Origin of the sequence: Paenibacillus aceris, from assembly GCF_017874035.1 — a bacterium.
In the GTDB taxonomy this organism is placed as follows: domain Bacteria; phylum Bacillota; class Bacilli; order Paenibacillales; family NBRC-103111; genus Paenibacillus_E; species Paenibacillus_E aceris.
In genome coordinates, this window is record NZ_JAGGKV010000002.1 from 229,556 (window position 1) to 344,898 (window position 115,343).

At 46.4% G+C, this 115,343-nt stretch carries 113 protein-coding genes and 1 tRNA gene (2 of these 114 running past the window's edge); 19 read left to right on the forward strand and 95 right to left on the reverse strand.

All coding sequences use genetic code 11. From position 1 onward, the window contains the following. The 3 genes in view from J2Z65_RS05240 to J2Z65_RS05250 are tightly spaced (at most 54 nt apart) and all read left to right on the forward strand, a layout consistent with a single transcriptional unit that may run on beyond the window. Window positions 1–1,092 carry the 3' portion of a peptidylprolyl isomerase gene (locus tag J2Z65_RS05240; RefSeq protein WP_167053943.1) on the forward strand. The gene continues 30 nt to the left of window position 1, outside the view, so 1,092 of the gene's 1,122 nt are visible here — the last part of the coding sequence; its start codon lies off the left edge, out of view; the stop codon is at window positions 1,090–1,092. 54 nt (window positions 1,093–1,146) lie between these two features. Continuing rightward, window positions 1,147–2,013, forward strand: coding sequence for a class I SAM-dependent methyltransferase (locus J2Z65_RS05245; RefSeq protein WP_167053941.1), 867 nt, complete (start codon window positions 1,147–1,149; stop codon window positions 2,011–2,013). A gap of 1 nt (window position 2,014) precedes the next feature. Further along, window positions 2,015–2,728 carry an RluA family pseudouridine synthase gene (locus J2Z65_RS05250; RefSeq protein ID WP_338111572.1) on the forward strand — a complete coding sequence of 238 codons (714 nt, stop codon included), beginning with the start codon at window positions 2,015–2,017 and terminating at the stop codon, window positions 2,726–2,728. A gap of 32 nt (window positions 2,729–2,760) precedes the next feature. Here the strand turns inward: J2Z65_RS05250 and J2Z65_RS05255 are convergent, their stop codons facing one another. Then, on the reverse strand, window positions 2,761–3,165 hold the full coding sequence (locus tag J2Z65_RS05255; RefSeq protein ID WP_167054442.1) for a MarR family winged helix-turn-helix transcriptional regulator: 405 nt from the start codon (window positions 3,163–3,165) through the stop codon (window positions 2,761–2,763). Between the two features lie 254 nt (window positions 3,166–3,419). Between J2Z65_RS05255 and J2Z65_RS05260 the strand changes: the two genes are divergently transcribed. After that, the gene (locus tag J2Z65_RS05260) at window positions 3,420–3,587 is read left to right on the forward strand and encodes a hypothetical protein (RefSeq protein WP_167053937.1); all 168 of its coding nucleotides are present in this window, start codon (window positions 3,420–3,422) and stop codon (window positions 3,585–3,587) included. Here J2Z65_RS05260 and gyrA read toward each other — a convergent pair. The 16 genes from gyrA to J2Z65_RS05340 form a co-directional block, all read right to left on the reverse strand. Then, a complete protein-coding gene (gene gyrA, locus J2Z65_RS05265; protein WP_167053935.1) occupies window positions 3,578–6,019 on the reverse strand; it encodes a DNA gyrase subunit A in 2,442 nt (813 codons plus the stop codon). The genes J2Z65_RS05260 and gyrA overlap by 10 nt on opposite strands. A 24-nt stretch (window positions 6,020–6,043) precedes the next feature. Beyond that, entirely contained in the window at window positions 6,044–8,011 is a 1,968-nt protein-coding gene (gene parE / locus J2Z65_RS05270; protein WP_167053933.1) for a DNA topoisomerase IV subunit B, read from the reverse strand. A 61-nt stretch (window positions 8,012–8,072) separates the two neighbouring features. After that, entirely contained in the window at window positions 8,073–9,065 is a 993-nt protein-coding gene (locus J2Z65_RS05275; protein WP_167054440.1) for an ABC transporter permease, read from the reverse strand. Window positions 9,066–9,080: 15 nt separating this feature from the next. Then, window positions 9,081–10,046, reverse strand: a complete 966-nt coding sequence (locus tag J2Z65_RS05280; protein WP_338111571.1) for an ABC transporter ATP-binding protein — start codon at window positions 10,044–10,046, stop codon at window positions 9,081–9,083. Between the two features lie 14 nt (window positions 10,047–10,060). Further along, window positions 10,061–10,876, reverse strand: coding sequence for a GDSL-type esterase/lipase family protein (locus J2Z65_RS05285; protein ID WP_193580785.1), 816 nt, complete (start codon window positions 10,874–10,876; stop codon window positions 10,061–10,063). Window positions 10,877–11,986: 1,110 nt separating this feature from the next. Then, window positions 11,987–13,834, reverse strand: a complete 1,848-nt coding sequence (locus J2Z65_RS05290; protein WP_240159520.1) for an ABC transporter ATP-binding protein — start codon at window positions 13,832–13,834, stop codon at window positions 11,987–11,989. Next, the gene (locus J2Z65_RS05295; RefSeq protein ID WP_167053929.1) at window positions 13,831–15,666 is read right to left on the reverse strand and encodes an ABC transporter transmembrane domain-containing protein; all 1,836 of its coding nucleotides are present in this window, start codon (window positions 15,664–15,666) and stop codon (window positions 13,831–13,833) included. The genes J2Z65_RS05290 and J2Z65_RS05295 overlap by 4 nt, the downstream gene beginning before the upstream one ends. A 270-nt stretch (window positions 15,667–15,936) precedes the next feature. Next, the gene (locus J2Z65_RS05300; protein ID WP_167053927.1) at window positions 15,937–19,626 is read right to left on the reverse strand and encodes a dynamin family protein; all 3,690 of its coding nucleotides are present in this window, start codon (window positions 19,624–19,626) and stop codon (window positions 15,937–15,939) included. A 90-nt stretch (window positions 19,627–19,716) separates the two neighbouring features. Then, a complete protein-coding gene (locus J2Z65_RS05305) occupies window positions 19,717–19,992 on the reverse strand; it encodes an NAD/NADP transhydrogenase alpha subunit (RefSeq protein WP_167053925.1) in 276 nt (91 codons plus the stop codon). 25 nt (window positions 19,993–20,017) lie between these two features. Continuing rightward, on the reverse strand, window positions 20,018–20,689 hold the full coding sequence (gene nth / locus J2Z65_RS05310; protein WP_167053923.1) for an endonuclease III: 672 nt from the start codon (window positions 20,687–20,689) through the stop codon (window positions 20,018–20,020). Between the two features lie 193 nt (window positions 20,690–20,882). Next, the gene (locus tag J2Z65_RS05315; RefSeq protein ID WP_167053921.1) at window positions 20,883–23,597 is read right to left on the reverse strand and encodes an S-layer homology domain-containing protein; all 2,715 of its coding nucleotides are present in this window, start codon (window positions 23,595–23,597) and stop codon (window positions 20,883–20,885) included. Window positions 23,598–23,626: 29 nt separating this feature from the next. After that, entirely contained in the window at window positions 23,627–24,217 is a 591-nt protein-coding gene (locus J2Z65_RS05320; RefSeq protein WP_167053919.1) for a GerMN domain-containing protein, read from the reverse strand. A 69-nt stretch (window positions 24,218–24,286) separates the two neighbouring features. Further along, window positions 24,287–25,792, reverse strand: coding sequence for an N-acetylmuramoyl-L-alanine amidase family protein (locus J2Z65_RS05325; RefSeq protein ID WP_167053917.1), 1,506 nt, complete (start codon window positions 25,790–25,792; stop codon window positions 24,287–24,289). A gap of 242 nt (window positions 25,793–26,034) precedes the next feature. Next, a complete protein-coding gene (leuD, locus tag J2Z65_RS05330; RefSeq protein WP_167053915.1) occupies window positions 26,035–26,640 on the reverse strand; it encodes a 3-isopropylmalate dehydratase small subunit in 606 nt (201 codons plus the stop codon). Window positions 26,641–26,667: 27 nt separating this feature from the next. Then, window positions 26,668–28,089 (reverse strand): 3-isopropylmalate dehydratase large subunit, encoded by a 1,422-nt coding sequence (gene leuC / locus J2Z65_RS05335; RefSeq protein WP_167053913.1) that lies wholly within the window; start codon window positions 28,087–28,089, stop codon window positions 26,668–26,670. Between the two features lie 714 nt (window positions 28,090–28,803). Next, the gene (locus tag J2Z65_RS05340; protein WP_167053911.1) at window positions 28,804–29,883 is read right to left on the reverse strand and encodes a hypothetical protein; all 1,080 of its coding nucleotides are present in this window, start codon (window positions 29,881–29,883) and stop codon (window positions 28,804–28,806) included. Window positions 29,884–30,102: 219 nt separating this feature from the next. On the opposite strand from J2Z65_RS05340, the gene J2Z65_RS05345 reads away from it, so the two are divergent. The 4 genes from J2Z65_RS05345 to J2Z65_RS05360 all read left to right on the forward strand — a co-directional run bounded on the left by J2Z65_RS05345 (window position 30,103) and on the right by J2Z65_RS05360 (window position 33,715). Beyond that, window positions 30,103–30,996 carry a LysR family transcriptional regulator gene (locus J2Z65_RS05345; RefSeq protein ID WP_167053909.1) on the forward strand — a complete coding sequence of 298 codons (894 nt, stop codon included), beginning with the start codon at window positions 30,103–30,105 and terminating at the stop codon, window positions 30,994–30,996. Between the two features lie 24 nt (window positions 30,997–31,020). Further along, complete coding sequence (locus tag J2Z65_RS05350) at window positions 31,021–31,992, forward strand: helix-turn-helix transcriptional regulator (protein ID WP_167053907.1); 972 nt, start codon at window positions 31,021–31,023, stop codon at window positions 31,990–31,992. Window positions 31,993–32,116: 124 nt separating this feature from the next. Then, window positions 32,117–32,992 carry an SDR family NAD(P)-dependent oxidoreductase gene (locus J2Z65_RS05355; RefSeq protein WP_167053905.1) on the forward strand — a complete coding sequence of 292 codons (876 nt, stop codon included), beginning with the start codon at window positions 32,117–32,119 and terminating at the stop codon, window positions 32,990–32,992. 231 nt (window positions 32,993–33,223) lie between these two features. Next, on the forward strand, window positions 33,224–33,715 hold the full coding sequence (locus J2Z65_RS05360; RefSeq protein WP_167053903.1) for a cysteine dioxygenase: 492 nt from the start codon (window positions 33,224–33,226) through the stop codon (window positions 33,713–33,715). A 55-nt stretch (window positions 33,716–33,770) separates the two neighbouring features. On the opposite strand, the gene J2Z65_RS05365 is transcribed toward J2Z65_RS05360, so the two are convergent. The 3 genes from J2Z65_RS05365 to J2Z65_RS05375 form a co-directional block, all read right to left on the reverse strand. Continuing rightward, window positions 33,771–35,153 carry a glycine--tRNA ligase gene (locus J2Z65_RS05365; protein WP_167053901.1) on the reverse strand — a complete coding sequence of 461 codons (1,383 nt, stop codon included), beginning with the start codon at window positions 35,151–35,153 and terminating at the stop codon, window positions 33,771–33,773. Between the two features lie 365 nt (window positions 35,154–35,518). Further along, entirely contained in the window at window positions 35,519–36,319 is an 801-nt protein-coding gene (locus tag J2Z65_RS05370; RefSeq protein ID WP_240159518.1) for a carbon-nitrogen family hydrolase, read from the reverse strand. Between the two features lie 84 nt (window positions 36,320–36,403). Further along, window positions 36,404–36,931, reverse strand: a complete 528-nt coding sequence (locus tag J2Z65_RS05375) for a DUF1572 family protein (RefSeq protein ID WP_167053899.1) — start codon at window positions 36,929–36,931, stop codon at window positions 36,404–36,406. 153 nt (window positions 36,932–37,084) lie between these two features. Between J2Z65_RS05375 and J2Z65_RS05380 the strand changes: the two genes are divergently transcribed. The 8 genes from J2Z65_RS05380 to J2Z65_RS05415 all read left to right on the forward strand — a co-directional run bounded on the left by J2Z65_RS05380 (window position 37,085) and on the right by J2Z65_RS05415 (window position 46,292). Beyond that, window positions 37,085–38,287 (forward strand): pyridoxal phosphate-dependent aminotransferase, encoded by a 1,203-nt coding sequence (locus J2Z65_RS05380; RefSeq protein WP_338111570.1) that lies wholly within the window; start codon window positions 37,085–37,087, stop codon window positions 38,285–38,287. Between the two features lie 393 nt (window positions 38,288–38,680). Further along, a complete protein-coding gene (gene proB, locus J2Z65_RS05385) occupies window positions 38,681–39,781 on the forward strand; it encodes a glutamate 5-kinase (RefSeq protein ID WP_167053897.1) in 1,101 nt (366 codons plus the stop codon). Between the two features lie 31 nt (window positions 39,782–39,812). After that, a complete protein-coding gene (locus J2Z65_RS05390; protein WP_167053895.1) occupies window positions 39,813–41,546 on the forward strand; it encodes a proline--tRNA ligase in 1,734 nt (577 codons plus the stop codon). Further along, window positions 41,539–42,786 (forward strand): glutamate-5-semialdehyde dehydrogenase, encoded by a 1,248-nt coding sequence (locus tag J2Z65_RS05395; protein WP_167053893.1) that lies wholly within the window; start codon window positions 41,539–41,541, stop codon window positions 42,784–42,786. Before J2Z65_RS05390 ends, J2Z65_RS05395 begins: the two co-directional genes overlap by 8 nt. Window positions 42,787–42,814: 28 nt before the next feature. Next, the gene (gene proC, locus J2Z65_RS05400; RefSeq protein WP_167053891.1) at window positions 42,815–43,684 is read left to right on the forward strand and encodes a pyrroline-5-carboxylate reductase; all 870 of its coding nucleotides are present in this window, start codon (window positions 42,815–42,817) and stop codon (window positions 43,682–43,684) included. A gap of 42 nt (window positions 43,685–43,726) precedes the next feature. Next, window positions 43,727–44,995, forward strand: coding sequence for a 2,3-diketo-5-methylthiopentyl-1-phosphate enolase (locus tag J2Z65_RS05405; RefSeq protein ID WP_167053889.1), 1,269 nt, complete (start codon window positions 43,727–43,729; stop codon window positions 44,993–44,995). Beyond that, window positions 44,992–45,654, forward strand: coding sequence for a 2-hydroxy-3-keto-5-methylthiopentenyl-1-phosphate phosphatase (locus J2Z65_RS05410; protein ID WP_167053887.1), 663 nt, complete (start codon window positions 44,992–44,994; stop codon window positions 45,652–45,654). Before J2Z65_RS05405 ends, J2Z65_RS05410 begins: the two co-directional genes overlap by 4 nt. Beyond that, window positions 45,651–46,292: a methylthioribulose 1-phosphate dehydratase gene (locus tag J2Z65_RS05415; RefSeq protein WP_167053885.1), complete on the forward strand. Its 642-nt coding sequence runs from the start codon at window positions 45,651–45,653 to the stop codon at window positions 46,290–46,292. Before J2Z65_RS05410 ends, J2Z65_RS05415 begins: the two co-directional genes overlap by 4 nt. Before the next feature lie 131 nt (window positions 46,293–46,423). Here the strand turns inward: J2Z65_RS05415 and J2Z65_RS05420 are convergent, their stop codons facing one another. From J2Z65_RS05420 to J2Z65_RS05455, 8 genes are all read right to left on the reverse strand, one after another. Then, entirely contained in the window at window positions 46,424–47,104 is a 681-nt protein-coding gene (locus tag J2Z65_RS05420) for a DnaD domain protein (RefSeq protein ID WP_167053883.1), read from the reverse strand. 34 nt (window positions 47,105–47,138) lie between these two features. Further along, window positions 47,139–48,428 carry an asparagine--tRNA ligase gene (gene asnS, locus J2Z65_RS05425; protein WP_167053881.1) on the reverse strand — a complete coding sequence of 430 codons (1,290 nt, stop codon included), beginning with the start codon at window positions 48,426–48,428 and terminating at the stop codon, window positions 47,139–47,141. A gap of 103 nt (window positions 48,429–48,531) precedes the next feature. Further along, window positions 48,532–49,740: an acetate/propionate family kinase gene (locus J2Z65_RS05430; RefSeq protein WP_167053879.1), complete on the reverse strand. Its 1,209-nt coding sequence runs from the start codon at window positions 49,738–49,740 to the stop codon at window positions 48,532–48,534. Then, window positions 49,737–50,609, reverse strand: coding sequence for a 3-hydroxyacyl-CoA dehydrogenase family protein (locus J2Z65_RS05435; protein WP_167053877.1), 873 nt, complete (start codon window positions 50,607–50,609; stop codon window positions 49,737–49,739). The genes J2Z65_RS05430 and J2Z65_RS05435 overlap by 4 nt, the downstream gene beginning before the upstream one ends. 265 nt (window positions 50,610–50,874) lie before the next feature. Next, entirely contained in the window at window positions 50,875–52,383 is a 1,509-nt protein-coding gene (locus J2Z65_RS05440; RefSeq protein ID WP_167053875.1) for an AAA family ATPase, read from the reverse strand. Then, complete coding sequence (locus J2Z65_RS05445; protein ID WP_167053873.1) at window positions 52,376–52,906, reverse strand: hypothetical protein; 531 nt, start codon at window positions 52,904–52,906, stop codon at window positions 52,376–52,378. Before J2Z65_RS05445 ends, J2Z65_RS05440 begins: the two co-directional genes overlap by 8 nt. Before the next feature lie 114 nt (window positions 52,907–53,020). Then, window positions 53,021–53,515 (reverse strand): cell wall elongation regulator TseB-like domain-containing protein, encoded by a 495-nt coding sequence (locus J2Z65_RS05450; RefSeq protein ID WP_167053871.1) that lies wholly within the window; start codon window positions 53,513–53,515, stop codon window positions 53,021–53,023. A gap of 40 nt (window positions 53,516–53,555) precedes the next feature. After that, window positions 53,556–54,851 carry an amidohydrolase gene (locus J2Z65_RS05455; RefSeq protein ID WP_167053869.1) on the reverse strand — a complete coding sequence of 432 codons (1,296 nt, stop codon included), beginning with the start codon at window positions 54,849–54,851 and terminating at the stop codon, window positions 53,556–53,558. Window positions 54,852–55,095: 244 nt separating this feature from the next. On the opposite strand from J2Z65_RS05455, the gene J2Z65_RS05460 reads away from it, so the two are divergent. Both J2Z65_RS05460 and J2Z65_RS05465 read left to right on the forward strand, forming a co-directional pair. Then, a complete protein-coding gene (locus J2Z65_RS05460) occupies window positions 55,096–55,722 on the forward strand; it encodes a DUF47 domain-containing protein (RefSeq protein ID WP_167053867.1) in 627 nt (208 codons plus the stop codon). A gap of 62 nt (window positions 55,723–55,784) precedes the next feature. Then, window positions 55,785–56,786: an inorganic phosphate transporter gene (locus J2Z65_RS05465; RefSeq protein WP_167053865.1), complete on the forward strand. Its 1,002-nt coding sequence runs from the start codon at window positions 55,785–55,787 to the stop codon at window positions 56,784–56,786. Between the two features lie 56 nt (window positions 56,787–56,842). Here J2Z65_RS05465 and J2Z65_RS05470 read toward each other — a convergent pair whose 3' ends face one another. From J2Z65_RS05470 to J2Z65_RS05535, 14 genes are all read right to left on the reverse strand, one after another. Next, on the reverse strand, window positions 56,843–57,463 hold the full coding sequence (locus J2Z65_RS05470) for a redox-sensing transcriptional repressor Rex (RefSeq protein WP_167053863.1): 621 nt from the start codon (window positions 57,461–57,463) through the stop codon (window positions 56,843–56,845). Continuing rightward, a complete protein-coding gene (gene dinG / locus J2Z65_RS05475; RefSeq protein ID WP_167053861.1) occupies window positions 57,460–60,321 on the reverse strand; it encodes an ATP-dependent DNA helicase DinG in 2,862 nt (953 codons plus the stop codon). The genes J2Z65_RS05470 and dinG overlap by 4 nt, the downstream gene beginning before the upstream one ends. A gap of 90 nt (window positions 60,322–60,411) precedes the next feature. Beyond that, complete coding sequence (locus tag J2Z65_RS05480) at window positions 60,412–61,005, reverse strand: tetratricopeptide repeat protein (RefSeq protein WP_167053859.1); 594 nt, start codon at window positions 61,003–61,005, stop codon at window positions 60,412–60,414. 79 nt (window positions 61,006–61,084) lie between these two features. After that, entirely contained in the window at window positions 61,085–61,468 is a 384-nt protein-coding gene (gene panD / locus J2Z65_RS05485) for an aspartate 1-decarboxylase (RefSeq protein ID WP_167053857.1), read from the reverse strand. Between the two features lie 5 nt (window positions 61,469–61,473). Further along, window positions 61,474–62,337 carry a pantoate--beta-alanine ligase gene (gene panC / locus J2Z65_RS05490; RefSeq protein ID WP_167054429.1) on the reverse strand — a complete coding sequence of 288 codons (864 nt, stop codon included), beginning with the start codon at window positions 62,335–62,337 and terminating at the stop codon, window positions 61,474–61,476. Window positions 62,338–62,364: 27 nt separating this feature from the next. Next, complete coding sequence (gene panB / locus J2Z65_RS05495) at window positions 62,365–63,219, reverse strand: 3-methyl-2-oxobutanoate hydroxymethyltransferase (RefSeq protein ID WP_167053855.1); 855 nt, start codon at window positions 63,217–63,219, stop codon at window positions 62,365–62,367. Between the two features lie 258 nt (window positions 63,220–63,477). Then, window positions 63,478–64,446, reverse strand: coding sequence for a biotin--[acetyl-CoA-carboxylase] ligase (locus tag J2Z65_RS05500; protein ID WP_167053853.1), 969 nt, complete (start codon window positions 64,444–64,446; stop codon window positions 63,478–63,480). 118 nt (window positions 64,447–64,564) lie between these two features. Beyond that, entirely contained in the window at window positions 64,565–65,887 is a 1,323-nt protein-coding gene (locus J2Z65_RS05505) for a CCA tRNA nucleotidyltransferase (RefSeq protein ID WP_167053851.1), read from the reverse strand. Between the two features lie 26 nt (window positions 65,888–65,913). Next, window positions 65,914–67,086 (reverse strand): N-acetyl-alpha-D-glucosaminyl L-malate synthase BshA, encoded by a 1,173-nt coding sequence (bshA, locus tag J2Z65_RS05510; protein ID WP_167053849.1) that lies wholly within the window; start codon window positions 67,084–67,086, stop codon window positions 65,914–65,916. A 19-nt stretch (window positions 67,087–67,105) separates the two neighbouring features. Then, the gene (gene bshB1, locus J2Z65_RS05515) at window positions 67,106–67,798 is read right to left on the reverse strand and encodes a bacillithiol biosynthesis deacetylase BshB1 (protein ID WP_167053847.1); all 693 of its coding nucleotides are present in this window, start codon (window positions 67,796–67,798) and stop codon (window positions 67,106–67,108) included. Window position 67,799: 1 nt separating this feature from the next. Then, on the reverse strand, window positions 67,800–68,219 hold the full coding sequence (locus J2Z65_RS05520) for a methylglyoxal synthase (protein WP_167053845.1): 420 nt from the start codon (window positions 68,217–68,219) through the stop codon (window positions 67,800–67,802). A gap of 26 nt (window positions 68,220–68,245) precedes the next feature. After that, entirely contained in the window at window positions 68,246–69,049 is an 804-nt protein-coding gene (gene dapB, locus J2Z65_RS05525) for a 4-hydroxy-tetrahydrodipicolinate reductase (RefSeq protein ID WP_167053843.1), read from the reverse strand. A gap of 27 nt (window positions 69,050–69,076) precedes the next feature. Continuing rightward, window positions 69,077–69,586, reverse strand: a complete 510-nt coding sequence (locus J2Z65_RS05530; RefSeq protein ID WP_167053841.1) for a tetratricopeptide repeat protein — start codon at window positions 69,584–69,586, stop codon at window positions 69,077–69,079. Between the two features lie 62 nt (window positions 69,587–69,648). Continuing rightward, entirely contained in the window at window positions 69,649–69,987 is a 339-nt protein-coding gene (locus J2Z65_RS05535; protein WP_167053839.1) for a nucleotide pyrophosphohydrolase, read from the reverse strand. A gap of 113 nt (window positions 69,988–70,100) precedes the next feature. On the opposite strand from J2Z65_RS05535, the gene J2Z65_RS05540 reads away from it, so the two are divergent. Then, window positions 70,101–70,973 (forward strand): YitT family protein, encoded by an 873-nt coding sequence (locus tag J2Z65_RS05540; RefSeq protein ID WP_167053837.1) that lies wholly within the window; start codon window positions 70,101–70,103, stop codon window positions 70,971–70,973. Window positions 70,974–71,243: 270 nt separating this feature from the next. Here the strand turns inward: J2Z65_RS05540 and J2Z65_RS05545 are convergent, their stop codons facing one another. From J2Z65_RS05545 to rpsA, 53 genes are all read right to left on the reverse strand, one after another. Beyond that, a complete protein-coding gene (locus J2Z65_RS05545; protein WP_167053835.1) occupies window positions 71,244–72,128 on the reverse strand; it encodes a sporulation protein YpjB in 885 nt (294 codons plus the stop codon). 66 nt (window positions 72,129–72,194) lie between these two features. Next, the gene (locus J2Z65_RS05550; RefSeq protein ID WP_240159516.1) at window positions 72,195–72,857 is read right to left on the reverse strand and encodes a DUF1405 domain-containing protein; all 663 of its coding nucleotides are present in this window, start codon (window positions 72,855–72,857) and stop codon (window positions 72,195–72,197) included. Window positions 72,858–72,919: 62 nt separating this feature from the next. After that, window positions 72,920–73,810 carry a c-type cytochrome gene (locus tag J2Z65_RS05555; protein WP_167053833.1) on the reverse strand — a complete coding sequence of 297 codons (891 nt, stop codon included), beginning with the start codon at window positions 73,808–73,810 and terminating at the stop codon, window positions 72,920–72,922. Window positions 73,811–73,830: 20 nt separating this feature from the next. Further along, on the reverse strand, window positions 73,831–74,502 hold the full coding sequence (gene qcrB, locus J2Z65_RS05560; protein WP_127451419.1) for a menaquinol-cytochrome c reductase cytochrome b subunit: 672 nt from the start codon (window positions 74,500–74,502) through the stop codon (window positions 73,831–73,833). 17 nt (window positions 74,503–74,519) lie between these two features. After that, window positions 74,520–75,065 carry a QcrA and Rieske domain-containing protein gene (locus tag J2Z65_RS05565; RefSeq protein ID WP_167053831.1) on the reverse strand — a complete coding sequence of 182 codons (546 nt, stop codon included), beginning with the start codon at window positions 75,063–75,065 and terminating at the stop codon, window positions 74,520–74,522. A gap of 281 nt (window positions 75,066–75,346) precedes the next feature. Beyond that, window positions 75,347–75,778 (reverse strand): DUF2487 family protein, encoded by a 432-nt coding sequence (locus J2Z65_RS05570; RefSeq protein ID WP_167053829.1) that lies wholly within the window; start codon window positions 75,776–75,778, stop codon window positions 75,347–75,349. 72 nt (window positions 75,779–75,850) lie between these two features. Then, window positions 75,851–76,990 (reverse strand): LCP family protein, encoded by a 1,140-nt coding sequence (locus J2Z65_RS05575; protein ID WP_167053827.1) that lies wholly within the window; start codon window positions 76,988–76,990, stop codon window positions 75,851–75,853. Between the two features lie 146 nt (window positions 76,991–77,136). Next, on the reverse strand, window positions 77,137–77,325 hold the full coding sequence (locus J2Z65_RS05580; RefSeq protein ID WP_167053825.1) for an IDEAL domain-containing protein: 189 nt from the start codon (window positions 77,323–77,325) through the stop codon (window positions 77,137–77,139). A gap of 173 nt (window positions 77,326–77,498) precedes the next feature. Then, window positions 77,499–78,653, reverse strand: a complete 1,155-nt coding sequence (locus J2Z65_RS05585) for a hypothetical protein (protein ID WP_167054425.1) — start codon at window positions 78,651–78,653, stop codon at window positions 77,499–77,501. 136 nt (window positions 78,654–78,789) lie between these two features. Beyond that, a complete protein-coding gene (locus J2Z65_RS05590) occupies window positions 78,790–79,374 on the reverse strand; it encodes a histidine phosphatase family protein (protein ID WP_167053823.1) in 585 nt (194 codons plus the stop codon). A 48-nt stretch (window positions 79,375–79,422) separates the two neighbouring features. Then, window positions 79,423–80,052, reverse strand: coding sequence for an anti-sigma factor family protein (locus tag J2Z65_RS05595; RefSeq protein ID WP_167053821.1), 630 nt, complete (start codon window positions 80,050–80,052; stop codon window positions 79,423–79,425). A 7-nt stretch (window positions 80,053–80,059) separates the two neighbouring features. Further along, window positions 80,060–80,641, reverse strand: coding sequence for an RNA polymerase sigma factor (locus tag J2Z65_RS05600; RefSeq protein ID WP_145655289.1), 582 nt, complete (start codon window positions 80,639–80,641; stop codon window positions 80,060–80,062). Between the two features lie 425 nt (window positions 80,642–81,066). Beyond that, window positions 81,067–81,924 carry a polysaccharide deacetylase family protein gene (locus J2Z65_RS05605; RefSeq protein WP_167053819.1) on the reverse strand — a complete coding sequence of 286 codons (858 nt, stop codon included), beginning with the start codon at window positions 81,922–81,924 and terminating at the stop codon, window positions 81,067–81,069. 160 nt (window positions 81,925–82,084) lie between these two features. Beyond that, entirely contained in the window at window positions 82,085–83,173 is a 1,089-nt protein-coding gene (locus tag J2Z65_RS05610; protein ID WP_167053817.1) for a prephenate dehydrogenase, read from the reverse strand. 21 nt (window positions 83,174–83,194) lie between these two features. After that, window positions 83,195–84,295, reverse strand: coding sequence for a histidinol-phosphate transaminase (gene hisC / locus J2Z65_RS05615; protein ID WP_167053815.1), 1,101 nt, complete (start codon window positions 84,293–84,295; stop codon window positions 83,195–83,197). Between the two features lie 224 nt (window positions 84,296–84,519). Continuing rightward, complete coding sequence (gene trpA, locus J2Z65_RS05620) at window positions 84,520–85,329, reverse strand: tryptophan synthase subunit alpha (protein WP_167053813.1); 810 nt, start codon at window positions 85,327–85,329, stop codon at window positions 84,520–84,522. Between the two features lie 3 nt (window positions 85,330–85,332). After that, on the reverse strand, window positions 85,333–86,529 hold the full coding sequence (trpB, locus tag J2Z65_RS05625; RefSeq protein WP_167053811.1) for a tryptophan synthase subunit beta: 1,197 nt from the start codon (window positions 86,527–86,529) through the stop codon (window positions 85,333–85,335). After that, on the reverse strand, window positions 86,526–87,224 hold the full coding sequence (locus J2Z65_RS05630) for a phosphoribosylanthranilate isomerase (RefSeq protein WP_167053808.1): 699 nt from the start codon (window positions 87,222–87,224) through the stop codon (window positions 86,526–86,528). The genes trpB and J2Z65_RS05630 overlap by 4 nt, the downstream gene beginning before the upstream one ends. Before the next feature lie 15 nt (window positions 87,225–87,239). Continuing rightward, entirely contained in the window at window positions 87,240–88,046 is an 807-nt protein-coding gene (gene trpC / locus J2Z65_RS05635) for an indole-3-glycerol phosphate synthase TrpC (protein ID WP_167053806.1), read from the reverse strand. Then, window positions 88,036–89,076 carry an anthranilate phosphoribosyltransferase gene (gene trpD / locus J2Z65_RS05640; RefSeq protein WP_167053804.1) on the reverse strand — a complete coding sequence of 347 codons (1,041 nt, stop codon included), beginning with the start codon at window positions 89,074–89,076 and terminating at the stop codon, window positions 88,036–88,038. The genes trpC and trpD overlap by 11 nt, the downstream gene beginning before the upstream one ends. 28 nt (window positions 89,077–89,104) lie before the next feature. Next, the gene (gene trpE / locus J2Z65_RS05645; protein ID WP_167053802.1) at window positions 89,105–90,652 is read right to left on the reverse strand and encodes an anthranilate synthase component I; all 1,548 of its coding nucleotides are present in this window, start codon (window positions 90,650–90,652) and stop codon (window positions 89,105–89,107) included. A gap of 290 nt (window positions 90,653–90,942) precedes the next feature. Then, window positions 90,943–91,329, reverse strand: coding sequence for a chorismate mutase (gene aroH / locus J2Z65_RS05650; RefSeq protein ID WP_167053800.1), 387 nt, complete (start codon window positions 91,327–91,329; stop codon window positions 90,943–90,945). 3 nt (window positions 91,330–91,332) lie between these two features. After that, the gene (gene aroB / locus J2Z65_RS05655; protein WP_167053798.1) at window positions 91,333–92,427 is read right to left on the reverse strand and encodes a 3-dehydroquinate synthase; all 1,095 of its coding nucleotides are present in this window, start codon (window positions 92,425–92,427) and stop codon (window positions 91,333–91,335) included. 1 nt (window position 92,428) lies between these two features. After that, the gene (gene aroC, locus J2Z65_RS05660; RefSeq protein WP_167053796.1) at window positions 92,429–93,592 is read right to left on the reverse strand and encodes a chorismate synthase; all 1,164 of its coding nucleotides are present in this window, start codon (window positions 93,590–93,592) and stop codon (window positions 92,429–92,431) included. 238 nt (window positions 93,593–93,830) lie between these two features. Beyond that, complete coding sequence (locus J2Z65_RS05665; protein ID WP_167053794.1) at window positions 93,831–93,995, reverse strand: hypothetical protein; 165 nt, start codon at window positions 93,993–93,995, stop codon at window positions 93,831–93,833. 94 nt (window positions 93,996–94,089) lie between these two features. Then, window positions 94,090–94,875, reverse strand: a complete 786-nt coding sequence (locus tag J2Z65_RS05670) for a CheR family methyltransferase (RefSeq protein ID WP_167053791.1) — start codon at window positions 94,873–94,875, stop codon at window positions 94,090–94,092. A 126-nt stretch (window positions 94,876–95,001) separates the two neighbouring features. After that, the gene (gene ndk / locus J2Z65_RS05675) at window positions 95,002–95,445 is read right to left on the reverse strand and encodes a nucleoside-diphosphate kinase (RefSeq protein ID WP_167053789.1); all 444 of its coding nucleotides are present in this window, start codon (window positions 95,443–95,445) and stop codon (window positions 95,002–95,004) included. A 204-nt stretch (window positions 95,446–95,649) separates the two neighbouring features. After that, window positions 95,650–96,627 carry a polyprenyl synthetase family protein gene (locus J2Z65_RS05680; protein WP_167053787.1) on the reverse strand — a complete coding sequence of 326 codons (978 nt, stop codon included), beginning with the start codon at window positions 96,625–96,627 and terminating at the stop codon, window positions 95,650–95,652. After that, window positions 96,624–97,487, reverse strand: a complete 864-nt coding sequence (locus tag J2Z65_RS05685) for a menaquinone biosynthesis protein (RefSeq protein ID WP_167053785.1) — start codon at window positions 97,485–97,487, stop codon at window positions 96,624–96,626. Before J2Z65_RS05685 ends, J2Z65_RS05680 begins: the two co-directional genes overlap by 4 nt. Continuing rightward, window positions 97,474–98,082: a UbiX family flavin prenyltransferase gene (locus J2Z65_RS05690; RefSeq protein WP_167053783.1), complete on the reverse strand. Its 609-nt coding sequence runs from the start codon at window positions 98,080–98,082 to the stop codon at window positions 97,474–97,476. Before J2Z65_RS05690 ends, J2Z65_RS05685 begins: the two co-directional genes overlap by 14 nt. Continuing rightward, window positions 98,079–98,954 carry a UbiA-like polyprenyltransferase gene (locus J2Z65_RS05695; RefSeq protein ID WP_167053781.1) on the reverse strand — a complete coding sequence of 292 codons (876 nt, stop codon included), beginning with the start codon at window positions 98,952–98,954 and terminating at the stop codon, window positions 98,079–98,081. The genes J2Z65_RS05690 and J2Z65_RS05695 overlap by 4 nt, the downstream gene beginning before the upstream one ends. Window positions 98,955–98,961: 7 nt before the next feature. Next, window positions 98,962–99,711: a demethylmenaquinone methyltransferase gene (locus tag J2Z65_RS05700; protein ID WP_167054423.1), complete on the reverse strand. Its 750-nt coding sequence runs from the start codon at window positions 99,709–99,711 to the stop codon at window positions 98,962–98,964. 19 nt (window positions 99,712–99,730) lie between these two features. Further along, on the reverse strand, window positions 99,731–100,597 hold the full coding sequence (locus J2Z65_RS05705) for a heptaprenyl diphosphate synthase component 1 (protein ID WP_167053779.1): 867 nt from the start codon (window positions 100,595–100,597) through the stop codon (window positions 99,731–99,733). A 100-nt stretch (window positions 100,598–100,697) separates the two neighbouring features. Further along, a complete protein-coding gene (locus tag J2Z65_RS05710; RefSeq protein WP_167053777.1) occupies window positions 100,698–101,231 on the reverse strand; it encodes a hypothetical protein in 534 nt (177 codons plus the stop codon). 128 nt (window positions 101,232–101,359) lie between these two features. Beyond that, window positions 101,360–101,605, reverse strand: a complete 246-nt coding sequence (gene mtrB, locus J2Z65_RS05715; protein WP_167053775.1) for a trp RNA-binding attenuation protein MtrB — start codon at window positions 101,603–101,605, stop codon at window positions 101,360–101,362. Between the two features lie 75 nt (window positions 101,606–101,680). Beyond that, a complete protein-coding gene (locus J2Z65_RS05720) occupies window positions 101,681–102,607 on the reverse strand; it encodes a phosphatase PAP2 family protein (RefSeq protein ID WP_240159515.1) in 927 nt (308 codons plus the stop codon). A 95-nt stretch (window positions 102,608–102,702) separates the two neighbouring features. Then, window positions 102,703–102,776: transfer RNA gene (locus tag J2Z65_RS05725), tRNA-Pro, on the reverse strand. Window positions 102,777–102,929: 153 nt separating this feature from the next. Continuing rightward, window positions 102,930–103,202: an HU family DNA-binding protein gene (locus tag J2Z65_RS05730; protein ID WP_145655310.1), complete on the reverse strand. Its 273-nt coding sequence runs from the start codon at window positions 103,200–103,202 to the stop codon at window positions 102,930–102,932. A gap of 247 nt (window positions 103,203–103,449) precedes the next feature. Beyond that, the gene (gene spoIVA / locus J2Z65_RS05735; RefSeq protein WP_145655311.1) at window positions 103,450–104,928 is read right to left on the reverse strand and encodes a stage IV sporulation protein A; all 1,479 of its coding nucleotides are present in this window, start codon (window positions 104,926–104,928) and stop codon (window positions 103,450–103,452) included. A gap of 264 nt (window positions 104,929–105,192) precedes the next feature. Beyond that, window positions 105,193–105,942 (reverse strand): DUF3939 domain-containing protein, encoded by a 750-nt coding sequence (locus tag J2Z65_RS05740; RefSeq protein ID WP_167053773.1) that lies wholly within the window; start codon window positions 105,940–105,942, stop codon window positions 105,193–105,195. A 25-nt stretch (window positions 105,943–105,967) separates the two neighbouring features. Continuing rightward, window positions 105,968–106,324 (reverse strand): 2Fe-2S iron-sulfur cluster-binding protein, encoded by a 357-nt coding sequence (locus J2Z65_RS05745; RefSeq protein ID WP_167053771.1) that lies wholly within the window; start codon window positions 106,322–106,324, stop codon window positions 105,968–105,970. Window positions 106,325–106,360: 36 nt separating this feature from the next. Further along, window positions 106,361–106,945 (reverse strand): nucleotidyltransferase family protein, encoded by a 585-nt coding sequence (locus tag J2Z65_RS05750; RefSeq protein WP_167053768.1) that lies wholly within the window; start codon window positions 106,943–106,945, stop codon window positions 106,361–106,363. A gap of 27 nt (window positions 106,946–106,972) precedes the next feature. Then, window positions 106,973–107,266 (reverse strand): 2Fe-2S iron-sulfur cluster-binding protein, encoded by a 294-nt coding sequence (locus J2Z65_RS05755; protein ID WP_167053766.1) that lies wholly within the window; start codon window positions 107,264–107,266, stop codon window positions 106,973–106,975. A gap of 18 nt (window positions 107,267–107,284) precedes the next feature. After that, window positions 107,285–107,464 carry a DUF2768 family protein gene (locus J2Z65_RS05760; RefSeq protein ID WP_167053764.1) on the reverse strand — a complete coding sequence of 60 codons (180 nt, stop codon included), beginning with the start codon at window positions 107,462–107,464 and terminating at the stop codon, window positions 107,285–107,287. A 103-nt stretch (window positions 107,465–107,567) separates the two neighbouring features. Further along, window positions 107,568–107,834 (reverse strand): stage VI sporulation protein F, encoded by a 267-nt coding sequence (locus tag J2Z65_RS05765; RefSeq protein ID WP_167054419.1) that lies wholly within the window; start codon window positions 107,832–107,834, stop codon window positions 107,568–107,570. Between the two features lie 93 nt (window positions 107,835–107,927). Further along, complete coding sequence (locus J2Z65_RS05770) at window positions 107,928–108,971, reverse strand: NAD(P)H-dependent glycerol-3-phosphate dehydrogenase (RefSeq protein WP_167053762.1); 1,044 nt, start codon at window positions 108,969–108,971, stop codon at window positions 107,928–107,930. Window positions 108,972–109,024: 53 nt separating this feature from the next. Beyond that, window positions 109,025–109,633, reverse strand: a complete 609-nt coding sequence (gene plsY / locus J2Z65_RS05775; RefSeq protein WP_193580784.1) for a glycerol-3-phosphate 1-O-acyltransferase PlsY — start codon at window positions 109,631–109,633, stop codon at window positions 109,025–109,027. Between the two features lie 14 nt (window positions 109,634–109,647). Next, complete coding sequence (gene der, locus J2Z65_RS05780; protein ID WP_167053760.1) at window positions 109,648–110,973, reverse strand: ribosome biogenesis GTPase Der; 1,326 nt, start codon at window positions 110,971–110,973, stop codon at window positions 109,648–109,650. 130 nt (window positions 110,974–111,103) lie between these two features. Next, complete coding sequence (locus J2Z65_RS05785) at window positions 111,104–111,283, reverse strand: capping complex subunit for YIEGIA (RefSeq protein WP_167053758.1); 180 nt, start codon at window positions 111,281–111,283, stop codon at window positions 111,104–111,106. Window positions 111,284–111,288: 5 nt separating this feature from the next. After that, window positions 111,289–112,194, reverse strand: a complete 906-nt coding sequence (locus J2Z65_RS05790) for a YIEGIA family protein (RefSeq protein WP_167054415.1) — start codon at window positions 112,192–112,194, stop codon at window positions 111,289–111,291. Further along, window positions 112,194–112,820, reverse strand: coding sequence for a YphA family membrane protein (locus tag J2Z65_RS05795; protein ID WP_167053756.1), 627 nt, complete (start codon window positions 112,818–112,820; stop codon window positions 112,194–112,196). Before J2Z65_RS05795 ends, J2Z65_RS05790 begins: the two co-directional genes overlap by 1 nt. Window positions 112,821–112,949: 129 nt before the next feature. After that, window positions 112,950–114,008: a type 2 isopentenyl-diphosphate Delta-isomerase gene (fni, locus tag J2Z65_RS05800; protein WP_167053754.1), complete on the reverse strand. Its 1,059-nt coding sequence runs from the start codon at window positions 114,006–114,008 to the stop codon at window positions 112,950–112,952. Window positions 114,009–114,039: 31 nt separating this feature from the next. Next, window positions 114,040–115,343, reverse strand: partial view of a 30S ribosomal protein S1 gene (rpsA, locus tag J2Z65_RS05805; RefSeq protein WP_167053752.1) — the 3' portion only. It continues 7 nt past the right edge of the window; 1,304 of the gene's 1,311 nt are visible here — the last part of the coding sequence; the start codon falls outside the window, past its right edge; it ends in the stop codon at window positions 114,040–114,042.

Consider the following 115,343-nt stretch of genomic DNA (forward strand, 5'->3'; position numbering starts at 1 on the left):
GGTTTAACGATCGGTTCGTTAATTAGCGGTACAGCAGCTTTTGCGGCTAGCAGTCAAATTGAAGTCGCCTTCCGAAGCCTCAAGTATATGTTTGATGGTGTCGAAAAAGTGCCGGCAGATGGAAAAGGTTTTGTGTATGAAGGATCTACTTATGTGCCACTTCGTTTCGTAAGTGAAGCACTTGGTAAAAAAGTTGAATGGGATGAAGCAAATGAAACGATTTGGATCGGTAACAATCCCAATAAAGTCGTTGCTTCTTACAAAGGCGGTACTGTAACCAAGGGTGAGTTCGATACTTTCTTTGCTACGCAGGCTATTTTCGATAGCAGCTATAATGCCTCAAAGGATAACCCAGACTATCAAAAGAGCGTCTTAACGCAACTCATTCAAAATAGAATTTTGTACGGCAAGTCTTCCGAAGAAGACCGAACCGCTGCTAAAAACAGTGCGGCTGCACAAATCTCAGCTTGGAAATCCCAATCTGGCGAAGCGAAATTTCTTGATAATCTGAATAACTTCAAAGTGACTCAAACTGAACTTCAATATTACCTCGTCGGCAGATTCACGGCGGAAAACTATATCAAATCCAGCATTTCCGACACGCAGTTAAAAGCCAAATATGACGATACTCTCAAACAAGATAAAGATGCCTATACGATTGCATCCGTCCGCCACATCTTGTTCGGCCTAACGAATGATGACGGCAGTGCGAAACGTACGAAGGAAGAAGCTCTTAAGCTTGCCAAGGATGCACAACAACGGCTTAAAAACGGCGAAGATTTCGCGAAACTGGCTAATGAACTGACCGACGACCCTGGTTCCAAAAATACGGGCGGTCTTTATGCAGATGCTGAGGTAAATCTATGGGTACCTGAATTCAAGAAAGCAGCGATCGAACAGACGATTGGTGCCGTAAGTGACCCTGTTGAGACACAATTTGGATATCATCTGATCAAAGTTGAATCCAGATCCGTAAAATCTTTTGATTCGGTAAAAGAATCTTTAAGAGAATCGCTAGTACAAGCACAATTCCAGCAATTTACGGAAAAAGAATTGCCTGGTTTGATTGAAAAGATCGATTTAAGTCAATAAATGGTGTACAATGAATGTTTGTTAAAGTATACAAGTTGAAGGATGGAATGCAGCATGTTTTATGCAAAAGATTGGGTAGATTATGAGCTTCTCGACACTGGCAACGGTGAAAAACTTGAACGCTGGGGCACCTTCGTTCTGAGAAGACCTGACCCGCAAATCATTTGGCCGTTAGAAAAAGAAACGCAAAGCTGGCGTCAGGCAGATGCCCATTATCACCGCAGCTCTAGCGGCGGCGGTCAATGGCAGCAGAATTCCGAACTGCCGGAGCGCTGGACGATCACTTACGACCAGAAGCTGACTTTCTATATTAAGCCAACAGGTTTCAAACATACGGGCTTATTTCCTGAACAAGCCGTCAACTGGAAATGGATGATGGACAAAATTCAGGGAGCCGGCCGGCCGATCAAGGTGTTAAATCTGTTTGCTTATACAGGCGGCGCTTCTCTCGCCTGTGCTTATGCAGGAGCCGAAGTTTGCCACGTTGATGCTTCCAAAGGGGTCGTGCAATGGGCGAAAGAGAATCTGCATCTCAGCGGGCTGGGCAGCCGCCCTGTTCGCTTTATAACGGATGATGTCTTCAAATTCGTGCAAAGAGAACAGCGCCGCGGCAGCAAGTATGATGCGATCATCATGGATCCGCCATCCTACGGGCGCGGACCTAATGGGGAAACCTGGAAACTAGAGGATGACCTCTATCCTTTCATTCAAACCTGTCAGACGATTTTGACCGATAATCCTTTATTCCTGTTGATTAACTCTTATACAACAGGCATATCGGCAACCGTGCTGCAAAACATCTTAACGATGGCCATGAAAGCCAAGCATGGCGGTACGATCTCCAGCGGTGAAATCGGCTTGCCGATTACCCACTCCGGCCTCATGCTCCCTTGCGGTATTCTGGGACGCTGGGAGGCGTAACGTGACAGGAGCTAAAGATGGTTCGGGAGCATCGCAAATTCCGATACTTTTCGAAGACAACCACATTCTTGTGGTGGAGAAGCCCGTGAACATGCCAACGCAAGAGGATGACTCGCGCGATCCAGATCTTCTGAACGCCCTGAAGGCAGACCTGAAGCATCGGCACAACAAGCCCGGCAATGTGTACCTCGGGCTTGTACACCGGCTTGACCGACCCGTTGGCGGCGTCATGGTCTTCGCCAAAACATCAAAAGCCGCCTCACGCTTGTCAGACGCGGTAAGAACAAGGCATCTCGACAAAACGTATGTCGCGATTGTGCATGGCAAACCGCCACAGCCGACCGCTACGCTGCGTCACTGGCTCTGGAAAGACACGCGGACGAATACCGTCAGCGTTGTCAAACCAGGCCAGCACGAAGCCAAGGAGGCTGTGCTGGATTATAAACTGCTCGGCAGCCAAGACGGTCTCAGCTTGATCCAGATCAAGCTGCACACCGGGCGGCCGCATCAAATCCGTGTGCAGCTGGCTGCCATCGGCTGCACGCTTTACGGCGACCAGCGCTATGGCAGCGCGGTCAACAAGCCTGGCCAGCAGCTAGCGCTCTGGGCGACGGCTCTTTCCTTTGAGCATCCAACACTCAAAGAGACCATGCATTTTCGGTCGCTGCCTCCGATGCAGCGGCCGTGGAGCGGCTTTACAATCCCAGAATTGTAAAGTCCGTCCGAAACGGGGGGGCGCTGCCTAAATTAGTTGGCGACTTTTCCTAATAAATAAATAAGCAGTTTCTGGTTATGGGCGGAAACGCGGCTCAGGTACGTATCCAACAGTTGTTCACGGACTAACGTGCCTCGCTCGCATTCCGCCCTTCCTTTGTCTGTTACGTTGACCCAAACGATTCGGCGGTCTTTTTCATCTCGCACACGCACGACTAATTCACTTTTCTCCATTCGATCTAATAGCGTTGTAACCGCCGCAGGTGTTGTAGTTAAATATTCGATTAGATCTGAAGGCTTCATACGCTCATTCGTCATAAGTAATTCTAATACGTTAAGTTGCCCTTCTGTAATCGTAGGTGCTAATCCTACTTCCATCTGGCTCTTCAATTCCTTAGACAATTTCAGCCACAGCTTTCCAAACTCATCGGAATACAACCTCACATCAACTCGCTTCCAACATCTACTATAACGCAAGTATAGCACGCATTTTCCCGTGTTAAAAGGTTAATGCCATTAATACTTTTCAACAAAAGCTGCACCGAAATAGGACATGCTGTCGAGACTTCTACAACTTTGTCCAAACATGATGAATGCCCTAGCTTTCTCGACTTCTTTTAACATCCCGCCCACTTCTGACATATACTGTGAAGCAGTTAGTTTTCAGACGAAGAAGCTAAGGAGTGGTTCACGTGGACGATTGGAAAATAGAACTTGGCAAAAAAGCACTGGAAGCCGGCATACTGAAAGACCCACAGTGGCTGGATCGATTAGACGAACCGATGCCCCTGTGGGTCTTATTAGAGTTAGCTTTTATGCTGATGGAGAAGCTGGATCCACCTACTGTCAGTTATGATTGAGGGAATTTCAGCACATCGATGATGGACTCTGTTTTAGTAACAGGTATGAGTTGCTTACCCTGCGCTTTGCGATCTTCCAGCGGCGCTGTTTCCGTTGAGAAACGAAGTTTCTCTCCATTGCTCATTACAGCCGTTATCTGATAATCCATTTTCACAATAAATGTCCGGATCAATGCTGATCCGTTAGGTCTCACACGCTTGCCTTCCTTGAACTCAAAGGTAAGGATACCTTTCCCTCCGCGCCCTTGAATCGGATAATCAACGACAAGGGACCGCTTCGCATACCCGAGGTCCGATATGACCAGCACTTCCCCCTCATCCCCGTAAATCCACTCAGCCGAGACGACTTCATCGTCTTCCTTGAGCTGGATGCCGCGCACACCCGCGGCCGCACGGCCCATCGGGTTTACTTCTTCCTCGCGGAAACGAATACTCATGCCCTGCTTCGTGACGAGCAGAATCTCTTTCGTATTGTCGCTTAGATGTACGTGGAGCACTTCATCCTGCTCTGCAAGCTTACAGGCGACAAGACCATTGGAACGGTTCGTCATGTATTCTTTGAGCTCGGTACGCTTCACTTGACCTTTACGGGTTACGAACACTAGCGACTTCGTCGGATCGTCGAACCCTTTGACAGGGATCACGTTTACGATGCGATCTTCCTTGGCAATCGGAATGACATTGACAATCGCGGTGCCGTTCTCTTTCCACTTATACTCAGGGACTTGATGTACGGGCAGCAAATAATATTGACCTTTTTTCGTGAAAATCAACAGACTCTCAATCGTATTCACGTCGAGCAAGAAACGCAAGTAGTCGCCTTCCTTCAGCCCAGTACTCTCAAGCTCACCGCCTGATCTTGTGAAAGAAAGTTTGCTTGTCCGTTTTAAATAGCCCTCATGGGAAAGCGTGATGAAGACATCTTCCGGATTGACAAGCACCTCCAGATTGACTTTCAGCTCCTCGACTTCGCCTTGAATGGCTGAACGGCGGTCGATACCGTATTTCTTGCGAATTTCGCCCATTTCATCTTTAATAACGCCTAACAGCTTTTTCAAGCTGCCCAAGATACCGCGCAAATAAGCAATTGTTTTCTCAACATCTTTCAACTCTTTTTCAAGAGTTGTAATTTCTAAATTCGTTAACCGGTATAATTGCAAAACAAGGATGGCATCCGCTTGACGCTCTGAGAAGCCAAATTTCTCGATCAGGTTATTTTGTGCATCCTGCCGATTTTTGGATGCCTTAATTGTGGCGATCACTTCATCCAGAATGTTGAGAGCTTTGACAAGCCCCTCGAGCACATGAGCGCGATCTTCCGCTTTCTCAAGTTCATACTGAGATCGGAAAGTGACAACTTCCTTTTGATGCTCAATGTAAGCTTCCAGAATTTCACGAATACCTAATTGGCGCGGCGCTTTATTGACAATCGCAACCATATTGAAATTGTACGTCACTTGCAGATCTGTTTTCTTCAGCAAATAAGCCAAGATCCCTTGCGCGTCCGCTTCCTTTTTCAGCTCGATCACAATCCGCAATCCATTACGGCCGCTTTCGTCACGAACCTCCGCGATCCCTTCGACTTTCTTCTCCAGCCGGATGTTCTCCATCGCGGTCACCAGACGCGCTTTCACGACCTGATAAGGAATTTCCGTGATCACAATCTGCTGTCTGCCGCCGCGCATGTCTTCAATCGCCGTTTTGGATCGTATATAAATACGTCCCTTTCCTGTCCGGTACGCTTCACGTATACCCTCTTCGCCCATGATAATACCGGATGTCGGAAAGTCGGGACCTTTGACGATGGTCATTAATTCATCAACCGTAATCTCAGGCTTATCGATCATAGCTGTACACGCATCGATAATCTCGCGCAGGTTATGTGGAGGAATTTCAGTCGCAAAGCCGGCCGAAATGCCACTCACACCATTCACGAGCAAGTTCGGATAACGAGCTGGGAGCACAACTGGCTCCTTCGTGGAGTTATCGAAATTATCTTTGAACATAACCGTCCGTTTTTCAATATCACGAAGCAGCTCCATCGCAATTTCAGAGAGCCTGGCTTCCGTGTAACGCATAGCTGCCGGCGGGTCATCATCCAAGGATCCCCAGTTGCCATGGCCATCTACGAGGGTATGCCCCATCTTCCACGGCTGCGCCATCCGAACCATGCCGTCATAAATCGAAGCATCTCCGTGCGGATGGTAATTCCCCATGACATCGCCGACCGTTTTGGCCGATTTGCGATAAGGCTTATCTGGGGTGTTCCCTGAATCGTACATCGCATATAAAACACGACGTTGTACAGGCTTCAAGCCGTCTCTAACATCCGGGATCGCGCGATCCTGGATAATATATTTGGAATAACGCCCGAATCGATCGCCAACGATCTCCTCCAGATAGGCTGGTAAAAACTCTTCTAAAATACCCAACTTTCAGTCACCACTCTTTTTGGTCTACTCTACATATTCGGTAAAATCGACGTTCTCAATAATCCAACGTTTGCGCGGATCTACTTTATCGCCCATTAGTGTTGTCACTCGGCGCTCAGCTTTAGCGGCATCTTCAATTTGAACCTGTAGAAGTTGCCGGCTCTCCGGATTCATGGTTGTTTCCCACAGCTGATCCGGATTCATCTCGCCAAGTCCTTTGTACCGCTGTAATTCGGTATTCTTGCCAAGCTCTTTCACAACAGACTGCAATTGCTCATCCGTCCATGCATATTTGTATCCGCCATTTTTAGCTTTTTTCGTCACTTTATAAAGCGGCGGCTGTGCAATGTATACTTTGCCTGCATCAATCATCGGCTTCATATAGCGATAGAAGAAAGTTAAGAGCAGCACTTGAATATGCGCGCCGTCGGTATCAGCGTCCGTCATAATAATAATTTTACCGTAATTCATCTCATCAACTTCGAATTCAGAGCCAACACCTGCCCCAATGGCAGCGATAATCGCTTTGTATTCATCATTTTTCATAATATCGAGAAGCTTTGCTTTCTCGGGGTTCATCGGTTTTCCTTTTAGAGGCAAAATAGCCTGATGTTTGGAATCACGCCCTTGCTTCGCTGAACCGCCGGCTGAGTCACCCTCAACGACGAACAATTCATTGCGCTGCAAATCTTTGGATTGAGCAGGAGTTAACTTACCGCCTAAGTTAGAGCTCTCGCTCTTCCCTTTCTTCCCGCTGCGAATCTCTTCCCGCGCTTTACGGGCAGCTTCACGAGCCTTGGAGGCTTGAACCGCCTTCTTCAGCATCATTTGGGCAATTTGCGGATTTTCTTCCAGAAACACCGTCATTTTATCCGAAACAACCGCATCCACCGCACTTCTAGCAATAGCGCTTCCAAGCTGATCCTTGGTTTGGCCGACGAATTCGACATCGCCCATCTTGATATTGATCACGACCATCATACCTTCTCTTAGGTCGGTGCCGTCAAGGTTTTTCTCCTTCTCTTTGAGAATGCCCGCTTTACGGGCGTATTCATTCATGACCCTTGTATAAGCGGTCTTGAATCCCGTCTCATGTGTGCCGCCGCCGCGAGTCGGAATCGCATTCACGAATGACGCAATCGTTTCTGTATAGCCATCATTGTACTGAAGGGCAACCTCGACTTCGATTTCGTCCTTCTCCGAGGCAAAATGAATCACAGGATGCAGAACTGTCTTCTCTTCATTCAAAAATTCAACAAATTGGCTCGCGCCACCTTCATACTGGAACGAATCCTGTTTATCCGTACGCTCATCCTTTAAATTAACAAGCAATCCCGAGTTCAAGAAAGCAATCTCCTGCAATCGCTCGGATAATGTATCGTATGAAATGGTGGTGCCACCCTGAAATACACGTTTGTCCGGTTTAAATGTGACTTTCGTACCTGTCCGATTTGAATTCCCAATTACAGCTAAACCGGTCGTAGGTTCACCTACGTGCTCTACACCTTTATCGTCTACCCAATATTCAAACCGCTGCTTATGCGTTTTGCCATCGCGATAAATCTCGACTTCCAGCCATTCGGATAACGCGTTGGTTACTGATGCGCCTACACCATGCAGACCACCTGACTTTTTGTAACCCGATCCGCCAAATTTACCTCCTGCATGCAAAATGGTAAATACCACTTGCGGCGTCGGAACTCCGGTCTTATGCATACCTGTCGGGATACCCCGACCGTTATCTTGCACCGTGATGGACTGATCCTTATGTATCGTCACACTGATTTTGGAACAGTGCTTGGCAAGATGCTCGTCTACCGCGTTATCGACGATTTCCCAGATCAGATGGTGCAAGCCGGAAGAACTCGTGCTGCCGATATACATCCCTGGTCTTTTTCGTACAGCGACAAGCCCTTCCAGTACTTGAATATCATCGACATCATAATCGGATGTTGGGGCTTTTCCATTCGCAAATTCTAGTTGCTCAGTCATTGAAGCCCTCCTTTTTCTAATATAGAGTTCTTTAAAAGGAGATCCGCTGCTCCTTTGTAGTTTAATTCAATATATCCTTGCGGGAGAAAACAGTAAAGGAAACAATTATCGAAATAGCGGCCCAAACGCTTAAAACAGTTAGCGAGAACCCTAAGTCCATCCCTTTGATTGGCGGAAGTCCTCCCGTTAAATACTTGGTTAAGTCCAAGTTGACCATAAACAAATATTTCGCTGTTTCCCAAGATGATACCATGTTGGAAAGAATCGTCCCCGAAATTAATACCGCGAGCATGACCCCCATACCGGCAGCAGTTGAACGAATGAGAACCGAGATCATCAACGACATGAGTGAGACCACTAATGCCGAGAACCAGACCAGCCCAAACTCCATTAAGAGAAAGAACCATTGATCGACCGCTCTTACTAAACTGAAATCTACATCAGTGCCACTTATCTGAATCCCTGTAAAGATCGGCATCATCCACCCGTTATAGCCGAAAACAAGCCCAGAAATCAAGTAACACAGCACGCCTGTAGACAGAATCGTAAGCGAAGTAAAGAATATGACGGTTATTAATTTGCTCAATAGGATTTTCCATCGCCGAACCGGTCTTGTCAACAATAATTTAATAGTCCCCGTAGAATGCTCTGATGATACGATATCTGCCGAAATGACCATGATGATCAACGGAATGAATAATGAGACGGCATTTTTGACAAACTCGCGCGTAAACGTCACCGCATTGGGCGAGCTTGGATCCACATCCTTATCCAGATAATAATTTGCAATCTGAATCTGAACTTTGAGCTGCTGCTTCCATTCATCCGGTGTTCTTGCTGAGCTTAAGCGCTTTTCCCAATCAATGATTTTTTGACGCTGGTCCGCTTTCCAATCTGTCGTCCCAAACTGCTTTTGGGTATTTTGGGCGACACGCATTTGTGCATAAGTGAACATAGGAATAAGAGCAAGCAGAATAAGAATGATCACATAAAAACGTTTTTTCTTAATCATTTTGATGCATTCATTTTTGACCAACTCATATAAAATAAGCAATTCTTTCACCGTCCCCTATTGTATGGTTTCACCTTCGGTTAGGCTCAAGAACAAATCTTCCAGCGTTGGGTTCTTGATTTCTACAGCAAAGAGGCTAATTCCTGCTTCCATCAATTGCCGACTTATTTGCGGAACATTCTCTTTATCCATTTGCGTAACAATTTGTTTCACCGAAGATTGTGTATGCGTAGGATCATCTTGACTGATTTCCTCAATCGCGTTTACAAGCGGAGACGCATCGAGAAGCCCCTCAGCCTTATCGGCCGGAGACACGGACCAAACCACTTTGCCGCCTTGCGCAATCAACTCTTCAACAGCTCCTACTTGAATAACTTGTCCATGACTTATAATGGCTACGCGGTCACACATTTGCTGTATCTCGCTCAGCAGGTGACTGGAAACAAACAAGCTAAGCCCATCCGCAGCCAGACGCTGGATAAACTCCCTCATTTCCTTGATCCCCTGCGGATCCAGACCATTCGTAGGCTCGTCCAAAATTAATAAACTGGGTCGCCCGAGAAGGGCTTGGGCAATACCAAGACGCTGCCGCATACCGAGGGAATACGTGCGTACTTTATCATGAATACGTCCATCCATAGAGACAATTTCCACGACCTCTTGAATCCGCTGCTCATCAACATCCGGCAGCATTCTTGCAAAATGTTCGAGATTTTCCCATCCCGTCAAATAGGAATAAAGTTCTGGATTCTCAACGATACAACCGACTTGGCGCATCGCTTGATTATGCTCCTTACGGACATCGAATCCACAGATGTGAATGGTTCCTTCCGTAGGACGGATTAAATCAACGAGCATTCGAATCGTCGTTGTTTTTCCAGACCCGTTAGGACCTAGAAAACCAAAAATTTCACCGGCAAACACTTCAAAGGAGATCCCTTTGATAATTTCTTTATTTTTAATTTTCTTTTTTAAATTTTTCACGGACAATACGGTCTTAGGAATGGTTACTGCTTCTTCCACTTTAACTGCCCCCATCACTTCAGAATTTGTAAAATTCGATCAGCAATCCGCTCATAACCATCCCCGTTTGGATGAAAATGATCAGCCGAAGACAAATATTTAATCAAATTTTGCTCAAATAAATCATAAGTTGGGACAATGACCATTTGCGGATAACGGTTCATCATTTCAAAAACACCATTATTCCAGCGCTGTACAATGAGTGAACCTTCTTTTTTGGGATCTAAATCAAGAAAAGGATGATATAAACCAACGTAAAGCACGGTTGCCTTAGGGTTCGCCTTATTTATGGCTTGGAGAATTTTCTCCATTTTATCAAGTGCCGGGGCGACACGGCCAACTGCTGCCTCGGGGTTAAACTCCGTCTGGTTGTCCCCTTTAAACAGCCCATCTCCACCGGCAAAAATATCATTACCGCCTATGGTAAGCATAATAATATCTGCCTGTGCGAGCGCATCCTGTGTCTTTTTCAGTGCCAGATCAGCTAATAGCTGGTCGCTTTTATATCCTGGGATAGCCAAGTTATTCAGCACGAATACTGGCTTTCCAGTCTCTTTCTCCAGCTTTTCACGGACTCGGCCCACATAGCCTTTGCCTGTATTGTCACCTGTTCCGGCGGTCAATGAATCGCCTAGCGCAACGATTTGCAGCTTAGCTTTGCTTTCAATCATCGTTTCCTTCTTCGGAGCCTCCGTCGCCAAATTAAGTGTCCCGGATGCTTTTGGAAACCATATCTGATTCGCCGCGTAAGCAAATCCTACGGCGAAAACAATTGTGGTAATTGAAGCAGTTAGGCCAATTGTTCCCCATATGAAGCGAGATGATCTCAAGTATGTCCCCTCCTGCGAATAAATGGCATAATTCACTCTAAGAGTATAGCTTCTAGAATAAATTTGCAAACGCTGCAATATGGCGGTGTGATGCATGCGATCATGCGTTCGCGATAAGTAGTATAGCATATAATAGTAAAACTCCACCACCTTTGTTACAGTTGTGGCCGCTAATATTACACGCTACTCTAAAAAAATGCAGATTAGATAATGCTGCTACTTTCATTCTGCATTGGTATGACCCGAAGCATACAGCACATGTTGGATAGGAGTCAACACTACAGCTTGCGATTGATGGAGGTGCTGATGTCTCTAGAGTTCTTTGGTGCTGGGATTACTGGAGTGAATGAATTGTTTAGAGTTGCTTGGAATGCTTGGAGTGCTTTAGGTGCTTTAGGTACTTGGAATGCTTGGAGTGCTTTAGGTGCTTTAGGTGCTTGGGGTGCTTGGGGTACTTGGAGGTGCTAGGAGTGCTAGGAGTGCTAGGAGTGCTAGGAGTGCTAGGAGTGCTAGGAGTGCTAGGAGTGCTAGGAGTGCTAGGAGTGCTAGGAGTGCTTGGAATGCTTGTGGTGCTTGGAGTACTTGGGGCTGTGGGTTTGAGTTTGATGGCGGTGCTGGAGTCCCTGGTGTTGCATGGTGCTGGATTACTGAGGTAGCATATGTTGCTTCGGATTGCTGGGAATGCTGGAGGTGCATGGGCTGCTTAGGTTACTAGGAGCGATAGGAGTTGGGGTAAGTTGTTTACTGAGTTTGCTACGAACGGTGAGGCCAATAAATAAGGGAATACCGGGGCGCTATTTCTCCAAAATCAGTAGAATCCACAATTTGAAGGAACTACAGTCCCTCATTTGTCCAAAATTCGTGATTTCCCCTTGAAAAATTCAAAATAACGGAACATAGTTCCCACTACTTGGAAAAAGGCTCCCTTTTACGAGAGATAGCGGACTATAGTTTCCACAAAGGTCTCTCACCAGCGCTTACCTGAGGCTTGCGAATAAAGAAATGGGTATATCCCCCTACCCATCCTTACACCGAAAACCGCATTAAAGCCAAACAAGCCAAAAACCCTGGCGAAATAAGCACCACCGCCAGGGTTTTTGGGCTAACTTTCTACACAGCATCCTGCAAAAACTTATACTGCGCTTGAATCAAGCCATAGTATATTTTCTGCTCTTGCATCAATTCATCGTGATTGCCGATTTCCATCATGCGGCCATGATCCAGCACGACGATTTTGTCTGCGTTCCGAATCGTAGAAAGTCTGTGCGCCACGATGAAGGAAGTCCTGCCCGCGAGAAGCGTTTTAAGAGCTTCTTGGATTTTGAGCTCCGTATCCGTATCAATACTGGCCGTCGCTTCATCCAAGATGAGAACTCGCGGATTCGCAAGAAGTGCCCGCGCAAAGGAAATCAATTGGCGTTGCCCCATCGACAACACATTTCCGCGTTCCTGCACTTCCGTGTCATAGCCATTCGGCAAGCTGACAATAAAATCATGGGCATGCACGGCTTTGGCGGCAAGCTCAATCTCTTCGTTCGTTGCATTCAGCCGACCAAAACGGATGTTATCGCGAATCGTGCCTGAGAAAATAAACGTATCCTGCAGGACGACCCCAATTTGAGAACGCAAGCTTTGGATGGTTACATGACGAATGTTATTGCCGTCAATCTCAATGCGCCCTTCCGTAGGATCATAGAATCGGCAGAGCAAATTCATAATCGTACTTTTACCAGACCCGGTATGCCCGACTAACGCAATAGATTGCCCTGCACGCACATCCAAGTTAAACCCTTTCAAAGCTGGACGACCTGGCTCGTACTCGAATACAAGATTCTCAAATTTCACGTTACCTTTGATGTTTGGCAAATCTTTAGCATCCTCAAGCTCAGCGACAGACGGCTTCTCATCGATAAACTCGAAGATACGCTCAGCAGAAGCCATCGCAATAAGCAATTGCGAATACATTTGACCTAAACGTGTAATGGGCTCCCAGAAATAGCCTATGTAAGTAGCGAAGGCAACCAACAAACCAACTGAAATTTCCTCCGTTTGAATTAAATAAGCTCCAAACCAGAACAAAATGCAGTATCCTATCGCGCCTGTGATCTCAATGAGAGGACCAAAGGATTGGTTGAGCATCGATGCCCGGTTCCAGGACAATCGGTTGATCATGTTCATTTTGGTGAAAAACTGAATATTTTCTTTTTCTTGCGAATAAGCTTGGGTGACCCGAATCCCTTGAATACACTCATTCAAATGGGCATTCAGCCGCGACTGCTTCATCGTTACATCCTGCCAGGCATGACGGATCCTCTTCCGCAGCTTGGTTGAAATCATGAACATGATCGGCACTGTCACAATAATCGCTGCCCCTAATTTAAAATTAAAGGTCAACAAGATAACAATGATCCCTACAAGCTGCACAACGTCGATCAACAAGTTGACGACCCCGTTCGTAAACAAATCTTGCAGCGAGTTTACATAGTTCGTTACGCGAACGAGAACAGAGCCTGCTGGACGCGTATCGAAGAAACGAAACGATAACTTTTGAATATGGCTGAACAAATCATGCCGCAGGTCGAAGATCACACGTTGACCAATCATATTCGTAAACTTGATCCGGAACGTGTTCGCCAGCCATTGGACGACATAAACCCCCAACATGATGCCGACAATGATGATCAGCAAATTCTTATCTTTAGGTATAATAGCGTTATCAATCGCTTCTCTGATCAATAAGGGCACTGTCAATTTGGTAATGGCTCCGACCAACATCATGATGATGATGATAGGCAGCATTTGTTTCTTGTACGGCTTCATATAACTAAATAAACGTTTCAATTGGCCCCAGTCAAAGGGTTTATCGATTAATTCATCGTCCTGGTAAACAAATCGCTGCCCGACTTGGGAATCTTCAATTTTGGCAGACGCCTCGGCTTGGTTCGATTTCGTACTCAATGTGCTAACCTTCTTTCTTGCAAAGAGGAATGGTTTCGCGAATTCGCATCTAACTCTGAATCCTTGGCTGCAGCAGCTTGAACTTCGGCTGTCGATTGCTTAGGTTGATCAGCATATTGAATATCGTAGGTTTGGCGATAAAGACCTTCCTGCTGCAGAAGCTCATGATGCCTGCCTCTTTGAACGATCTTACCTTTATCCAACACGATAATTTCATCTGCGTGCTTCAACGAAGAAATCCGATGGGCAATAATAAATGTGGTCCTACCCTTCATTACCTCACTAAAGCCAGCTTGAATTTCATGTTCAGTTTCCATATCGACCGCACTGGTTGCATCATCCAGCACAAGGATTTTGGGATCTTTGATTAGTGCGCGAGCAATGGCAATACGCTGCTTCTGGCCGCCTGATAACCCTAATCCGCGCTCACCGACAACCGTGTCATAACCTTCCGGCAGTTCAGAAATAAAATCATGCGCTTTGGCAAGCTTTGCTGCTCTAATGATTTCATCCATCGTGACATCTTTGCGCCCATAGGCAATATTGTTACGAATTGTGGAAGAGAACAAAAACGTTTCTTGGAAAACAGTCGCAATTTGGTTTCGATAACTTTCGATCTGTAAAGAACGAACATCTTTACCATCCAGCATGACCCGGCCGTCTTTCACGTTATAGGCTCTCATCAGCAATGAGATCACCGTCGTTTTCCCTGAACCCGTGCTGCCGAGCAGTCCGATAACGGAGCCAGGAGGCGCATCCAGATTGAAATCATACAATGCTGGCTGTTTTTCTGGATATGCAAATGTAACGCTTTCAAATCGCACATGTCCTTTGACTTCATCACTTTTTAATACTGCGGCATCCGTCTGATCTTTAACATGCAGGTATTGATGCAAAATATCGAGAATTTTCTCACCGGAAGCCTTCGTATTGGTGAAATTGTTGATATGAAAGCCTAGTCCCCACATCGGTCCGATAATGTACCAGATTAAGCTGAAGCAAGCGACAAGCTCCCCGAGCGAGATCGTATCCTGGATAACCATATATCCACCGACACCAAGCAGCATAACGACGCTGAGATTCGCCAAAATTTCCATAATCGGAAAGTACTTCGCCCAAATCCCCGAGCTTTCAATATTCATCGCCTTATAATCCTCATTACGCGCAGAGAACTTATCCACTTCATGAGATTCACGCGCAAACGATTTAACCGTCCGAACCCCGGTAATATTTTCTTGTACCGCGGTCGTCATCGAGCTGAGGGATTGACGCACCATCCGGAAAGCGGGATGAATTTTCCCTTCAAAGCGGATCGCCGTAAACGCCAGAAATGGCATCGAAATCATCGTCAGTAAAGCTAACTTCCAATTAATCGAAAACATCATGCTCATGCCGAAAATCAGCATTAACAATACGTTTAACAACTGAGCGAATCCAAAGCCGACAAATTGCCTGATCGCTTCCAAATCGGCTGTTAATCGAGACATCAAGTCCCCTGTTCTTGCCTGATCGTAATACTGAAAGGATAAATACTGCAGTTTGTTGTAAAGCGCGTTCCGCAAATGATAGGCAACCCGGTTGCCCAAACGGCCCCCGCACAAGCCATGCAGAAATTGCAACATCCCCTTAAGCGATACAACAACCACTACCACAATCGCTAATTTCGGAACGAGTTCAAATTGCTTTTTTGCGATCACGTCATCGATCAGATACCGGAGTAAGTTCGGATAAACGAGACCTAATGCTGTTGCTAATGCTAAACATAGAATTGCTCCAAAAAACAGTTTTTTCTCTGGCCAAAAATAGGGCTTCAGTTGCCTGAATACATCCACTTTGGTGACCCCTCCTCAAGAAGGTGAATTTGGAAAAGCTAGGTAAGCGTTTTAATACTTAATGAATCTTAACACCATCCCTATATGCGGGCAATCAGAAGAATGCGTGATATATTCGCTTAAAAGCCCATAAATTCACAAAAACGTGCAGGAATCCCCCCTATTCTTTAAAATCATCCCGATAACCATCGATGTAAGCCTTTACATAGCCATGCAGAAAAAAGGGTTAACCATGTTCAATTGAACAAGATCAACCCTTTGGTTTATCTGTTAAACAAACGCCTTTAATTGATGCTGTTTGGATATTAGTTCGTTCAAATCAATCTTCATTTCAAGGGCGTCGCGCATCCCTTCAGCGTGTTCATTTAGCTGCTGAAGCATCTGATTTTTTTGCGTCGTCAACCAATTTTCCAGCTGGTTGGCGTAGGCCTCTTCAAGCTCCGAAGTTTGACGCTCAATAAACTGGGCAACCGGCGTAGTCATCCGATTTTCCAAGTCAGCTCTAAGCTTGCTTTTGCCATCGCCTTCAAAAAATTGCTTCGCGTTTTTGAAATGACTTTGCAGCAGTTTGAGCGAAATATCAGGTGCTTCCAACTTCGAGCTAATTTCTGGCGTTACAAACGTATTTGACTCGTAGGTGCTGCTTTCGAAGCCCTCCATAACTTGACGAAGCTGCTCTTCCCATCGTTTAACACGGCTGCCGGAAATCAGATTCATCCGATTCTCAACCCGCAGCGTTGTAGCGAGCACTTCCTGCGACAGATCATAACCGATCATGCGCAGCAGCTCGCCCCATGCCGACTGGAGGGCTTGCTTAGGATCTTTCGCTTCTTCCCGGAAGGTGGAAGGGTTGAAAGCGTAATTGTACAATTCGCCGAATCGGAACATCGTACGCTGCTTCACATAGTACAGAAGCTCCTGGATTTCTTTCTTCAACTCCTTGAGCTCGGCTTCGAATGGCGTACGCTCAAGCAGATCCACACCCTCGCGCTCGGCTTGCTCCAGCTTCGTCAGCTGCTGTTTGCGCTGTTCTTCTCCCGTTTGAGCACTCTCGAGCCATTGCTGCATCGTAGCAATCGCCCGGTTCAGCTCCAAATTCGCCGCGTGTATCGCAACATCACTAAGCTCATTGAAAGTAAACTGCACAAACTCGCCTTCAAAAGGACGGATGCCCGATTGCGCAACAAGGGCTTCGTTGCCGGTAATTTTCCCTTCTGCCGCTAAATAACTGGAGATGGGATAAATACGCGGATTGCGGATGCCATGCTGCAGCAAGTTTGTTTCCACATGCGTCATCACACCTTCCAGCTCTTCCGGGCTTGCTGCAAGATCTGCGGCGTTAACGATGAAAAACATTTTATCCATTTCAAAGCTGTCCTTCACACGTCCAAGTTGCAAAAGGAACTCACGGTCCGCCTGCGAGAACGCATGATTATAATAAGTCACGAAAAGAATCGCATCCGCATTTTTAATATAGTTAAAGGCAACACCGGTATGACGGGCATTAATCGAATCTGCGCCAGGCGTATCTACGAAAATAATGCCTTGTTCCGTCAAGGGATTCGAATAATATAATTCTATAAATTCAACAAAACAAGACTTGGACTCATCTGCGACATAGCTTGGAAATTCCTCTTTAGTAATTTTGAGCTCGGTGCCCAAATGGTCCTTTGCCAACTGCCAGCCTTTCTCGACAGCCTTCAGAAAGGAATAGTGCGGCTTTCCTTTGGCTGTTACGTCAGAAGGTGAAAGTGCGCCTATGCGTTTCAAAGATGAGGCCATATCGGTCGCTTGCACACCCAATATTTCTAACGAGTAGAGAACGTCCTCCAATATCGCGTCCGCTTTCTTCATCTTTACCTTAGCCGTGCCATGCGGCCAGCCTTCCGTCGGCGGCATAATCTTATTGATCGCCGCCGTCGTCGGGTTGGGCGAGACCGGCAATACCCTTTCGCCAATCAACGCATTGGCGAAAGACGACTTGCCGGCGCTGAATGCGCCGAACAGCGCAATCGTGAACGTCCGCTGCCGCAGACGTTCCGATTTCTCGCGCATGGCGCGCGCGATCGACCGCATCGACGGCAGCCCGTCGATGAGACCTGCGGCCGCCAACAAGTCGGCTGCCTTGCGCTCCATGCGCGCACCGTGTTCACCCGAGGTGAACGCGGCTTGCACTGACGACGCTGCCTCTGCAGGAGCAGCTGCTGCAGGGCTTGCGGCCGCCGATGCACTGGCAGCGGCCTGCAGGATCTTATCCATGGAGGTCACATGCAGTCCCCCGCTCAGCGGGGCGGCTGCTTGCTCCTCCATGGGAGTGTACAGCTGCGCGTCCGGCAGCGCCGACGCAGCTGGTCTTGCCCAGCTGGCCATAGCCAACAGCTGGGCTGTGGCCGCAGCCTCGGCTTCCTCGAGGCTGCGCAGTTCGCGGACAGCGCTAAGGCGGCCGCCTAGCGCTTCGAGCTCGGCCACAAGCGACGCGACCGCTTGCGAACTGTGCTCGCGAACCGCAGCCGCGAGCAGATCAATGACCGCAAAGGCTTGCTTGCGGTACTGCTGCTTAATATCGGAAGCAACTTGCTTCATGAAGTTAAGCGTATACTCTCCGCCGAATGTGGCTCCTGCATTCACTTGCGCAGCGAGCCAATCGGTTGTCACTGGCACGCGCAAAGCTTCAATTTGACCTAAGAGATCGGCATCATGCTGCCCATGACTTTGAGCCGCTTTCTTCAAGGCATCCCGAAGATGCCAGTCGAGCTGCGCTTCTACCTGCTCGGATAAATCTGCCTGAAAAGCAGTAAGCCGCTTTTCCGTCTCTAAGGCAGTCTGAGCTGCTCTGGAGAAGAATCCTACCTTAAACCCCGGCTTTCGGCTCTCCAAATAGGCGTGAGCCTGATCCCGGGTCAAGGCTGGCGTTATGTTGGCATTCTCGATGATCGCGCCAACTTCCTTGCGGAGTCCTGCCGTCAATGCTTCCGGCAGTGCTTTCAAAGCTGCAAGCTCCTGTTGTTTGGCAGCAGCCTGCGCCTCAAGTTCCTGCACATCGCCTTCCTGGCTGATTAGCTCCATCAGCTCTTCTTTCTGCGGCTCATGCTGCTCAGCAAGCCATTTGCCGTGCTCAGCTGCAAGGTATCGCGCAGACGCGTCAATGCTAAAGCTGCGCAGCTCATCGCCTTGCTCGATCAACCGATTAAGGAGCCATTGCAGCTTCCCATACTCGTTATGAGGATGATTCGGCTCCTTCATTGTGACGAAGAGCAGATCATCCGGCTCAATGCCCCAATTCAAAAAGGCTTGCTTCGTACCCTCCTGATACTGCGAGAATGGCAGCTCCCACTCTTTGTGCTTATCAATCATATTAACAACGAGATAGAGCGGTTTGCCCCACTCCTTCATTTTCTTCGTGAACGCGAGATTTACTTCAGATTGCACATGATTGTAATCCATCACATAGAACACGACATCCGCCAAATGTAAGGCAGATTCCGTAGATTTATGATGGGCATCATCCGTAGAGTCAATTCCCGGAGTATCCAGAAGAGCCGTATGCTTGCCCAGAAAACCAATAGGGAATGAAATCTCTACGGTTTCAATATCCGTTCCGTTCACGCAATAAGCTTCTAACTCATCAAGCGGAATCGTATTGGTCAGCCCCTGCGTACTTGCATGGCGGTGCGTCACGTGAGCGCCCGGCGCTCCGTTACGAATACTTACGATATTCGCACTTGTTGGAATTGGAGAGGATGGCAGCAACGCGTGCCCGCAAAGTTGGTTAATTAAGGTTGATTTCCCCGCAGAAAAATGACCACAGAAGGCAATATTCATCCTTCCTGCATCAATCTTAACCAGCAGTTGCTCCAATTTGCTTGCGTTGTCCAGATCCCCTGTTGCTTGCAGTTTTGCTTTCATCTTCCTGATCGCATCCGGCATGACCGAGATGCTTGTATCTATCGCTTGCGTCATTCGTCCGTTCCGCTCCTTATTTACCGCTCTTCTATTCCATTCTCTTTATGATGATACAGAAAAAAATCTCCCAGAGGGAGATTTAATTTTTTAGGACATAACTACTTTTTCTTTTTCAGGCAAGAAAATTTCGAATACGTCACGATGCTGCAAAATCGTAATGTCCGAATCCTTCACCTTCATTACAACGACCTCAGTTTTCGTTTTCATTTTGTCTATGTAATTCTGAGGAACCTCACCTGATTCACTGACTGTTACACCTTCAATGACTTTTTCCTCATTATCGGCTAATGGAGTATTAATCACCTGTTCAAAAATATCAGAGAATAGTTCAAAGCTATTAGTGTATACGGCGATGCATTTCATTCAAATCCCATCCTTTGTCTGCATATCATTTGTTTGTAATAGTTTTCCTAGTTGTACTTGGTTTCATACGTTTCTTACCCTCACGGCAGTTATCCAAGAGTGGACATACCTGACATTGCGGGTTCTGCGCTTTGCAATGATACCTGCCAAAAAAGATTAGTCGGTGATGGGTCTGCGTCCACTCTTCTCGTGGAACCTTCTTCATCAGCTTCTTCTCTACTTCAAGTACCGAATCATCGGGGCTGACTAATCCCAATCTTTTGGATACTCGCTCTACATGGGTGTCTACCGCAATTGCCGGGACACCGAAAGCGTTTGATACAACGACATTTGCCGTTTTGCGGCCTACACCAGGCAGCTCGACTAATTGTTCGTGCTTTTCTGGAATCTCGCCATCAAACTTGTCCAGTAGCAGTTGACACAATTTTTGAATATTGCTTGCTTTATTCCGAAATAGTCCAATCCGGCGAATGTCTTGCTCCAGTTCCTCCAAGGGAACGGCCAAGTAATCTTCGGGCCGCTTATATTTCTGAAATAAATCCAATGTCACCTTATTTACGGTTTCATCAGTGCATTGCGCGGATAGCAAAACAGCAATCGTTAATTCAAAAGGATTACTGTGACGCAGCTCGCAATGAGCATCCGGAAAGAGTTCACCAATAGTATCCAAAATATGCCTTACAAGCTTCTGCGTCATGTCTTTGCTTCCTTAGGGTCGTAATATTCTTCAGTTTAGCGAATTGTGACGCTAGAATCAATGCTTGTTAGCGTCAAAATGCGAACATTTTCTAAAAAATTGCCATATTTATTTTTAAAATAGTAAAAAACCGCCTGCATCCGGAGCTAGGCTCCTACGATACAGACGGTTGCAACACTGGTTTTGTTCAAAACTATTTCTCGATCTCAACAATTTTATTATCCAGAACATAAATCGTCACTTGATCGCCGGAAACAAAAGATGAAGCACCCACAACTTCCGTCCCTGTATGGTAATAAGCTCTTGGGAAAAGGCTATAGGAATTTTTATCGCCGGCAGTTGTTGCTTTTAGATACATTTGATTCACAATTGAACTGTAGTTATCAACTTCACGTTTAGATACAGCAGCAACTTGGATCATCAGCTTGTCATTTGCGTCTTTCATCACTTGTACGCGATCGCCAACCTTAATGGACGCGAAATTATAATCCGTGCCGCCATTCAGCTTAACGCCGTAATTGGTTCCTGCATTAATGACTTGACTTTTACCAGTAAAATCTTGAACGGTCAACGAGGAGCTAGCCGCATTCACAGCTGTTACTTTCCCGATTACCGGCGTAACGATCTCAGCTTTGACAACTGTTGCGCCTTTGAACGAAAGCTTCACATAGTCATCCAAGGCAATATCATTGATCGAGCCTGCGCTTTGGTCCGGCTTCACGATCGATACACCGTCCAATGAGACGACATACTGCGTATTCGCATCATCGGTCACAGTAATTTGCTTGGAATTCACATTTGTCAAAATCGTTTTGTACAAATCCGTTTTACTTGTTGTAATTTTAGTTACGATGCTTTGGTCGAAACTAATTTGAAGTGAGATGTTATCTCCGACTTTGAGATCGGAAAGCGTACTATTCGGCTTATTCGCCAACTCAACGGTAGGTGCATACGTCAGCTTGAACGACAGGCTTTGGCCGCTGTCCGTTTTTAGCGTAATATCGTTCGTTTGCAGATTTAATTGTGTGATTGAGCCGTTAAGCTGCGTTGACATTTGAACTTGTGTAACCTTCTTTTGTGAGACAAGCAAATCTACATATTTACCAATTGTAAATGTACCGCTAAAGTTAGATAAAGGAAGTTTAGTGCCTGCATATGAAATCGATACGTTATCAGTCAAAATATAAGCATGTGGTTCACCTTTATTATCGATAACCGAAAGCAGCTTCAAGTTCTGATCGTAGCCAACAATTTTAGCAAAATATAAATTTTCAATGGAGCGATTTGTAACTGTAATCAATGTTACTTTATTATTGAGAACATCCAGTTTCAACTGATCGCCAGCAGCAAGATCATAAATACTTGCGTTAGTTAAACCATTGATGACAACTTTAACATTCTCATTCAATTCATAAGCATCAACAGGTTTTCCAGTTGTTTTATTTATCAATAAAGTAGATTTATCTTCAGAAAATTCTTTAAAAGTCCCCTCAACGCTAACGCCAACATCCGCCTGCTTCTTAACGGAAATCTTCACAACTTCGCTGTTTTTAACCGAATATTCAACGACATCTCCGACATGCAGCGAATTCAAATCGACCAAACTGTTATCCGTCGAAGTAATTATAATTGCGGAGGAGAAGGTGTACGATTCCGGCAGACCCGACTCGTTCTCTAGAAGCGTAATTTGCGCTGAATCTTTATTAAGTGTTTGAATTGCGCCATTTGCTGTTTTGTTGACAGGCACCTGCTTCACGATGATCGAGGTATACTTATCCGTTTTGACAATTTTACTTTTGCGCAATTGAATCGTGCTGCCTGTTACGATATCTCCAAGGCTTAGGCCGCGACCTTCCGAATCGGTTACTGCTACATCCGCAGCCAAATCATAGCTCTCAAAATCATCCAACGTAGCTTTCAGGGAGCCCATGTTTAATTTGAGCAATTTCCCCTCTTGAATATCCAACTGCAACTCGTCTTTAATGATTTCAACATAATAGGCCACGCCATTCACTTCAACGATCGAAACTTCATATGTTTCTTCAAGCTCTTTCGGATCAATCGCAGTATCATTCTTGTTTCCGTAGAAAACTGTATTTGGCGAAAGCTTATATGTACTTGTATTTCCCTCTTTATCCATTAGCCCAATCGTTCCGCTGGTGAGGTTTGTCAAGTACCCTTTCTTCGCATGCGCCGGTAAAGATGTTAAATCTTTCTGTGAGCGGCTTAGGAATGCGGCCATTTGGGCGCGTGTTACCGCTCCTTTAGGCTGGAAAGTTCCGTCTTCAAAGCCATCAACTACCTTCAATGCAACTGCGGCATTTACATACCCTAGTGTTGACGTGCTGATTTCGTTATTATCGTTAAAAGTAGTTGGCGTTTGCGATAAACTTTGGGCGAATGCGCCTTTACCGATCGCGCGAATAACAATCTCAGCCACCCATTCTCTGGATGCCTTACGCTGGCCCCACTTCTCTTTGGACTTATCGTTCAGGCTTCTTTCCTTCTCTTCTTCGTTAGAAATTAATCCTTTTTGCAGGGCAACCGCTACATAATTTCGGGCATAGTTGTCAACCAGCATGAAATCAGGAAAAACAGTCGTTGTTGTCATTGAATTAACTTCATCCTGCAAGCCCATCATACGAACTGCCATAATAAGTACGTCTTGCTGAGAAACCGAATTTTCAGCGCGGTAAGCACCATCTTCATATCCTTCGATAATTCCTTCCAAGGCAAGCTTGGAAATATGGCGAATTCCCCAATAGTCAGACTTTACGTCCGGGAAAGAAAGCTTTACGTTTTTTGTTGATGAACCATTCGTGGTCTCTGCGGCAAGAGCCGGTGTCCCTGCTAAGCTTGTTACAATTAATGAACTTACAATTGCGCTTGCCAATTTCTTATTTCTCATCGTTCGTATAAACTCCTCTGCTATTCCTTTTAATTAGGCCGTTTGATTGGGTATGGCAGCTCAATATGCCCCATTAAGCTATCCACTTGTTTACCATCCTTGAGGATGTACAAAGCTTTTACTTCTGGAAATTGAAATACTGTTTTTTTCAGCGCTTGCAGGAACAGTTCTTCTCCGGGCGCGCCCAGTTGCGTTTTGGGGCCAAAAGCGAGATCAACTTTCAACTCACCTTTGTCCTTATCAAAAGCCGCGCTTGTAAACTTCAAATCATCAAACAATGGTATCGCTTTAGAATCATCACTCTTCTTGAGTGCATTGAGGGCAGCTCCATATACATCTGCATCCTTTTTGTAGGAAATCGTAACTTCTTTCTCTACAAGCTTCATTTCATCCTGGTCGCTATAAAAGGCTTTGACCTTTTTTTGCAGTACAGGTTCAGGTGTAGGAGTCGCTGCAACGGTTGGCACAGGACTCTGAACCGCAGGTGTCGAGATCGAGTCCGCAGTTGGTTGCGGAGCATTACCGCTTACCAGTTGGTTTTTTTGACCGCAGGCAGTTATAGACAATGTAATGGCACTTACAAGAAGTGCCCCTTGTATGAAGCGTTTTTTTTGGGTCAATTCACTCACTCCTTCGCGTTTTGCTTAGCAAAACTAGCATCGTAGCATTAAAATTAGAGTTCTCCCCTCTTATTTGAGGTTCAAGTATTCTTTGATAGCAGCAACGAGAGCTGAGGCTAACTTGTCCTGGAACGCATCCTTATACATCGCAGTTTCATCGTTCTTATTAGACAAATACCCCACTTCCAGCAGAACAGCCGGCATGGTCGTTTTCGTGATGACTCTAAAATCAGCTTCGCGTACTTTGCGATCAGGGAATCCTGTAGCCGCAACCGCATTTTTGTGAATGACATTCGCAAAAGCTGCGCTTTCCGGTCTGTTGTAGTACGTTTCTGTGCCGGATACCGTAGCCTTAGCACTGTTACCGTGAATAGATAAGAAAAGGTCCGATTGAATGTTATTTGCAAAAGAAACCCGGTCATCCAGCGGAATGAACGTATCATCAGAACGAGTCATCAGGACATTAAGACGCTTGTCCTGAAGGAGAAGCTGCTCTACCTTCTTCGCTGTAGACAGTGTAAAATCCTTCTCATGTCTGCCCGTTATGGATAATGCGCCTGGATCGTTGTCGCCGTGACCCGCATCGATAACGACCGTTAACTGATGTTCTCCGATTGTAGCTTTCCATTGATTAGGGAGCTTTGAAGGCTGAACCTTAACATCTGCGGAGCTTTTTAGATCCAAAATAATTCTCACAGTAGCTGGATTATCTTTGAAATTGGAAAAGCGCACCTTCTCAACAAGCGGATGGTTGGACGCCATCTCTCCCGCATTTTTAACGAGCAATTTCTGAAGAGGCTCATCTAGGGTTGTATTTGGGAAATCAAATACAATCCGATTTGGATTGGCTAATTTCATCGTTGTCGGAACGAGCGTGCCGTCTTTGGCGTTAACCGTGATATCCTTGTCCGTCAGCACGATCGAGGTTAACAAATGAATGCTGGGATCCGGTTTAATAGTCCCTGTCCCTGTCCCTGTGCCAGTTCCGGTTCCAGATCCAGTGCCAGATCCATTTCCAGTTCCTGTACCAGTTCCGGTACCATCCCCTGGTTTTGAGGGGGTTGTAGTCGGCGGCGTAACCGGCGGTTTATCATCCACAACATCAACTGGACCTGTTACTGGCTTGGAGTCGTTATCGTCTTTTTGATACATATGAACGGACGAGGTGGATGCGTCCCATGTAAATTCAATACCCAATTGCTCGCCAATGAAACGGAGCGGAAGCATCGTATTGCCTTTGTCAATGATCGGGGCAACCTCCATGTCTTCCTTTTTACCTTTTATCAGCGCCGTTTTGCTGTCGATCACCAATTGAATGTTTGCATCGTCTTTGACAATCGTTACTTTGCGAGCAGCTTCGTCCCACGTGACCTTAGCGCCAATTTCTTCAACGATGATCCGTACCGGGACGATCGTATTTCCGCTAATAATACGGGGCTGAACTTCATTCGAAACCAGCCTTTTTTCATTCATAAAGAGCTTAATCGTATTGGGAGCTTCAGCCCCCAGTACAGTTGTAGGGAGAAGCAGCAAACAAATCAGCAACATGAAACAAAATGCAGGAAATTTCATCATTCACCTCTATGTAATGTCGGAATTATAGTCGTAATCACAAAAAATGAGATAACCATCTCTCAAAACCTAGCAGCAATTGTCTTTAATGCTAAAATAGTCACTTTGCCCGACAGCATAACCTCCGTTCGTTCGACAATCTAGTAATCTATTAGACGTAGCAAACTACCAAAAGTTGCATAAAAAAACAACAAAAAAAGACGCATTCCATGGAATCCCCATAGAGATGCGTCTTCGATTAGAACTTATTTATAAGCCAAACGCTTCGCGTGCGCTTGCTCGTATGCTGTAATTTTTTCTTCATGCTGTAATGTCAAACCGATATCATCCAAGCCTTGCAGCAAGAATTGACGGCGGTGCTCATCGATATTGAAGCTAATTTCCAACCCGTAGTTGTCAGTCAGTTTATTGTTTTCAAGATCAACATTCAGCTTGTAGCCTTCATATTGCGCTGTACGGTTGAACAGTTCATCCACTTGCTCTTCCGATAGCTTGATCGGCAAAATGCTGTTTTTGAAGCAGTTGTTGTAAAAAATATCCGCATAAGAAGGGGCGATAATGACTCGGAAGCCAAAATCTTGAATCGCCCATGGCGCGTGCTCACGGGAAGATCCGCAGCCGAAGTTCGCTCTGGAAAGCAACACGGAGGCGCCTTGGTAGCGATCCTGGTTCAGAGGAAAGCTCTCAATCACGTTACCCGCTTCATCCCATCTCCATTCGAAGAAAAGGAATTGGCCGAAACCGGAGCGCTCGATTCTTTTTAGAAATTGTTTAGGAATAATTGCATCTGTATCTACATTGACACGATCGACAGGGCCGACTAGGCCTGTATGTTGTTTGAAAGCTTCCATGTTTTCATTCTCCTTAATCAGCCAAAATTAAGCTTGTTGGTATTCTTTGATTTCCCAATCACGAACATCGTAGAAATGACCTTTGATCGCTGCAGCAACAGCCATCGCTGGAGAAACCAGATGCGTACGTCCGCCGCGGCCTTGACGGCCTTCGAAGTTACGGTTGGAAGTAGAGGCACAGCGTTGTCCTGGTTGCAGAACGTCTGGGTTCATAGCCAAACACATACTGCAGCCCGCATCACGCCATTCGAAGCCTGCAGCCGTGAAGATTTTGTCCAAGCCTTCTTTTTCAGCTTGAATTTTGACGCGGCCGGATCCTGGAACAACGATAGCTGTAACACTAGGATCTACGGAGTAGCCTTGAGCGATTTTCGCCGCTGCGCGAAGATCTTCGATACGTCCATTCGTACAGGAGCCGATGAAAACATAATCAACTTTCAGATCTGTCATTGGTGTACCTGGTGTTAAATCCATATATTCAAGCGCTTTTTCAGCAGCTTTACGTTCATTTTCGGTTTCAAAGCTTTGTGGATCTGGAACAAGGGCAGTAACGCTAGTTCCCATGCCCGGGCTAGTTCCCCAGGTTACTTGTGGAATCAAAGTGTCTGCGTCAAACTCCAATACCCAGTCAAACTCAGCGCCTTCGTCAGTAACAAGTTTAGACCACTCTGCTACTGCTGCATCGAAATCAGCACCTTGCGGTACATATTCACGACCACGCAGGTAGTTGAAAGTTGTTTCGTCAGGAGCAATCAAACCTGCTCTAGCCCCACCTTCAATGGACATGTTACAAACTGTCATACGCTCTTCCATGGAAAGACCGCGAATTGCTTCGCCCGTGTACTCGATAACATAGCCGGTCGCAAAATCCGTGCCATATTTCGCAATAACACCAAGGATCAAGTCTTTCGCTGTTACGCCCGGTTTCAAACTTCCGGTAATACGAACTTCCAGCGATTTCGCTCTGGACTGTTGAAGTGTTTGCGTTGCAAGAACGTGCTCCACTTCACTTGTACCAATACCGAATGCCAACGCCCCGAAAGCACCGTGTGTCGATGTGTGGCTGTCGCCGCAAACGATCGTTTTGCCCGGATGCGTAAGTCCAAGCTCAGGTCCCATAACGTGCACGACACCTTGGTCGATGCTGTCAAGATCGAATAAAGTAACGCCGAAATCACGGCAGTTTTGGGAAAGTGTATCAATTTGTTGCTTGGAAATTGGATCCGTAATATTGAAACGATCCTTCGTTGGAACGTTATGATCCATCGTTGCGAAAGTCAAATCAGGTCTGCGAACTTTACGGCCCGACAAACGAAGTCCTTCAAATGCTTGCGGCGATGTTACTTCATGTACCAGCTGCAAGTCGATATAAATAACGCTAGGTTTGCCTTCTTCCTGGTTAATTACGTGATTATCCCAGATTTTTTCGAACATCGTCTTTTTACTCATATCCAGTCACCTCTTGTCATTATCCGCTCAATTTGTTAATGTCTTACCCTCATAACGTAGTTTAGCATGATTATCGTCATTGCTCCAAGATATAATAACTATAAGCTTGATAGATTAATCCTATAGGAATAACCGTCAGTGAAAATCGACATGACACTCCGATTAGGTTTGATGTACATCAGTAATCTTGTATTCATGTCTGCGAAGACCTTTGTCATACAAGATGTGGCCTCGCTTCTGTTTTTGGTTATTTTTGCCCTTAACTCCTGGGAGGATGGTTTCAAGTGCGGGGGGGGGGTCTGCACGCGGAAAAACTAGCTGGAAGAATCATAGGTCCGTCACGCTTCGGACACAGCGTCCGTTACATTCGCGAAAAGCGTCGTGTCTCTCTGCTAACTGACACTAGAGATCTTATTTGCCGATTACGGGACGAAATCAGTTCCCATGTGAGCAAGTAACAGTGCTGGTATCCGTTACATGTTCGAAGAGCTCCTTTTCCATCGAGTTAGGGCTTCTCTGTCCGTTCGCGAGAACCGAGACTACGTTAACGCCCATTAGGTCTGTTCGACTGTACTATGGGAACTACACTCCCTTATTTAAGCAAATAGCCAAATTTCGTGAGGACGAGCGCGTTTGTATAAATGAAATCTATTCCCTTACGCAAAGAGGGCTTTCCCGCAAGCCGATATACGACTGGCGAGAAAGCCCCCTCTTTTATTTCGCATAGCGATTGTTTAACCAATGAACTCCCGTTGGAGACTTCCCGGTTGTCTGTTCAATATCAATAACATCCACACTTGATAACTCACTGATTCGTTTTAGATCCTCTGCTTTCGCTGTGCCTTCCAGTTCTGTAATTGTAAATGTAACAAATCGCGGACCAAGTAAATAGATCGCGTCCATCCCCGTATCATACCAGCTCACAGTATATTCTTCGTTATTTTCTTTCATTCCAGCTGCATATATCTGAGAAATTGTAAGATTATAAGCTTCTGCTAATTTTTTCAACCCTTCCGGTGAAACAGGCTTGTTGAACGTAATTGCAAATTGGACGCTATCACCATCGTTTGAGAATTTCAAGTTCTTTGCTCTTTCACTTTTGTACGCATCAAGTTTTTCTTTCGAATTAATCAGAGCATAGCTTTTCACTTGCTTGTTTGCTTCACCATCCTGATATTGATAAAAAGGACCGTCAAATTTTTCCGATAAATGGTAATCTCGATACTCTTTGTCTGAAACAGGCGCGTCATTTACATCAATCTTCGAGATCTGATCCTCTGTTTTATCGATATTATATAAGGCGCCATTGGGTTGAGAATATCTTTGCAATGTCTGCAGCATGACGTTTGAATTACTTTTGCTTGTGCGTAACCACGATGTGCTGAATATATATGATTTATTCGACTTTAATTCCGTTGAATCCATGACAGTTAACATGATTTCTTCGCCATGCTCATACAACGCATCTTTCCTTTCGAATTTTGCACCAGGCACGTTGGAAATCATTAATTTGGATCTTAAAACATCCTGATCATCTGTTTTGAATCGCAGAGCTGGGTTAAATTGTTTGATCGGGTCAGACGTTTGAAATTGCTGCAGCTGTTTGGACGACCACTCGAAATCAGCTTGTGTCGATACAATCTTTTTTTCGATAGCGGAAGCATTGAAACTTATTTCTGCCGGATGATCCCAATTTAATAGGTCTAAATCCGAATTGTTCAATGATTCTGCATATGCGCCCTGACACATTAGCAAACTAACAAGAACGATTGAAGTTGATATTTTATGCTTCAAGGTGCTCACTCCCAATACCTATTTCCATAATTTAACTATATTATCATAATTTTATTGGATAAATTTGTAAACAGATTTTTTTGCAAATTCGTTCTCTCATCACATGATTGGTTATGATAAAATACGTTCATGATAGATGATGAAATAAACCTGCAAGTTCCTTTATAGTTTAAAACAATAAACAAGATCTTTATCATTCCATTAGGAGATGTAAATACATTGGAATTACGACAATTGCAATACGCGATTCAAATCGCCATCGAACGTAACTTTTCGCGTGCCGCAGAAAAACTGCATATCGCCCAGCCTTCTCTCAGCCAGCAGTTGTCCAAGCTTGAGAAGGAGATCGGCGTCCTCCTTTTTCAGCGAAGCACCAACTCCGTTGAACTTACTCACGCAGGCTCCTTATTTGTAGAAAAATCGCAAAAAATACTCGATATGGTGGAACAGCTCAAAAAAGAGATGGAAGACATTTCCCAAATGAAAAAAGGCCGTCTTGTCATCGGCAGCATGCCAATTACGGGATCGACCATCCTTCCTTTCGTTGTCCCTGTGTTCCAAGCCGCTTATCCCGATATTGAGATTTCGCTCGTCGAAGAAACTTCTGCGAATCTTGAGACATTGACGATGAATGGGCAAACTGATATCTCACTGCTGTCTTTACCTTTGAGGGAAGATTCTCTCGTTTACGAAACACTGCTGGAAGAAGAAATTGTTCTCGCCGTGCCACCTCGTCATCCGCTGACCCAGAGCAAAGAACCGATCAGCATCTCGCAATTGGAAAAGGAGGCTTTCATTGCCTTGAAGAAAGGGCAAGGCTTTCGAAAACTTACTTTGGATCTCTGCCAAAACGCAGGTATTGTCCCTAACATCGTTTTTGAGTCTAGCAACATGGAAACTGTACAGTCACTCGTCGCTGTCGGTATGGGGATCGCTTTTGTGCCGTTTTTAATTTCAAAACGGAGCCTCAACGAGTTGTCTCCCATTCATCTTGCTTTAGAAGGCAGACCTGCACGTACACTTGTTATCGCCTATCGCAAAGGCAGATATCTCTCCAAAGCAGCCGAAGCTTTCGTCAGCACGATGAAAGAGGTCATGCAGACAATCGGGTAGCCGAAGAGTCAGAGGAGGAACGCCTTGAATAAGACACAACGATTAATTCAGCTTATGATGACTGTCAATGAGCGTATGAGGTTCACGACAAAAGAACTCGCCGAGGAGTTCGGCGTTTCAGAGCGGACTATGCACCGCGATTTACAGGAGTTGATCGAGCTCGGAATGCCGCTATACACGGAATTTGGGCCGCATGGGGGCTACCGCTTATTAAAAAAGCGAATGCTCCCTCCTATTTTGTTCACGGAACAAGAAGCTGTAGCGATGTTCTTCGCCTTTCAGTCGCTCCAATTTTATGGAGCGCTGCCTTTTACAGCAGAATCGGAATCCGCTCTGAATAAGTTTTATCACTATCTTCCGACGGATACGAAATCAAGAATCGACGCGCTTAAGGAGCGCGTTTCATTTTGGACGCCACACCGGACTCTTAGTTCCCCTTTCTTGGAACAATTACTGGAGGCTTCTATCGATGGTCTTCCCCTTCATATGACGTATGCATCCAAAGATGGCACTACAGCTAGAACGATTCAACCTATTGGCATTTATTCCTCAAACGGCTTCTGGTATTTCCCTTCCTATTGCTTTCAAAAAGATCGCATTTTGCTGTTTCGCGCAGATCGTGTGCAAACCTTGGAACGAGCCATGCCGGACCATCCGAGCAAAGATCTCAAGCACTATACCATTCTTGATTGGTTGACAGCAGGGCTAAGACATACAGCAGATTCCTCCGAGCTCATCAGGCTTCGCGTCAAACTCACCCCTGCCGGCGTCCGAGCCTATGAGCGAGGTAACGACATGGAGGGGAATGTGACCCTTCACGCCGATGGCAGCGGGGAACTGCTGACTGACATGCACCGAAGTAATCTGCCATATTTTTCGAAATATTTTCTAAGCATGGGTGCCGATGCCCTCGTTGAGGAGCCGATGGAAATGGCGGTTTGGATTCGCGAGCAAATTCAGGCCATGCAACGAGCATATGGTATTGTACAGACTTGACCGTTCTTGGATGGGAAGTATTCGAATGTTTATTGATGTATATATAATCCTTGACAAGAGTTGTCATGGTATTGAGGTAGTCTGTACATGAAGGGTAACTTAGTGAAGGAGGCAGAACTTAGCGATGGCGAATACAAAAAAACTGCAAGGACGGGTAGCGCTCGTTACAGGGTCCAGTCGTGGCGGAGGCAAAGGCATTGCTTTGGCACTCGGAGAGGCAGGTGCAACGGTTTATGTGACAGGGCGCAGCACGAGATTGCAGACTACGAGAGATGATCTTGCAGGCACGATTGAGGATACGGCGGATGAAGTGACGGCACGCGGCGGCGTCGGGGTTGCCGTTCGTTGTGATCATACAGTTGAAGAGGATGTCAAAGAGCTGTACGAGCGGATAAAAAAGGAACAGGGCACACTTGATCTTCTCGTCAACAACGCATGGGGCGGTTACGAAAACTATGACGATGTTGATTTTTTGGTGCCATTTTGGGAGCAGCCCATGAAACGTTGGGACAACATGTTTAATGCCGGCTTACGGGCCCAAATGGTATCCAGCCGCTGTGCCATGTCCACCTTCTTTCTGGAGCAAAATCGCGGGCTTATCATTAACACTGGTGTTTATTCCGACATCGGCGGAAACTACCCTGTGAATGTGTTTTATGACACAGTGAAACGGGCGGTTGTGACGATGACTCGAGCTATGTCTCTGAATCTCAAAGATCAACACCTTGAGGTGACAGCGCTCGCACTAGCCCCAGGATGGATGCGCACAGAAGCTGTCTATAAACATTACGGCCTCGAACCGGGAGACCCTGACTTCATGAAAATTGAAGATTTGCATCCGACGGAATCCGTTGAGTATATCGGACGCGCCGTAGTCGCGCTAGCCTCCGATCCTCTGGTTCATCTTCAGACAGGAAAGCTGCTTGAAGTTGGCACATTAGCTGAAACCTATGATTTCACTGATACGGATGGCAGGCGTATGCCCCCGTTTCGTGTATAATCGTTCACCTTCATACACCATTTTTGAATACAATTAGGCGGTTGGATGCGGCAATGTGAAAAGCTGCGATTTCCAGCCGCCTTTTTTATTGCCTTGATAGCCCATATATTTTCAAAATTATGTCAATTGCCCTAACCCTTTAAACTCCGGACGCATACAATATAATAAAAACTTATCGTTTCTCTAATTATTTTTGATAAAGAGATACTTAAAGCCTAGGAGGCCGAAACCATGATGTTAGTAAGAGCAATTGAACAGACATTCTGTAAATTGCAAGACCCTTCATTAGATCAATTAAGATCAGCGCTTCAATCGCTAAGCAGCTTACTCTGTGAGGTGCCTGCCTATAAAACCGAACCAGGGCAGCTACCTTATGGCCGCAATGTCATTTATAGCACTGCGCATCTTGAAGTCATTATCATTCACATCCCACCTTCTGCTGCAACAGCGATTCATAATCATGGAGCTTCCATAGGAGCTGCTTGTTTGGTTCAAGGAAATATCGTCAATTCCAAATACCAACTGGACAAGTATGGTTATCCTGTGGTGGAAAACGATGATTTCATAAAGACAGGTGATTTCTTTACAGCTCCGCAAGATCAGATTCATCAGCTTAGCAATCCATTCCATGAGCCCGCCGTTTCCATTCACGTCTATAGTCCGCCGCTTCGCGACGTCCACCGTTACCTCCCTTACAGCGAAGTCCTCGATTATGTTATATAAAAATAAAACCCTCTGCAGAAAGCGCCTTAATAGGCGGCTTGCAGAGGGTTTTGCTTTAAAATTGAAGCGAATTTTCGATGAATGCTTTTAAGTCAGCAATCGGCATCCGGGTTTGTTCCATCGTGTCACGGTCACGCACCGTTACTTGGCCGTCTGTTTCGGACTCGAAGTCGTAAGTGATACAGAAAGGCGTACCGATTTCATCATGACGGCGATATCTTTTACCGATCGAACCTGTATCATCATAATCAACCATGAAATATTTGGCAAGATCCGCGAATACTGCTTGTGCGCCTTCATTTAATTTCTTGGAAAGCGGGAAAATAGCAGCTTTGATCGGAGCAAGCGCAGGATGGAAATGAAGCACTGTACGGCTGTCATCACCTTCCAGCTTCTGCTCTTCGAATGCATCGATCAGAAGCGCCAATGTCACACGGTCTGCGCCAAGGGACGGCTCAATGCAGTAAGGGACGTAACGCTCATTCGTTTCTTGATCGATATAGTTGAAGTCTTCGCCGGAATGCTCCATGTGCTGTTTCAAATCGAAATCCGTACGATCCGCTATACCCCAAAGCTCGCCCCAGCCAAATGGGAATTTATACTCAATATCTGTGGTAGCATTACTGTAGTGAGACAATTCATCTTCATTGTGGTCGCGCAAGCGAAGGTTTTCATCTTTAGCGCCTAACGACAGCAGCCAGTTATGGCAGAAGCTTCTCCAGTACTCGAACCATTTCATATCCTCACCTGGTTTGCAGAAGAACTCAAGCTCCATTTGTTCAAATTCGCGTGTACGGAACGTAAAGTTACCCGGCGTGATTTCGTTACGGAAGCTTTTACCGATTTGACCGATACCAAATGGAAGCTTTTTACGCATGGTACGCTGTACGTTCTTAAAGTTTACAAAAATACCTTGTGCTGTTTCCGGACGCAAGTAAACGACGTTGGAACTTGCTTCTGTAACGCCTTGGAACGTTTTGAACATCAGGTTGAACTGACGAATGTCCGTGAAATCCTTGCTGCCGCAATCCGGGCAAACAATGTTATTCTCGACAATCAGTTTCATCATATCATCGAATGTCATACCGTCTACGACGATTTCGATATCTTTTTCAGCAAGTTTGTTCTCAATCAGCTTATCAGCGCGGTGACGGGCTTTACAGTTTTTGCAATCGATCATTGGATCGTTGAAGTTTCCTACGTGACCGGAGGCTACCCATGCCTGCGGGTTCATCAGAATCGCGGCGTCAAGACCTACGTTATACGGGGATTCCTGAACGAATTTTTTCCACCAAGCGCGCTTGATGTTATTTTTCAGTTCTACGCCCAGAGGACCGTAATCCCATGTATTGGCCAAACCGCCATAAATTTCGGAACCTGGGAATACAAAACCTCTGTGCTTTGCTAATGCAACAACTTGATCCATAGTAACACTCATTGTTCTTTCGCTCCTTCAGCTTCTCGTAATGGGTCAACGACCTTAGACGTCCGTTTGGATAGGAGTACACGCAAAAAAAGCTCCACATCCAAAGGCATCAAATAATGCCTAGGGACGAGAGCCTTACGCACCCGCGGTTCCACCCTAGTTGATACACCTGTAAAAGCCATGTATCCCCTTTATCGTATTGGCTCCGGATAGCCTTTTCCTTGGGCTTCTGTCTGGGCTCTCACCGTCCCCAGCTCGCTGAACAAGAAGTTGTTCAAGTACTATTTATCCTTCACAGCCACAATTGATCATTCAATTGGCTTTAGTTTACAAAATAACCGACAAAAAATCAAATCCCAAAAGCACATTTTTAGAAATTAATATAAATGCGGCCTGCGGTCCTCAAAGACAGGAATTTTGGCTCTTACACGCACAACTTCCTCTAAATCGATCGTCGCACGCAAAATCGCTTCGCTTTCATCGCCTTCCACGAGCACTTCGCCCCAAGGGTCAATCACCATGGAATGTCCAAAAAAATCTGTCGTTCCACTCGTTCCTACCCGGTTGCAAGAAACGACATACATTTGATTCTCGATCGCTCTAGCCATGAGCAGCGTGCGCCAGTGATGCAAACGCGGGTGCGGCCACTCCGCAGGAACGAATAAAATTCTCGCACCATCCAGCGCTAATTTGCGTGCCAGCTCAGGAAAGCGAATGTCATAACAAATCATCGCGCCGGCTGGAACACCTTCCAGCTCAAATCGGCCAAGCCGGTCTCCGCTATGAAGAAACTTTTCCTCGTCCATCAGGCGGAATAAATGAATTTTGGAATACTCCGCAATTTCAGCGCCTTCGCGATCAAACGCATATATAGTGTTCAGCACACGGTCATCTTTTTTATCGGCAATCGAGCCGCCAATAATATTAACGCTGTTCGCTTTGGCAAAACCGCTCAAGAACGATCTCGTCCGTTCCCCATTCGAGTCAGCCAGCTGCTCAATTTCGGTCAAGGCGTAGCCGGTGTTCCACATTTCTGGAAAAACGATCACATCCGGTTTAGGGTCGTTTTGAACCGCTTCTTGAAGAAGTTTTTCCAATCGCGCAAAGTTCGTGTCCGGCTCACCGATCGTGATATCCATTTGAATAAGGGCTAGTTGAAGCTGTTGTGATTCTGGCATGCTGTAAATACTCCTTCCGGTGGGCATAAAAGCCAATACTATGTTATCCATCATAATCGAAAATCTGTTTGAACCCAAGTCCGCTCAGGACGGTTTAAAAGTTTTCGATTGACCTCTGGCAATGCTGAGGGTTTTCCACCCTGTATTTGCCCAGTGTTTGCTCAGAAAAACGATTTGACCCACATGATAACCATAATGAGAAACCTGACGCTGAATGGCCTGAATAACGGTTAACTCTTGGTCGCGGATGTGCACAATACTCAGAACATCATCTGGCGTAAGCGCGTTTAAAGCATCAAAAAGCACCTTCCACCCCGCCTCCCATAATGAAATGAGCTCTTCCCGCGTGAAATGGCTGCTTTCAAATTCATTGTCGCGCTCCCGCGTCTCCTTCTCTCCGTCCGATGTTAGAAAATCAATCCAGCGGGATAACATATTCCCATGCATGTGTTTGATCAACACTTCCAAAGAGTTCGACTCTTCATCTAAGGTTTGATAAAAATGCTCGTCTGCTGCCTGCGCAAATGCTTGATCCGCCAGTTTTTTCATACTCGCAAAAGCACGAATCGACTCCTCCAGAAAAACTTGTGCAACTTGTGATTGATCAGACATGGCTCTCATCACCTTTCCCAGCATTTGAACTAACTGTATGACAAGCTATGCAAGATGTAAAATCGATTTTTTTCATCACTATGAAAAAAAGACTAATCATGTTACATTTAGGTTATTAATTAAAATCCCGACCTCCGGAGTGTGAATTAAAACGTGACGATTCTATCTACTAAAACAAGTGCATTTTCCATACAGCCTGCCGAACGAATGAAAGGTTTGCCTACGCAATTCTTCGCAACGCTAGTTGGCAAAGCGAACGAACAAATTGCGTTAGGTCATGATGTCATCAATCTCGGGCAAGGCAACCCGGATCGCCCAACGCCGCCTCATATCGTAGCTTCAATGCAGGAAGCGGCCGCTAACCCTTTGTATCATAAATACCCGCCCTTCAGCGGATTTCCTTTTCTGAAGCAAGCTATCGCCCAACGTTACAAAGAAGATCACAATGTCGATCTTGACCCGGACACCGAAGTGGCAATCCTTTTTGGCGGCAAAACGGGACTCATCGAGATCGCTCAGTGCTTGCTGAACCCTGGCGATGTTTGTCTTGTGCCTGACCCGGGCTATCCGGATTATTGGTCTGGCGTTGCGCTAGCCGGCGCGGAAATGGCCTTTATGCCCTTGCGCGAAGAAAATAACTTTCTTTCGGATTACTCCGCTTTGAAGCAATCGGATCTGGATCGTGCGAAGCTCATGTTCATCAACTACCCGAACAATCCGACCGGTGCAACGGCCCCCGCTTCCTTTTATGAAGAAACGGTCCAGTTCGCACAGAAGAATGGCGTAGTTGTCGCCAGTGATTTCGCTTATGGCGCAATCGGATTCGACGGACAAAAGCCCATTAGCTTCTTGCAAACGCCAGGGGCCAAAGAAGTCGGCATCGAGTTCTATACGCTTTCCAAAACGTATAACATGGCTGGCTGGCGCGTAGGCTTTGCGCTCGGCAACCGGGAAGTCATCCGCCTCATTAATTTGATGCAGGATCATTATTACTGCTCCTTGTTCGGAGGCATTCAAGCTGCGGCAGCAACGGCGTTGACCGCCTCGCAAGACTGCGTAACTGAACTGCGCGATGTTTATGAAAGCCGCCGCAATGCCCTGTATACCGCATTAGCAAGCATTGGCTGGAACGCCCGTCCGTCCCAAGGCTCCTTCTTCTCTTGGCTGCCTGTTCCGAAGGGGCACACATCGCAAAGCCTTGCCGATCTGCTTCTCCAAGAAGCAAAGGTAGTCGTAGCGCCAGGCATTGGCTTCGGCACCCACGGAGAAGGCTATGTACGTCTAGGTCTTTTATCCTCGGAAGAAAGACTGGCAGAAGCCGTGCAGCGCATCGGGAAGCTAAATCTATTCGGCTAAGCGGAAAAATTAGAGGCAGCTGCTTCTTTACAAACACTTGTACCCCGTGCTATTCTATATAGAACCAAAAAAGGAAGTCTTCCAAAACTTCTATATCGCAATGTTATGATGGGAATAGTAGGAACGTGCAGCACGTAACCAGAGAGTAAGCTCCACCGACTGAGAGAGCTTGCCGTGAACCGATTCCGAACCCGCCCCTGAACCGTCAACGATGAGTTGAACAGTCCCTGCTGTTATCCAGGGAATCCAGAGTTGGGTGCAGCCGCTATCGGTGTGCGCCAATCTAAGGTGGTACCGCGGAAGCTACAGACTTTCGTCCTTATGTTATGAGGACGGGAGTCTTTTTTTGTACCTACATATTACATATTTGCAAAAGCAAAGGATGGGATTGTAATGACACAGCGCATCGTCGTGAAAATCGGCAGCTCCTCTTTAACTTCAGATACGGGTGGTTTAAATCCCGATAAAATCCGTTTTTTCGCATCGGAACTAGCGCAATTGCAGCAGGACGGCAACCAAGTCCTGCTCGTAACCTCCGGAGCGGTAGCCGCAGGCTTCACTTCCCTTGGATACCGCACGCGGCCCAAGGTGCTGCACGAGAAGCAAGCCGCGGCCGCTGTCGGGCAAGCGTTGCTTATGCAAGCGTACCATGAAGCGTTTGCGTCCCATGGCGTGAGCGTGGCGCAAATTTTGCTGACCCGGTACGATTTCTCGAACCGCAAGCGCGTCCAGAACGCGCTGATGACCATCGACGAGCTGCTGCAGCGCGGCGTCGTTCCCATCATTAACGAGAATGACACCGTCTCGGTGGATGAACTGAAATTCGGCGACAATGATACGTTGTCAGCCCTAGTCGGCAATTTGGTGAAGGCGAGCAAATTGATCATCATTACAGATATGGACGGCCTGTACACGGACGATCCACGCAAAAACGCAAACGCGCAGCGCATCGACCGCGTCGCCGCCATCAGCGACGAGCTGTTCAGCTTCGCTGGCGGCTCGGGGAGCGCAGTCGGCACCGGAGGAATGCGCTCGAAGGTCGAGGCTGCCCGCATTGCGATGCGCGGAGGCGTGCAGGTGTTTATCGGGCGCGTATTAGAGCCCGGCGATCTGCCGATTGCTGTTGGCGGCAGCGGCAAGGGCACGTACTTTGACACGGCGTTAAACAACTTGCCGGTGAAGAAGCAATGGGTCGGCTTCCACTCGCTGCCCCAAGGGCAAATTCTCGTCGACCCGGGTGCGCGAACGGCCCTGGTCAGCGGTGGAAAAAGCCTGCTCCCCGCAGGCGTTATCGGGGCTACCGGCGACTTCCACCCCGGCGACGTGGTTGAAGTGCTGAGCAAAGAAGGCCTACTACTCGGACGCGGTGTCGTGAACTATGCGGCTTGGCAAATACAAGCCGCCGCGGGGTTATCGACCGAGGAAGTACAGAAGCGCGTGGAAGTAGCCAGAATCGAAGTTATCCACCGCGATGAATGGGTTCCACTGGCATAAATTCAAATGTGAAAGCGAGGCACGCCTATCTATGAGACAACAACGAATGCTGATTCCAACTTTGCGAGACGTCCCGGGTGATGCCGAAGCCGCAAGCCACCGGCTCATGCTGCGCGCTGGTCTGGTCCGGCAGCTCTCCAGCGGGATCTACTCCTACTTACCGTTAGGGCTTAAAGCTCTTCAACATATCCAAACCATTGTTCGCGAAGAATTGGACGCTGCCGGTGCCCAGGAAATGTTGATGCCGGCTCTGCACCCTTCCGAATTATGGAAAGCCTCCGGACGATGGGACATCTATGGTCCCGAACTAATGCGCCTGGAAGACCGGCATGGCCGGGAGTTTGCCCTCGGCGCCACCCATGAAGAAGTCATAACGACGATCGTGAAGGACGAAATTCAGTCCTACAAAAAGCTGCCTGTCACACTGTATCAAATTCAAACGAAATACCGCGATGAGCGAAGACCAAGATTCGGCTTGCTGCGCGGACGCGAATTCTTAATGAAAGATGCGTATTCCTTCGACCGGACCGCAACCGGACTTGATGAAAGCTATCAAAGCATGTACAACGCTTATGAACGCATTTTCACACGCTGCGGCTTAAACTTCCGGGCGGTTGAGGCCGATTCCGGCGCAATCGGCGGCACGGATACCCACGAATTCATGGCACTAGCGGACATCGGCGAAGATACGATCGTCCACTGCCCTTCCTGCCAATATGCAGCCAATTTGGAGAAAGCGGTTGGTCTGTTGCCGCCTTCACCTTCATCTGCAAGCAAGCAGCCAAAGCTGGACGGTCGGCCGAAAAAAGTGCACACGCCAAAGGTAACAAGCATTAAACAGCTGAGCGAATTCCTTCCTATCTCGCCTAAGCAGATCATTAAATCTATTGCAATTGAAGCAAACGGTGCGCCTGTCATCGTCCTCCTTCGTGGCGACTGTGAAGTCAATGAGATTAAATTAAAAAATGTGTTAGGCGCTTCAGAATTCATCATGCTTTCGGAAACCGATATTCAAAAATTGGGTTCCATTGCCGGATTCATCGGGCCAATCGGACTTCAGAACGTCAAGATCATCGCTGACTCATCGGTGATGGGTTTGCAGGACGCCGTCGTTGGCGCCAATGAAGCGGATTATCACCTCGTACATGTAGATGTAGAGCGAGATCTCGCTGACTTAGCTTATCATGACCTGCGTAATGTGACGGAAGGCGAATGCTGCATGTCCTGCGGTCATCAACTCTCTTTTGCCAAAGGGATCGAAGTTGGGCATGTTTTCAAGCTTGGAACCAAATACAGTCAATCATTAGGTGCTTTGTTCAGCGACGAGAATGGGGCGTCAGAGCCCATCATCATGGGTTGTTACGGGATTGGCGTTTCACGTGTGCTAGCCGCCATTCTGGAACAGAACTATGATGAGCGCGGAATTATATGGCCTGCCTCCATTGCTCCATTTGCCGTTCATTTGCTAACGGTTCATGTCCAAGACGAGGTTCAGATGAAATTATCGGATGAGATTTATAAGTCGTTATCTAGGGCAGGTCTTACAGTCCTCTGGGATGATCGTGAAGAACGTCCCGGCGTTAAATTTAACGATGCCGACTTACTCGGCTTCCCACTACGGATTACCGTCGGAAAGAAAGCCGGAGAGAACATCGTAGAATGTAAGGAACGCCGCAGCGGACAACAATATGAATTAACGGTCCAACAAATTCTTACGCACTGCCAAACCTTTTTCCAAACAGGAGGTCGATCTTCCCATGAGTGAAGTCGTTCAAAAGTCCAGATTAGCGAAACAAGCTGCCCAAACGATGGGCAATCTCACAACAGAACAGAAAAACACAGCGCTGCTTCTTATGGCGGACGCCCTTGTCACCGAACAGCAAGCTATTATTGAAGCAAATGCAAAGGATCTGGAACGAGGCAAACAATTAGGCACCAGCGCTTCCCTGCTCGACCGTCTTGCCCTGAATGAGTCGCGCATTGCAGCCATTGCCGAAGGTTTGCGTCAAATCGCCGAGCTGCCAGATCCTATCGGAGATACGCTAGAAGATTTTGAACGTCCGAATGGTCTTCGCATCCGTAAAATTCGTGTTCCACTTGGCGTTATCGGCATCATCTATGAAGCCAGACCTAATGTTACCGTGGATGCTGCAGGGTTATGCCTAAAAACAGGCAATGCCGTCGTGCTGCGTGGCGGATCTTCCGCGCTATTTTCCAATGAAAAGATCGTCGAGGTTCTGCACAGTGCCCTTAAACGCTCTGCCATTCCTGCCGACGCTCTGCAGCTGATCCTTAGTTCGGATCGCAGCTCTGTCGATGAAATGCTGAAGCTCAATGGCTTAATCGACGTTCTCATCCCTAGAGGCGGGCATTCACTTATTCAAAATGTTGTCAATAACGCATCCGTACCTGTCATTGAAACAGGCGCAGGTGTATGTCATACTTTTATTGACGAAAGCGCACAGCTCGAAATGGCTATCGCAATTGGTCTAAATGCCAAAGCTCAGCGTCCTTCCGTCTGCAACGCGATGGAAACCCTGCTTGTGCATGAAGCAGCGGCGGCTAAGCATTTGAACGTTATCGCGGACGCCTTCACAGGCGCTAATGTGGAACTTAGAGGAGACGAGCGCGCCAGAGCACTTGTACCTAACATGCTGACTGCTGAAGCAGCGGATTGGGGAACGGAATACGGCGATTATATTTTATCCGTCAAAGTGGTGAAGGATCTCGATGAAGCACTTGAGCACATTCGCGAATTCGGCACCATGCACTCGGAATGTATTGTGACGGAAGATGCCTCGAATGCGGAAAGATTTCTACAGGAGGTCGATGCGGCAGCCGTTTATCACAATGCGTCGACGCGCTTCACGGATGGTTTTGAATTCGGATTCGGCGCGGAAATCGGCATCTCCACTCAAAAACTGCATGCTCGCGGACCGATGGGTCTGCCAGCACTTACTTCAACCAAATACCGCATTTACGGAAGCGGACAAATACGTCAATAATTTCAAGGAATTTGAGGAGGAATGTTCGATGTCCACAACTTTATCCCAAGCCAAAATTGCCTTTGTAGGCGCCGGCTCCATGTCGGAAGCCATCATCCGGGGCCTGATACAAACCAAGGTAGCCAATCCGCAAAATGTGTATGTCATGAACCGTTCAGATCAAGACCGCTTAGCATTTTTACGCTCTGAATATGGTCTGCAAGCCACTTCCGATCCGGCTGTGAAAGAAACTTTCCTGCGCGAAGCCGATGTGGTCGTACTCTGCATGAAGCCCAAAGACGTAGTGACGGCCTTCGCGGATCTTCAGCCGCTTTTGAATGAAGGTCAACTTCTCGTTTCCGTGATCGCCGGCCTCTCGATTGCCAAGATCGAGGCGCTGTTGGAATCGAATATGCCGATCGCAAGAACGATGCCGAACACATCCTCTACGATTGGATTGGGAGCTACAGGAATGAGCTTCTCCACAAAAGTTAATGATACATTCAAGCAGCTCGCAACCCAAATGTTCGAAGCTGTGGGTATCGTTTCCATCGTTGAGGAAGAGAAGCTTGAAATACTTACGGGGGTATCCGGCAGCGGTCCTGCTTATGTCTACTATTTCATGGAAGCAATGATCAAAGCAGGAATTGAAGGCGGTCTGACTGAAGAGGATTCCCGTCAATTAACGCTTCAAACCGTACTCGGAGCCGCTCATATGGTTCAGCATACCCAGGAAGATCCGGCTGAGCTTCGCCGTAAAGTAACATCGCCAAATGGGGCTACGCAAGCTTCCATTGAAATGCTCGATCGCTACCAGTTTACGGAAGCTGTTGCCAAGGCTGTATTCCGCTCCGCGGAACGTGCCAAAGAAATGGGCGAGCAAATCGCGGCGCCAAGTCCCGTAAGTAAATTGTCCTAAATGATTGAGGTCTTATTCTAGTAAAGCAGGTGAGCGTTTTCGATGAGTGCATATTGTTTAGCCACATATCGGAGTTTCGATGAGAAAGCCGATTTTCATAAAAAAGCGACAGGCATTGCTGTCGGCTTGACGGTCGGCTCCTGGACGGAGCTGCCGGAGGCGCAAAAAGCGCAAATGGAGAAACATCTGGGGAAAGTCGTTTCCGTTGAGGTTCACGAGCCTGCCCCAGGAGAGTCTAGTTCTAACCGCTATGCCGATATTACGATTGCTTATCCCGATGTTAATTTCAGCAGAGACATTCCTGCGCTGTTAGTCACCGTGTTCGGCAAGCTGTCGATGGACGGCAAAATTAAGCTCATTGACCTAAAGTTCTCAACTGATTTCCTCTCCGGATTCGCGGGACCGAAATTCGGTATGCAAGGCGTGCGCGACGTCCTTGGCGTGCATGACCGCCCGCTGCTGATGAGCATCTTCAAATCCGTTGTCGGCTATGAACTCCCGGCGCTGCGCGAACAATTTTATTTGCAAGCGGCAGGCGGCGTAGATCTCATTAAAGATGATGAAATCTTATTTGAGAATCCGTTGACTCCGCTTGAGAAACGGATTGAGATTTGTATGGAGGCAGCTGAACAAGCCTCCAAAGAAACCGGTCAGAAGCTGCTGTACGCCGTGAATTTGACCGGCCCTACTTCAAAGCTGGCCTCCCAAGCCAAAAAAGCGATTCGGGCAGGAGCTAACGCCCTGTTGTTCAACGTTTTAGCTTACGGCTTCGATGTCCTGCATGAACTGAGCGCTGATCCGGAAATTACGATTCCGATTATGGCGCATCCAGCCATGGCAGGCGCAACGTATCCTTCACCGCATTACGGGATCTCCCCTTCTGTGCTGCTAGGTAAATTGATGCGATTAGCTGGAGCCGATCTAGTGCTATTCCCTTCTCCTTACGGTTCTGTGGTCATGCCAAGAGAAGAAAACCTAGCAATTAAACATGTGTTGCTGACAAATGATCTACATAACGATTACAGCTATAATGCATCAGCAGATGCACAACTAAAGCTAGCCGCTTCCTTCCCTGTGCCGTCAGCCGGTATACATCCTGGCCTGGTACCTCTCATCCTGAGAGATTTCGGCCAAGACGTCATCGTGAATGCTGGCGGAGGCATTCATGGACATCCGCTTGGCACAATCGCCGGAGGTAGAGCTTTCAGACAAGCAATCGATGCAACTTTGCAAGGTATTCAGCTTCGCGATTACGCCCAAACACATCCAGAATTGCAATCAGCTATTGACACTTGGGGGATTAGAGAATGACTAAGGAACGTATCATTTTTTGCGATTTTGACGGTACCATTACTGTGAATGATAACATCGTGGCCATCATGAAGCATTTTAATCCAGCAGGATGGGACGCGATTGTGGAACGCATTTTGGATAAAAGCATTTCAATCCGTCAAGGTGTCGGCGAAATGTTCGCCCTGCTGCCAACGTCGCGCAAAGATGAAATTGTTGAATACGCCATCGGGAATGCCGTTATCCGGGATGGCTTCAAGCAATTTGTGGATTACTGCAAAGAGCAAAACATCAAGCTTTTGATCACTAGCGGAGGCATCGATTTCTTTATTTACCCGCTTCTGAAGCCTTTCCCGATTCCACATGAGCACATTTACTGCAATGCCTCTTCATTTGAAGGCAGTGTCATAGAAATTTTATGGCCAAATCAATGTGATGAGCATTGTCAAACAGACTGCGGTATGTGCAAAACGAGCATTATTCGCTCCTATGATGCCAATCGGTATGAGCGGATCATCATTGGGGATAGCATTACAGATTTCGAAGGAGCTAAGCTGGTAGATACCATTTTTGCACGCTCCCATCTTGTCGATATGTGTGAGAAGCTGGGGTACGCTTATTACCCATTCGATAACTTCTTCGATATTATGAAGCAATTGGAGGCTGAACCTGTAGCATGAGCATTTTACTGGAAGAGAAACAACGCGCTTTTGCCGAGCTGCGTGACATTAAAGCCAATCTAGCGGCAAGAGGTTGGTTCCCTGCGACTAGCGGCAATTTATCCGTACGTGTAGGCAGCTTCGATCCTGAACAATTCACGTTCGCCATTACATCCAGCGGCAGAGATAAATCCGTGCAAACACCGGAGGATTTCCTGCTTGTGAATGAAAAAGGGGTGGCTACGGAAGCCACTAGCCTAAAGCCATCGGCTGAAACGTTAATCCATAGCGAAATTTATCGTTTGACTGGCGCCGGCGCTATTTTTCATGTGCATACGATTTTCAATAATTTGATTTCCGAATTATATGGGGAGCGTAAGAGCATTCCTGTCAAAGGTGTTGAGCTTATCAAAGCGTTTAACATTTGGGAGGAAGATGCTCAAATCGAGATTCCGGTTCTACCGAACTATGCGGAAATACCTCGTATCGCCGCGCTCGTGGAAGATGCCATCATTCCCCGAATTCCAGGCATTGTACTGCGCAATCATGGCATTTATGCATGGGGTGCAAACAGCTTTGAAGCTAAACGTCATTTGGAAGCTTTCGAATTCCTTTTTGAATATGTGTACCGCTCTCATTTGCTGAACAAAGGCTTGTAGTTCCTTTATAACGCATAAAATACACAAAGCCAAGCTCTCCCTCCATGGGCGAACTTGGCTTTGGTCTGTCTTCAACCAATGCAATAAAAAACGTCCTATCTTCCTCGTGAGAAGATAGGACGTTTTTTATATTATCTCGATTGCCTGAAACGCTGCGAATATTCCTTCGCTTGATCCACGGTGCCGACCCGATTGCGGCTCCATTCCAGCAGGATCCGGTCAATATAACGGAAGTGAACCTTGCCGGCGAACACAGCTTCCTTCAGTGCCGTCATGATGAGCTCTTCCTTGTATTGATCCTTGTCCAGCCAACCGCTGATCGTCTCCAGCTCCATCGGTGTTAACGGACGGGCAAACTCTTTCTCGAACGTGGTGAAAATATTTCTTGCACCCTCATCGGATTGCACAGGGGTGCGGACAGCTGATAATTTGGCCATCTCCTGCTCAGCTGCCTGTTTAGCTAGCTTACGATATAGCGGTGTAAGATTATATCGCTCGCTGCGAATCCCCGTTGTCGCGTCCATCTCTTCGTCAATCGAGATGAACTGCTCGTGGATCAATTTCTGCAAGCCCGCGATTACGAAATCAGGAGATGCGGACATGCGGGATTGAATCTCATCGGTGGTTGGGAATTCATACTTTTCCTTCTCCAGAAAGGAAATGAGATGGATTAGCGTCATGACCTCGATTTCGCTTAACTGAAGGGCACGATAGTTTTTCAGCAGAAGAAGCGGTATCGCAACACTGCCTTCCTGGATGCTGGCCAACAGGACCGCTTCAATTTGCTGCTGTGTAATGAACGGTTTACTCATCCGGTCTCCTTTCTACCTTTGGTTGATAAATGGATTACGGATATAGACGGTATAGCAAACGTGGGAACGGAATCGTTTCGCGAACGTGATCTAATCCGCAAATCCACGCAACGGTACGCTCAAGTCCAAGACCGAAACCGGAATGCGGCACTGTCCCGTATTTCCGAAGGTCGAGATACCATTGATACGCCTCTTTTGACAGATCATGCTCTTTAAAGCGTTGTTCCATTAACTCCGGATCATCAATCCGCTGACTGCCTCCGATAATTTCTCCGTAGCCCTCAGGTGCAATCATATCCGCACAAAGCACAACCTCAGGTCGGCTAGGATCCGGCTTCATGTAAAAGGCTTTAATTTCGGTTGGCCAATGCGTGATGAACACAGGTGTTTCATACTCAGCAGCAATCGCTGTCTCATGCGGCGCTCCGAAATCCTCGCCCCACTCGAATTCATGACCGTTCTTTTGCAGGAACTCCACCGCTTGATCATACGTAATTCGCGGGAAAGAGCCTTTAATTTTCTCCAGCTTGGACGTGTCGCGCTCTAAAGTTTCAAGTTCTTGCGCACAATTTTTAAGCACGGTTTGAACAATATGGGATACGAATTGCTCCTGAACTTCCAAGTTTTCGGCATGGTCCACGAACGCCATTTCCGGTTCGATCATCCAGAATTCAATGAGATGTCTTCTTGTCTTCGATTTCTCTGCCCGGAACGTAGGACCGAAAGAATACACTCGGCCAAGCGCCATCGCAGCCGCTTCCATATACAGCTGACCGCTTTGCGTCAGGAAGGCATCCTCATCAAAATATTTGGTGTGGAACAAATTCGTCGTGCCTTCACAGGAGGAAGGAGTTAGAATTGGCGGATCCACCAAATGGAAGCCTCGGTCATTGAAAAATTGTTGAACGGCTTGAATAATTTGCGCACGAATGACGAGTACTGCGCGTTGGCGCGGACTCCGAATCCACAGATGACGGTTATCCATCAAGAAATCAACGCCGTGTTCTTTCGGTGTAATCGGGTATTCTTCAGTTACTTGAATGATCTCTACGCCAGTGACATCAAGCTCAAAGCCGCCCTTACTGCGTGTATCCTCTTTCACTTTGCCTGTTATGTACAGAGAGCTTTCCTGTGTTAGCTTGGAAGCGGCTTCCCAGACATCTTCAGCTACTTCGCTTTTTACCACAACGCCTTGTATATATCCTGAACCGTCTCTAAGTTGTAAAAATTGAATTTTACCGCTAGACCGTTTCTTGTTTAGCCAACAGCCAATTGTAACTGACTCGCCGACATGATGTTTTACTTCACCTATCGTACTTTTCATACTTGTTTAGTACCTCCTTGAGTTTTCGTACGAACTATCTTACAGCTATCATGCACCTGAAATTTCCGGCGCTTTTCTATTGTACACTATTTTGCACAAAGATTCAGTCTGGGGCAGTCTGAACCAAATGATAAGTGTCCCTTGCGATGATCCATTCTTCATTCGTTGGTATGACTAGAACTTGCACTTTGGCGTTTATCGTTGTAATGCGCCGCTCCTGCCCTCTCCCTGACCGATTCGCTGCTTCATCGAACTCCACGCCGAGGTAAGTCAGGTGCTCGCAAACTCTTTTTCGTAAAATCTCCGAATTCTCGCCAACGCCGGCCGTAAATACAATCGCATCGACGCCATTCATTGCCGCGGCGTAAGCTCCGATGTATTTCCGCAAGCGATACTCGTACATCTCGAAGGCCATCGAGGCGTTTCTATCCCCCGCTTCCATCGCTTCCGTAATCTCCCGCATATCGCTGGAGATGCCCGAGATCGCTTGGAGCCCGCTGTGCTTATTCAGCATCGAGGAGATCTCTCCAAGCGTCAAATCTTCCTTTCCCATTGCATAGGGCACGATAGCAGGATCCAAATCGCCGCTGCGCGTGCCCATCATCAGACCCTCGAGCGGAGTCATCCCCATGCTCGTATCCACCGATTTGCCGCCCAGTATGGCGGCGCAGGAAGCTCCGTTACCGATATGACAGGTAATGAGCTTCAACTGCTCCAGCGGGCGTCCCAGGAAGGCTGCGGCGCGCTCGCTCACATAGTTGTGCGAGGTGCCGTGAAAACCGTAGCGGCGCACCTTGTGCTTCCGGTACAGAACCATCGGTACCGGGTAAAGGTAGGCTTGCGCCGGCATGGACTGATGGAAGGCCGTGTCGAAGACAACAGCCTGCGGGACGTCCGGCATGTTGGCCTCCACAGCCGAAATGCCGAGCATGTGCGCTGGGTTGTGCAGCGGCGCCAAATCAAAAAGGCGCTTGATCTCCTGCTTAACCTCGTGGTTCACGAGGACGGAGCTCTTGAAGCTTTCACCGCCGTGCACAACGCGGTGACCGACGGCGCTGATCTCCGCCGTTGACGAGAGCACGCCGTGCTCAGGATGAACGAGCAGTGCCAGCACTTTGCGGATTGCTGTCGTATGCTCCAAAATTTCGCTTACCTCGTGAACCTCAGCTTTGCCTTTCGGCTCATGCACCAAGATCGCGGTTTCCATCCCGATCCGCTCAACTCTGCCCTTCGCCAGAACCGTCTCGTCTTCCATTTGAAAAAGCTGATATTTGAGCGACGAGCTCCCCGCATTAATGACGAGAATATTCACAAACGGTCACCATCCTTGTCGTAAAGGAAAAATCCTTCTCCCGTTTTGACACCCAAATGACCGGCACGCACCATTTTCTTCAACAGAAACGATGGCCGGTACTTAATGTCTCCATAATCGCGAAACATCCCTTCAAGTGCATCGTGCACAGCATCCAAACCGAATCTGTCGCACATCTCAAGAGGGCCATATTTAAAATCATAGCCGATTTTCATTGCTGTATCGATATCCTCGGCGGATGCCACGCCCTCTGAGAGCGTGTGCAAGGCTTCATTGATAAGTGTGCATATCAGTCTTGTCGTGATGAAACCAGGCGACTCATTGACTTTAATGCCTTTCTTATGGATAAGTTCATCCACGAAACGTCTCGTTTGCTCAAAGGTTTCATCCGACGTTTTCATCGCTCGGATGATCTCAACAAGATTTACTTTTGCAACCGGATGTAGAAAGTGAAGCCCGATCACCCGCTGCGGATTGGTTGTAACAGCTGCGATTTCAGTCACGCTGAGCGTAGATGTATTGGATGCCAAAATAATAGATGGATTGCAAATTTGATTTAATTGGAAGAAGACGTGTTTTTTAGCATTTAAATCTTCCGTGATTGTTTCTATAACCATATCGCAAGAAGCCATGTCTTCCAGAGAATCCGCTTTCTTTATTTTTGCTAAAATAAGCTTTTTCTCCGTTTCCGTCAAAGCCCATCGTTCAATTTGTTTATCTAAACTGACCTGGATCTGTTCCAGGGCTCGATCGAGCTTTTCTGCTGTTTTCTCTACAAGCAACACGTCAAGGCCACAAGCTGCAAGCATTTCAGAAATGCCTTGGCCCATCGTGCCTCCGCCAACTACACCAATCGTTTTGAAAACCATGCCAAATTTCTCCTTCTGTAAGGCTCATTCTTATCATTCACAACCAGATCGCATTGCAACCTCGGAAAACCCACACTAATCATACAATTTTTGTTTCCAAATTTCATTAACAGTCACAAAACATTGCGGAACCTTTACGAGCTCTGACACAATTGCATATAAAACAGGACCTAGACCGTGCCTTATTACACCTCTTTTAGACAATACAAAAAGCAGGGTTGTTTCTAAAGTAGAATATCTACTCTCGAAACAAACCCTACCTATTTTAAGCACTTTGTGATACAGACGCATCGAACAGCTTGCGAAACGTATCGCCGGAAATAACTTCTTCCCGCATCAATATCGCGAAGGAATGATCAAATACGCCCCGTTGTTGTTCTAGCAGCGACTTCGTACTCATCATGAGAGCATCAAGAATAGCCGTATTCTCTTTCATCAATTGATCCTTCGTCACCATCTCACGATCAATGATACCAAGCGATGTGAGGCCGGAATCCATCATATTACGGACCATGGAGAGCGCCTGCTCAAAATCGTTCCTCGATCCTGTGCTACGGCCGCCATAGAAAATTTCTTCTGCCGCGGCGCCGCCTAAAGCGATCATGATTTGCTGTTCAATATAATCCTTCGTGTACAAATAATGATCCTTCGGCGGGTTATGTCGCACATAACCGAGCGCCTTCCCGCGCGGACTCACCGTTACCTGTGACACAGAGCCGGGACGTACAAGTTCAGCAATGATCGCATGACCCAGTTCATGATAAGCGACTCGCTCTTTCTCATCCTGCGCGGTCTCCTTATCCGTCCGCTCACCCATCATGATTTTATCAATCGCAGATGCCAAATGATGCTGCTCGATTGCCTTTTTATCCTCACGCATCGCATAAATGGCTGCTTCATTCAGCACACCTTCCAATTGCGCACCCGAGAAACCGAACGTTTGTTCTGCCACCGTATCCAGGGAAACTTCACCCGCTAACGGCTTATTTTTCACATGAATATCCAAAATGGAAAGTCGGCCTTTCTTATCCGGCAAATCCACCTCAATATGACGGTCAAAACGTCCCGGACGAAGCAGCGCGCTGTCCAGCATTTCTTTCCGGTTCGTCGCGGCCATAATCAGAATGCGTGGCGCATCGTTCGTATGAATACCGTCCATCTCTGTCAACAACTGGTTTAGCGTTTGGTCATACTCACGCTGTTGACCGCCATCCCGCTTACCGCCGATCACATCGATCTCATCGATGAAAATAATCGCGTTATCTTTGCCTTCTTTTACTGCGCGAGTTCTTGCTTCCTTAAAGAGATCGCGAACACGGCTTGCCCCAACGCCGACATACATCTCAACAAATTCACTGCCTGAGGCAGCTAAGTAAACGGAATTCGTATAGTGAGCTGCCGCTTTTGCCATTAGCGTCTTGCCTGTCCCCGGAGGACCGGTGAGCAATATGCCTTTGAGCGGACGAATGCCAAGCTTTTTAATTTCTTCATGCTTTATCAAAAAATCGAGTGCTTCCGTCAATTCTTTCTTTGCACGATCCTGCCCGCCAATTTCGTCAAAAGTCAGAAAAGCTGGCGTTCGGTTTTTACTTTTACGGTCACCGCCACCACCAGAAGAAATGCCTACTCCGCCGCGGCCTCTGATCATATAAAACAACGAAACCCCTAATACGCCAACGAACAAAATAGGAATGACATTGACACCTAAGAATGCTAAGAAAACAAGCAATACCGGAATAAACCCAATCCCAATCTCTTTATAAATTTTACTCATTCGGCCACACTCCTATCTGCGAGTTTCTAGGAAGCATGATGAATTTTGTGGCATCACCATCTGTCAATCGAATATACACATACGTTTGATCCATTTCACTTTCGACTTTCATATTCGGCATGTCAGCGGCATACTTTTGAAGCGTTGCAGGAATGTCTGCATAATGTTTTGTTTCCATCGCTTGCGCTACTTCAAATAAAGCTTTGGACCACCACTGATCAAGCTTCTCTGACGGATTATCCTTCACATGAATATTTACGGTACGTTTACCGATAATCGATGCACCATCCTTGTTAATACGTTCAACAACCGTTCTTAAATTAGCGTCTCCCTTTAAATCAACTTCTATATCAACACGATCTTTGTCCAATTTCATTGTCGAGCTGCTCACTCCGGGAACTTTACTAATGATATCCGATAATGGATTTTCCATTGCAAAACTTGTATATGCGAACCAGCCTCCGAATAATACGCCGGCAGAAATAATTACACTCAATACGACAGGTAAGAGACGTAGCTTCATCAGTCAACGTCCCCCTTTCTCGATATATTATGTTTCGTCCTCGTCTATACACAAAGTATATCACGCGATATATATATTAGCCTTATGAAATGAGTGGAAACAAGAAAACTCAGCCTACTGCAGGCTGAGTCTGTACGTATCAATATAAGATCCATCTTTAAATTTGTAATAATCATAAAAATGTCTTGTGCCGCTATCGTCAATCTTTTTGTAAAACACTTCCCAGACATATTCCTGACCTAGTTTCCCCGGCATAATCCGATCAATCTCGACACCAGGATATTTCTTCATGACTGCATCCCGAATTTGGTCTTGCGTGAAGCCTTCTGACGCCATTTCCGTATGGACATCTTTATCCGAAACCCAGACGATCACGCCTTGACCTAATTTGTCTTCTCCGTAAACGATGCGAAACGGCTCGTCCCCATAAAAGAAATCCACGTTATCAGCTTTCGTCATGATACTTTTTTCAAAAGCAATTTCTACCGCGGTGCGCTTGCTGTCCCAATGTGCGTTTTGCACATTTAAATAGAAACGGCTGAGCACAACGCCAAGCGTCAAAATAATAAAAACCCCGAAAACGATAATTCTCGTTCGCTTTGCACTCATGAGCGCCGCTCACCTCCCCAGACGAACTGCCGGCACCTGCTTAACCAATTAATTTGTCAAAGCACAGTTCAAACTCGCGTTTAATTTTTTCTTCATCCATCGTTAAGCATTCCCCTTTGCGAACAAGCCATTTGCCATCGACACAGACATCAACAACATCCTTGGCGCATGCGGAGTAAACTACGTGAGAAACAAAATCTGTTTTTGGCAAGAAGTGCGGCTGATCGATATCGAGCGCGATAAAGTCCGCTTTCATGCCTGGCTGCAGCAACCCGACGTTATCTAACCAAACGGATTCCGCCCCCATTTTCGTGCCCAGCAGGAGTGCCTCTGCCGCAGGTACAGCTAGCGGATCACCGGAAACGCCTTTGTGAATTAACGCAGCAAGTCTCATTTCTTCAAACATATCCAAATTATTGTTGGAAGCTGCTCCATCTGTCCCTAGCGATACTTTCACACCTGCGCGAAGCAGTTCCGGTACACGGGCAACGCCGCTTGCAAGCTTCAAGTTGCTGCCAGGATTGTGAGAAACACGAACATCATACTGCTTAAGAACATTTATTTCTTCATCTGTTAAGTGCACGCCATGCGCTACGAGCGTTGGTCTGCTGAACACGCCGATTTTTTCTAAATGTGCAACCGGACGTAAACCATATTGATCCACATTGCCTTGAACCTCGCGGCTTGTCTCTGACATATGAGTATGAATCGGCAAATTCAAATCGTGGGCTGCCTGGACGATACGTTCAATGTAATCAGGTGGACATGTATAAGGTGCATGCGGAGACATCATCGTTGTAATTCTACCATTTGCAGAATCATGCCAGCTTTTCGCAAACTCAACAGCCTCATTCAGCTTAGCTGTCTGTACATCAGGCGGGCACAATCCGATTACACCGCGGGCAAGAACCCCGCGCATTCCTGATTCCTCTACAGCCTTTGCCACTTCATTCATATGGTCATACATATCAACGAAGGTTGTAGTTCCGCCTTTCATCATTTCCAGAATGGAGAGACTAGTCCCCCATTTTACATCCAACGCGCTAAATTTAGCTTCCATTGGCCACATTTTCTCTTCCAGCCAGATTTGCAGCGCTAAATCATCCCCATATCCTCTCAAAAGCGACATTGCAGCGTGCCCATGCGTATTAACGAGTCCTGGCATGTACAGCTTATTGGTTCCATCGATGACTTCATCGTAATTTTCCTTTGGTTCAGGAGCTTCTTCGCCGATATATGTAATAAGATCGCCCTCTATGACCATGCAGCCTTTAATCGATGATTTGCCTTTAATAGTAGTAATAAAATGGCCGTTCATAATTAATGTTTTTTTCATACTAAAAAACCCTCTCTATGCTCATTCTAAGTTAAACACTGCTTTTTAAACTTTACATCTTCAAGCTTGTAAAATCAAGGAAGCCTGTCATGTTAAGAAAATGTAAAATGTCACGGAATTTTGGTTGCTTTCGGTCCAATTATTATGATATTTTTATCTTCGTGAGTTTTTTCTACAATTTGGTCTGTTTATCTCATAAATTCGATCAAAATCTTGTACATATAGTAAAAACTAGGAGGCTAATATGACAACATTATTCACAAAAAAGAATGAAGTAGATTTCTTGCAACTGCTCATCCGCGCCGCAGAGAATGCACTTCAAACTGCTCAGCTGTTTCGCACAGCCATGATGGGTGATAAACCCCCTGTAGACTACGTGAAGGCGATTCACGATTTAGAACATGCAGGTGACTCGATTACCCACGAAATTTTTAAAGGATTGAACAAGGTTTTCATTACGCCGATCGATCGTGAGGACATCATGGTTCTTGCCTCCAAAGTGGATGATGTCACCGATGGAATTGAAGCTACAATCGCCCGGTTTGACTACCTGAACGTCTCGCATACAGATTCTTATATGAAAGACTTCTCGGCTGTCATCGTTGATTCCTGCCAACATATGCTTGATGCCTTCAAACTGCTTGCGAAGAAGAAATATATGCAGATTCCTGAGCACACCGTTGCTATTAACTCCCTCGAAAATGATGGCGATCGCTTAATGCGTGAAGGAATTCGCCAAATCTTCATCACTCGCAAAGACCCCTATGAGGACTTTAAATTGAAAGAAATTTACGAGCGCTTGGAAGAAACAACAGACGCTTGCGAAGACGTAGCCAATATCCTAGACAGCGTAGTACTTCGTTATTCATAAGACTTTTGTGGTCCATGCATACGAAGATCGTTTTCCGAATGGAAAGCTCTTAGGAGGAAATCATGTTAACTTATTTAATCGTTATCGTTGCACTAGCCTTACTCTTTGATTTCATTAATGGATTTCACGATACAGCCAACGCGATCGCGACTTCTATCTCTACTCGCGCGCTTAGTCCTCGGGTAGCAATCGCTATGGCAGCTACTCTTAACTTTATTGGGGCGATGGTTTCCTCGAAAGTTGCGAAAACCGTTGGTGGAAGCATTGCCAACCCTGCCAAAATTGAGAACGGCGTTGAAATCGTGATTGCTGCCCTGCTTGCAGCCATTATATGGAACCTGCTAACATGGTATCTCGCTATTCCTTCTTCCTCTTCTCACACGCTGCTCGGCGCTCTGGCCGGTGCGGTTATCGCTGGAGCTGGAGTACATTCAGTAAACTGGAGCGGCTTTACACAGATCATTATCATTTTGATTCTGTCTCCTATCATTGCCTTCGCACTTGGTTACGTCATTATGATCTTGATCAAATATATTGTGATATGGTCCGGAAATAAATCGAGATCCAAGCTCAACCGCGTTTTCCGGACCTTGCAGATCCTCTCTGCAGGCTTACTTTCTTACTCGCATGGCGGAAATGATGCACAGAAAGCAATGGGAATTATCGTGTTTGGTCTGGTTGCTGCCGGTGTGCAAACGGATTTGAATGTCCCCCTCTGGGTAAAGATTTCAGCGGCATTGGCAATGGGTCTTGGCACCTCGATCGGCGGATGGAAAATCATTAAAACCGTATCCGGTAAAATTGTTAAAATTGAGCCGATTAACGGTTTTGCATCGGACCTGACATCGTCACTCGTCATTCAGTTCTCGACCCATATCGGTAAACCATTGTCAACAACTCATGTTATCTCCTCGGCCATTATCGGGACAGGCAGTGTTATGCGTTTCCATGAAGTTCAGTGGGGAACCGTCAGCCGCATGCTGATCACATGGGTAATTACGATTCCGATCTCTATCGCGCTTGCCTACTCGATTTACTTCCTTATATTCAGACTTATCTTCTAAAGAAAAACAAAAAGAACCTGGCCATTGTTACATGAGCCAGGTTCTTTATTTTTAATCTAATCCAGATAATAGGCCAAGCTTTGCAATTCCGTTGTAAAGTCTGCATAATGCACTCTAACTTCAGACGGAACCTTGATGATGACAGGAGCGAAGTTCAGTATAGCTTCAATGCCGCAGTCTACGAACTGATTGGCCACATTTTGAGCCTCGTCCGCAGGCACTGTAATGATGCCAATACGAACACCTAGCTCCGATAAAACAGCTTTCATCTCGCCCATCGGTTGAACCTTCAGATTATTGATGGTCTCCCCTGCTTTACTGGGCATAGCATCGAATACAGCGACAATTTTCATATCGTTTCGCAAATAAGTATTATAATTGCACAATGCGCGGCCAAGATTTCCCGCTCCGACTAGAGCGACTTGAATATGCCGGTCAAGCTTGAGAATCTGTCTAATCTTCTCGATCAAGTAGGCGATATCATAACCGATGCCCTTTTTACCGAACTCCCCGAAATAGGCCAAATCCTTACGAATCTGAGCAGGATTCAAATCAAGCTTTTGACCCAAATCCTGCGAGGATACCGTTGCCACATTTTTCATGGCAAGCTCGTTCAGAAAACGAAGGTAGATGGGCAGCCTGCGAACAACCGCCTCTGATATTTTTTGTGATTTCATTTCTGCGCCTCCCCCATCCACTGCTCAATCCTTGTTAACATTTGTTCGGTTTTCATATGTTCTATTTTGGGTCCGGGCAGTGAATAGAGGAAATGCTTGCCATAAAAGGTTTCAATAACGCGGGTATCATAAATAATCACAATGCCTTTATCCGAAGCGCGCCTTACAAGCCGGCCAAAGCCTTGTTTGAAGCGAATGACCGCCTGAGGCACGGAAAATTTCATAAACGGGTTTTCGTTGCGCTTTTTGATATTTTCGCATTTGGCTTCAACGAGCGGATGATTCGGAGGTTGAAACGGCAAACGAATAATAGCCAAACAGCTTAGCGCGTCGCCTGGGATGTCAACACCTTCCCAGAATGAGCTAGTGCCCAGCAGGACGCACATTTTGTTATCTTGGAACATACGGGTAAGCTTGCTGCGATTGCCGCTGTCAACCCCTTGACCGAGCACTGTAATGCCGTACGGCTTCAAATAGTCTTTCATCCCGGCGTAAATCTGCTTAAGCATCCGATTCGAAGTAAACAAAATGAGCATTCGGCCTTTGGTCACGATAGCTACATCACTGAGCGATTCAATGAGCGACGCGATGAAAACAGGATCGCCGGCTCCTTTAATCGTCGGAAAATCCCTAGGGATGACCACCAAAGCTTGCTCCCGATAATTAAACGGGGAAGGCAGCTGAACCGTTTTGAGCTTGCCGCTCTCTTCATCTTGCGGGATAACCAGCCCCAACTGATCGGCTGAATACTGGAATGACTTATTCACGGACAAGGTCGCTGATGTCATGATAATGCTGTCTTTGGTCTCAAAGAAATGCTGCTGAAGCAAGCCGCTCACATCGGTCGGAACCGAGATAAGCTGAAGCGATTTCGCTTTCGCATAGGTCCCCGCTTCCATCCAGTATACATAGCCTTCATCCGCCATTTTCATAAAGAAGTGCAGCGCATCCCGATGCTCATACAGCTCTTTCACAGTCCCGTTAAGGTCCGTAACTAAGCCTTGAACGCCAAAAACCTCCTGATGCTCCTTCACATCGCTCAACAATTTATCCAGCGTGCGAAGCAAATCATTCGCATTCAAATAAATATTATCTTCCATAGTCATCAGCTCGTGCCAATTGTCAGGCAATGTCTCTGGCTTCATTCGCAACACATAGGTGGAATTCTCCGTTTGAGACGGATCGCTTCTGGATGTGAGAAGCTCATAGAGCAATTCGCTTAGCCGTTCCCAATCTTCTTTCATTTGCACTATTTTTGGGAAAAGACTATCGATCGAGTGACTCCATACTGCTGCACGCTCCTGCTGCTCATCTGATTTCTGCAGACGAAACCTCAGCATCGGTAATTGACCGCTTCTATTGTCTTTGTATAGCCAAGTTAACGAATGATACATCGCAGAGGAGTGTAGTTCAATTCCCAAATGTTTGGAGGCTACTTCCTCAAAATGATGTGCCTCATCAATCACAAGGTGCTTGTAAGCCGGCAGAAGGCGGTTCTCCGCTTTCATATCTGTGAACAGGAGGGAATGGTTCGTGATGATCACATCAGCCGTATTGGCGTCATTGCGGGCGCGGTGATAGAAGCATTTTTTGTACCATGGACACATGCGATTCAAGCAAGAGTCCGTATCACTGGCAACGGAGTACCAGAATTGAGCGCCTTTATTCCCAAAATGCAGCTCTTCTTCATCTCCGTGCTCCGTCTCGCTTAGCCACACCACCATTTGTGCAGCTGTTATCGGGTCTTCTTTGCCATTCTCATAGTCACGTGTTGTCAGCTTCGTCTCAAACTTGCGCAAGCATAAGTAATGGCTTCTCCCTTTGAGCACCGCGGCTTTGAACGGCACAGGAAATATTTCTTTAAGAAGCGGGATATCGCGCTCCCTGAGCTGCTCCTGCAGATTGATGGTGTGCGTGGAAACCACCACTTTTTTCTCATACTTGATGCCATAATAGAGAGCCGGGATCAAATACCCAAGTGATTTCCCGGTGCCCGTTCCCGCCTCAATCATCAAATGCTGATCGTGCTCCAGGGATTTCTCCACTTCGTAGATCATCTGCTCTTGAGATTCCCGTTCTTCAAAGATCTCGAACTTTTGCTGAAGAGCCGTCTTTAAGCCTGTTTGAAAATGTTTAAAAGATGGCCCTAACCCATCTTCATCCGAAACCGAGCGGATATCCTCCTCATCGCCCCAATCCGTGACATTCAGCGTAAACTGGCGGAAATAACGGTTCGTATCCGTATCAACACTCGTAATCGACTCTTTATATAGACATATTTCTTCCAAAAACCAACCTAAATCGCTGGAGTTATTTTCAAAAATATGCTGTAACCTCTGAACCGTAAGCAGAGGAAGACCTAACAGCCTTTCCAAACAAATAATCCAAATCTCCGCTGTAACCTCCGCGTCACTATCGGCTTGATGCGGTCTTTCATGATCAAGACCAAATAGACCGGCTACCATGCCAAGTTGAAGACTGGAAATGGATGGAAACAATATGCGCAGCATATCCATCGTATCCAGCACTCGGCCTGAAAATGGCGGGTATCCGGTTTTTGTCAGCCCCTTTTGCAAAAAGGAAAGGTCAAAAGCAGCATGGTGAGCGACTAGCACGCAGTCAAACAATAGTGGAAACATATCCGACATCACTTGATCAAGCGTGGGAGCATCCGCTACCATCTCATCCGTAATGCCCGTAAGTGTTGTAATGGAAGAAGGTATACCAATCCCTGGTTTGACCAGAGAAGTATACCTGTCGATAATTTGAAATTGATCTATAATGACCAGTCCAACCTGGATGATTTCATCCGCAGGCTGACTTCCTGTCGTTTCAAAATCCAAAACTGCAAATTTCATGACGTGTATCTTCAATCCCTTCGTCCTGCACTTCTCCTAGCATACCAAATCTTATTAGGAAAAGGGAATACCTAGTTCGTCACTTTGGTTTTAGGATTCGTCCAGATTGATGAGCGGCTCCATACATGACGGGTCGGTATGATACGCTTTTTGAAAATATTCAAACGCTTTTTCCATGTTGTGATTTTGAACCTGTATGCATCCCATAGCATTGTAAGAAATGGCCTTCATCTTCGAATTGTCGGTTAAGGGCAGCAGGAATTTGAAGTGCTGATACGCTTCTCCAAACTCCCCTTTGCGCAAATGCCCCATCGCCAAATAAATTCTTGCCAACAAGAAATCAGGCTGTCTTTGAATCAATACCTCGAACTCTTTGATCGCTTGATCATACATATAAAGCTTGTAGTACCCTTGGCCGCGAACGAATTCATCCGTTTGCTTCCCAGACAGATCGAGATCCATCAGTTCTTTATGAAGGGTTTGGGTACTGATCGGCACGGCCCCATAAAACTTTCCCAGTTTCTCCTCAAAAAGCAGCCATGCCTCGATGAACTCATCGCTCATCGTCTTCAACACTTGTAGTTGCTCGTCAAGCTCCGCTTTTTTCTCCACATCACTATTCGGATATTCCTTTTGGATTTCTTCCAAAACCTCGTTCATTGTGGAAAATAAATGCTTAAACATTTGGCATCCCACCTTTGCTTCGAAAGCTTATCCTCATTCTTTGTAAACAGAGCCGATTTCATGCATGGAAGTCGCCATCTTAAAGGATGGTGGAATGCTCTTCCGCTTTGAGCAATTGCGCTACTTTATTGTTAGTCCCCATGATCGCGACAGTTGGTTGATGTTTCTTAGCTTCCTCGTCAGTCATCATGGCATACGAAATAATAATGACCGTATCTCCAGTCTGAACTAAACGGGCCGCGGCGCCGTTCAAACAAATGACCCCTGTCCCGCGGGGACCGGGAATAATATAAGTTTCCAGGCGTGCGCCGTTGTTGTTGTTCACAATTTGCACTTTCTCATTCGGCAGCATATCGACGAGCTCGAGCAAGTCTTCATCAATCGTAATGCTCCCGATATAGTTCAAATTCGCTTCCGTTACGGTAGCGCGGTGAATCTTGGCTTTCATCATCGTGCGAAACATAAACTTCACTTCCTCAATTGTATAATGACATTATCGATTAGACGTGTTTTACCGAATTTAACGGCAAGAGCAATAATAATGGAATCGATATGATGGCTGTTTTCAAATGGTTCTAAGGTCGGGAAAGTAAGGACCTGCGCATAATCAATGACAGCCAAAGGCGCGGTCGCAATATGGCTGCTTACGAGACTCTCAAGTTCATTTGTTGTGAAATTGATTCGAGATTGTACGAATTCCTTCGCTTTATCCAACGATTGCGAAAGAACTAATGCTTGCTTCCGCTCTTCCTCTGTCAGATACACATTGCGTGAACTCATGGCAAGGCCATCCTTTTCACGCAGGGTTGGACATGGGACAACTTCAACGCCTAGATTCAAATCCTTCACCATCTGCTCAATCACCGCAACCTGCTGTGCGTCTTTGAGGCCAAAGAAAGCTTGGTCAGGCTGTACGATATGAAACAACTTGCTTACGACTGTCGCAACACCGTCAAAATGGCCGGGGCGCGACGCTCCGCAAAGCCGTGATGTAAGACCCGTCACACTTACGTTAGTGCGTATTGGAGTCGGATACATTTCACTTACAGAGGGCATAAAAACAAGATCAGCGCCGGCCGCTTCAGCAACCTGAAGATCTCGCTCCGCGTTGCGCGGATACCGTTCGAAATCTTCTCCTGGGCCGAACTGAATCGGATTGACAAAAATGCTTAATACAACAAGTCCGCTCTGGGACCGGGCTTTGCGCAGCAAACTGGCATGGCCTTCGTGCAAAAATCCCATCGTAGGTACAAACCCTACTGATTCATCATTGTTGCGCCGGTACTCTTTAATGCGAGAACGCAAATCGGCAATCGAATGAATCACTTCCATGGTGTGGATCGTATTCATGGCCGCTCACTACTCCTTATCGCCGTACAAGTATTGAACTACATCGTTATCCATATGAAACGTATTTTCCGGCGCCGGGAACTCCCGCGCTTTCACTTCTTTTACATATTCGCTAATGCCTGCACGAATAGTTTCCCCGATATTCGCATAACTTTTTACAAACTTTCTGGGAGCACTGTCAGAACCATACTGAAGAAGATCGTGGTAGACAAGCACCTGACCGTCGCAATGAACGCCTGAACCAATCCCAATCGTCGGAATCGACAGCTGCTTGGTGATCCATTCGGCCAGTTCATCTGTGACCAGCTCCAGAACGATTGCGAATGCTCCCGCTTCTTCAATGGCTTTGGCATCGCTGAGCAGCTTTTCCGCTTGCTCCGAACTGCGGCCTTGTACGCGGAAACCGCCAAGCTGGTGAACCGATTGCGGGGTAAGACCAAGATGTCCGATAACGGGAACGCCTGCCTCTGTAATAGCTTTGACGGTTGCCGCTATCTCCGCTCCGCCTTCGAGCTTCACCGCTTTGGCTCCCCCCTCTTGCATTAACCGGGCGACGCCTTTAAGGGTTGTGTCAAGGCTTCCATGATACGTAAAGAATGGCATATCCGCAACGATAAACGTATTCGAAGCCCCGCGTACCGCCGCCCGTGTATGATAAACCATATCATCGAGCGTCACAGGCAACGTCGAATCATACCCGAGTACAACGTTGCCTAGTGAATCTCCTACGAGGATCACATCAATTCCTGCTTCCTCCGACAACCGGGCAGACGGGTAATCATAAGCGGTTACCATCGTAATAGGCACGCCATCTTGCTTCATTTTTCTCATTCTGGCTGTTGTAAGCGGCTTTCGCTTTTCCATTTGTATCCCAGCTTCCTCATATAAAATAAAAAAACCTTTTAGCTAAGAGCTAAAAGGATCGCGTGCAGAAAGAATCCAATGATCCTTCTGTCTCGGTCCCGTAAGGCTCAGAGCAGAATCCAACATCTTGTTACTCATTATTTGGCTAAAATTAACCCTTGTACTGTGCTTGTATAGCAGCAAGTGCAGTTCCTTTAAGGATACCGCCTCGCTATTCAATTATACCAAACGGAGCTTCCAATTGATACCTTAACTTTTTCACCGTAGTTCAATATCACCGGAATAGACTTTGATCTTCTCACCGTTCTCGGTAATCACCGTCAGCGCGCCTGAATCGTCCAATGAGTCGGCAAAGCCTTCAATCACGCCATTAGGCGTATAGGTACGAATAGGACGTTTGAGGGTAACGCTTAGGGCTTCCCAAAGCAGTCGAATGGGTGAAAACCCTTCTTCCAAATACAAGGCGTACAACTCTTCAAATTCTAAGAGAAATTCTTGTACCAAAGTCTCTCTCTTAATTTCAGTCCCTGATTCAATCGCAAGCGAAGTAGCTACTTTCCTCAGCTCCTCCGGATAATCGTCCACCTTCAGATTCACACTGATGCCAATTCCCGCAATAACATACTTGAGACGCTCGTCTTCACCGCTGCTTTCCAGCAAAATACCGCTGACTTTCTTCCCTTTTATCAGCAAATCATTCGGCCATTTGATGCCGATGTCAACGCGGCAGACCTTCTGGATCGACCGGCAAAGTGCGACAGCGCTTAGCAGTGTAAGCTGCGGCATGAAGTAAACCGGTACTCTAGGAGTTAGCACCAAACTCATCCATATGCCTTTACCGGCCGGAGAATGCCACGCACGGCCCATTCGGCCACGTCCGGCTGTCTGTGCCTCGGCAAGCACTAACGTGCCTTCAGGAGCGCCTGAAGCGACCAGAGAATGCGCGATCGTCTGGGTGGAATCAACTTCCCCATAGATATGAACCTTTTGTCCAAGCACCTTCGTTCTCATGCCCTGCAGCAGCTCAGTCACCTGCCATTTATCCGGCTTGCTCACCAGCCTGTAGCCTTTTCGCGGGGCGGCTTCAAATTCATAGCCTGCCGCGCGAAGCTCCTCGATATGCTTCCATATGGCTGTTCGGCTCACGTTCAATCTGCGGCTGATTTCCTCACCGGAAACGTAAGCCTCCGGGGATTCCTGGAAAAGCTCTAATATCCGCTCATTCATCTTTCTCACTCCAATTAATTGACTTCTTCAAGACTCTATTTAGGGAACTTCAGTCCTCTATTTATGCAAAGTAAACAAACTTATACTTTCTTTTCTACTGAAAAAACCACGCGCGCTGCTACTTCGCAGCACGCGCGGCCTGTAGAAGAGATTCCCGCTCGTTCGGCATTTCCCCGAGCGCGGTTCGTTCAAGCAAGAACTGCAGCAGCTTGCCCATCCATGGGCCCGGCTGCATGCCGAGCTCCGACGCCAAATCCTTGCCGGATATGGCGAGCTCCTTGAGGCTGAAGCAGGGTACCTCGCGCAGCCAATCTTCCCCGCGGCGCACCAGCTCCGGCGCTGCTGTGTCAAGAAACAGCGCGAGCTCGCCGCGCTGACCGGCAATCGGCTGCAACACGCGCAGCAGCCGCAGCAGCGCGCGGGCCGCGGCTTCGCCGCTGCGCACCGCGCGAACCTTCCAGACCCGCTCTAGCGGAGCCGGGTCTGTCTGTAGGGCGGCGTCCTGCGGATCGCCGCCGCCGCTTAACTGCGCGGCCACCTCCTCGCGCAGGGCCAGCACTGCCCATACCGCGTCGCCATCGGCGCGGGAGAAGGTCAGCTCCTGGAGCGCCGTGCGGACGATGTCCGCCGGCACCTCCAGGAGCATCAGCAGCATCGACCAGCGGTCATGCTGCTCTTCCAACGCGCTGACAGCGTCCAGCGCGTTGTCCCAGGCGAGCCAGCGCTCAAAAGGCAGCGGAAGCTGCTTTTTGAGGTACGCCGTGAGGCGGCTCGCCAGGAGCAGCCGCACAGCCCGCGCGGGGGCTGGGCCGTCGATCATGCGTTGGAGCTCGCTGCGCACGCGCTCCATGGCGATATGGCGCAGCAGCGGGGCTTGCGCAAGCAGCGCCTGCCACGTGCTCTCTTCGACCTGCAGCTCGTAGGTCGAAGCAAAACGAATACAGCGAAGCATGCGCAGCGCATCTTCGCCGAAGCGCTCTTCCGCTTTGCCTACGCAGCGGAGGACGCCTAAAGCGAGATCCTTTTGCCCTTCAAAAGGATCGACAACATTCCCCGCGCCGTCCATCGCCATCGCGTTCATCGTAAAATCGCGCCGCTTCAAATCCTCCGTCAGATCAGAGATGTAGGCGACAGAGGACGGGCGGCGGAAACCTTCATACTCCGCTTCCTTACGGAACGTCGTCACCTCATACGTCCCCTGCTGGAGGATGACCGTAACGGTTCCGTGTTGAAGCCCTGTCGGCGCGGTCCGCGGGAAGCAGGCAATGACCTGCTCAGGCAAAGCGGATGTTGCAATATCGATATCTTTAATCGGCCGGTCAAGCACGGCATCCCTTACACAGCCGCCTACAAGGTAGGCTTCATAGCCTGCCTCTGTAAGCTTTTCCAGCACGTAGGATGCGCCTCGATCTTTCTCCAATATTTTTCCTGCATCCAACATGTTACTCCTATCCAGCTTTCCTACTCTTATTGACAGGATGAAGCTGTAATGCGATGAGATTCCGGAAGCTCTCTTCCCAATACGCGATAATAAATTTCCTCATATTGCAAGGTCGTAATATCATTGCAGAACGTATATCTGGCACGGTTCAAACAATTTTGCACCACTTGTTCGTAATGCACCTGGTTACTAAGCAAGTTCACCGCATGCTCTGCCATTGTGTCCGTGTCGCCCACTTCAGCAAGATAGCCGGTTTCCCCATGTGTTATCAACTCAGGAATCCCTCCTGCATTTGAGCCAATGGTCGGTACGCCGCAGGCCATAGCTTCCAGTGCGACGAGCCCGAAACTCTCTTTCTCTGAAGGCAGCAGCATCACATCCGCAAGCGAAATCACCTGCGAAACGTCATCCTGCTTGCCGCAGAACGTGACTTTATCGCTCAGACCCAGCTCCTTAACCTTAGCTATCATTTTAGACAAATCAGGACCTTCCCCGACAAACAAAAGACGCGAAGGAATCTTCTTGCTTACTTTTGCAAAGATATCCACGACATCCTGAACCCGTTTGACCGGTCTGAAGTTAGAGATATGAATAAGAATCTTCTCTTCCGGTCTTGCGAACTCGCCTCTGAGCTTCGTAATATCCCGCGGGTAATACACCCGTTTATCGACGAAGTTATATGTTAAATCGATATCCCGGTCAATATCCAGTGATTCCCTTGTTTCTTTAATTAAATCCTTCGACACAGCCGTAACCGCATCGCTTTCATTAATTGCATAGCGAATCAAATCCGAAATGGATTGATCTTGACCGAGAACCGTTATATCCGTTCCATGCAACGTAGTTACGACTTTCAGCTTGCTTCCGACCATCTGCTTTGCAAGCAATGCACATACCGCATGCGGAATTGCATAATGAACATGCAGCAGATCCAGCTCTTCCATCTTGGCGACCTGTGCAAGTTTGCTTGCAAGGGAAAGATCGTAAGGCGGATAACGGAAAACATAATACTGACTGACTTCCACTTCATGATAAAAAATATTTTTATGAAATTTACCCAAGCGAAACGGCATGCTGTGAGTAATAAAATGAACCTCATGCCCTTTTTCGGCAAGCAGCTTGCCTAGTTCGGTAGCAACAACTCCTGAACCGCCTAACGTTGGATAACACGTGATGCCAATTTTAAGTTTGTCGTTCATATTGCACCTCTTTCCCCGATCAATCGAATCGATCTACCAGCAATGGCAGCTTAGAGACGAAACCTTCTGCATACTGAATCATCCGCTTCTGTCCCATAAGGCGATCGCGAGCTTCTACACGTTCTACATAGCCTTGATTGAGCGGTGTCGCTACTGTGCCTTGACCAGTAATAAATTGCGAGCGGTAGGCGCTCAGTGCGGCCGTTTTGGTCTCGTAATAATCGGTTACATCTACAATAAAGTCAGCATCATACACATCGTTAATAAAATAGAAATACATCTGCTCCACATTAACCGGTTCAGTCTCCGGTAAATATTTGCGCAGCTTTGCATTAAAAACAGCTTCTTGAATAAGTGTCGAGCAAGCAATATGATCAGGATGACGATCCTGCCAATAAGGAGCGAATACGATTCTTGGCTTAAACTTCCGAATTTCCGCGGTTATCCGCTCAATATGTTCAGGTGTCACATACAAGCCTCGATCCGGAAGGCCCAGATTCGTTCGTACACGCAATCCCAATATTTTAGCAGCCTGCTCAGCTTCTTCTATCCTCGTCTCTACGGTTCCGTTGGAGGACATTTCCGCATAAGTTAAATCACATATACCCACTCGAGAGCCTAGAGCGGTATGCTTCGCAATCGTTCCGGCCATCCCAATCTCGGCATCGTCCGCATGTGCGCCAAAAATAAGAATATCTAGTTGTTCGCTCATCTTATTCAAGTCCCGGCTTATATTTATGTACGAGTTCTCTCCATGCAAAATCCCCGCGATCCAGCGCTTTTACGAGGATTTCCGCCGTAGCGATATTGGTCGCACACGGGATTCCCTGAACGTCGCATAAGCGCAAGAGTGCAATAATATCCGGCTCATGCGGCTGCGCCATCAGCGGATCGCGTAAGAAGATAATTAAATCCATCTCATTCTGTGCAACCAGAGCGCCGATCTGCTGGTCTCCTCCAAGTGGACCTGACATAAAGCGATGAACATCGAGCTTTGTATTATCCATAATCCTCTGCCCTGTCGTGCCTGTTCCATATAATTTGTGTCCAGCGAAAACATGCTCATAGGCCGTAACGAAGTTCACCATTTCATCTTTCTTGCGGTCGTGAGCAATTAGCGCGATATTTAACATTCTGACTTCCACTCCCCTAGTGCTTCTTAATCTATAAAATGCTCGAATCCATAAATCATGCCGCTATATGTCATGACTTTACGCACAGCAATCGCAACACCCGGCATATAGGCTGCACGGTCATAAGAGTCATGTCTAATCTTAAGCGCCTGCCCTTGTTCTGCCATAATTACTTCCTGTTGAGCAAAAATACCAGGTAAACGTACGCTATGTATTCTAAACCCATTGTAATACCCGCCGCGTGAACCTTCAATTGTTTCTTCTTCTTTCGGATTGCCTTGTCTAAGCTCTTCTCTGACTTCCGAAATAAGCTCTGCGGTTTTCACAGAAGTTCCTGATGGCGCGTCCAACTTCTGGTCGCCATGATACTCGATAATTTCTAAATGAGGGAAGTATTTGGATGCTTGCGCTGCAAATCTCATCATTAAAATCGCGCCAATGGAGAAATTAGGAGCAATAAGTCCGCCAATTTCTTTTTCCTGACACTGCTTGTCCAACTCAGCAATATCTTGCGGCGTAAATCCGGTTGTCCCCATAACAGGGCGAATGCCCAAACGAATCGCCAAACTTGTATGCGAAAACGCTGTTTGCGGTCCTGTAAAGTCCACTAATACATCCGGTTTGGATTCCGTCAAGGCAAGCTCCAAATCATTGCTCATTTTGACGCCACATTCTTCGAACCCTACCATTCTTCCAAGATCAATTGGGCCAGAGGAGCGGCCAACTCCCGCCACTAATTCCATATCGGACTCCGTGAGTACGGTCTTCACAACCTCTCTCCCCATTCTTCCACTTGCCCCAATGACGGCTACTCGTATTTTACGATCCATAATGATTGTTTCTCCTTTGTATATGTTTCAATATCTATTGTTCATCTTTTGCTGGTAGCGAGCAGCCTGCTGCTTTGCCAATTCGTGATTCGGCTCTAATCTTATCGCTTCCATCACGGTTTGATAGGCTCTCCCATAATCATTCCGGAAGGCAAAAACTTCGCCTAGTATTAGATAGGCTTCGATCGCCAGAGGATCGAGGACTATCGCTTCCTTCAGTAAGAAAATCGCTCGTTCCGCATGTTCCGTTTGTGTGCTTAACTGCCTTTGAGCTTTCTCGACCAATTCTCTGGCGTGCAGCACTTGCAAATGATAGCGGTGAGCTTCATTCTCCTCTTCGAGCTGGGCAGCTATTGAAGCGTGTTCGATGGCACTGCTCAACTTGTTGCTTCTTGCATAAGTTATCGATAGTTTGTAGTGATAGGCAGCATTGTTTGGCTCTGCAGCTATTGCTTTTTCAAACCATTCGATGGCTTTCTCAAAGTCTTGTGAAAGTATGGATTCGTATGCTTTCTGTATTTGATTTTCTCCATTCATCTGCCCATCCTCCTTATCGAAAGTGAGTTTCCCGTTAGTGGGGATGGTATAGTTTATGAAGGTTATGTAGTTTCGGTGTTAATTTTAGTCCATCTACCTGCATCTCGCGTATTGAACTTATGCATGATTTTATCATGCGCCTCAGTCAAATCAATACCGAGCGAGTTCGCGAAGCAGATCGTAATAAACATAATATCGCCAAGCTCCAGTTCAATGGAATTATCCGCTTCTGTGCTTTTTTTGGGTTTTTCTCCGTAGGTATGGTTCACCTCGCGGGCTAATTCCCCCACTTCTTCAGACATTCTTGCCAACATAGCCAAAGGACTGAAATATCCTTCTTTGAACTGGGAAATATAAGTATCGACTTCTTTCTGTATATCTTTAAGCGTACGTTCCGACATGTTCACCCTTCTTTCCTTCATCTTCACCAAGATATCATTACTATGTTAAACTAAACAAGAAAAGTTGACAAATTTTTTTGACAGATGTGAACCAGAGGTTTGGAGGAATAAAAATGATTTTTAGGGAACGATTTGCTGATCGATTTACAAATGTGCTTGCGATTACAATCGGCACGGCGATTTATGCGTTTGGTTTACACTATTTCGTTATTTCAAATGAGCTTATGGAGGGTGGCGTTACCGGCATCTCCTTGCTTCTGAAATATGTGCTTAACGTACCTCCATCCATCTCTACATTATTGTGCAATATCCCTTTGTTTTATCTCGGCTGGCGCAATTTTGGGAAAGGCCCCATGCTGTATACCATTTATGGCGTTGTTGCCTTATCGTTTTTTCTCTGGGTGATGGAACTCCTCATACGCATGAATTGGCTTGTGCCCTTTCATACCACACAGGATTACTTTTTAGCCACACTCTATGCAGGGATTACTCTCGGTACAGGACTTGGCCTTGTTTTTCGCTTCGGTGGCACAACAGGCGGCTCAGACATTTTAGCCCGAATCGGACATAAGAAAAAGGGGTGGAGTGTCGGACAAGTCATCCTCATTATCGATGTAATCGTAATTGGCTCCTCTTTTCTCTATTTACCGAAAGAAAAGGTCTTATACTCTCTCGTCGCCGTCTTTGTTACTTCACGCATCATTGATTACATATCCGAGGGTGCCTATGCGGCCAAAGCGTTTACTATCATAAGTGATGAGGCAGTCTCGTTAGCTGAATCGATCACGAAAGAATTAGACCGCGGAGTAACATTATTTCCCGCCAGGGGAGCCTACTCCGGCAATAATAAAGAAGTCGTCTACTGCGTCGTTTACCGTCACGAAACGAGGCGTCTTCGCGAGCTCATTCATGCGATCGATCCTCGCGCTTTTATCATTATTGGTGAGGTACATGATGTGATAGGTGAAGGCTTTAAAGAGAAATAAAACACCAAAAAAACCTAGCTTTCGTCGGCTAGTTCCTTTTCTTGTTCGAGCCTGGGGTAGGAATTGGATAGGGGCTCCAACCGTTTCATGAAATCGTGTTTTTTGAATTTATTAGAGGCGAAATGGCGAATTAACGGACCCTAGTTCCCTCTCCCTCACGTAAAGGGATCTTTTTAACAAAATAGCGGCCCGTAGTTCCCCTAATAAACATAGACATTCTAAAACGCCAAAAAAGGTTGAACAGATTTCATAATCTGCTCAACCTTTTACTTATTCTCCTAGTTCCTTTTCTCGCGATTGCTTGATTGGGACGATATGCCGCCCGGATTGGTACATTCGCCAGCCCACGTAGGACAGAACGCTAACGATGATTAGCCCAATTCCTGCAGACCAGATAATAGGATGTTTAGGATCTGTTATCGGTACGAAAGCAATAGCATCCTTATTTTTCAAAAATAATTCATCAAGCACATGACCCAGTTGGTCTAACCCTGAATCTGCTTGGCGGACAGCCATGGGCTGGCTATTTATGTTTTTTCGCAAAAAGAGAAGGACAGAATCCAGCTTCTCGACGGAGGACGCCTCACGGCTAATTAATAACGAAGGATGAATGATCGCAATATGCTGAGAAAGCTTACCGAAGCTGGCAATGGCTTCTTGCTGTTTCCCCGATTTGACATCTTGGGTTAAAGCTGCCGTGTCATTTTGAAGCACTTTATAATATTGCAGCCACATTGGCTGATTCTTATGTGTAAGAGCATCTGTTGCAAGTCGTATTTTGGCAACAGCCATTTGGGCTTCTTCCGGCGAATAGTTCACGGCATTATAGACCCTTTTCGCTTGCGTAATCGTTTCCGTTAATGCATTAAGCCCCTCCACCGATGTAATACCTTCAAATTGTATTTTGGGGATTTGATCGGACATCTGCATAAGCTTATTTCTTGCCTCAAGCACTTGACCGTCCATCGTTTGCTTGTACATTTCATCGGCAATTTGATTCAAAAACTCAACCCTTTGCACCTGTTGTGGATCCACTGGCTTAACGGCTTGTCCGCTCGTACTGGTGCTAGCTGCGCATGCAGAACTTATACTAACAACTGCTGCCAGCAAAAATGTGACCGTCAGTCGTTTTATTCCCCCGGATAACATAAACATGGGACATCCCCTCCTTCACCATCATCATATGGAGGTTCGTCCCAATTTAGACCATCAGTTCTATGTTTATATAGGTTTCTTTTGGCGTAAACGCAAACAAATGAAAGCGAGCAAAATGCCAGTAATACTTAAGCCGATTGTAAACCCTTCGATGTTCGCATAATAATTGTCCACAAGCACTTCAGGCAACCTAGGGAATACTCCACGTTCGTAGTCCATGAAATCGTTCCACAACGTCCAGCACGCCACGATCAGGATTGCCGGCACACGGTAGGTATACCACCTTACAAATAACAGCGCTTCCACAGCCATTGCTAAATGCGAGCAAGTCAGCATCCAGCCGTCCCAGCCTACAGGAACTCCCTGCCAGGCGCCAGCCCAAATCATCGTCACTGCCCAGATGCCATACTTAAATGAAGTAATTAGAGCAAAAGCTTCGACAAAGCCTCGGATAGCCTGATAAATCTTTCCGTTTCCATTGCCTTTTGAACGATCTATGATCAAGTAACCGACCGACAAAGTGAAGAATAAACTGGCTGTCGGGCTGTCAGGTACGAAGTAAACGTACCACAGCGGTTTTTCGGCAATTGTGTCCACCATTTGAAGCCAATACCACTCGTAACCATACACTGTCCCTAGCAGGTTCGTGATAAAAAACAGCCAAAGCATTTTTTTGCTCAATAAAAAATCCTTACTCCAAAAATAAGAAATGGACACTCCTTGATGCAAGCAAGCTCCTCCTTCAACTGATTTAAAAAAACCTGACCGCATTCGCGATCAGGCTTCCTATTTTATTGGGCCTTTTGTTTGGATAACCACTCAGCAAGCTTCGTAATATCGGCATCTGATAAGCCTTTATCAATGTTTGCCTGGTATTGTTTACCCATGTTACCCTTACCGTTTTTGATGATGTTCAAGATTTCATCCTGAGGATGTTTGTCGCCTACACCAAGCAGCGCCGGTACGCCTGAAGCCGGCATACCTTTGAGTCCAGCACCATGACAGGACAAGCAAGTTGCTTTTTTGTAGATTTCAGCACCCGGATCATCAGCTGCCACGATAGCAGGAGCTTTCTTCGTATCCTTAGCAGCACCGCCGCCAGCAGCTGCACCTTTGTTTGCGTGCAGTTCTTCTTCACGCTTGATGTGCTCAGGAATGATGTTTTTCTCTTTCAACTCAAATTGGTAGTGATCCCAAGATGTGTACGTCAGGTATGTACAAGCGATTAGAGATAAAATCATCAAGCTTGAAGCGATTGGTCTTCTATAGAAACGACGCTCTTTCCCCGTATCCAAGAACGGAGCTAGCATCAAGCCGCCAAATAATAGACCTGGTACAACAACCGCGCCGAGTACAACATAATCGCCGGAAGTATACGGATATTTCAATAATTGATACATGAACAAGAAGTACCAATCCGGCATCGGAATGAACGCTGTATTCTTAGGATCCGCTGGATAACCTAACGGAGCCGGATCAGACATTACCAGCACTAACATACCAACCAGTACGACAACCCCAACCATCCACTCTTTTAACAAGAAGTTTGGAATAAAGGCTTCTGATTTTCCCGGATACGCGGAGTAATCGCGAGGAATCAATCTTTGTTCTTGTGTTTTCTTAATTACGCGGGAATCCCCGACGTAAACGATTTTTTCGTCAGACTTATGACCATGCGCCACGCTATTCGCCCCTCCCTAATTTATAGCGGTCCGGAAATACCTTGTTTGCGAATCATGAAGAAGTGTCCAGCAAGCAAAGCGAGCAGAACGCCAGGCAGGAAGAACACGTGAATGGCGAAGAAACGTGTTAGTGTTTGTGCACCAACGATGCTTCCGCCTTGCAGCAATGTTTCGATATACGGACCCGCAAGTGGTACGGACGCTGCAATTTTCATACCTACTTGTGTAGCAAAGTATGCTTTGTTATCCCATGGAAGCAGGTATCCCGTAAAACCAAGACCTAACATAACGAAGAAAATGAGCATGCCTACCACCCAGTTCATTTCACGTGGTGCTTTGTAAGAACCTGTGAAGAACACGCGCAGGGTATGTAAGAACATCATTACGATAACTAAACTAGCTCCCCAGTGGTGCATACCTCTGACGATAACACCGAAAGCTACTTTATGTTGTAAGTAGTCAACGCTTGCATAAGCATTGATGATATCAGGTGTGTAATACATCGTTAAGAACATACCTGACAAAATTTGAATAACTGTAATGAAAAACGTCAATCCGCCGAAGCAATACACGAAAGCGGAAAAATGATGAGCAGGGTTTACGTGTTCTGGAACCTCATGATCTGCTACATCCCTCCACATAGGCGTAATATCAAGACGTTCGTCAATCCAGTTGTATACATTTTTAAACATCTGACTGTGACGCCTCCTTATACTCTTGTGTTAGCATGCAGTTGTCCCACATAAACGAAACCATTCTCTACTTTGGTTGTGTATTCGTCCAAAGGTTTAGGTGCTACAGCAAGGTTCTTACCGTCTTGCGTATAGTGAGCACCATGACAAGGACAGAAATACTGATCTTTGTAAGCCGGGTTATCGTTCCAGTTGACCGTACATCCAAGGTGCTTACAAGTTGGATTCAATGCAAACAGCTTTCCGCTGCTGTCCTTGGAAATCCACGCCACCAACTCAGCATCACTCTCGTACCAACCATCTACCTGATGAACTTGGAACGTAAATGATTGTGGTACATTTGTAATTTTACTTTCTTCGACAACTTTTACCCAATCCGATTCTGACTTCTTTTGAAGCACAGGATCTACCGCAAACCGTATCATTGGAATAATGATGCCGGCCCCCATGAATCCTCCAGCGCCACCAAGGGTGTAAGAAAGAAATTGTCGACGAGACATTTCGCGTTTTGTCCCGGGTTTCTTCCCGTGCTGTTCTTCTTTGTGATTGTTATGATCACTCATTCTCAGGTCTACCCTCCTACATTGGCCGATGTCCAACCCTCTCGGACGTCAGTTACCTCTATCACGTGTCGTTCGACATTACACTACATAACTAGGACATTACTAATAATAGCCTACGACTACTGGGTCGTCAAGAATCCAGAACTCCTTTTGAGCCATTGAAAACTTGGCGTTCGGACAAATTTTAACGAAATTGTCACAACTTTTTGGCAGCCAATGTACGCCATTACTCCCCTTATCCTGCACAATTTTTTTTCCAATAATACGCTTAACAGATAAAGTTAATCACTATGCTGCCATAAGTGCTGAACTTGCTTGGAAATACTTGATTTGATCTGTTCGGATTGGCTTGACCACTGCTCCATATCGACAGCAATCAACAAATCGGTTTGATCCGCTTTCCAGGCTGCAGCTTCTGTATGTATGGTTAGTACGATGACATAGCGGAATCCCATCCTTTTTAAATGAAGTGAGAGAGCTTCAAGCTGGTCTCTCATATTCACAGCCGTCATGTAATGCAGCGCTGGGTATGTCACTACCCTTCCCTTGTAGGGGATTTCGATGGTTTCGAGTGCATCTCGAAGCTGTTCCAGCGCTAATGTCACAGTTGCCGGGTCTTCAAAACCCGTCAACCCCGTTACTGGCAGCAAGCATGTATCCAAATATGGTTTTAAATCGGGCCAATCTTGTGCTGGAATATCATTGAACTTCAACAGGACTTCCCCCTCTATCTTTTGCCAAAAAAGCTTTCGCTATGTAGCATTACCCAACTCTTCTTGTACACTTTAATCTGTCCTTACCCGACTGTCAATTGAGCGTTCAATTGAGTTATCCATTGAGTTATCCATTGAGTTATCCATTGAGTTATCCATCGAGCTATCCATTGAACTGTCAAATGAACTATCGAATGAGCTGTCCGATTGTCCGCGCAATGCTTCAAGCGCTTCTTCCAAGTCCTGCTGTTTCACGACTAGATAAGGACTTTGCCATTCCCCATCCAGATGTATATAGTTTACGTTCGCGGGTTTGTAGTCACGGTACGATTTCGTCAATGTTCGCAGTTCATCCGCTGGAATATCCGTTTTAATAGAGCTTCCCATAATATCGAGCAAATTAGCCCATGCGGTAAGGCCGTTCAGTGAAGTCAATTTATCAAGCAATTGATTGAGTACAAGCTGTTCTCTCTCGTTCCGCACGATGTCTGACGATTCCGCTGTGCCCAAATTTGATTTGCGGTAGCGAATAAAATCAAGTACTTGCTTGCCATTCAAGATCTGCGTGCCTTTTCTCAAATTAATATCCGTACCATCGCTTTCGTCTTGGTATCGCATATCCATATCGACATCAACCGTCATGCCCCCAAATTGATCAATGAGCTTACGAAATCCATCAAAATTAATGACAGCCATATAATCAATTGGAACTTGATATACTCTACTAAACAGTTGTTTCGTTTCATCTAGTGCCGTGTCTTTATTCTTATTATAATAATAAGCATAGAAATAATTAGCTTTATGCGATGTTTCTAAACCGGACTTGTCAGCAACAATCTCCAGGTCTCTTGGGATCGACACCACTGTCCCTTGATGGGTGACTGGGTCTATACGAAAGAGCATCATGACATCCGTATTTCTTGAACCTTCGCTGCCCTCTCGCTCATCAATAGCCGTAAGCAGCAAGGTAAGCGGCTTCTCTTCGACTTCATTCGTATTTGATATTTGGGATGTTTGAGTTAGCGGTATTTCACCTGTATGTAAGTCGTCTGTAGTCGACACTTCCGGAGCAGCTATTTGATCAAGAGTTTGATTCCATTTGTTCATCAGAAAAACGGCATATCCGGATGCAGACCCGACAATTAAAAATGTGATAAGAATAAATGCCGTCAAGACTTTACGTTTCCGCATGTTTTTCAAGAGCTTTCTCATTTGTTTTCTCCTTTTGTCCGCAGTATAGTCTAATTAATGGACGCACGACAAAACAAAATAGTTCTTTTTTATCATCTTTACAGCAAAAAAAGACATGTGAAATGAATTCACACATCTTTTCTACCATACTTTTCCTGCAAGACCAGTTATCCAGAAGATTGCAGCGTTTTAAGCTCAGATGTAAGAGCAAGAAATGTCGGTTGATCCCCTTTTGCTAACGCAAGGTCAATCTCTTTATAGAGATTTTGTTCTTTATATTTGCGAATGGCATCATCCCAAACCATTTCCGCGAAAAGTGCCAGCAGCGCGTTGTTAGATACATTCATTTTTCCCATGAGACCTACCTCCAAATGTTATACGCGGTTTGTCAGGAGCTTCTTTTTCGCAAAAACATGAAAGTCTGTTTCTTGGTGCCTGCCAACCCCTGTGGCTCCTACTTTATCATATTCATTCTGTACATTAGCGCTTCCTTCAAAAGCCCGATTGGTCAGGAATGTGTTTATACCTACTACTTCCCGTCCCCTTTGAATCGTGCACTCTCTTGATCCAGAAAGAGAACCACCTTATCTTCTTCGGCCACAAAAGTGCCTTGAATCACTTTAGCTCCAAGCTTGGTAACCTGTACCACCATGCCGCTCTCATGATCTTCTCCAATCCGAATGAGCCCCAAATGCATCATCATTTGTAAAATGCGTTGTTCCACAATAGACTCTGAACTATCATAGTAAAATGGCTTAACCAATTTACAGAGCACACCACTCAATGATTCAAATGTGACCCATTGACTGCTGAGACGGTCAACCCATCCCGCGAGGCTTTGTACATTGGGAATCGGATTTTTGTAAAGTCGCAGCCAGAACTTGTACACATCTGCCAGATTTTCTTTTTTCCCTTCCAGCAGGCGCATTTTTCCCTCTTCCGTTAATTGGAGCGATTGGGCCTGTTCACTGATCAACTGGCGGTAGTAGCAGTAATCATAGATGAAAGAGAATCGATTCGGATAGTCTTTAAACATACGTCCATACCCGAAACGCCAAGAACCTTTCGTCACCATTTCTTCCTGCACAGACAACCGGTCAAGCAGTTGTTGAAGCTGCCGCTTGTACATCGCCCCTTCCGCTGTAAGAGGTATTTCGTGCTGATGAGAAATGTACGTCAAAAAATGAAAGATATCATCCACCAAGAGTTGTTGCTCATCCCGATAAACACTCGGCTCATTGGTCAGCTTCAAGCTTTGCTTAAATTGTCCTGTGAGCACTTCACTAAATTTTCGTTTCAAATCATTTGGCACGTGAAACAAAAATTTCGTTTGCTGCGAATACCCGTTAAACAGCCAGCCGAGCTTTTTAAATTTAATGACCATGTCGCGGGGATTCCACTCACCCGATTCTTCCTTTTGAAACCGCGATTGTTGAACTCTAGCGATCAGTTCTTCGATACTGAATGCATTGCGAGGATCAAAGAGCAGCGAATTTAGAAATCGGATATCTTCGATGTTCAAACCTTGAATATGCTTTTCAAAAATTTCTCTGCGCAGCGCTGTACTCAAAATAGATTGAATCAACTCATTCTTAGAATGGCCATTGCACTCACACTCGTAGGTATGAGCTATGCGGCCTAGCTCGTGAATATCGGCGTAGCTGAGCATGTCCGCTAGGTTCATTTCCATCTACATCCCCCATTTGGCGAAGCTTTCAGCTCCGTGGTTTCTAGTAACCATTATGGGGTTTTTTCCCGAAAATATTCCAAGGCAAACAAAAAAAGCACGACTCCACTTTCGAGTCATGCTTCCTGTTCAGTTATTGTTCATGTACGGTTTCCAAGTGAGATAAACAGTTATATAACTCAAGCTCCCACCCGTTTTCTTGACGCAGCAGTATCGTTAATGACGTATTTTGCAGGAATTGCTCGCTGTCCATGCGTAAAACTCTGAGCACCTGCACAATGAATCCGCCATGAGAGACCAACAATATTTTCTGGGTCGGATATGCCTCAAGTATTTCTGTTTCTAGCTCCGACCAACGTTTCCAAAGCTCATCATCCGACTCCTGGCCCAGATCCTGAAGCTTCCATTCCGGCCCCCAGCGCTCTTCTCTTTCGGCTGCAGTAGTTCCTTCCACCTGTCCATATTTACGCTCTCGCAGCCTATTATCCGTCCCGATAATGGGTATTCCCGACATCTTCGAGATGATTTGCGCCGTTTCCTTCGCTCTTTTTAAATCACTGCTGATAATCCCGTCCCATGTTTCATTGGCTAATCTTAGTCCAAGCAACCTGGCTTGTTCTCTTCCTTCGTCTGTCAAATCCGTATCCAACTGTCCTTGTAGTTTACCTAAACGATTCCATTCCGTACTTCCATGCCGGATAAAGCCAATTGTTGTCATTTGATATCCCCCACTAATCATAAAATGAAAAATGCCCCTTCCGGAGCATTACGCTTTCGTTCGTGATAACCAGTTCATAATGATAATTGTTGCAATTAAACCTAAAATTGAAACAACCAGTAAATAATGAGGATACGAATGTATCGGACCAACGTGGAAACGTAATGGTTCCATGAAGCTAGGGTTTAAACTGGCTACCGCATCCCCCATTTTGTGGCCATTCATAGATTCAGAGCCTGTGGATTTCATGGCTTGAGGCGCCTGTAGATCAAATAACGTATTATCAGCAGCAGCTATGGATGATTTCGGTGTCCCGTCATACACCACAGCAAACAAAAAGCTAAATACGAATAAGGCTAAACAAAAAGCAATGACAGCTGTAAGATTACGGCGAAGCTTGTAAGAGATCGTATACATGCGCTCAGAAACCGGGATACGCCAGGATTCATCCTCATAAATTCGACTCATGACCTTGCCTGAAACCATCGGTTCATAATCAGGAAGTTCGCTCTCGACTGCAGCCGTACGAATGAGTATCGTACTTTCCTCCCAGATAAGAAACTCTTCTGCACAGTCAGCACAAGTCGCAATATGCTCATCCACCGCGGTACGTCGCAGGTCATCATTCGGCAAATCCCAATATACCCCAAATAATTCCTGGATCTCACTACACTTCATCGCTGTTTCATCCCTTCGATTCTTCGAATATCGGTTCACTGAAGTATGGGTCCAACTGTAACTTGACTGACGCTCTTGCTCGGAACAATAACGATTTGACCGAGCTTACAGTTTGACCTAAAATGTTGGCGATTTCCTGATAATCCATCTGGTCATACTCTCTTAATATCAAAGCTGACCTTTGTTTCTCCGGCAAACTATTAATCGCATCTCGAACCATCGATACTTTCTCGTTTCGCAGCATGGCTTGCTCCGGCATGGCATCAAAAGAAGCATGTGGTGTCAATCCGCTTTGCTCTAACGAAACTTGCACACTTTTATTTTTGCGCAGCTCACTCAAAACCGTATTCCGGGCAATTGTATACAACCAGGTAGAAAAGGAAGCTTCAATTTCACGAAAGGAATGCAAACTGCGATACGCTTTATAAAATGTTTCATTACACAAGTCTTCAGCGATAGCTTCCATTTGTGTACTTTTGAGCATATGAAAGATGAAGGCAAGGATTTTACGCTCGTAACGACGCATAAGCTCGTCATACAGCTGAACATTTCCATCCTTGATTTCTCTGATCAATTGGGAATCGGTCATTACGTGGCGACCCTCCTAACAAGTTCCCGGGTACCACTCCAACTGCTCATACATGTTGTACTGCAGTTAGAGTGAAAAGTTGCGATCATTTGTAAAATAAATGTGAATGGATCTTTATGTAAAAAACGTCCATAATAAACCTTCTCGATCGATCGTGAAATTCCTGCTCGATTCGACAAATTGTTGAAAAAAATTCATTTTTAAAGCTTGTCTAGTTAAAGCAATAACTCACCCTATCCATTATATAATAATTTCAGAAAAATATGGTATCTGTAAGCAAAAAAAAAACCGCCAAATTGGCGGCTGCACTTATGGTGCGATTATCGGATAGGAGTGGAGAGAAACCATACTGTACTTTTATTATATGTATACGGTTTCATTCTGTCAATGACTATTTTGAAAACGTTTACCGTTTCTTTTTTCAACTAAGCTTTGGTTCCTTCCAACTTTTGCCTTTGTGATTGATTAATTAAATTATTAATGGAATGAGGCCGAATATAGGGACTACCTGCATTAATGCGTGGAATCTGCATGGGATCCGTTTGAACAGATGTTAAGCCCGCCTTGGTCGTGAATGCATATTTGACTCCTGCTTCAGTGAGGTAGGAAATCGTAAAATCATCATAACTGCCAAAAGGATAAGCATAAGAGTCGATAGATTTAGCTCCATTGACTTCTTTAAGTTTTGCGATACAAGTTTTGGTATCCGAAATGACCCTTTGTCTGAGATCTTCATCTGTTTCAGTTGAGCCATTCACCGTTAGCTTGTTATTCAGCATCGGTTTGCCATCTTTCATGGCATGCAATTGGTCGGAATGAAGTTGAAAATCAATATTCGAAAATTCTTTTCTCATTTTCCTGATTTGATCTCTGGATAAGGACGGCAGCAAGGTCGCTGTCGGGTTGTCCAAATCTTTTGTAATAACGAAATTAACCGCTGGAATACGCATCTTTTTGAGAATGGGATAAGCATTCGTGTAAAAGCTTTCATACCCATCATCAAAGGTGATCAGAACGGCATTATCAGGAATTCTAGCACCATCTTTCATAAAACTTTTGAACTGATCCATCGTAATAAAATTGTACCCCTGCCGCTGAAGCGCACTTAGCTGCCGCTCAAATAATTTCGTTGAGATCGTCACAGATCCCTGCACTTGATCATCAATGTGGTGGTAAACGAGTACTGCGACTTCCTTCGAATAGATGACATTGTTCGCACTTACAAATGAGGGGAAAAAATTAACAAAAATAACAACAATAATTAACGCACTTTTCAACATCATCCAGATCCTCATTTCGTTCGCCCCACACGTATAAGTTTTGTATTATAAATAAGAACGATGTCATTATAGCACGAAGTTTTTTTTTTGAGAATCACTTTCAATAGAATAAAAAATAAGCTGATTCCCGTAGGAACCAGCTCATCTCTTGGTATAAACGATGTTAAACATGAACCGCATATGGACCACTAAGCAGCTCGCCAGCACGATCCGCGTCTTCCTGATTACGGAATGATAAACGTAGAATGCCAGGAACGTCTTCACGGCTCTCAATGATTTGGATATTGCTCAAATTAATTCTAGCATTACCTAATAATGTCGTAATTTGTCCGATAATACCAGGATGATCAGGAATATCCACATAAATATCAAACAATGACGTAATCATACCTTTTCTGCGCTCAGGCAGTTGACTTCTGAACTCGCCGGCAATACGAAATTGTTCAACGATTCCCTCGCCATCGCTATTCTCAAGCAGCTCCACGAAACGCGAAATTTCCAGATTCCAATCGCTAAGAAGCTTAAGCAGCACCTGGCGATTGTTTACAAGAATATCCCGCCATATCATCGGCTCACTGGATGCAATGCGTGTGATGTCTCTGAAGCCGCCTGCAGCCAGATTCTGATACAACGGATTCGTTTCGTTATACCCTCTTACTTGGTTAACAAGAGCAACAGCAATTATATGCGGCAGATGACTGATCGCACCAACGATATCGTCGTGTTCCCTAGCGCCAACTTGCACGATTTGGGCTTTCGTTGTCTTGAGAAGCTCGGTTAAGCGGTCAACCTCAGATTGAGGCGTCCCCTCTGCTGGCGTCAGTACGTAGAACGCATTTTCAAAAAGATGCGATGAGGCTGCCTCTACACCGTGGCGTTCGGAGCCTGCCATTGGATGACCTCCAATAAAGTAGACGCCTTCCTTCACAATGGTTTCGGCACTTTCCGTAATGGAAGCTTTGGTACTGCCAACATCCGTAATGATGCATCCTTTCTTCAACGGAAGCTTCATCAACTGCTGCACATAGTCCTCTAGCATCCCTACCGGTACGCATAGAAAGATGTAATCCGCTCCATCCACTGCCTCAGCCATGCTAGTTGTTGCCACATCAACCACATTCCGTTTAAGCAGCTTCTCCACTGATTTCGGATTCGGTGAATGGCCGACAACGGTAAAACCTGGTTTTCCTTTGTAACATAAGGCTAGTGAACCGCCAATAAGCCCTACGCCAAATATCGCAATTTTCGTCATAAGATCAACCTTTAAATTGTATTAGGCTTGTACAGCGACCTCGGCCAGCACCTGCTGCAGAGCTGCTATGAATTTCTCATTCTGTTCCCGCGAGCCGATTGTAACTCGAAGCGATGTTGGGAAGCCAAGCATATGTCCGCCGCGGACAATAATTCCTCTACGCAACAAACCATTAAATACGTCACCTGCAGGACGCCCTACATTAACCATAATGAAGTTTCCGTGAGCTGGGAAAGCCTGTAATCCCATCTCGTTGAATTGCTCTGTTAAGTAATTCAGACCTGCCGTATTCGCTTCGCGGCAGCTAGCGATGAAATCTTGGTCCTTAATGGCCGCAAGTGCAGCAGCTTGTGCAAATCTAGTCGTGTTGAAAGGCTCGCGAACTTGATTAATCGATCTAATAACATCCGGGTGCCCGACCCCATAACCGATTCGCAGCGAAGCCAAACCGTATATTTTTGAAAAAGTACGCAGTGCAATGACATTCCGGTACTGGCCGATAAACTCGATACTATCCGGGAATTGTCCAGTCGTATTGTACTCACAATATGCCTCATCCAGAACGACCAACACATGCTCAGGAACTTTTGCTAAAAATGCTTTAATTTCCGCATCCGTATTCATCGTACCGGTCGGATTATTCGGATTACAAATCCATACGATCTTCGTACGGTCTGTAATCGCAGCCAGCATGCCATCCAAATCATGCGTACCATCTTTCAATGGGACCTCAATGGATACAGCTCCTTCAATCTCACAATTGTGCTTATATTGCGGGAAGGTGTGGGTAGCCATCACCGTTTCATCGCCTTGTACGAGGAAAGCGCGGGCTAGCATGAGAATAACCTCATCGGAACCTGCTCCAAAAATGAGTTGGTTCGTATTCACTCCGAGGTACTCGGCTACTGCCTCTGTCAATTCAACAGCTCCGCCATCCGGATATAAGCTAATGTTCGCAATTTCAGCCTCGATCGCCGCTCTCGCTTTAGGCGAAGAGCCGAATGGATTTTCATTGGATGCAAGCTTAATCACTTCTGTTAATCCTAATTCTCTTTTCACTTCTTCAATAGGTTTACCCGGCTGATAGACCGGCAAATGTACAATGGTTTGTTTCGGTTTCATTGGTAGTCACCTCATCAATTAGTTGTCCGAACCTTGTAATTGTCCCACAAAAATAACAGCTTTGTAAAATATGGTTCCTTTTATGTAGAAGGAATACTGCTTATTCTACTCATTTGAGACAAATGTCTCAACGATCAACAAATAATAGTGTACTGCTTTAACGCTTAACAGTAAATAGGTAATTTTTAAAAATCCCCCTAGACAAGGTGTCTAGAGGGATTTCGTTATCTGCCTTTCAACTGGCCAACAAAGCCGCCAATTTGCTGTAGACCTTCCGGATGGGCAGCATCTTCTTTAAAATGATGCAACGCACTTTCAATCGAACGGACAATGGCGCTTCCCACGACGACACCGTCACAAAGCTTCTCAAACCGCTGCACTTGCTCACGGTTGGATATTCCGAAGCCGACAACGATCGGCACATTCGCTGCTTCCCGCACGGTGGAAAGAAAGTCCTCAATCCCTCCGAAAAACTCAGCGCGTTCACCGGTAACGCCTAGCGATGAAACACAATAAACGAATCCGCGAGCTCCAGCGGCAATGCGTTTAACACGTTCATTCGATGTTGGCGCAACTAGTGGAATCAAATGCACGCCATAGGACTCGGCAATCGCCCTTGTTTCACTATCTTCTTCCAGCGGCAGATCGGGAATGATGATACCGCTGATTTCATTTTCCTGCATCGTCTTGAAAATTCGTTCCAGACCGATTTGCAGCACGGGATTATAGTAGGTGAAGAGAATGAACGGCAGCTTGGAGCCTCTGTTTCTGGCTTGGCGCGCCACATCAATCACATCATATATCGTTATTTTACTTAATAGCGCACGTTCCGAGGAGCGTTGAATCACTGGACCGTCAGCTAACGGATCTGAATACGGAACACCTAGCTCGATTAAATCGGCACCAGCCCGCTCCATCTCCAGAATAAGCTCCAAAGAAGCTTCTTTGGACGGATCACCGATGGTAAGGAACGGGATCATTGCCGTTTCCCCACGCTCTTTGAGCTCAGCAAATCGCTTATCTATCAGGTTCATAACTTATTCCCTCCCTGTGCCAAGATAGCTCATGATGGATTCCACATCTTTATCGCCGCGGCCGGATAGACTCACGACAATAATTTGATCTTTGGACATCGTAGGAGCCAGCTTTACTGTTTGTGCAATCGCATGAGCGCTCTCCAGGGCTGGAATGATGCCCTCCGTGCGGCTAAGCAATTGAAGCGCGTCAAGGGCCTCTTGGTCAGTTATCGGATAATAAGTAGCACGTTCAATATCTTTGAGGTATGAGTGCTCGGGACCGATACCCGGGTAGTCTAAGCCTGCGGAAATGGAATGAGCCGGAAGCACTTGCCCATATTCATCCTGCAGCAAGTAGCTCAGCGAGCCTTGGAATACGCCAGGTGAACCTTTGGTCATAGTCGCAGCGTGTTCCTCCGTATGAATTCCGCGTCCAGCCGCTTCAACCCCGATGAGTTTAACCGTTTCATCCTGAACGAAAGGATAAAAAATGCCCATGGCGTTACTGCCTCCGCCAACGCAAGCGACAACGGCATCCGGCAGTCTGCCTTCCGTTTCTAAAATCTGCTCGCGCGACTCATCGCCTATGATTCGCTGAAAATCACGCACCATCATCGGGTAAGGATGCGGTCCTGTTACGGATCCCAGGATGTAATAGGTATCCTGGACGTTGCTAACCCAATAACGCAGCGTTTCGTTACATGCGTCCTTCAGCGTACGAGTTCCTGACGTGACGGGAATTACTTCAGAACCAAGCAATTTCATGCGGAAAACGTTCAATTGCTGTCTCTTCGTATCTTCTTCGCCCATAAATACTTTGCACTCAAAGCCCATTAAGGCAGCGACCGTTGCCGACGCAACACCGTGCTGTCCAGCGCCAGTCTCGGCGATAATTTTCTTTTTCCCCATCTTTTTCGCGAGAACCGCTTGTCCGATTGTGTTATTGATTTTGTGAGCGCCAGTATGATTCAGGTCTTCGCGTTTCAAGTAAATTTTGGCCCCGCCCAATTGCTCAGAAAGGCGCTCCGCATAGTAAAGGGGAGTTGGTCTGCCGGAATATTGTTTTTGCAAATAACGAACTTCGGCAATAAACTCCGGGTCATCTTTATATCGATTATAAGCTTCTTCCAGCTCAGTTAATGCATTCATCAATGTTTCTGGTACGTAACGGCCGCCGAACTTGCCGAATCTGCCGTGCTCATCAGGTACTTGCGTCACTTTCGGGTCACCCTTTCCACAAATGCGCTAATTTTCGCAATATCTTTCACGCCATCCGTCTCCACGCCGCTGGACACATCTACGCCATCGGGACGATAGGCTTCCACTAATTGATTCACATTATCAGGCTGCAGTCCGCCTGCGACAAGCAGCTTCACGCCTGCTAAACGAGCCCATTCCAGATAAACCGGTATACAGTCCCAAGCAAAAGTTTTACCGGAGCCTCCCCCATACACAGGGTCAAAAGTATCCAGCAAAATAGCGTCAACCGATCCAATATAAGGGTCTAGTTGAGCACCTACTTCCGTTAATGAAGGTACTTTATCCTCCGATTTGGAAATGGACACAGATTTAAACACCTGCACTTGGAACCGTTCACGCACCCAACTGCAAAATTCAGGGGTCTCCTGACTGTGCAATTGGACAACATCAAGCGGAGCAACAGCCAAAATATCGATTAGCTGCTCCTGAGTCGGATTCACGAATACCCCTACCGTAAGCGGTATGGTTAAGCCGCTCGCCGCTTCTGATTTCAGATAAGAAATAAGCTCATTAGCCTTGTCCGGCGTTACTTGGCGTTTACTTGGGGCAAAAACAAATCCGATATGATCGATCGGCAAATGCACGATTGATTTTAACACTTCAACGCTTTGAAGTCCACAAATTTTTACGGTTGGAAACGTGCCTGCAGCCATTCTTTTCGCCTCTTTCTACGCCATCTGATTCGTTGTTTTCACTCTTGGTCCCATCAGATCATGAACCGCTTGCTCAACAACGGGCTGACGCATGAAATGCTCGCCGATCAGTACAGCGTGGGAGCCGATTTCCTGCAAATAGGCCATATCTTGAACAGCGGAAATACCGCTCTCACTTACGATTGTTTTACCCGCTGGAATGAATTGAATCAATTCTTCCGTCGTTTTCAAATCCGTGACGAATGTCTTCAGATTCCGGTTGTTAATACCAATCAATCGGGTGTCTAATTCTAACGCTCGCTCCAGCTCTTCACGATCATGAACTTCAACTAGCGCATCCAAACCAAGGTCACTGGCAAGCGCTAGGTACTGTTTCATTTGATCAGTTGTCAAAATTGCCGCGATGAGCAGGATCGCATCCGCACCAATCAGACGAGCTTCATAGATTTGCTTCGGATCAATCGTGAAATCTTTCCGCAGCAAAGGTATTTTGACAGCTTGCCGAACAGCCTTAAGGTAGTCGTTGCTCCCTTGGAAATACTGCACATCCGTAAGAACCGAGATGCAATCTGCGCCTGCACGTTCGTAGGACTCCGCCAAACGTACCGGATCAAAATCTTCACGGATCAAACCCTTGGATGGAGATGCCTTTTTGACTTCGGCAATCAGTCCCATCGCACGGTTTTTACGTGTAGTCAATGCTTGTTCAAAGCCTAGGCAAGGAGGAAGAGCTGAAATAACCTTCTCCGCTTCCGCAATGGAAAAGCTGCTCATCGCTTCAACCTCAGCACGCTTGGTGGCAACAATTTTATCAAGAAACATGGCTTAGTTCTCCTGTGTATTGGATTAATTCATTCAATTTTTGTTCTGCACGGCCCGAATCGATCACATCAGCCGCAAATTTAACCCCTTGCTGCAGGCTTCCGACATGTCCTGTCACGTAGAAGCACGCAGCTGCATTCGCGAGCACGATATCACGGTGAGGCCCTCTTTCGCCGGCAAAAATATGACGGATAATCTCTGCGTTCAACAGCGCATCACCACCGCCAACATCCTTAATGCTATGCGCTCGTAGACCAAGATCATCAGGAGTAATAGAATAAGTGCTAATCCGATCCGCTTTTAGTTCCGTTACTTTGGTTGGCGCCGAAATGCTGAATTCATCTAGACCGTCCTCGCTGGCTACTACCAATGCACGCTTCAGCCCTAATGCCTGCAGCGCTTGCGCGAGAAGTTCTGTTTTCGTCCTGTCGAACACGCCAAGTACTTGACGATCCGCTCCTGCAGGGTTAGTAAGCGGACCCAGCAGATTGAATACCGTGCGGAAGCCCAGCTCTTTTCGCGGAGCAGCTACATGCTTCATAGATTGGTGAAAAGCTTGTGCGAACATAAAACAAATACCCGTTTTGTCCAAACATTGCGCCGCTTGTTCGCCGCTTAACGTAATATTCACACCAAGAGCTTCCAGCACATCGGCGCTGCCGCTTTTGCTGGACATTGCCCGATTGCCATGCTTCGCAACGCGAATGCCTCCTGCAGCAGCAACAATGGCCGCCGTTGTTGAAATATTGAACGTCTCAGCTCCATCGCCGCCAGTACCGCAAGTGTCCAGCAGGTCATGCTGCTGCACATTTACTTGGAGCGCTTTGTTCCGCATCGTTTCTGCAAACCCTGTAATCTCTTCCAGGGTTTCGCCTTTCATGCGAAGAGCCGTCAGAAGGCTGCCGATTTGAGAGGGCGATGCCGCCCCCTCCATGATTTCCGACATCACCCTGCGCGCTTCCTCACGCGACAGGTGGTTGCCGCTAATTACTTTGCCAAGCGCTTGCTGTATATGATTAAGTCTACTCATGACACGAATCCTCCTCTACATCTTTCCCTTAAGAGTTAACAAAATAATCCTTGTTAATATCGCTTACCGGTCTAGGTTCAGGGCTGAACATGGCTTCTGCCATCCGAATCGATTTGAGCAAAGCTGTCGCTTTGTTAACCGTCTCCTGGTACTCGTTTTCCGGAACAGAGTCCCAAACAATACCGGCGCCGGCTTGCACGTACGCTTTGCCATGCTTGAATACGATCGTGCGAATCGTGATGCATGTGTCCAAGTTCCCTGAGAATCCTAAGTAACCAATGGCTCCCGCATACGTACCGCGCGCCTCTGGCTCCAGCTCAGCAATAATCTCCATCGCACGCAGTTTCGGCGCTCCAGACACCGTCCCCGCAGGCATACAAGAAAGAAAAGCATCGAAGAAATCTTTGTCCTTCGCTATTTTACCGGATACGTTGGAAACGATATGCATAACGTGTGAATAACGTTCAACATCCATAAAGGTATCACACTTCACCGTACCGAATTCCGACACGCGACCGATATCGTTACGACCTAGATCAACTAACATTAAGTGCTCAGCGCGTTCCTTCTCATCTGCGAGCAGTTCTTTTTCAAGAGCCAAATCCTCTTCCGGCGTCTTACCGCGAGGTCTTGTGCCGGCAATCGGACGCGTTTCCACTTTCTCTTCTTCAACCCGTACAAGCAATTCCGGCGATGTGCCGACGACAACCTCATCATCCATTTTGAGCACATACATATAGGGAGATGGGTTCATCGTGCGAAGCACCCGGTACACTTGAAGCGGAGACACGGTTGTTTCCATCTCAAAACGTTGCGACAAGACTACCTGAAAAATATCACCGGCCCGAATGTATTCCTTCGCTTTGTTCACGTTAGCAATATACTTTTCCTTCGTCACATTCGAGCGAATATCTCCGAGATCCGGCTCTGATACAATCGGATTATGCGTCATTGTTTCCGTTCCGAGCGGACGCTTGATCTTCTCGATCGTCGCATCAATTTTCGCGCATGTCGCATGATACGCCTTCACGATGTCTGCATCTGTTGCAAAAGGCGGCACATGCACGTTAGCAATGACTTTGATCTGCTGTTTAAAATGATCGAATACGATAACTTGATCACAGAACATGAATTGAATATCGTTCATTTGCAAGTCATCAATTTGATGAGCAGGCAGCTTCTCATAGTATTGCAGAAGATCGTATCCAAAGAATCCGACAGCGCCACCTGTGAATCGCGGCAAATCCGCAAGCTGAGGGCTGGAGTAGGATCTTAGGTAAGCCTTCAACACATCAATCGGTTTCTCGTCAGAAACCTTAGTCTCGTTTTGTGTTTCAACGACCGTCTTTCCATGCTTCGCCGTAATCATCAGAAATGGATCGCTTCCGATGAAGGAATATCGCGCCCACTTCACTCCGCCCTCTACACTTTCTAACAGAAATGCACGCTTCTCTTGGTACAAGTGCTGAAAAACACGAATCGGGGTTTCTGTATCTGCCAATAGATGACGCACCACAGGAATGAGGTTGTTATTTTTGGACAAACGAATCACTTCTTGAATTTCAGGTGTATACATGGTAACATCCCCTCTCAGCTTGTGAGCTTTCCGTCGTTTACCGAGGTGCTCCAAACTCTATTTGAATAACAAAAAACCTCTACCGAAGTAGAGGTTGACTTTTAGTTTAATGTAGAAGATTAAGAAGAATATGACAAAAGAAATTATGATGTGTATGAGGAAACAGACGCCTCCGAATGAGTCGTGTTCATCTTCATACAATCCTCAATTATCTTTCTCATCTCAACTGGGCTCTGCTCTACTCAACTAAACTCTGCTCTACTTACCTAATCTCATCTAACTACACTATACTACCGTGCAGCTTCATTTGTCAATTTAACAATATCAGGGCGAAGTGCTTTGGCTTCCTTCAAATAAATATGGTTGATTTCCGCTTGGCTCTTCGTTGTGTTCACTTGAACCATAAGACGGATACATTTAGGCAATGAATTTTCAACAGGAACTTCCAACGAACACATCAAAGGAACCAATTCCCAACCAACCATTGTACGAATGGCCCGTGCCGGAAACGTTGCCGTAATGTCCCCAGTCACTGTAATAAATACCGAACAAATATCCTCCGGACGAAAATCATTCGCTTCTACGATGGCACGAAGCAACTCACCGGTTGCGGATAAAATTTCTTCCGCTTCATTGTGTTCAACCGTCGTCGCACCACGGATTCCCCTACAGAACATCGGCTAACTCTCCCCCTTTAGAAGCTCAACAATTTGTCTAACTTGTTCAACGGTAACATCCTTACGGATCTCGACTTTGCCAATCTCCATAGGAATGATGTAGACCATCGTGCCTTCTTTAAATTTCTTATCGTGCATCATCGCGCTCATGATGCTGTCCGTGTCCAAATGAGGCGGAATGCTGACAGGCAATCCGTACTTCAGGAACAAACCTTTGGTTACACGATGGATCTCCTCGGAGTATCCAAACTGCTGAGCAAGCTTCGCAGCGCCCACCATACCAATGGAGATCGCTTCACCATGCAGCAGTTCGCCGTACCCGGCGACAGCTTCCAAGGCATGGCCAATGGTGTGGCCAAGATTAAGAATGGCACGCAAATCGTTCTCGCGCTCATCCTGAGATACAACGATCGACTTTACTTTACAGCCTATATAAAGGGCGTAACTGAGCGCTTCCGGATCTAAAGACAGCAGCTTCTCTGCATTGTCGTCACACCACTGTGTGAAAGCGACATCCCAGATCAAGCCATGCTTGATCACTTCGGAGAGACCCGCCTTCACCTGGCGCGGCGGCAAAGTCAGAAGCAAGTCGATGTCGAAGAGAACGAGCTCGGGCTGGTGGAACGCCCCGATGATGTTCTTCGCCATCGGATGGTTAACAGCGACCTTGCCTCCGACAGAACTGTCGTGGGCAAGGATCGTTGTCGGGATCTGCACGAAGCGGATCCCGCGCATGAAGCTCGCCGCAGCGAAGCCGGCGAGATCGCCGACCACGCCTCCTCCAAGGGCGACGATCGCAGAACTGCGATCGAGACCCGCCTGGAGGGCGGCGGTTACGATTCCCTCGAGCTGCGCGAGGGATTTGGATGTTTCGCCTGCGGGAACGACGCAGGCCGTCGCGGCGAAGCCGCCTTCGCGGAGCAGCGCCATGACGCGCTCCAGGTGCAGCGGAGCCACCTCGTTGTCTGTGACAACGAGCAGTGGCGATTTGCGGCTGAGCTTCGCGCGGTCGAACAGCGCCGTGATATTGTTCAGGACACCTTGGCCAATATAAATAGGATAAGACCGTTCTCCAAGCTCTACCGTGAGCTCTCTCATATTAGTAGCTCTCCACTTGTTTCAAGAAATTGTTTAAATTCGCACGAATCTCCTCAATGGAGTCGCCGCCGAATTTATCCAAAAACGCATTCGCAACTTCCCATGCGATTACGTTCTCCATAATGACGCCCGCAGCCGGGACTGCACAAGTATCTGAACGCTCAACCTGCGCTGTGAATACTTCCTTCGTGTCAATGTCCACGCTTTGCAGCGGCTTGTACAAGGTCGAGATTGGCTTCATGACTCCGCGAACGATAATTTGCTCGCCTGTCGTCATTCCGCCTTCAAATCCGCCTGCACGATTCGTTCTGCGTCTAAAGCCGGATTCCTCTGTATATAAAATTTCATCGTGCACATTCGATCCTCTACGCTCTGCAGCTTCGAAGCCAATGCCGAATTCCACGCCTTTGAACGCTTGAATGGAGAGAACAGCTTGCGCAATTTTACCATCCAATTTGCGGTCCCATTGCACATGGCTGCCAAGTCCTACCGGCACACCTTCAATGATCACTTCAACGATACCGCCGAGGGTATCCCCATCCTCTTTGGCAGCGTCGATAGCGGCGATCATTTGGGCCTCCGCTTCTTTATCTACGACACGCACCGGTGATTCCTCGGTAATACGGATCAGGTCATCGATCGGAAGTTCTTGACGCTGTGCTTCCACATCGCCGATCCGGATTACTTGACCGGCTACTTTGATGCCGAACTCTGCCAACAGTTGGCGAGCAACCGCACCGGTCGCTACGCGCATTGTCGTTTCGCGGGCGCTGGAGCGCTCCAAAATATTACGCAGGTCTTTCTGATTATATTTAAGACCGCCATTTAAATCGGCATGTCCGGGACGAGGGCGATTCACGCGGCGTTTGCCTTCGTTATCCTCTTCTACCGGCTCGATGCCCATCACGGAAGTCCAGTGCTTCCAATCATTGTTGACTACGACAAGCGCGATCGGAGCGCCTGTTGTTTTACCATGGCGCACACCGCCGGCAATAGTCGCTGTATCTTTCTCAATTTGCATCCGACGACCACGGCCATACCCCTTCTGACGTCTATGTAATTGAAAATTCAGATCCTCAAAGTTAAGGGTTACATTACTTGGGAACCCTTCAATAATCGCAGTGAGCTGCGGTCCGTGTGTTTCGCCTGCCGTTAAATATCTCACAATCCGTTACCCCCTATAATTTGGTGAAACATTCGCCTATAAGTTCTGTCAAGTTGAAAGTGTTCCTATAGCAACTTGAATTTGTTTCAAACGCTTTAGCGCTTTGACGCGCGATTATCTTTAAGTCATTATAGTATAGGTACTCTGGTTTGGCAACAGCACAAACGCAAAAACACGCTTTGCAGATAAGGGATATTCCCTCAAGCGCAAGCGTGTTCATATCTGCTCAGGAGCAAGGTTACCCATGCATAGGCTGCTTCTGGACAACTCTTGGAAGTTCTGCCATTTGCGGGTCATTCATCAAACCCATGATTTGCGATGAATCTACTCCCAAAATTTGCGCACATTCTTGAATGGAGATCATTCCCCTGCGATAAGCGGTAATCACTTTGCGTTTGTCCATAAGAGCCCCCTAAGAGTTAGCTTCCGTTTATTTACAGTTCTCATTAACGTCACTGAGTTATGCTACATCTTAGTATTGGAAAATATGGAAGATCTTATACCCCCTTCTTGCGATAAAAGAAAGTGTCCGCCGGTTCTAGATCATATTGTCCCGGGGAGAAAATCTGCTCTGTCGAGCCCACGAACAACAACCCACCTGGTTTCAATGCCTTTGCAAATTTTTGATACAGCACATGCTTCGCCTCTTCTGTGAAATAAATAATCACATTGCGGCATACAATCAGATCAAATCCGGTATCAAACGTGTCGACAAGCAGGTTCTGCTTTTGAAATCTGACAGGCTTTTTCAACTCATCCGAAATATGATACATCATTTGTTCTTGACGAAAATATTTCTTCACATACTTCTCGGGAACATCTCGCAATGAACGATCAAGATAGACCGCTTTACGCGCCTTATCCAGAGCGCCTTCATCGATATCTGTTGCAAGTAGATGAACATCGTTTAAGGCTCCTTGCTCCGCCAAAATCATCGCTAATGTATAAGGCTCCTCGCCCGTAGAACAAGCTGCACTCCAAACCTTCAATCTGCGATTCTTTTTCAACATCTCAGGTATAAATCTCGACTCTACAAGTTCCCACCGATTCGGGTTCCGCCAAAACTCGGAAACATTGATCGTCATCCGATCCAGAAATTCATAAAAAAGCTCTTTATTTTTCATCATGGCATCAAAAAAAGAGACGAACGTTTGATAGCCACGTTTCATTCGCAAAGTTGTAAGACGTCTTTTCATTTGCGCTTCTTTATAAAGTGCAAGATCAATGGACGTATGATCTTTTACTTTTTTTATAAATAACAAAAAATCCTGGTCCTCTTCCATGCTGTCCACCCACCTTGTTTATTGTCTAATTTACATACATTCTTTCAAACTCTGCCAAATTCCTTCAAAGGGCGACAAAAAAAAGAACCTGCATCCGAGAGATGACAGGTTCTTGGGCTTTCATAGCTAGATCCACTGCTGAATGATTTTGGTATAGGCAAGGATCTCGTCCTCTTTGAAGAAATTGCCGATTTCGCGTTCAGCGCTTTCCGGTGAATCCGAGCCATGAATAAGATTAAAATTCGTATGTACGGCATAGTCGCCACGGATCGTGCCTGGTGCTGCTTCTAGAGAATTCGTTTTGCCAATCAACGTACGGGATAAAGGAATGACTTGATCTCCCTGCCACACCATCGCGAAGACAGGCCCTGACGTAATGAAATTAACGAGTCTTTCGTAAAAATCTTTGCCTTCATGCTCGGCATAATGAAACTCGGCTTGTTCTCTCGATACCATCGTCAATTTGCTGCCGATTAATTGAAAGCCTTTCTGTTCGAAGCGCTTTACAATTTCACCGATTAGGCCGCGCTGCACGCCATCTGGCTTGACCATCAAAAATGTTTTATCCATGTAACGACTTCCTCCCTAGAGTTTTCTTTAGAAAACCTACATCGTAAGCATCTGCTGAGTTTTCTTAAGAAAACTTGCTTCGTGAGCATCTACTGAGTTTTCGTTAGAAAACTTGCATCGTAAACCTGTACGCCATAAGGTTAAAGCTATGTACTTGCTATTAGTTTACACTTTTTGGCAGCTTTTCTCAAATTGCAACGACCTTTAGTACGATCGATTGCCGATGAAATACGCTACCTCGATCAGATCCTTCTTCGCTTGGCTGTCTGGCAGCTTATCCAAAGAAGCTATCGCCTTATCTATGTACTTCTGTGATAGTGCATCTGCTTTCTCAATGCCTTCACTATGACGAATAATATCCAAGAACCGACTGACATCCGTTTGTCCGTCTAATTTATGTATACGCTCTAATTCCGCCAAAATAAGCGGTTCTAGTGCTGGGTCCTGCATGGCAAACAAAACAGGAATCGTAATATTCCCTTGTTTCACGTCCGAGCCCGGCGGTTTGCCGATTTGCTTTTCGGTACCGATAAGGTCAAGAATATCGTCACGAATTTGGAACGCCATTCCAACGTTATACCCAAACCCGTACAGCTTATTGCTTATCCAGTCCGGTGCATCAGCAGCCATAGCTCCCAATTGGCACGAAATGGCGATAAGAAGCGCTGTTTTACGTCTTATTCGCAATAAGTAATCGCGAATCGATTGTTCGGAATGAAAGAAGAACCGAATTTGTTCCATCTCGCCGATGGACATTTCCACGATTGCTTTAGACATGATTTGATGGACAGCGGGTTTGTGAATTTGCGTAATGACACCTAATGCTTTAGCAAATATGTAGTCTCCTGTAAACATCGCAATGCGATTATCCCATTTGGATCGCACCGTAAGTTGCCCGCGCCTTGTGTTCGCGTCATCAATGACATCATCATGTACTAGCGATGCCATATGAATGAGTTCGAGTGGAACTGCCACACGTTTCATCGTTTCCAGCTGGTACTGTCCAAACTCGCCAGAGAGCAGTACAAAGACCGGACGAATTCGCTTCCCACCAGCTTTCAGTAAATGGTTAGACGTTTCTCTCAGCATAGCGTGATCTGTATATACGCTTTCTTCGAGCGCTTTTTCAATAGCCGCTATATCTTTTTTCTTTCTTGAATAAATATCGATTAAGTTTTTCATTCTGTCACCCGTGCCACTTTATTCTCTGACCATAAAGCGATACTTACTGGCTTCGGCAGGAAACCAAGCTCATAACAATACTTGTAATAGGTAGCAAGTCCTTCCCACTGTTCCGTTCCAAAATCATAACATAACGTATGAAAATAATGATGCCAATAGGAAGCCGTACCGCCAACGGAAGCTTGCGCCTTGCTTATCATTTCTTCCGGATTACGGTGGGCTTTCGCTTTACTTGCCATGAACGCCTCAAACACATCAGCCACAAGTTCCGGATATAGCGCTGCTGTCTCTTTGCGTATAGCCCAAACAGCGAATGAAATCCATTGTCCTGTCCATTTCGCCCATTCTTGCCCAAGATCTGTAATCATATACGTTTTATTGCGCCAGCTCTCTTTGATTGCGTCATCGCCAATGAGCAATGCTCCGTCAGCCTGAGCCATCATGCGCTCGACATTCGGCTCCGCGTATTCATAAGTTGGCTTTCCGCCATAAAATTTTTCTAGAATTATCTTGAGTAAATTCACAGAAGTAGCTGATGTTGTAGGCAGCATAATATGTCCATTCGCGATCTCGCGAAGCGGCTTTTCATGGAACAGTAAAATCGAATTGACTTCGCCATAAGCGCTCACTGAAAGATCCGGATACAACAAATAATTCTCGAAGGACTCCCCGTAGGCAAAGGAAGAGATTGGCCCCATATCAATGCTTCCGGCAGCCATAGCTTTATTCAATGAAGTCGGAACTTGTTCAATGATGTTCACTTCCGAAGTGTTCATAAGTTCCGGAAAATAATAATAGATCGGCCAAACGTTCGTATAGTTGATTCGGCCAATCCGAATTTTAGGGTCAGCGCTCTTCATGGTTATCCCCCCATCTTCGGTACAAGGAATGCTCAATGTCCATGCTGTCCAGCACTTTGCCTACCAAAAAATCGACCATCTCCTCTAGGGAGCGCGGACGATTATAAAAGGCTGGCATGGCCGGAAGCATGCGGACGCCCATTCTAGATAAGGTTAGCATGTTTTCTAAATGTATGGCATGTAATGGCGTTTCCCTTGGAACCAGAATTATTTTTCTTCCTTCTTTCAGCATGACATCTGCTGTACGCTCTAACAAATTATCGGATGATCCGTGAGCAATGCCCGATAAAGTTCCCATTGAGCAAGGGATGACAACCATCCCCTTCGTGCGAAACGAGCCACTAGCTACGGTTGCACCTATATCAGCAATCGGATGATACTCAAATGTGCCGGCACGGCCGCCAAAATGCTCCTGGAGCATGTCTTTGCGCTTGCCGGCATTCCAATCCAATTCATCGTGAAGGACTCTCCAGCCAGCCTCAGTAACGATTAGATGTACATCTAATCCCTGATCCAGCATAACCTGACACAGCCGAACGCCATAAACAGCTCCGCTAGCCCCGGTAATTCCTATCACCCAATTGCCGCCGCTCATAGGTACTCCCTCACAAGCACATCAATCAATGTAAAAGCAAACATCACAAGGCTGAGGACACCGTTCATCGTAAAAAAGGCGGTATTCAGCTTGGATAAATCCTGCGGTGAGACAAGTCTGTGTTCCTTGTACAGAATAAAGTATGCAATAACGAGACCTACCAAATAAAACCAGCTCAAATGTGTAATGAAGAATAAAGTAACTAGTCCTACAGCAGTAAGTACATGCAAGATGCGAGCTGTATTCAGTGCTGCCTTAATGCCAAAGCGGCTTGGCAAGGAATGAAGCCCTTCATTGCGATCAAATTCAGCATCCTGGCAAGCATAGATGAGATCAAATCCTGCACTCCAGCACACTACCGTCAAATAAAATACGATTGAAGCCCAAGTAAATTGACCTGTTACGGCAATCCACCCGCCTAGTGGAGCTAATCCTAATGTCAAGCCTAGAAAAAAGTGACATGTCCAAGTGAACCTTTTGGTATAAGAGTAAAAGACAAGAAAAAACACTGCGATCGGCAGTAGTTTCATTGACAAAGCACTTAAATTTGAGGTTGCCCAGAAAAGTAATGCAAATGAAATAATAATATAAATAATGACTTGCGGGATTGAAATTAAGCCCGCCGGTATAGCACGATTTTCCGTTCGCGGATTTTTCTTGTCGATCGCTTTATCAATCACACGATTTAATGCCATCGCCGCGGTTCTTGCCCCGACCATCGCAAGCGTAATCCAGCCAATCTGAGCCCAGCCCGGCAAATGTCCATTCAATACCACGGATCCCAGAATCGCCCCCATGAATGCAAAAGGCAGTGCAAAAACACTGTGTTCAAACTTAATCATTTCTAGAAAAATTTTTAATTTAGTAAACATATGCGCATTACTCTCCTGATTTCGTTTTCCCCTTGGTGCCAATATGCAAGGCTGCAACTCCGCCTGTTAGCGGGTAAGCCTGTACACTATCTAATCCTAGGTTCGTAAATATTGCCGCAAGTTGTTTGTGATCGGGAAAAGTGATTAATGATTCCGGAAGCCATTTATACTGCTCATACTTCTGGACAATCATTTTCCCCAAGAAAGGCAGGACGCGTTGGAAATAAAAATAATAGATCGACTTGAACGGCTGCCACGTCGGCTTGGACAACTCTAGAGACACAACTAGCCCTCCTGGCTTAACGACACGCTGCATTTCACGAATGACCTGCTCCAAATCGGGAACATTACGAAGGGCAAATCCGATCGTTGCGTAATCAAACGTGTTGTCGTCAAACGGAAGACTCATCGCGTTGCCTTGAATTAACTCAATCTGCTTGTCCAGGTGAAGCTGCTTAATTTTCTCAGCGCCATAATCCAGCATGTTCTGGCTGAAATCCAGCCCGACCATCTTTCCCGTGCCGCTTGCCCTGGCTAACGAAATCGTCCAGTCACACGTCCCGCAGCATAAATCGATGGCTGTTTCCCCTGGCTTAACATTCATCTTCTTCATTGTGAATTTGCGCCACGCTTTATGCCTGTTGAAGCTTAAGATATTGTTCATTAAATCATACTTTGGCGCAATGCTTTCGAAGACGGAGTGCACGAATTCTTCTTTGGACTTTTGGGTTTTGGCTTGTGATTTGGTTTTTGTCATATTCATCTGTCAGGTCACCTCAAATTTCTTCCAGCACTTTGGGCTGCTTGGCTAAAAATCGCAGGAATGGCTCTCCTATGTGAAAGAGTTCACTAATTAGTTTGTCCGATTCAAGCTGTTGCACGCTGGATTGTAACATCTTCGTTTGAGAATCCAGCATCTGATACAGTTGCGAAGTGATATGATATTTATGCTGCAAGGTGCGAACTTTGGCTTGATCCGATTCCTCCGCTTGAAGCTGCTTTCGTTCATCCTTCGTGCCATGCTGCAGAATGTGCCAGAATCCCCAACTCCCCTTGAAATTGGCCCCGGATTCCATGCGAAAAATTTCTTCAAAAATGACCTCACACTTCGCGTAGCTCCTCAAAATCTCCGGCCATGCTTGGTCATATACCTCAGACATAAATTCCGAGAATGACAAAAAAAGCTGAGATTTTATTTCCACCGTTTGGTGAATGTAATCTTCTGCCGATAATTTCAATTGCTTCATTTTCATGTACGTGTTCATCTTTAATCGGTTTACTTCACAAATCGCATTCGACAGTTGCTTAATCATGTCAATTTGACCGGCCCCGGCAAGGAGATGATAGAAACGGGAACTGAAATAATCCCCAGCAAGAACCTTTAACTGTCTGGATCTTGCCGCCTTTTTCTCTTTGATGTCATTCGAAACCGTAACCATGTCATGAGTGTCGAGTGCAAGCTGCACGAGCGAAGTTGCTAGCGTATACAACTCACTGGATGTGCTTAATTTACTATTTCCGTTCAAGAAAGCAAACAACAGACGCGTGCGCAGCTCCGGGAAATCGGGCAAGTCTGTGTGAATTTGGATCATATCATACTCCGTGTACTGCTTGGCGATCTCTGGGATCCGATAAGAATTCATGCAAAAGCCTCCGTAACCATGTGCCAAATCTCTTTTATGTCACTTCTTAAGTTTCAATTCAAATCATTATATCATAACAAGTTGACAGAAGCACATTTAATTATAAAGGATATCTTTGCTGCCATTTGGAGGTGTACGTAATACGAAACCGGTTCTGCAATTCCTGCTCGAGCTGAATAAGGCTGAGTTCGTTTGCGCTCTTCTCCATATCCTTCCCAGATTCACGTTCGGCAACCATCGCAAGCACTAGCTGCGTTGAAGTATTTTCCGTCGTGTTGGAATAATCAATGACTCGAACCCATACTTGATTCACATTTTTTGTTTTCATCAGCATGGTCTGGGCAAGCGTGTACAGATCCCGGTAAACGGCGGCTGAATCGGCATTTTTGGGCAAGCTCAAATCAAGCGACATGCGGGTATTGCTCAGCTCGACCTTGCGGATCCGCATTTGTAACGGAACTTGAACGAGTAAATCCGGCAAATTATTGTCCGTGACCTGCCCGACGCGGTTGGATGGCCAACGATAAGGCGAGTTTACCCCCATCGAACTATCCATTTTAGGCAATAAAGATAAACAAATAACAATGACAATAGATATCGCTAACGTCATGACGATCCGCATCGACCATTTCATATTGGATTGCACCTCCAAGCTATTCGGCAAGAGCAAAACAGGCTGCGCAAAACTACTTCTATTACAAGCTCTATACAACCATTGTACAAAGAAAAAAAGCAGGCTATGCCTGCTTTATCAATAATAAATTATTCTTCTGTATCCACGGTGCCATACTTCGTAATAATAAGCGCCTTGCCTCTCACTTTAACAGCGGAGGTGTGCTCTGTAAATTGGGCGATCATAACCTCGCCTTTGTCCAATTTTTCCGTATGATGAAAGCGCGTGTCTTGACCGCGTGTTAATCCAATCACATGAACACCATTGTCTTTCGCTTTAATAACGAAATATTCATTGCCGTTCGAATTCGTTTGATTCTTATTCGTATCTTCCATTCCCATCCTCCGTTCTTGCTTCACTTCATTTCCTTACCTAATGATGCCAAAAAAAGCATCCAGAAGTCAACTAACCTAGATTGAAACTTCTTTGGAGGTTGTGTGCAGCCCTTTTTGATAAAATCTCTTGAACTTGGCAGGCAGCACACGACTTGACCCTAAATGAATAAGAAAATCCGATAGCTTGACGGTTCCGTAAGCAAACAGCATGCCGGCGAATACATCGATTAACCAGTGAATCTGCAGGTACAACGTTGAGAAAATGATGGAAGCGCAGTATGTGACCATCATCGTTTTGAAAATTCGGTCCTTTTCTCTTAACGCCAGCAGTAGCATGGCAAAAGAGATCGATGTATGCATACTCGGAAAGCAGTTCATCACTGCGACTAGCAAAGAGTTTTGATCGGCAAAAACACGGTGCAATAAATCCGGCTGTTTATTTACGTACCAAACCTCGTGCAGCAAAATAAGGTTATAAAACGGCAGGATCAGCGGAAATTGCAGCATATGCCCAGATAGAGCGTACGAAAGCATTTTTTTGATACTGCGTGTCCAAAAGCTTCTCACGATGCAAATCCATAAGGACAGAACGAAGCCGTAATTATATATCCAAACCATGGCTCTATCCAAGAACGGAGAAGCGATCCATCTTGCCCATCCGCCTGTATTCAGCGGAATCGCATTCATATAATCATCCCAGTGCCAGGGATGGCGGTTGTTTTCAAACATCCAATTGGCGATTTTCCACCAAAAGCCGTTTCCGGTTCCATAGAAGTAATAAAATACGCCGAGCAGTGGAATACCGAAAATAAAAAACCGCTTCCAATCCACGTCAATCTGATCCTTGCGGACACCCAGCAAACATACTAACAGCAAAATCCAACACTCTTTACTCCAGTTCCCAACTACACCTATTCGCCAAACTAAGTAAATCGAAGCAATAATACCGAACATCGTCCAATCTTGAGACTTTACTAGCTCGTTCAGTTTCAACTTATTCAAGACTGTTCCCCCTAAATCATCTAAGAAGTGCATTTTGCTTGGAACAAGCCTCTTCAAGAGAAAAAGACATCGGACCTTCGATGTCTTTTTCATAATCGGAGTAACACGATTCGAACGTGCGACCTCACCCACCCCAAGGGTGCGCGCTACCAGGCTGCGCCATACCCCGTCTGTAGCCTAGGCTTACTTATTCACTTCGTAATTATAGTAGGAGATTTTCGAATTGTAAAGGCATTTTCTGCTATTCATAAATAAAGCCGCGACAGCAAAATGCGGTCACGGCTTTGTTGATATATAACGTTCAATAGTATGTAATACGCGATTATTGAATGCCATCTTTAAGTGCTTTACCAGGTTTGAAAGCTGGAATTTTGCTTGCTGGAATTTCGATTTCATCACCAGTCTGTGGATTACGTCCTTTACGAGCAGAACGTTCACGAACTTCAAAGTTACCGAATCCAACTAATTGTACTTTATCTCCGCCCTGCAGCGCTTCGGAAATTGCTTCAAAAACAGCATCAACTGCCTTCGTTGCATCTTTTTTGGAAAGCTCAGAGGTTTCAGCAACCTTGTTAATCAATTCAGATTTATTCATGCCATTCACCTCCCCCCAAGATTTCTTACTTCCGTTACTTCCTGTTTTCACCGTTTCCTCAGAAAATATACATGATTCCATGAAAAAACGTTGATTTTCTTAGTAAAAATGAACTTCGAAAGCAGACGAATAAACTCATAGTAATATACTACGACATCAATTTCAAGTATCGTTTTCCATTTTATGTGGGTATTTTTGCTATAAAACGACAAAAAACACTCTTTCGAGTGATTTTTTGTCTGCTTTTTTACAAGATTATGGCAATTAACCCGCCGGAACCTTCATTAATAATACGGCCAAGTGTCTCCTGCAGCTTGTAACGCGCGTTGTCCGGCATTTGGGCAAGCTTGCCTTGAATGCCTTCCCTCACAATGGAATGCAGCGATCTGCCAAAAATATCAGACTCCCAAATTTTGAGCGGGTTGTCTTCGAAATCCTGCATCAAATAGCGGACAAGCTCTTCACTTTGCTTCTCGGTTCCAATGATTGGGGAGAATTCAGATTCGACATCCACCCGAATCATATGAATAGATGGTGCTGTTGCCCGTAAACGGACACCGAATCTGGAGCCTTGACGGATTAACTCAGGCTCATCGAGAGCCATCTCGGCAAGTGTCGGCGGTGCAATGCCATATCCCGTCGTTTTAACCATCTCAAGAGCTTCTGCGAATTGATCGTACTCTCGTTTCGCATGCGTGAAGTCTTGCATCAGCTGCAAGAGATGGTCCTTGCCGCGAATCTCCACGCCGACCACTTCCACCAAGATGCGATCATAGAGCTCATCCGGCGCAAAAAGGTCAATCTCGGCAACGCCCTGCCCCATACTGAGTCCGGCGAGTGCCGCCCTATCGATAAATTCATATTCGGCAAACTGGCTGACGACACGATCCACGTCGCGCAAGCGTCTGATATCTTGAACCGTATCGCGTACGGAATTTTCGAATTGAGTACGCAGCCAGTGATTCTCATCCAGCACCATTACCCAGCTTGGCAAATTCACATTCACCTCATGAACTGGGAACTCGTAGAGCACTTCGCGCAGGACAGAAACCATCTCTTCTTCGCCTGCACTTGCCACACTCATTGTCACAACAGGCACGTCATACCGGCTTTGCAGCTCACTGCGCAGTTCAAGCGCCGGCTCACTATTCGGCTTCTGTGAGTTAATGATGACAATGAAAGGTTTACCCACTTCTTTCAGTTCATTAATCACTCTTTCTTCTGCCAGCACGTAAGATGACCGCGGGATATCCGAAATCGTACCATCGGTCGTCACCACGACACCTAGCGTAGAATGCTCCTGAATGACCTTACGTGTTCCGATTTCAGCCGCTTCCTGGAATGGAATCGGTTCATCGAACCAAGGCGTATTAATCATCCGCGGACCGTTCTCGTCTTCATAGCCTTTGGCGCCATCAACCGCATAACCTACACAATCAACAAGGCGCACATTCACATTCAGCCCTTCGGCCACGGAAATTTGAACCGCCGTATTCGGCACGAACTTTGGCTCCGTTGTCATAATCGTGCGGCCAGCAGCGCTCTGCGGGAGTTCATCGGTAGCCCGGATCCTATCCGCTTCGCTTTGAATGTTCGGAAGCACTACAGATTCCACAAAACGCTTAATAAAGGTTGATTTTCCTGTACGGACTGCTCCAACAACCCCCAGGTAAATGTCCCCTCCCGTTCGTTCTGCAATGTCCTTAAAGATATCCACTTTCTCCAAGAGAATCCCTCCTACAGTTTGGTCGTCAACTGACTTTGAGACGGTAACAATTGACTACTCGTACATTCATTTGGACTAGTAAGAAATATATGTACTTTCGATAGAAATATGATAGATGTGCCATATCTTTTTTTTGCAGCTCATATTTTATGAAGCACATATATGGTTTTCCTCACCACATTGAAAAAATATATGATTGCACGGACGGCAATATTCTGAAAAACAAAAAAACCTCCTACAGAAACAGTAAGAGGTTTGCACGATTTAAGGCGAGACTTGAGGAAGTGGCTGATTATTCTGCCAATGATAGACAAAACTGCGTATAGGTACGAAAAACGATTTGTTCACGAGTATCTCTCGCAAATCCTGGTCCGGTTTTAACGAGCTAGCCAAACCCTGGTCCTGGATGAACTTCATAATATCCATCGCATAGTCAATAGCAACCTCACCTGTTTGTTTATTCACCAAATAGGTTACGAGGTTTTGGCGATTGTACACCGACTTGATTTCAGGAGCTTTCATCCCCAGTTTATTGAAATCTACATATTCAAAAGCTTCATTGATAGCAATTCCGCCAGGCAAATTCCCATCATGGCTTGCTTTGTAGTCATTTATCTTCTTCTGGACATCCTCAACGCTTTGATACGCCGATAAATCCATCAATTTCACGGTTGGCTTCGTTTCCGCATCCACAAGAACATAGATGAAGATGCCTCCGCTTTCAAAAGCGTTAGCCGGCACGGTAGTTAAATAGTTTGCTTTTTTCAATTTTGCAAAATCAATGACATATTTCTCATAGAGCGGCGTTGTCATCTCACTATTTTTTATCGGCAGAACACCGGTTTTCTCGTGAAAAAGATCAACAGCTTGCTGTACAACGGTTATAAACTCCGCTGGATTAATTTGATTTTCTTTACGCAGTTCCTTAGGATAAGCACATCCGCTTAAAAGCAAAACCAAACTAATGACAATCCCGATCCATCTGCCTTGTATGAGGCTTTGAGCTACATTCACGCATCCATCATCCTATCTTTGTTCTCTAAAATAAATCATCCTCGCCATCCGTTTGTCTCGCTAATTGAGCGCGTATGGCCGCCTTTAATGGATCCTCCGGTATCGTAACCTGTACAGAACCTATCACACGAGCCTGACAAGCCAGGCGGTAGCCCTCATCAGCTTGAGAACCAAGTTTCAAACGCTCATTCACATTCATAGGGGCAAGTCCTTTGCTGCTAGGATCATTTACCTTCACTTTGCACATCAGACAAGCAGCCTTGGCTCCGCAGCGCGTACGAATGTGTACTTTCGCCTTACGGCCGGCATCCAACAAGGTTGTACCCGATCTAACGCTTATTTTTTTGTCATCCGGCCAAAAATGCACTTCCGGTCCATTCAATCAGGATCACCTACTTATCTGCCGTCTTCTCGATCGTTAGGGGGAATCTATTAACTGCTGAAACTTTCTTTGAAACGCTAGTCCCCAACTATTTCTTTGCAACAAAACATGTAAGGTCTGCATGTGCAGCTCCGGGGAAGCCAGCATCGTCCTGTAAATAGCTTTATATCGATCAGGCCGATCACGCAATATGTTAAAGAGAAGTTCATGAGCTAAAGGCATGACCTTCACTTCTTGATTGCCTATTACAGCCAAACGACTGTGATGTTCCCATAAAAAGGAAACTTCCACTTGATAAGTGGAATCCAGCGCATCGACTTTGAAGTCTCCAACTACTTCAACCGCATCTCCATGAATCTGATAATGGCTTAAGATAGAAGAGTATATCGCGGTTTGACTAAATACGGGTGTATCCACCGAATAATCTTGAAGAGTAGTATGTATCGCGTTCACGTCGTTCACGTCTACATAAATATCAAGATCTCTCGGACTTCTTCCGATATCTACGTTTTGCGTAAGCAGTCCACAGCTGCCACCGATGAGCCATCGTACGCTTGGGGCTTGCATTAATTGTGTATGAATGGTCGTAATCGTTGGTACTAACGGTTCCAGCAGGACCAAGTTGCCCACACCTTTCAGGCAGAATTTTTAAAAATATGGCTTATGCGTAACGGAGATCGTGCCGGATTGCTTGACTATACACTGACAAGCCAACCGGTATCCCTGTTCAATTTCCTCATGTTCCAGACGGCTTTCCTCTTCGTCGGAAGGAAGAGAAAGCAGCTCGCGGCCAGCAGCTACATAGCAGCGGCATCTGGCACATGTTCCGCGTGTGCATGAGAATCCCCATTCCACGTCATTTTTGAGCGCATGGTCCAATAGACTTAAGCCTGTTAACGGCTCCATCGTTTTCTGGGTTTTACGCGTTTTTAATTCCAACATCGATAACTCGCCTCCAAGTTAAAACAATGATAGCAGCATATAGAGCAAAATCGGTATAAATAGGAAAAAGGCTACTGTCGAAAGAACAACACGAATCCAACCTTGTGTACGCGTTCTTGCGTACGAAATCAGCAATGAAGCGACAACCATAAGACCAATTGCCACAAAAGACGCCCACATTTTGTCCATACTTGACATATTTTTTACTCCTTATGTATATATCTTTGAAATTGATCACCAGTAAGTATAGCATATGACGAGAAAAAAAGCATAAAGGGCAGCAAGCTCCCCTTCATGCTTTTTACTTTTTGCCCATCATCATGTTCATAAGCTGCTGCATGTTATTGCTATCCAACTTGGAGCTTTTAACAGCCTGAATGATATCATTGATTGTCTCTTCGGATACTTTAACGTTTACAAGGCCGGAAACTTGTTTGATCAGCTGACGGAGCTGAGTCTCGCTCTGCAGTGTAGAAGGTTTCACACCGCTAGCTAATCTTTCAATATCTTTAGGTGAAACGGATTTCCCCGTCTTTTTCTTCACCACATTCAATACGTCCTTGGACATATCTTTGTTTGCCAAATGTGCCGCCTCCCTATACCTGATAAGAACTAAAAGCTTATACGGTATAGTATGAGTGCGGCAAGGATGTGGTGTAGGCTACTTCAATACATTTGTAACGGCACCAGTTGCCACTTCTTCAAGCTCATGAGTTCTGACGCGTCCCATGAGGTCCTGCGCGGCTAACTGAGGCGATTTCCCTTCGAAAAGCACCTTGTACAGCTCATCGGTAATCGGCATCGTAACATCGTATCTGCGCGATAACTCGTATGCCGCTTTCGTCGTCTTCACGCCTTCGACGACCATTCCCATCTCTTGAAGCACCTCATCCAGAGGAATGCCCTTCGCGAGTTTATTGCCGGCGCGCCAATTACGACTGTGTTGACTCGTACAGGTCACAATCAGATCGCCAATCCCGGCTAATCCAGCAAACGTAAGTGGGTTTGATCCCATCTGTGTGCCTAAGCGAGCGATTTCTGCCAGCCCTCTAGTCAATAGAGCAGCTTTGGCGTTATCGCCGAAACCAAGACCGTCGGTTAGTCCAGCACCAAGCGCTATGATGTTTTTGAGCGCCCCGCCAACTTCGACACCGGCCACATCCGGATTCGTATAGACACGGAAGTAGGAGTTAATCATTAAATCCTGCGCTGCTTCTGCCGCCTCCAGGTCTTGCGCCGCGACCACAACAGTTGTTGGACATTTCCGGATTACTTCTTCGGCATGACTCGGACCGGACAGCACCACAAGCCTACTCGGATCTAACTCCGGAAGCTCATCTGCCAGCACCTCCGTCATACGCTTGAGGGATCCGGTTTCAAATCCTTTGGTTGCGTGGATAAGCAAAGCATCTTTATTCAAAAAGGGACGTATCTGTGACGCAACATCGCGCATCCCTGAAGAGGGTACGACCATAATAATCGCGTCAGCCCCTTCTACCGCTTCCTGCAGCGAGTTCGTTGCGACAATAAGCGGTGATAGTTCCACATCTTGGAGAAAACGGCTGTTCCGATGCTGCTCGTTGATCTCTTGCACTTGCTCCGCATTGCGAGACCATAACAGCACCTGCTTCCCATTATCCGCCAGTACCGAGGCGAGTGCCGTTCCCCAGCTGCCAGCGACCAGAACCGATACTTTGTTTGACATGGTTCCCCTCCTAAACGTTGTGCATTGGAATAATCAAATATCGTAAACGGAGCCTATGCTCTTTTCTGACCCAACTTGTTCTCTTTGCCCTGAATGAGCTTCACAATATTGGTACGGTGCCGCATAAATGCAAATGCGCACAGCAAAATGCTAATCCATAGAACTGGTAAAGGCCGATCCATTCCCCAAATAAGAAAAGGTAAAAGTGCGGTTAAAATGAGGGAACCGAGCGAAACAAAGCGGGTAATAGCGATAATAACGATAGCTGTTAAACCAGCAATTAGCGTTGGAATGAAGCAAAGCGTGGCCATTACGCCAATCGTAGTAGCAATGCCTTTACCGCCTCGGAAGCCGTAATAAACCGGCCAATTGTGTCCAATAATCGCTGCTAGACCGCACAATACGCGAATCCAGATGTCATCGGGTCCGGGAGCTGCCCAAATGCCAAGGCAAACGGCAGCAACTCCCTTCAAACCATCCAAGATCAGTACTAGGATCGCCGGGCCCTTGCCCAGAACGCGAAGCGTATTCGTTGCTCCCGCATTGCCGCTTCCGTGTTTCCGGATATCGATGCCTTTAAACCATTTTCCGAATAAATAACTAAAGCTAATGGCCCCTAATAAATAACCCGCTACGATTGTTATTATGGAAATTAAAAGCAAGCTGCAACATCTCCTTATTCTTTGTCCGAAGTCTTTCTACGGCTTAAGATACGAATCGGCGTTCCTTCAAAACCGAAGGCTGCACGAATTTTATTATCCAAATACCGTTCATATGAAAAGTGCATGAGCTCAGGCTCATTCACAAAGAGCACAAAGACAGGAGGCTTCACGGCCACTTGCGTGACGTAGTTAATCCGCAGACGCTTACCTTTATCCGTCGGTGGCGGGTTATACGCTACGGCATCGGAAATAACATCATTCAACACATGTGTCTGAACGCGAAGGGCATGATTCTCTGCCACTTGAACAACAACCGGCAACAGCTTATGTAAGCGTTGTGTTGTTTTCGCTGAAACAAAGACAATCGGCGCGTAGCTCAAGAACAAGAAATGATCACGAATCGTTTGTGTAAAATGCTGCATCGTTTTATCGTCTTTCTCGACGATATCCCATTTATTTACGACAATGATGATCGCTTTTCCTGCTTCATGCGCATAACCGGCGATATGCTTGTCCTGATCAATGATGCCTTCTTGGCCATCAATCACGACGAGCACAACGTCTGCGCGTTCAATCGCTTTCATGGCGCGCATCACACTGTATTTTTCCGTGTTCTCGTAAACTTTGCCTCTTTTGCGCATTCCAGCGGTATCAATGATGACAAATTTCTGATTATCGCGCTCAAATGGCGTATCGATCGCATCGCGCGTCGTGCCGGCAACGTCGCTTACAATGACCCGTTCTTCTCCGAGGATGGCGTTCGTCATCGACGATTTGCCGACATTCGGTCGACCGATCAGGGCGAATTTAATAACTTCCTCGCCATACTCATCTTCTTTCTTATCGGGGAAAAGCCCGCATACAACTTCTAGCAAATCGCCGATACCGATACCGTGAGAACCTGATATCCCAACCGGATCGCCGAATCCCAAAGAATAGAATTCATAGATATCATCTTGGCGCGCCAGGTTATCTACTTTGTTCACCGCAAGTACAACCGGCTTTTTGGAACGGAATAGCAGTTGAGCCACTTCTTCATCCGAAGGGGTTACCCCCGCTTTGGCATCTACCATGAACACAATAACATCCGCCTCTTCGATCGCAAGCTCAGCCTGCACACGAACGGATTTGAGGATTGCATCCTCGCCATCAATTTCAATACCGCCTGTATCAATCACGCTGAATGACGTATTCAGCCATTCTCCCACACCATAGAGTCGATCACGTGTTACACCCGGTTTATCTTCCACAATCGCAAGACGATCGCCTACGATCCGATTGAAAATGGTGGATTTGCCGACATTCGGTCGGCCGACAATTGCAAGTACTGGTCTAGCCAATTCTCATTCACTCCTCCTGATTCCATGATCAGCCATGGAAAAATACGCAACTTACATCATAACAAAAAAGACACGGATTGGCTAATCTCTTTTGAGACTTCGCCCAATTGATCGCTGCACACCAGCCATATCAGGTATGTTTGACCAAAATCATCGTGCCATTTTTCAAATCATGCGCGTTCGCATCCAATATTTTTTCTAGTGAGAAAGAAATTTTCTGTAAGTCATCTTCTTGATCCACTACAAAAATTGGCGCACCTCCGCCGACCCGATCCTTTGTTATGGTTACAACCGCAAGGATTTGCGACATGGCGCTCATGCCTCCTTCTTTTTATTCACACCGGCCTCAGACGGCATCCGCACGGCACTTTCCAGTACCGGAACCCGATGCAGGGCAATATAAGTTTTATTCGCATCCTTCTCTTGTGGCAGCAGCAGCACTCCAACAGTTCCAGTGTTCATATCCAGTTTGGCCATTGGCCTCAGCGACGGCTCCCCTTCATCCCGGTATACGCCAAATAACGTAGAGATATCATGCAAAATCGCCTGTCTTTGGCCCAGATTTGCCAAGGTTACACGAATGTTGCGATTTTTGGGCTTAATCAGAAACCCTAGACCATGCTCTTGGATCTTGCGACGGCTATCTTCCAGTCCGACATTCATGATATAAATAGGACCGACAAACAAATCAGGTCCTTCCAAGCGGATTGGAACGGACTCTATTTCTGCAATATCTCCAAGTTTTTTACCAGATTTAAAGAAATTCGCGATCCAGATTGATATAACTCCAGCTAAAACCCCCCAGTACCAAGCAAATAAAATACTGAAGAGCGAAGCAAGAAAAGATGTGAAAATGACGAGGTAGTTTCTCCCTTCGAAAACCATCGCGATGCCTTCGATATAGGCAGCCCCTCTAGGAACAAGTTCCAACTCGTCAATCTTCGACAGACTTTGCCTTTCCATATTCCGAACATCCCTAAACTGCTGCGCAGCCAACGATAAAAACGTAACCGCTGTATAATTTTTTTCTAACAAAGCAGGAACAGCGACGGCTCCCAAACCGCCAGCAATGACCCCAAGGGAAATATGTATGATTTTACCGTGCGGGTACGTTGGATATTGCCTATAGTCTGTCCTCAGCATATTAAGCCGCGCTAAGATTCCAAAAATAACACCTACTACAATACCTATTGTATACCGATGTGAATACAACCAGTCCATTACTTTCTCCAGCCTCCCTTTCGCTCCATCCAGCTTCGTATCACGCTTCGACACCCGTTATATACCGCTTGAAGAATGATCGTCATCGTTCGAGCCGTAAAGACAGACAGCCACCATTGGTCTTGAAATGTCGAATGCCCGATGTGATGGTAGCCCCCGACAGGGTGAATGCCCGCCTGATACATATCGCCAAGCAAGTAGCCGATTGAGATCGCGGCAATTTGCTCCAAAGCACTGCGCTGCAAAACGACGGCAATGAAAGCGAGCAGTATGGCAATATCCCAGTCTGAATTCCGCACAATGAGGATCGGATCCATCTCCAACAACTGCTGCAGCAGGAAATGAAGCGAACCGAGCAGAAGCCCGATCGAAAGCAGATGTAGCTTATGTATGAAGCCTTGGGTTACATAAAGAATACCCACACTAATGAGAAAAACCAGTATGTAGACGAGTTGAATATGCACTTGCTTGATTGTTATGGAAAAGCTTGAACCAACCAACCACAGGGCAAAAAAAAGAAGCATGCCCTTATGCGATATACTTCTGACGTACAGCTCCTTCCATCCGCTGGCAAACAAGATCAACGTGATACAAAGGAGAATAAGAGACAAATAACCGGAGTTCATAATCAGACCACCCTAGGCTGCATAAGCTAGCTGATGACGTAAAGATCAGCTTGCCTGCGGATCTTCAGGCTTCCACTCTGAATGTGAAGAGGGAAGCACTTCCTGATCCTTAGTATGGCAATCTTTCGATTATTTACTCTGGTTGGCTCTATCTGCGTATGATGTTAAATCAATCCCACGGGTGCGGCACCAATCTGCCGTCTCTCCCATAATGACAACAGGGCATTGCCCTAATGCCCCAATCGTCGGGGCTCCTAAAGCCGTCATAATTAAGATGAGTCCTTGATGAAGCTCATCGGCAAACCGATGCATACTTTGAGCACCTTGCTCGCGCAGCACTCTCAAAAATGCACCCGCCATGCCGACGGCTGAGGCTCCAAGAACAAGCGCTTTGGCTGCCTCCAAAGCATTCGTAATCCCTCCTGAGGCAATCACTGCGCCTCGCGGAAAGACCGACAACGACTCCAACAGCGAGATGCTTGTCGGCGTGCCCCAATCATTCAGCCACTCCATTGCGGCTGGACGTCTCGCATTCTCGATGGCAGCGAAATTCGTGCCGCCCGAGCCTCCGACATCCAAGATCCGAACGCCAACCTCTTGCAATTGCTTGGCATTTTCCTTCAGAATCCCGAAGCCGACTTCCTTAACGATGACCGGCACTTGAACATGCCGAACAATCGCTTCTATCCGTTTCAGCATGCCAACGAAGCTGCGGTCCCCTTCAGGCATAATCAACTCCTGCATGACATTCAAATGAATTTGCAGGGCATTGGCCTCGATCATCTCAATGGCTCTAACTGCTTGATCTACGGTAGCCTCGCTGCCTAAATTAGCGAACACGATTCCCTTCGGGTTCTCGCGTCGCACAACTTGGTAGCTTGATGCTACCTCGCTGTTCTTTAGCGCAGACATTTGGGAGCCGACAGCCATGGCCATCCCCTTCTCCCGCGCCATAATGGCTAGTTCTCTGTTAATGCTCTCTGTCTCCTGGGCGCCTCCGGTCATGGCATTAATCAAAATCGGCGAACTCATAATGAGATCGCCGATTTCAGTCGTTAATGCCATATGTTCCATTGAAGTCTCAGGCAGACAGTTATGCACAAGCTTGATATCCGACAGCCCTTGCTGCCTGGATTGTCCAAGCTCCAGCGCGTAATGGACATGCTCCATTTTGCGTGAGATGCGCATTCCTATGGTCCTCCTAAAATCCAAGTATCACTTATTTTTTAAATTTGGAAAGTTTGTCGCCAAAACGCTCGCCAAGTGTCATGGATAGACCTTGGTTGCTCAAGGACACGTTCTCGTTACCAGCGATCTCTTTTTGATGGCTAGCGCTGTTACCGCGATCGCGATCGCCTCTTGGTTGTCTTTCTCTTTCTGGTTTAGCAGCGGATGGAGCAGCTGCGCCAGCTGGAGCTTCAGGAGCTTCTTCTGTTTCTTTGATGCTTAGGCTAACGCGTTTCTCATTCGCATTGATTTCCAAGATTTTCACTTGAACTTCTTGGCCTTCTTTCAATACTTCATGAGGCGTTCCGATGTGACGGTGAGCAATTTGGGAGATGTGCACAAGACCTTCAACACCTGGAGCCACTTCAACGAATGCGCCAAAAGCAGCAAGACGTTTCACTGTACCTGTTACGATATCGCCAGCTTTGAAATCATTTTCCACATTGGACCAAGGGCCTGCTTGTGTTGCTTTGATGCTAAGGCTGATTTTATCGTTGGAAGGATCAAGTTTAAGGATTTGCACTTTAACTTTATCGCCTTCTTTTACAACGTCAGAAGCTTGCTCTACATGGTGCCAAGCCAGCTCGGAGATGTGCACGAGGCCATCAATGCCGCCGATATCGATAAACGCACCGAATTGTGTCAAACGTTGAACAGTACCATCCAGTACTTGTCCTACTTGCAGACCTTCGATGATTTTCTTTTTGTTCGCTTCGAACTCTTCATCCAATACATCTTTTTGGGAAAGGATGACTTTGTTTTTCTCGCGGTCGATTTCTTTCACACGAAGACGCAATGTGCGGCCTTTGTACGAAGAGAAGTCTTCGACGAATTGACGCTCAACCATGGAAGCAGGTACGAAACCGCGTACGCCGATGTCCACAACCAAACCGCCTTTGACTACTTCAGCAACAGAAGCTTCGATAATTTCTTTGCTTTCCAGTTGTCCTTGCAGTGTTTCCCAAGCTTTTTCGCTGTCAACAACACGTTTGGACAGAACCAAAGTTTCTTTGGCGTCGTTGATTGAAACAACTTTCAATTCCACTTCTTGTCCAAGCTGAACCGCTTGACCAGCATCGTCTAAGCTAACGGAAGACAGTTCGCGCACCGGGATAACACCATCGTATTTGTAACCGATATCCACGAAGGCTTGATCTGCGTCTACCTTAACGATTTTGCCTTTTACGGTAGCGCCTTTCTTCAGCACAGCAACATTATTCATGGCATGCTCCGCTTCTGCTTGCGATACGGCTGTTTCTTGAGCTTCTTGCGTTTGATCTTGAACTTTTACTTCAT

Bases quoted from the DNA above. Each gene is read 5' to 3' on its own strand.
- J2Z65_RS05245 (WP_167053941.1), top strand. From the start codon at position 1,147: ATGTTTTATGCAAAAGATTGGGTAGATTATGAGCTTCTCGACACTGGC.
- parE (WP_167053933.1), bottom strand. From the start codon at position 8,011: ATGACTGAGCAACTAGAATTTGCGAATGGAAAAGCCCCAACATCCGAT.
- J2Z65_RS05300 (WP_167053927.1), bottom strand. From the start codon at position 19,626: ATGACGCAAGCGATAGATACAAGCATCTCGGTCATGCCGGATGCGATC.
- J2Z65_RS05305 (WP_167053925.1), bottom strand. From the start codon at position 19,992: ATGAAATGCATCGCCGTATACACTAATAGCTTTGAACTATTCTCTGAT.
- nth (WP_167053923.1), bottom strand. From the start codon at position 20,689: ATGACGCAGAAGCTTGTAAGGCATATTTTGGATACTATTGGTGAACTC.
- J2Z65_RS05315 (WP_167053921.1), bottom strand. From the start codon at position 23,597: ATGAGAAATAAGAAATTGGCAAGCGCAATTGTAAGTTCATTAATTGTA.
- J2Z65_RS05325 (WP_167053917.1), bottom strand. From the start codon at position 25,792: ATGATGAAATTTCCTGCATTTTGTTTCATGTTGCTGATTTGTTTGCTG.
- leuD (WP_167053915.1), bottom strand. From the start codon at position 26,640: ATGGAAGCTTTCAAACAACATACAGGCCTAGTCGGCCCTGTCGATCGT.
- leuC (WP_167053913.1), bottom strand. From the start codon at position 28,089: ATGAGTAAAAAGACGATGTTCGAAAAAATCTGGGATAATCACGTAATT.
- J2Z65_RS05355 (WP_167053905.1), top strand. From the start codon at position 32,117: ATGGCGAATACAAAAAAACTGCAAGGACGGGTAGCGCTCGTTACAGGG.
- J2Z65_RS05360 (WP_167053903.1), top strand. From the start codon at position 33,224: ATGATGTTAGTAAGAGCAATTGAACAGACATTCTGTAAATTGCAAGAC.
- J2Z65_RS05365 (WP_167053901.1), bottom strand. From the start codon at position 35,153: ATGAGTGTTACTATGGATCAAGTTGTTGCATTAGCAAAGCACAGAGGT.
- J2Z65_RS05370 (WP_240159518.1), bottom strand. From the start codon at position 36,319: ATGCCAGAATCACAACAGCTTCAACTAGCCCTTATTCAAATGGATATC.
- J2Z65_RS05375 (WP_167053899.1), bottom strand. From the start codon at position 36,931: ATGTCTGATCAATCACAAGTTGCACAAGTTTTTCTGGAGGAGTCGATT.
- proB (WP_167053897.1), top strand. From the start codon at position 38,681: ATGACACAGCGCATCGTCGTGAAAATCGGCAGCTCCTCTTTAACTTCA.
- J2Z65_RS05390 (WP_167053895.1), top strand. From the start codon at position 39,813: ATGAGACAACAACGAATGCTGATTCCAACTTTGCGAGACGTCCCGGGT.
- J2Z65_RS05395 (WP_167053893.1), top strand. From the start codon at position 41,539: ATGAGTGAAGTCGTTCAAAAGTCCAGATTAGCGAAACAAGCTGCCCAA.
- proC (WP_167053891.1), top strand. From the start codon at position 42,815: ATGTCCACAACTTTATCCCAAGCCAAAATTGCCTTTGTAGGCGCCGGC.
- J2Z65_RS05405 (WP_167053889.1), top strand. From the start codon at position 43,727: ATGAGTGCATATTGTTTAGCCACATATCGGAGTTTCGATGAGAAAGCC.
- J2Z65_RS05410 (WP_167053887.1), top strand. From the start codon at position 44,992: ATGACTAAGGAACGTATCATTTTTTGCGATTTTGACGGTACCATTACT.
- J2Z65_RS05415 (WP_167053885.1), top strand. From the start codon at position 45,651: ATGAGCATTTTACTGGAAGAGAAACAACGCGCTTTTGCCGAGCTGCGT.
- J2Z65_RS05420 (WP_167053883.1), bottom strand. From the start codon at position 47,104: ATGAGTAAACCGTTCATTACACAGCAGCAAATTGAAGCGGTCCTGTTG.
- asnS (WP_167053881.1), bottom strand. From the start codon at position 48,428: ATGAAAAGTACGATAGGTGAAGTAAAACATCATGTCGGCGAGTCAGTT.
- J2Z65_RS05435 (WP_167053877.1), bottom strand. From the start codon at position 50,609: ATGGTTTTCAAAACGATTGGTGTAGTTGGCGGAGGCACGATGGGCCAA.
- J2Z65_RS05440 (WP_167053875.1), bottom strand. From the start codon at position 52,383: ATGAGTAAAATTTATAAAGAGATTGGGATTGGGTTTATTCCGGTATTG.
- J2Z65_RS05445 (WP_167053873.1), bottom strand. From the start codon at position 52,906: ATGAAGCTACGTCTCTTACCTGTCGTATTGAGTGTAATTATTTCTGCC.
- J2Z65_RS05450 (WP_167053871.1), bottom strand. From the start codon at position 53,515: ATGAGTGCAAAGCGAACGAGAATTATCGTTTTCGGGGTTTTTATTATT.
- J2Z65_RS05455 (WP_167053869.1), bottom strand. From the start codon at position 54,851: ATGAAAAAAACATTAATTATGAACGGCCATTTTATTACTACTATTAAA.
- J2Z65_RS05460 (WP_167053867.1), top strand. From the start codon at position 55,096: ATGACAACATTATTCACAAAAAAGAATGAAGTAGATTTCTTGCAACTG.
- J2Z65_RS05465 (WP_167053865.1), top strand. From the start codon at position 55,785: ATGTTAACTTATTTAATCGTTATCGTTGCACTAGCCTTACTCTTTGAT.
- J2Z65_RS05470 (WP_167053863.1), bottom strand. From the start codon at position 57,463: ATGAAATCACAAAAAATATCAGAGGCGGTTGTTCGCAGGCTGCCCATC.
- dinG (WP_167053861.1), bottom strand. From the start codon at position 60,321: ATGAAATTTGCAGTTTTGGATTTTGAAACGACAGGAAGTCAGCCTGCG.
- J2Z65_RS05480 (WP_167053859.1), bottom strand. From the start codon at position 61,005: ATGTTTAAGCATTTATTTTCCACAATGAACGAGGTTTTGGAAGAAATC.
- panD (WP_167053857.1), bottom strand. From the start codon at position 61,468: ATGTTTCGCACGATGATGAAAGCCAAGATTCACCGCGCTACCGTAACG.
- panC (WP_167054429.1), bottom strand. From the start codon at position 62,337: ATGGAAGTGATTCATTCGATTGCCGATTTGCGTTCTCGCATTAAAGAG.
- panB (WP_167053855.1), bottom strand. From the start codon at position 63,219: ATGGAAAAGCGAAAGCCGCTTACAACAGCCAGAATGAGAAAAATGAAG.
- J2Z65_RS05500 (WP_167053853.1), bottom strand. From the start codon at position 64,446: ATGAATGAGCGGATATTAGAGCTTTTCCAGGAATCCCCGGAGGCTTAC.
- J2Z65_RS05505 (WP_167053851.1), bottom strand. From the start codon at position 65,887: ATGTTGGATGCAGGAAAAATATTGGAGAAAGATCGAGGCGCATCCTAC.
- bshA (WP_167053849.1), bottom strand. From the start codon at position 67,086: ATGAACGACAAACTTAAAATTGGCATCACGTGTTATCCAACGTTAGGC.
- bshB1 (WP_167053847.1), bottom strand. From the start codon at position 67,798: ATGAGCGAACAACTAGATATTCTTATTTTTGGCGCACATGCGGACGAT.
- J2Z65_RS05520 (WP_167053845.1), bottom strand. From the start codon at position 68,219: ATGTTAAATATCGCGCTAATTGCTCACGACCGCAAGAAAGATGAAATG.
- dapB (WP_167053843.1), bottom strand. From the start codon at position 69,049: ATGGATCGTAAAATACGAGTAGCCGTCATTGGGGCAAGTGGAAGAATG.
- J2Z65_RS05530 (WP_167053841.1), bottom strand. From the start codon at position 69,586: ATGAATGGAGAAAATCAAATACAGAAAGCATACGAATCCATACTTTCA.
- J2Z65_RS05535 (WP_167053839.1), bottom strand. From the start codon at position 69,987: ATGTCGGAACGTACGCTTAAAGATATACAGAAAGAAGTCGATACTTAT.
- J2Z65_RS05540 (WP_167053837.1), top strand. From the start codon at position 70,101: ATGATTTTTAGGGAACGATTTGCTGATCGATTTACAAATGTGCTTGCG.
- J2Z65_RS05545 (WP_167053835.1), bottom strand. From the start codon at position 72,128: ATGTTTATGTTATCCGGGGGAATAAAACGACTGACGGTCACATTTTTG.
- qcrB (WP_127451419.1), bottom strand. From the start codon at position 74,502: ATGTTTAAAAATGTATACAACTGGATTGACGAACGTCTTGATATTACG.
- J2Z65_RS05565 (WP_167053831.1), bottom strand. From the start codon at position 75,065: ATGAGTGATCATAACAATCACAAAGAAGAACAGCACGGGAAGAAACCC.
- J2Z65_RS05575 (WP_167053827.1), bottom strand. From the start codon at position 76,990: ATGAGAAAGCTCTTGAAAAACATGCGGAAACGTAAAGTCTTGACGGCA.
- J2Z65_RS05580 (WP_167053825.1), bottom strand. From the start codon at position 77,325: ATGGGAAAAATGAATGTATCTAACAACGCGCTGCTGGCACTTTTCGCG.
- J2Z65_RS05585 (WP_167054425.1), bottom strand. From the start codon at position 78,653: ATGAACCTAGCGGACATGCTCAGCTACGCCGATATTCACGAGCTAGGC.
- J2Z65_RS05590 (WP_167053823.1), bottom strand. From the start codon at position 79,374: ATGACAACAATTGGCTTTATCCGGCATGGAAGTACGGAATGGAATCGT.
- J2Z65_RS05595 (WP_167053821.1), bottom strand. From the start codon at position 80,052: ATGAAGTGTAGTGAGATCCAGGAATTATTTGGGGTATATTGGGATTTG.
- J2Z65_RS05600 (WP_145655289.1), bottom strand. From the start codon at position 80,641: ATGACCGATTCCCAATTGATCAGAGAAATCAAGGATGGAAATGTTCAG.
- J2Z65_RS05605 (WP_167053819.1), bottom strand. From the start codon at position 81,924: ATGATGTTGAAAAGTGCGTTAATTATTGTTGTTATTTTTGTTAATTTT.
- J2Z65_RS05610 (WP_167053817.1), bottom strand. From the start codon at position 83,173: ATGACGAAAATTGCGATATTTGGCGTAGGGCTTATTGGCGGTTCACTA.
- hisC (WP_167053815.1), bottom strand. From the start codon at position 84,295: ATGAAACCGAAACAAACCATTGTACATTTGCCGGTCTATCAGCCGGGT.
- trpA (WP_167053813.1), bottom strand. From the start codon at position 85,329: ATGAACCTGATAGATAAGCGATTTGCTGAGCTCAAAGAGCGTGGGGAA.
- J2Z65_RS05630 (WP_167053808.1), bottom strand. From the start codon at position 87,224: ATGGCTGCAGGCACGTTTCCAACCGTAAAAATTTGTGGACTTCAAAGC.
- trpC (WP_167053806.1), bottom strand. From the start codon at position 88,046: ATGTTTCTTGATAAAATTGTTGCCACCAAGCGTGCTGAGGTTGAAGCG.
- trpD (WP_167053804.1), bottom strand. From the start codon at position 89,076: ATGAGTAGACTTAATCATATACAGCAAGCGCTTGGCAAAGTAATTAGC.
- trpE (WP_167053802.1), bottom strand. From the start codon at position 90,652: ATGTATACACCTGAAATTCAAGAAGTGATTCGTTTGTCCAAAAATAAC.
- aroH (WP_167053800.1), bottom strand. From the start codon at position 91,329: ATGTTCTGTAGGGGAATCCGTGGTGCGACGACGGTTGAACACAATGAA.
- aroB (WP_167053798.1), bottom strand. From the start codon at position 92,427: ATGAGAGAGCTCACGGTAGAGCTTGGAGAACGGTCTTATCCTATTTAT.
- J2Z65_RS05665 (WP_167053794.1), bottom strand. From the start codon at position 93,995: ATGGACAAACGCAAAGTGATTACCGCTTATCGCAGGGGAATGATCTCC.
- J2Z65_RS05670 (WP_167053791.1), bottom strand. From the start codon at position 94,875: ATGGAAGAGGACCAGGATTTTTTGTTATTTATAAAAAAAGTAAAAGAT.
- ndk (WP_167053789.1), bottom strand. From the start codon at position 95,445: ATGGATAAAACATTTTTGATGGTCAAGCCAGATGGCGTGCAGCGCGGC.
- J2Z65_RS05680 (WP_167053787.1), bottom strand. From the start codon at position 96,627: ATGAAAAACTTAATCGATATTTATTCAAGAAAGAAAAAAGATATAGCG.
- J2Z65_RS05685 (WP_167053785.1), bottom strand. From the start codon at position 97,487: ATGAAGAGCGCTGACCCTAAAATTCGGATTGGCCGAATCAACTATACG.
- J2Z65_RS05690 (WP_167053783.1), bottom strand. From the start codon at position 98,082: ATGAGCGGCGGCAATTGGGTGATAGGAATTACCGGGGCTAGCGGAGCT.
- J2Z65_RS05695 (WP_167053781.1), bottom strand. From the start codon at position 98,954: ATGTTTACTAAATTAAAAATTTTTCTAGAAATGATTAAGTTTGAACAC.
- J2Z65_RS05700 (WP_167054423.1), bottom strand. From the start codon at position 99,711: ATGACAAAAACCAAATCACAAGCCAAAACCCAAAAGTCCAAAGAAGAA.
- J2Z65_RS05705 (WP_167053779.1), bottom strand. From the start codon at position 100,597: ATGAATTCTTATCGGATCCCAGAGATCGCCAAGCAGTACACGGAGTAT.
- J2Z65_RS05710 (WP_167053777.1), bottom strand. From the start codon at position 101,231: ATGAAATGGTCGATGCGGATCGTCATGACGTTAGCGATATCTATTGTC.
- mtrB (WP_167053775.1), bottom strand. From the start codon at position 101,605: ATGGAAGATACGAATAAGAATCAAACGAATTCGAACGGCAATGAATAT.
- J2Z65_RS05730 (WP_145655310.1), bottom strand. From the start codon at position 103,202: ATGAATAAATCTGAATTGATTAACAAGGTTGCTGAAACCTCTGAGCTT.
- J2Z65_RS05755 (WP_167053766.1), bottom strand. From the start codon at position 107,266: ATGTTGGAATTAAAAACGCGTAAAACCCAGAAAACGATGGAGCCGTTA.
- J2Z65_RS05760 (WP_167053764.1), bottom strand. From the start codon at position 107,464: ATGTCAAGTATGGACAAAATGTGGGCGTCTTTTGTGGCAATTGGTCTT.
- J2Z65_RS05765 (WP_167054419.1), bottom strand. From the start codon at position 107,834: ATGTCCAAGGACGTATTGAATGTGGTGAAGAAAAAGACGGGGAAATCC.
- J2Z65_RS05770 (WP_167053762.1), bottom strand. From the start codon at position 108,971: ATGTCAAACAAAGTATCGGTTCTGGTCGCTGGCAGCTGGGGAACGGCA.
- J2Z65_RS05785 (WP_167053758.1), bottom strand. From the start codon at position 111,283: ATGTCGCAAATCCTTGCGGTTGTAACCATAACAAAGGATCGGGTCGGC.
- J2Z65_RS05790 (WP_167054415.1), bottom strand. From the start codon at position 112,194: ATGGACTGGTTGTATTCACATCGGTATACAATAGGTATTGTAGTAGGT.
- J2Z65_RS05795 (WP_167053756.1), bottom strand. From the start codon at position 112,820: ATGAACTCCGGTTATTTGTCTCTTATTCTCCTTTGTATCACGTTGATC.
- fni (WP_167053754.1), bottom strand. From the start codon at position 114,008: ATGCGCATCTCACGCAAAATGGAGCATGTCCATTACGCGCTGGAGCTT.